Here is a 113475-nt window from a genome sequence, read left to right on the forward strand (position 1 = left end):
CCCGGCCAAGTTCGCCCAGTTGCAAGCTGCGCAAGAAATGAGCAAGCGCCATCTGGCCGAGCGTTCACGGCAGAAACCGGCGCTGGAAAACCCTCAGGTCGTCCGCGACTACCTCAAGGCCATGCTGCGCCATGAGCCGCACGAGGTGTTCGGCTGCCTGTTTCTTGATTCAAAACATCAGGTGCTGAATTTCGAGGCGCTGTTTCGCGGCTCGATCGACAACACCAGCGTGCATCCCCGGGAGGTGGTGAAACGCGCGCTGGCCAACAACGCGGCGGCGGTGATCCTGTGTCACAACCATCCGTCCGGCAACACCGACCCGAGCCAGGCGGATCGGCTGCTGACCAAGCGCTTGCAGAAGACCCTGGAGTTGATTGACGTGCGGGTGCTCGATCACTTCATCGTCGGTGACGGCGAGCCGTTGTCGATGGCGGAGTGTGGCTGGATGTAAAAGAGCAGCGGCAAGCCTCTAGCTGCAAGCGGCAAGCTGGAGCCGTGCGCGGAGTGCTCTAGCTTGCCGCTTGCCGCTTGCCGCTTAGGGCTTGAGGCTGATTTTTGAATAATCCTGCCGGCCGAACGGGCTGACGGAATAACCCTGAACGTCCTTGCGGGTCAGCGCGTAGGCGGTCGGGTGCGCCAGTGGCAGCCACAACGCCTGCTGCTGGATCTGCGCCTGTGCCTGTTCATACAGCTTGGTGCGTACGCCTTGTTCGCTGGTGGTCTTGCCGGCGCTGATCAGCTTGTCCAGATCGGCGTTGCAGTACCGCGCAAAGTTGGTGCCGGACTTCACTGCTGCGCAGGAAAACTGCGGGGTGAGGAAGTTGTCCGGGTCGCCGTTATCGCCAGCCCAGCCCATGAACAACAGGTCATGTTCGCCGGCCTTGGCGCGGCGAATCAGTTCGCCCCATTCGATCACCCGGATCTCCGCCTGAATGCCGATCTCGGCCAGGTCCGATTGCAGCATCTGCGCGCCGAGGCTCGGGTTGGGGTTGAGCAGGCTGCCCGATGGGCGCGTCCAGATCGTGGTCTGGAAGCCATCCTTCAATCCGGCCTTGGCCAGCAGCGCCTTGGCTTTGGCCACGTCGTGCGGATAGCCCGGCAGGTTCTTCGCATAGCTCCAGGTGTTCGGCGGGTAGGGGCCGTTGGCCGCCTCGGCGGTGTCTTCGAACACGGCTTTGATGTAGCTCGCCTTGTCGAAAGCGAGGTTGATCGCCTGGCGCACTTCCGGCTTGTCCAGTGGCGGATGCTGGCTGTTGATGCCCACGAAGGCGGTCATGAATGCGTCAGTCTTTTCGACTTTCAGTGTTGGTTCTTTCAGCGCGGCCTGTACGTCCAATGGTTTCGGTGACAGGGCGATCTGGCATTCATTGCGCCGCAGCTTTTGCAGACGCACGTTGGCATCCGGCGTGATGGCGAAGATCAGCGGGTCGACGGCAGGCTTGCCACGGAAGTAATCCGGGTTGGCCTTGTAGCGGATCGCCGCGTCTTTCTGGAAGCGATTGAACACAAACGGGCCAGTGCCGATCGGTTGGCTGTTGAGTTTCTCGGTCGCGCCAGCCTTCATCAGCTTGTCGGCATATTCGGCGGAATAGATCGAGGCGAAACCCATGCTCAGGGTGGCGAGGAAGGTCGAATCCGGATGATCAAGAGTGAATCGCACGGTGAGCGGGTCGAGGGCATCGATCTTCTTGATCAGAGTCGGCAGTTGCATCGACTGCGCATGGGGGAAGCCGCTTTGGGCGACTTTGTGCCACGGGTTGGCCGGGTCGAGCATGCGGTCGAAGCTGAACTTGACGTCTTCGGCACTCATCTCGCGGCTGGGCTTGAAGTAATCGGTTGTATGAAATTTCACCTGCGGGTGCAGCTTGAATACATACGTCAGGCCATCAGTGCTGACTTCCCAGCTGTCGGCCAGGCTCGGGATGACCTTGCCACTGGCGGTGTCGAAATCCACCAGACGGTTCATCAGTACGTCAGCCGAAGCGTTGGTGGTAGTCAGCGAGTTGTACTGCACCACGTCGAACCCTTCAGGGCTGGCCTCGGTACAGACGCTCAAAGCGGCGGCCTGGGCGAGGGGGCTCAGCAGGAGCGGGGCGAGCAACAGGGGTAGGGCAGCGAGGCGCATGGTCGGTTTCCTTTACAGATCGAAGGCCCATCTGCAAGTGCAGTCTGGAAAAGTCCTACCCTAGAGCTCTGAATTGCAAATGACTATCCCCTTTTTGCATTTTCAGCCGCAGTCTTGTGCGGTTTCGGGCACCGCCAGGGAGATGAAAAGTCTGAATCGCCTGTAGGGCCGGAATTCTGCGACGAGTGGTCAAAACTCGTCGCGGCCTTTATTCAAGGCACCTGAGGCGGAAAAAATCGCCCCTTTTCCGATTGATTGCACACCGATTGTTGTTGCACCCCGGTCTTTCTGGTATAAAGCAGCGCTCTTTTCTAGGGGCCCGGTTCCTTCACTGTAGGTGTAGCCGGTAAGACCTCTAAAGAAACGCGGCGCCTGGCGCCAAATGACTGAGAGATTAAGCGGCCAACCCATGCCGGGTTGGGCATGTGGTTTTAGAGGGCTGAGGCATGTCGAGAGTATGTCAAGTTACCGGTAAGGGTCCGGTGACTGGGAATAACATTTCCCACGCAAACAACAAAACCCGTCGTCGTTTCCTGCCGAACCTGCAGCATCACCGCTTCTGGGTTGAAGAAGAGAAACGTTTTGTGCGTCTGCGCGTATCTGCCAAAGGCATGCGTATCATCGACAAGCGTGGCATCACTGTCGTGCTCGCCGAACTTCGCCGCGATGGCAAGATTTAAGGGAGCTAATCATGCGTGAATTGATTCGTTTGATCTCGAGCGCCGGTACTGGTCACTTCTACACTACCGACAAGAACAAGCGTACTACCCCGGACAAAATCGAGATCAAGAAATATGATCCGGTTGTTCGCAAGCACGTGATGTACAAGGAAGGCAAAATCAAGTAATTGATTTTTCCTGACTGCGAAAAAGGCCCGTATCTCACGATACGGGCCTTTTTTGTTGCCTCGGATTTGGCGGTGTCTGGTGGGGCCTCATCGCGAGCAGGCTCACTCCTACACGTGGAATGCGGTCCTGTAGGAGTGAGCCTGCTCGCGATAGGGCCAGATCAGGCAGCGAACATCTCAAGCCTTCTGTTCAAAGATCACATAAACCTTGCGGCACGCCTCCAGCACTTCCCAGGTGCCACGAAACCCCGCCGGAATTACAAACCGGTCGCCAACCCGCAAGGTCTTGGCATTGCCATCGCTGTCACGCAATACCGATACGCCCTGAAGGATTTCGCAGTATTCATGCTCGGTGTAATTCACCGTCCACTGACCCACCGCGCCTTCCCACACTCCCACGCCCATTTGCCCACAAGGGCTGTCGTATTGATGGAACACCGCTTGCTCAGGGTCGCCCTTGAGCACTTTCGTCGGATCCGGGCGATAGCGCTCGGCTTCGCTGCTGGCGAGGCTGATGTCGACGACGTTGTGGATGTTCATTGTTGTTTTCTCCGCTGATGACGACGCGTGGGCTGGAATGAGCCGAAGTCTATGTTTATTAAAATGAACACCGCAAGGCTGTATGGCCAGCTTATGTCAAATATATTGAAACAAACCCGGCCGCTGGTTTAGGGTGGCGGGTGCCTTGGGCCGAAAGTGCAGGCTGGCCGGGCAGGATTCTTGAACAGCGCCGCAGCGCTTGCGGTGCTTGTATTCAATAAGAGGAGGACACCCGAATGACCACCCTGACTCGTGCCGACTGGGAACAACGCGCCCGCGATCTGCAAATCGAAGGCCGCGCCTTCCTGAATGGCGAATACACCGACGCCGTCTCCGGCGAAACCTTCGAATGCATCAGCCCGGTCGATGGCCGTCTGCTTGGCAAGATCGCCAGCTGTGACGCTGCCGACGCCGACCGTGCCGTAGAAAACGCCCGCGCTACTTTCAATTCCGGTGTCTGGTCGCGCCTGGCGCCGACCAAACGCAAAGCCACCATGATCCGCTTCGCCAGTCTGCTGAAACAGCACGCCGAAGAACTGGCGCTGCTGGAAACCCTCGACATGGGCAAGCCGATCAGTGATTCGCTGTATATCGACGTGCCAGGCGCGGCGCAGGCGCTGAGCTGGAGCGGCGAAGCGATCGACAAGATCTACGACGAAGTCGCCGCTACCCCGCATGATCAACTCGGTCTGGTGACTCGCGAGCCGGTAGGCGTGGTCGGCGCTATCGTACCGTGGAATTTCCCGTTGATGATGGCCTGCTGGAAGCTCGGCCCGGCGTTGTCGACCGGTAACTCGGTAATCCTCAAGCCGTCGGAAAAATCGCCGCTGACCGCCATCCGTATCGCTGCACTGGCCATTGAAGCCGGTATTCCGAAAGGCGTGCTCAACGTGCTGCCGGGCTATGGTCATACCGTCGGCAAGGCGCTGGGCCTGCACAATGACGTCGACACGCTGGTGTTCACCGGTTCGACGAAGATCGCCAAGCAACTGATGGTCTACGCCGGCGAATCGAACATGAAACGCGTCTGGCTGGAAGCGGGCGGCAAGAGCCCGAACATCGTCTTCGCCGATGCGCCGGATCTGCAGGCCGCCGCCGAATCTGCCGCCAGCGCCATCGCTTTCAACCAGGGCGAAGTGTGCACCGCCGGTTCGCGTCTGCTGGTCGAGCGTTCGATCAAGGACAAATTCCTGCCGATGGTCATCGAAGCGCTGAAAACCTGGAAACCCGGCAATCCGCTGGACCCGGCGACCAACGTCGGTGCGCTGGTCGATACCCAGCAGATGAACACCGTGTTGTCGTACATCGAATCCGGCCACAGCGATGGCGCCAGACTGGTCGCCGGCGGCAAGCGCATCCTCCAGGAAACTGGTGGCACTTACGTTGAGCCGACCATTTTCGACGGCGTGAGCAATGCGATGAAGATTGCCCAGGAAGAGATCTTCGGCCCAGTGTTGTCGGTGATCGCTTTCGATACCGCCGAAGAAGCCATCCAGATCGCCAACGACACGCCATACGGCCTGGCCGCAGCGGTGTGGACCCAGGACATCTCCAAGGCACACTTGACCGCCAAGGCCTTGCGCGCCGGTAGTGTGTGGGTCAACCAGTACGACGGCGGCGACATGACTGCGCCGTTCGGTGGCTTCAAACAGTCGGGCAACGGTCGCGACAAATCGCTGCACGCCTTCGACAAGTACACCGAGCTGAAGGCGACGTGGATCAAGCTGTGATGCATTAAGGGGCCTGAGTAGATCAGGCTTCCGACCATACAGAGATCCCCTGTGGGAGCGAGCCTGCTCGCGAAAGCGGTGTATCAGTCAGCAGACCTGCTGAATGTGAAACCGTATTCGCGAGCAGGCTCGCTCCCACAGTGGTTTTGTGGTGCACATAAAAATATCCACAGGAGCGTGGAACATGCGGTGGGCGACCTATTTCGCCGTGTTGGCGTCTGTCTTGAGTGTCGGCCTGGCCCTGGGGGTCAGCATGCCATTGGTATCGTTGCGTCTGGAGGGCTGGGGTTACGGCTCATTCGCCATCGGTGTGATGGCGGCGATGCCGGCGATCGGTGTGCTGCTGGGTGCGAAGATTTCCAGCCATCTCGCTGCGTATTTCGGCACCGCTAACCTGATGCGTCTGTGCCTGTGGGCCGGGGCATTGTCGATCGGTTTACTGGCGTTGCTGCCGAGTTATCCGATCTGGTTGCTGCTGCGGCTGCTGATCGGCGTGATCCTGACCATCGTGTTCATCCTTGGTGAGAGCTGGATCAATCAGCTGGTTGTCGAAAAGTGGCGCGGGCGTCTGGTAGCGCTGTATGGCAGCAGCTATGCGCTGAGCCAGCTGTCCGGTCCATTGCTGCTGGGCGCGCTGGGCACCGAGCATGATTACGGTTTTTGGGTCGGGGTGGGTCTGCTGACGGTCTCGCCCTTCCTGCTCTTGGGTCGCAGCGGCGCGCCGAGCAGTGAGGCCAACAGCGTGACATTTGGCGATCTGTGGGGCTTTGCCCGGGAGTTGCCGGCGATTGCCTGGGCAGTGTCGTTGTTCGCCGCGTTCGAGGCGATGATCCTGACGTTGCTGCCGGTGTACTGCCTGCAACAGGGGTTCACCGCCGAAATCGCCTTGGCCATGGTCAGCACCGTGGTGGTCGGCGATGCGCTGTTGCAACTGCCGATCGGCGCATTGGCTGATTACCTGTCGCGGCGCACGCTGTTTGCCGGGTGCGCGGTGGTGTTGATGCTGTCGAGTCTGGCCATTCCAGTGTTGCTCGACACGCTGCTGATCTGGCCGCTGTGGGTGCTGTTCGGTGCCAGTGCCGGCGGCCTGTTTACCCTGTCGCTGATCCTGATTGGCGAGCGTTACCGTGACGATGCGCTGGTGCGCGCCAATGCGCATATCGCGCAGTTGTGGGGTGTCGGTTGTCTGGTCGGGCCGTTGGCGGCGGGGGCAGGCAGTCAGTGGATCAATGGGCATGCATTGCCGCTGTTGATGGCGGCGGGTGCGTTTGGATTGGTGCTTTTGTTGTTGCGCCAGGGGGCTTTTGGCACAACGGCAGAAGCTGCCTGAGCGCACTCCTGTGGGAGCGAGCCTGCTCGCGAAAGCGGTGCACCAGTCAGCTCATTTCTGGATGTGGAACCTTTTTTCGCGAGCAGGCTCGCTCCCACAAGGGATCACCAACAGACGGACTTACAGCATCCGTTCCAGGCCGACGCTGGTGCTGAACCACGAGTTGAAACGCCGCCACCAGCTCCCCGGTTCCTTGGTCAGGGTATGCATCTGTCCGTTGTCCTCCGTGACCCAGACGACCTTGCCGTCCTCAAGCTTCGCCTGATAACTCAGGGTTGGCGCCATGCCTTGCAACGCTAGTGTGCGGACGTGCTCGGCCAGTTCCGGGCTGTCGACCAGAATGCCGACTTCGGTGTTCCACAGCACCGAGCGCGGGTCGAAATTGAACGAGCCGATAAACGATTTGCGCCGATCGAAAATCATCGCCTTGCTGTGCAGGCTGGAATCCGAGCCGCGATACGAGCGGCTGTAGAACACTCGCGGACCGCTGCCATAGTTATCCCCAGGCTGGCGCCGCAGTTCATAGAGTTTCACCCCGTGTTCCAGCAACGCCTTGCGATAGGGCGCGTAGCCGCCATGCACCGCCGGCACGTCGGTGGCCTCCAGCGAATTGGTCAACAGGCTCACGGAGACCCCGGCATCGGCGCGCCCGGTCAGGTAGACCAGCCCCGGCTGACCCGGCACGAAATACGCGGAAATCATGATCAGCTCTTTGCTGACACCGGTGAGTTCCGGCGCCAGTTGTGTGGTCAGCAGCAGGTGCGGATCAGGTTCGCCCTTGGACAGAACCTTGCTCGGCGCATCCCACAACGCCTGGTTCCAGGCCCAGATCAGCTCTTTGCGCCAGATGTCCATGCGCGGGTCGGTGGTGAACTTCATCAACTGCTGATACAGCGCGTGGTTCTGCCTGCGGGTTTCCTCCAGCGACTCTTCCAGGCGCGTGCGCGTGTTTTCCAGGTCGGCGGCGGTCGGCTGGCTGGAGAGGAATTCGTCGATCGGCTTGCTCAGCGCACTGTTCCAGTACTGATCGAAACTGTGCCCGAGCTGCTCGGCCACCGGGCCGATGCTGAGCATGTCGATGTCGGTGAAATTCAGGTTGGGTTCGGCGTCGAAATACTCGTCGCCCAGATTGCGCCCGCCGACGATGGCCGCGCTGTTGTCCGCCAGCCACAACTTGTTGTGCATACGCCTATGCTGCACAGACAGATTGAACAGTCGCCCGGCCGCACGCGTGACGCCGGTGCTGCGTCCCAGGTGCAACGGATTGAACAAGCGAATCTGAATCTGCGGATGCGCCGCCAGGGTGGCGATGATCTGGTCGAGGCCGTCGCTGGTGGTGTCATCGAGCAGGATGCGCACACGCACGCCACGGTCGGCAGCCTTGAGCACTTCCTCCACCAGCATCCGCGTGCTGATGCCGTCGTGGACGATGTAGTACTGCAAATCGAGGCTGACCTGGGCGTGACGAATCAGCTCGGCCCTGGCAGTAAACGCCTCACCGCTGTCGGAGAGCAGGCGAAACCCGGACTGCCCCTTGTAGGGCGCGGCCTGCGCCTGGATCGAGCGGCCGAAACTCGATTCCGACGCCGGCAGGGCCTGGCTCGGTTCGCGCGGTACATCAAGGCTGGCGCAGCCGCTGAGGAACGAGGCGAGTATCAGTAAAGCGAGTAGGGGCTGTCTGAAGCTCACGTAGGATCGTTCCGGTTGGCGGTTGAGGTCGGCATTTTGGACGCCGGGCTGACAAAAAAGGTCAGTCGGTCTCAGCGAGTAATTTGATTGCCGCGGCACCGACCTTGCGCACCGCCTCTTCGATCTGCGCTGTTGGTTTGGCAGCGTAGTTCATCCGCAGACAATTGCGGTATTTGCCCGAGGCGGAAAAGATGCTGCCGACGGCAATCTGTACGCCCTGATCGTGCAGCGCGCGATTCAGTTTCAGCGTGTCGAAACCGTCCGGCAGCTCCACCCAGAGCATGAAGCTGCCCTGCGGGCGACTGGCGCGAGTGCCGGCGGGGAAGTAGCGGGTCACCCAGTCGATCATCGCATCACGATTGCGCTGGTACTGCATGCGCATGCGCCGCAGGTGCGGCTCGAAATGGCCGGCCTTGATGAATTCGGCAATGGCGATCTGCGGTTGTGGCGCGGTGGATCCGGTGCTTATGTATTTCATGTGCAGCACCCGCTCCAGATACCGGCCCGGCGCCACCCAGCCGATGCGCAGCCCCGGCGCCAGGGTCTTGGAGAACGAGCTGCAGAGCAACACGCGGCCGTCTTCATCGAAGGATTTGATCGTACGTGGGCGCGGGTAGGTGTAGGCCAGTTCGCCATACACATCGTCTTCGATGATCGCCACGTCGAAACGCTGGGCCAGCGTCAACAGGGCGCGCTTGCGCGACTCGGGCATGACGTAGCCGAGGGGGTTGTTGCAGTTGGGCGTGAGCTGAATGGCCTTGATCGGCCACTGTTCCAAGGCCAGTTCAAGCGCGTCGAGGCTGATACCGGTGAGCGGGTCGGTGGGGATTTCCAGGGCTTTCATGCCCAGGCCTTTGAGGGTCTGCATGGCGCCGTGGAAGCTCGGTGAGTCCACCGCGACGATGTCGCCCGGCTCGCAGATCGCGTGGATGCTGGTGGACAGCGCTTCGTGGCAGCCAGTGGTGATCACCAGATCGCTGGCGCTCAACTGACAGCCGGAATCAAGCATCAGGCGTGCGATCTGTTCGCGCAGTTCGAGGTTGCCGTGGATGTTGTCGTAATACAGACCGGGCATATCCTGCCGCCGACTGATCCGTGCGAGTCCACGCAGCAATGGTTTCATGGTCGGCGAGCCGACATCGGGCATGCCGCGGCCCAACTGCACAACGTCTTTGCGCGGTACGGCGCGAATCAATTCCAGCACCTGATCCCACTGCGAAATCTCCACCGGCCGTTGCGCCGGGCGGCCGATCGCCGGCAATTCCGGCAGTTCGCGGCCAACGGGCACGAAATAGCCGGACTTGGGTTTTGGCGTGGCCAGACCGCTGTCTTCGAGCACGCGATAGGCCTGCTGCACCGTGCTCAGACTGACTCCGTGTTCAACGCTCAGTGCACGCACTGACGGCAAGCGATCGCCGGGGCGATAGAAGCCCTGTTCGATGCGGGTGCCGAGCAATTCGGCGAGGTTTACATACAGAGTCATGGTGGTCTCGGTGTGCAGTGATGAAAACCAGTACAGATGCGGCAAAAAACGATCATTCAGTCAGCGAATCGGCAAATCTGTATGGAGTTAATACAGGTTCGTTGAGTCTGTAATGGTTTTGCCGGCCCGCGCATCATGGAATCTCTGGCTACCCAAGTAAACAGGAGCAACGAAAATGAACGGCTTGAGCGATGTGCGGCTGACGTTACACAGTCAGGAACTGGCGGCAGGGCAGAAGGACAACGCGCGCAATCAGCTGCGTAACGCGCCGTCCGGCCTGAGTCGCTGGGGTCTGTTCTGGCAGCGTCTGCACACGCGCAAGGCGTTGCTGGCGCTGACGGCGGATCAGCTCAAGGATATCGGGCTGACCCGTGAGCAGGCGCGGGAGGAGGGGTTGAAGCCGTTCTGGCGGATCTGAGATCTGTATCGTTCTTGCGGGCCTCATCGCGAGCAGGCTCACTCCTACAGGGCAAACTCATTTCAACTGTAGCAGTGAGCCTGCTCGCGATAGGGCCCTTAAAGCCACCGCAACTCTGTCAGACCAACTCTTTAAGCCGATGCCACAACATTCCCAGCGCCAACAGCGGCGAGCGCAAATGCTTGCCACCGGGGAAGGTGATGTGCGGCACCTTGGCGAACAGATCAAAGCCACCGCCATGCTGCCCGCTGATCGCCTCGGCCAGCAGCTTGCCGGCCAGGTGTGTGGCATTCACCCCATGACCGGAATAGGCCTGGGCGTAATACACGTTCGGCTGGTCGGCGAGCCGGCCGATCTGCGGCAAGCGGTTGGCGCCGATGCCGATCATCCCGCCCCATTGATAGTCAATTTTCACCCCGGCCAGTTGCGGGAACACTTCAAGCATCTTCGGCTGCATATAAGCGCCGATGTCTTTCGGATCACGCCCTGAATAATGGCAGGCACCACCGAACAGCAAGCGTCGATCCGCCGAGAGCCGATAGTAATCCAGCGCTACTCGTTGATCGCAGACCGCCATGTTCTGCGGCAGCAGGTCATGCGCCTGCTCTTCGCTCAGCGGCTCTGTGGCGATGATGTAGCTGCCGGCGGGCAGAACCTTTCCGCTCAGTTGCGGATTCAAGTCGTTGAGATAAGCATTGCAGCCCAGCACCAGAGTCTTCGCCCGCACCGAGCCCTGCGCCGTGTGCACTTTCACTTCGGGGCCGTAATCGATGCGCGTCACCGCCGAACGCTCGAACAGCTGAACGCCCAGTTGCTGCGCCGCAGCCGCTTCGCCCAGCGCCAGATTCAGCGGGTGCAGATGCCCGGAACCCATGTCGATCAAGCCGCCCACGTAGCGCTTGGAGCCGACCACTGTGTGCATTTCACCGGCTTTTAACAGGCGGGTTTCGTAGCGATAACCGAGGCTGCGCAGTTCTTCGGCGTCTTCGGCAAAACCGTCGAGATCGGAAGGCTTGTTGGCAAGGTCGCAGTAGCCCCAGGTCAGGTCGCAGGCAATGCCGAAACGCTCCACGCGCTGGCGGACGATTTCCACTGCTTCCAGGCCCATGAGCTTCATCTCGCGCACGCCGTCGGCCCCGATGACATTGGCGAACTGATCGAGGCCGTGACCGACGCCGCGAATCAACTGCCCGCCGTTGCGACCGCTGGCGCCCCAGCCGATCCTGTGCGCTTCCAGCAACACTACGCTGAGGCCGCGCTCGGCCAGTTCCAGTGCCGTGTTCAACCCGGAAAAGCCGCCGCCGACCACGCAGACGTCAGCCGCCACCTCGCCTTGCAGCACAGGATGGTCGGGCTGCGGCAAGCTGCTGGCGGCGTAATAAGAGGCAACGTGGGGCTGGCTCGCGGTGGTCTGGGCGCGGGCGGTCATGGGCATCATCCAACGGCTGAGTGTCGAGAAAATTTGACGGAGCATAAGCTGCGCGGCTGAAGGCGGGCAACATCGGTCGGTCTGCGGTGTCTGGATCCGGGCTTTTGCGGCACAATCGTTGTCCCGCCACTTTGGTCACTGTTTCGATGAGCTGCAACAGCCAGAAAATCCGCGCCCTGCGTCAGCAGATCCCGACGTTCGAATGCGTGCCGGGCTGCCACGACTGCTGCGGGCCAGTGACCACTTCGCCCGAAGAGATGGCACGACTGCCGCGCAAGACCCGCGCCGAGCAGGATGCGGCGCTGGAAGAACTCAACTGTGTACACCTGGGGCCGAATGGCTGCACGGTGTATGAAGAGCGACCGCTGATCTGCCGATTGTTCGGCACCACCAAGACCTTGCCGTGCCCCAACGAGCGGCGACCGGTGGAGTTGATTCATCCGCGGGTGGAGAAGCAGATATTCGAATACATGGCGGCGAATCGGCAGGTGCTGGTTTAACACGTTCACTCGGAACCGAGTTGACGCTATCGCGAGCAGGCTCACTCCTACAAGGGTACGCATTGCAAGTGTAGGAGTGAGCCTGCTCGCGATAGGGCCGGGTCGGGCACCGAAAATGTCAGTCCGGAATCGGCAGGCACAGGCTCTCTTTCACCTCTTCCATGACGATGTAACTCTTCGATTCGCGCACATGCGGCAGCTTCAACAGAATGTCGCCCAGCAGCTTGCGGTACGAGGCCATCTCGGAAATCCGCGCCTTCACCAGATAATCGAAATCCCCTGAGACCAAATGACACTCCAACACATGGGGCAGCTTCAGCACCGCGCGGCGAAACTCCTCGAAAGTGTCGCCGGATTTGTAATCGAGGCTGATCTCGACAAACACCAGCAGGCTCCCCTTCAAATGCTGCGGATTGAGCCGGGCGTTGTAGCCCATGATGATTCCTTCGCGCTCCAGGCGCCGCACGCGCTCGGTGCATGGCGTGGTCGAGAGGCCGACCTTTTCCCCTAGTTCGGTAAAGGAAATCCGCCCGTCCGCCTGCAGGATTCGCAGGATATTGCGGTCGATCTTGTCCAGCTCACGTTTGGTCTGAGTGTTGGTACGCATAGGGGATGCGCCTCCGTGAAAAGGGTTTTTGCCGAGAATTGTCGCCAAATATAGGCGCTTATATAGTGAAAAGCACTGGCATTTCTTTTTTACACTGCGCTCATCATTGCTCTAACAAACAGTTCGGCGAAAAGCCGCGATGAGGGATTGAAAATGCGCGTCATGGTCTTGGGTAGCGGCGTTATCGGTACCGCCAGTGCTTACTATCTGGCCCGCGCCGGGTTCGAAGTGGTGGTGGTGGACCGGCAGCCTGCTGCGGCCATGGAAACCAGTTTCGCCAACGCCGGCCAGGTCTCTCCGGGTTACGCCTCGCCGTGGGCTGCGCCGGGCGTGCCGCTCAAGGCGATCAAGTGGCTGCTTCAGCGCCACGCGCCATTGGCGATCAAGGCCACCGCCGACATCGATCAGTACCTGTGGATGGCGCAAATGCTGCGCAACTGCACCGCCAGCCGTTACGCGGTGAACAAGGAGCGCATGGTGCGTCTGTCCGAGTACAGCCGTGACTGCCTCGATGAGTTGCGCGCCGAAACCGGCATTGCATACGAAGGTCGCAGCCTCGGCACTACCCAGTTGTTCCGGACTCAGGCGCAGCTGGATAACGCCGCCAAGGACATCGCCGTGCTGAAAGAATCCGGCGTGCCGTTTGAGGTCCTCGATCGCGCCGGCATTGCCCGCGTCGAGCCGGCTCTGGCAGGCGTGACCGACATTCTCGCCGGCGCGCTGCGTTTGCCCAACGACCAGACCGGCGACTGCCAGATCTTCACCACCCGTCTCGCCGAAATGGCGCGCAAGCTCGGCGTGGAATTCCGTTTCGGCCAGGACATCCAGAAGCTCGACTACGCCGGTGATCGCATCAACGGCGTGTGGATCGACGGCAAGCTGGAAACCGCCGACCGCTACGTGCTGGCACTCGGCAGCTACTCGCCGCAACTGCTCAAGCCGCTGGGCATCAAGGCTCCGGTGTATCCGCTCAAGGGCTACTCGCTGACCGTGCCGATCACCGATCCGGCGATGGCGCCGACTTCAACCATTCTCGACGAGACCTACAAGGTCGCGATCACCCGTTTCGACAACCGCATCCGCGTCGGTGGCATGGCCGAGATCGCCGGTTTCGACCTGTCGCTCAACCCGCGTCGACGCGAAACCCTGGAGATGATCGTCAACGACCTTTATCCTCAGGGCGGCAATCTGGCCGAGGCGAGTTTCTGGACCGGCCTGCGCCCGACCACGCCGGACGGCACGCCGATCGTTGGTGCTACGCCATTCAAGAATCTGTTCCTCAACACCGGTCACGGTACGCTCGGCTGGACCATGGCTTGCGGTTCCGGCCGTTTGCTCGCCGACCTGATGGCGAAGAAAAAGCCCCAGATCAGCGCCGAAGGCCTCGATATTTCCCGTTACGGCAACCAGACCCAGGAGTCCGCAAAACATGTCAATCCAGCGCCAGCTCACCAATGAGCGCATGAGTCAGATCGTCAGCCACAACGGCATCGTGTATCTGGCCGGGCAGGTCGGCGACGACTTCGACGCCGGAATTGAACAGCAGACCCGCGACGTGCTCGCCAACATCGAGCGCCTGCTCGATCTGGCCGGGACGGACAAGCAGCATCTGTTGTCGGCGACGATCTACCTGAACGACATCGACGCCCACTTTGCCGGCATGAACGCAGTGTGGGACCAGTGGCTGCCGAAAGGCGCAGCGCCCGCCCGCGCCACCGTCGAAGCGAAGATGGCCAAGCCGAGCATTCTGGTGGAGATCTCCATCGTCGCCGCGCTGCCATAACGTTTCCGAGATCCCTCTCCCGGCGCTGTTGGCGGTTTACGCCGTCAGTCAGCGCCGGTTTTTCTTTCCATGACCGCCCAGAAGTCTGCCGCCATGCGTCCTGCCCGTGCCCTGATCGATCTTCAAGCCCTGCGTCACAACTACCGAATTGCCCGGGAAGTCACTGGCGCCAAAGCGCTTGCGGTGATCAAGGCGGACGCCTACGGCCATGGCGCGGTGCGTTGCGCCCAGGCACTGGCAGCCGAGGCGGACGGTTTTGCCGTGGCCTGCATCGAAGAGGCACTGGAGTTGCGCGCTGCCGGGATTCGCGCGCCGGTACTGCTGCTGGAAGGCTTCTTCGAAGCAGACGAGCTGGCGTTGATCGTCGAGCATGATTTCTGGTGCGTGGTGCATTCGCTGTGGCAGCTCGAAGCGATCGAGCAGGCGGCGCTGAGCAAACCCATCACGGTGTGGCTCAAGCTCGACTCCGGCATGCACCGGGTCGGCCTGCATCCGAAAGATTACCCAGCGGCGTACCAGCGTCTGCTGGCCAGCGGCAAAGTGGCGAAAATCGTGCTGATGAGCCACTTCGCCCGCGCCGATGAATTGCACGCGCAGAGCAGTGCCGAGCAGGTGGCAGTGTTCGAAGCGGCGCGTCAGGGTTTGGCGGCGGAAGTCAGCCTGCGCAACTCGCCAGCCGTGCTCGGCTGGCCAGAAATCAAAAGCGATTGGGTACGCCCGGGCATCATGCTCTACGGCGCGACCCCGTTCGAAGAAGCCAACGCAGTGGCCGAGCGCCTGCAACCGGTGATGACCCTCGCATCGAAAGTCATCAGCGTGCGTGAACTGCCGGCCGGCGAACCGATTGGCTATGGCGCCAGGTTCATCACCGACAAACCCATGCGCATCGGCGTGGTCGCCATGGGTTACGCTGACGGCTACCCGCGTCAGGCGCCGACCGGCACGCCGGTGCTGGTGGCCGGCAAACGCAGCCGCCTGCTGGGGCGCGTGTCGATGGACATGCTCTGCATCGACCTGACCGATGTGCCGGAAGCGGGCCTCGGTTCCGACGTCGAGTTGTGGGGCAAGAACATCCTTGCCAGCGAGGTGGCGAAGTGGGCCGACACCATCCCTTACCAGATATTCTGCAACCTGCGTCGGGTGCCGAGGCTCTATTCCGAGGGTTGACGCCGCTACGGGGGCCAAGTGTTGTAAATACTGAACGCTGTCGCCATGATAACGCTCAATATTCTTACAACATCAGGAGGCTCCCGCCTTGGACGTCGGTGAACGACTGCAATCGATCCGCAAGCTCAAAGGGCTTTCCCAGCGTGAACTCGCCAAACGCGCGGGCGTCACCAACAGCACCATTTCGATGATCGAAAAGAACAGTGTCAGTCCTTCGATCAGTTCGCTGAGAAAGGTGCTCGGCGGCATTCCCATGTCCATGGTCGAGTTCTTTTCCGAAGAGATCCTGCAGGACCAACCGACCCAGATCGTCTACAAGGCCAACGAGCTGATCGACATCTCCGACGGCGCCGTGACCATGAAACTGGTCGGCCGCGCCCACCCCAGCCGCGCCATCGCCTTCCTCAACGAAATCTACCCGCCGGGCGCCGACACTGGCGAAGAAATGCTCACCCATGAAGGTGAGGAAACCGGGATTCTGGTGGAAGGTCGCCTGGAGCTGGTGGTGGGTCTGGAAACTTTTATCCTCGAAGCTGGCGACAGCTACTATTTTGAAAGTACCAAGCCGCATCGTTTCCGTAATCCGTTCGACGTACCGGCGCGACTAATCAGCGCAGCGACGCCGGCGAATTTCTAAGCAAGAGGCGCCAGACCATTACGGCGAAGGCACCCGGACCGTTCTACCGATGCGCAACAAGACCCCTCTAACCATGGGGTTGTTTCAGTACAGCGGCCTAGCCGCTATACTTGCGCCGCCTGCGAACCGTGGCCGCAGGCGTGAATAGCCACCATTGAGGGTGAACGCGTGAACCTAATTATGAAAATGCTGGCTGCACCAGCAACCGTACTGGCCCTCTGGGCTGTCAGCGCTCAAGCTGCGACGAATGACGACATCGCCAAACGCATCGAGCCCGTCGGCCAGGTGTGTGTTCAAGGGCAGGAATGCAAGGGTATGGAAGTGGCTGCGACCGCAGGCGGCGGAAGCGGGGCGAAGGCACCTAAAGACGTGATCGCCAAGCATTGCAACGCTTGCCACGGCACGGGCCTGCTCGGCGCGCCGAAGATCGGCGACAAGGCAGCCTGGAAGGAGCGGGCCGATCATCAGGGTGGTTTGGACGGCATCCTTGCCAAAGCCATCACCGGCATCAACGCCATGCCGCCAAAAGGCACCTGCGCCGATTGCTCCGATGAAGAGCTCAAAGGTGCGATCAAAGAGATGTCCGGTCTGTAAGCGACGCTCTCAACGAAAAACCGTCTTCGGACGGTTTTTTTGTGCCTGCAATGTCACTGCATGTTTTTCGTGATGTAGGCGCCGGCAGAATTGAGCACGGCTTTGTAGACGGCATAAGCATCAGTATCTTCGACAGCTATTTGCTCGCAACGCCCTGCGGATATCTGCCTCAGATCACAGCCCGGGATCGACATGATGAGGGGAGAGTGAGTCGCGATGATGAATTGCGCGCCGCCGCGCGACAGCTCCATTATCCGGTCGATAAACACCAATTGCCTCAACGGGGATAACGATGCTTCCGGCTCGTCGAGCACATACAGTCCCTGGGCTTTGAATCGGTGGTGGAAGAGCGCCTCCATTGCTTCACCGTGCGACATGCAATGCAAATCCACGCCACCGTAATAGGTCTTGATTTCAGGATCAAAGCTCGGCTCTGCATCGAGCTTGCGAATCGTAGTGCTCAAGTTGTAGAAGGTTTCTGCTCTGTAGAAAAAAACGTCCTTCTCCCTTCGGTAGCCTTTTGAGAGCGTCAGGGTTTCATGCAGTTTCGAATGGGTGTTCTCGGTCGAGAAATTGAAATTTCTGCCACCGCCTTCTGGATTGCAACCCAACTTGATGGCAATAGCTTCAAGTAAAGTGGATTTTCCAGAGCCATTTTCTCCGATAAACACAGTTATTGAGCTGCTGAATTCAAGCGGAAAGAGGTCATGCAGGAGGTCAGCCGCCGTAAGGTCTGGCTTCAGGCGTATTTGTTGGATAAACAGATCATTCATATTGATGCCCTCTGAAGATTCTGTCGATTGAAACCTTCACGCCGATCATCGCTATCCCGAGTCTTATCGAGCTCGTGCTGGCCATGGTAAAGATTCCGATATAACCGAGACAGGCAATAAGACGCTCGCCAAATAATTCCGGGGTGGCAGCGGCGCTGAAAAAAATGACCGAGACCGTCCCGGTCGAGATGGCCATTTCCGGCCAGAAGGATTGGATCGCGCTTGCTTTCTGATATTTGTAGCGTGCTCGTACTGTGCCCTTTAAATATCCAAAGCTTCTGATGAGTTGCATTTTACTTTGCTCGCCGTCGCTGGAAATTTTAAACGCGTTAATAAGCGATTCCTTGTACAAATCTTCCTTCGACATTTCTGCTGCATATAGCCGCTGGATTACAGGTTTGGCAAATCTCAATTGCACACAAGTCAATACAATAGTTGAAGCGATGGGCAGGAAGAAGTAGATGTTTTCCCTAAGCAGAATAAAGGCAGCGGACAATGTCAAAATGCAAGAGCCGATGAGATGAATTGCGTCATGAATGACCGAAGCAATTTTCTCAGCATCTTCTTTAATCATTGTCACCCGAGAACATAATGGAGAGGGCCGCTCATCATGCACAATGAAACTGATAAGCACAAAACGAGATCTCGCTTCCATGAGCGTCGCGAAGGAGTTGCCCAGAGTCTGCGTTGAAAGCTTGGTTAAAAAAATAGCGATAAGGACGAAATAAGCCTCAGTGCTAATCGCACCGGTGGTGAGAGCCGTCAGGCTTTTGGCGACGACTGATGGTATCAACAATTGACATGCGGCTGCTAACGTGAGGCAAATCACCGAAAGAACAAAAACCGTCAGATTTTTTTGCAGGCATATAAGCATGGATCAATGCCTCTCGTGCTGTAGTCCATAGCCGCGAATCCGACTACGTCTGTAAGATGCCTCTCTGCTTGAGTAGTAGATGGATATCAGCGACGTCGCAGGACTCAGCACACGCTCAAGATAGATGGCTGAGGCAAAAATGGCACCTATATTGAAATTTCCGGCGCTTAGCAGATTGGCCGAAACTAATAATAGAACCACTATCGCCACCGGATAACATGAGCATGAAATTGATTCGAAAGTCGATGCTTTGAGGCTTGAGCGAAAAGCGAGGCGTTCGATGTTTTTTATATCTAGCTTGGCCCTGCTTGTATAAGGTTTTGCATTATATAAATGCTCACAGATAGCACCGATTGTTACGGTGTTATGCTGTACGTACTCATTATATAAGGACCTACTGGCTCTTCGAGTAGCAAGATATACAACTAAAGCATAGAGGAGACCGCTAAGTGGCGCGAGCGCCAAAAGCGGGTGGTAGAAGGCGGTTATGAAAAGCGCAACGGAAATGATGCTGCAGTTCAACGAAATATCAAAATATAGCGAGTGATACAGATACATCGAACCATCGACGTCGCCATCAACCAGTTCGATCCACTGGCCTGGTTTTTGCGTATGCCCGAAGCTTCCGCCAAGTAGGTGATTCAGAATTGCCTTCTTCAGAATAAATCTTGTTTTGGACGCGGTTTTTTGTAGATAAATGTTGGCTGCCAGCTTGAATGGGGGAGTGGCGATAAGAAAGAACGCAGCGCCGGCGAGGGTGTATAAGTACAAGCTGTCGCCTCCCAAAAACAGATTGATTGAGTTGCCAATCAAATAGGGTGATGCGCTTGTTAGAGTCGCAATGCCTACACCAAAGCAGCATAGTATTAGATTATTTTTCATGAATTTAAGAATTCCATCTGGTGGGGAAGGAATGGAAATTCATAATCATGTTCGATTAGCCCTATTGCTCCGATTAACGATCCCACTCGTCCGATCCACAAACCTAAAGGATCAGCAGTCTTTGTTCTAAGTTCACGACTGCTCTGTTCGCTGAGATTGATGACGTTGGACCATAGAAACATTTTTGGGTCATTGAGCGATTCTGGTGAAAGCTTTTTAATGATATTTAGAATTCCATAAGCGCCATGACATAAAGAATCGTTAATAGGGCGCTTTCTTTTTTCTAAATCACAGTAAGAAAATACAGTTTTGGGTGGGCGCTTCTCCAAGAACTCAATTGCCAGTGGTACCCCGTTTTGGGCGAAATAATCTATTGCCAAGTAGTTTCCTGGTAAGCCATGACTCCATGAAAACTCGCCTGCACTTGATGCTGAACGTTTTCTGTAGTCATGCCAATTTTCGATGGTTTCATCATATTGGTCGAGCTCCCAAGATAGAAATCCTAAGAATAAATTATTGACTGAATCGTCTTGTGCAATCAGATCGTTAAAATAGAATAACGAATATGCACACCCCATAATGCCATGGGACAATCCACTCAATAAAGCATCGCTTCTCGTGGTGACTGCATTATCAAATGTCGCTAGTTTGCGGCCGGCTATAGGCGTGAGTTCTGTTTCTAATTTGTCGTATAAGGATTTCGCTAAATCAGAGAAGTGTTTGTCTTTCGTGAGGCTGAAGAGATGAGTTAGTACGTTTAAAGTTCCGAACATACCTGATAGAAAGTCCGAGCCCCAAAAGTATTTTTGCCACCAAGGCTCAATGAGTACCTCTTCAACATATCTCTTGTAGAGTTGTAGTAGTTCGTTTTCTCTTTCGTCATCAAAATAGTCTAGGCTTATCAATAGCGGTATAATTGCAGAAGATAAACCGAAGTGAAATCCACCTAAATGCGTACCTTTGTTCGAAAGTTTTTGGATTACTCTGCTGTAACAAGCATTTAGCAGTTCGCTTACCAAGTTTTTATCTATTGCGCTGCTGCGGCTTGTAGCGACCACGCAGCCGTAGAGAATGCCGGACAGTCCATAGTAGAAATCGTCCCCCAACTCTGAGAACTCCATATAGCCGCCAGGTGATGAATGAAATCCTAGCCAAAGTCCATTGGTAGAAATTTCACTGCCTAACATTTCGTTGATCAACTTCGCATTGATCTCTGATGATGACCTGAGTTTGTTAAGGATCTCATCTACATTTGAATAACGAGGGTCGTTCAGGTCGTCGTGTTGTCTGAATGTGTGGTCCGTCAGTTTATCTCCATGCTCATACATATTTTTCATTGCTAATAAAGTATTCGCAATCAATTTTTCTTCAAATGCAACTCTATTTTTGCTCATGGTTTGGACGTATTGTAGGCTGTTATCTATTCCATTTATATAATCATTGCTATCTAGGTACCCAGAGCCGTCGTATCTTGGTTCAAAGAATTCAAGGGCCCCAGTCAGTCCTTGAGCAAAAGGTACGTCTAAATCCAGGCAAGCGGCGATCTCGGCGTTGAGAAAACCTATGGCAGGGGCGGTGTCATTATTAAGAATGTTCTCCAAAAAGGCCGTACGTTTTTTAGTGCACCGCATCAAGGTCGCATGCAAGGAGCATTGGATAGCGTAATGATATGTGGCAGTCGGCCTCGGGATATACCTATTTCTTCTTCCTCGGAGTGATTCAATAATTTTGAGGATTGAAGCCTGACTACTATTCACAAGGGAAAATAATTTGTTCAAACCTTCAATGATTTCTTTTTCGTAGTCCCACGGCTTTGCCGCTTTTCCATTGATATGCAAAACGTTTTGGTTCGGAAATATTTTCACTCCGTCCATGCCAAACTGGCTCTGTCCACACTCGTCTTCCAAATGTTGATACAGATTTAAGCTGACATATTGCTCCGATAGTCCACCTAATGCGCTCAGGTCTACACCTATACCGTCTGTGCCTTTCCAAGTCCAATTTGGAAGTATGCTTGTTTGGGTGACATTCCAGCGTACTTCTTTTGGAATGGTTTCAATATTAAGAGTGCTGTAGAAAATAGTTTCGAGATCGATTGGAATAGGGCTTGGGCCATGTGCAATCAAATTGTCAGAGGTAATATCGGCGGCCATAAAGGTGGTACAGTACCCCAAAAGAAATCCAGCTCTTTTAAAATAAGATGAAACTTCGGCTTCGCTTTCTGCCTGTGTTTGAGGTGTATGCTCTGACCAACCGTGTTCTTTTTTTACAAGATACCTTGGCAATTTCCAGTTTTCGTAATCATCTCCAGCAGCATTGCTCAAATGCAGCAGTAAATCAGATGCTTCGGCCTCAAGTTCCAAATTTCTCGGTTTATAAACTATCTTGATAGAATCAAAAGAAAGTATGCAAACGGTTCTAGATCCATTGTGAGTTTCGCTGGATGAAACCTCAACGGAGGAAAGTTTGGAATCGGTCGATATATTAAATTTTTTGTTGATATCTTGTCTGTCTTCGATAAGTGCGAGGATTAACTGTGCCGTGAATTCAATAAAATTTTTTGACAGTTTGGTCAGAACTCGATCCAGTTCGGGGTAGGCGCTAATGATGTCGAGGAGGTAGTTTTTGTTTTCACTAATCAATTTGAAATATGCGGAAGTCTCCATTTTGCTGCAGGTGGTCTTTTCAAATATTATTTTTTCCGTTACTAAGACATTGTTGGCGGCGTTAGTAAGTCTGGCTGCAAGGTTGGTTACAAAGCCATTGATAACAGTTGATTTAAATGTTTCGTCGTTTTCACACGATTTTGGAAATTGTTCTTCGATATGGAAGATGTAATAAGACAGGTAGGGCCAGACCGGGCAGTCAGTAGTGTAGCCGCGTTTAAATGGCATTGTTCCACTTAAAAAATCTTTAGGATTTTTCAATGTTTTATCCTTAACAAGTCAGGGCGGCCACTCGGTTCGAGTGCCGCCCAAATTTTATTTACATGTAGGTCGCGTAGCAGCATCCTTGCCAACACTGTGAACAGCAGCTGGTACACGGTCGCGAACCGCTGCTTGCAGCGCTCAAGTTACTGAACGCTTGAATTGCCAAAGTTGAGATGGGTGCCGTTGAGTTTAAAACGTGTGCTCGGGCACGACGGAGTGCTAAGAAGTCGATTTCCATAGTTGAGCCTTGACGTAAATTAGTGTTTGCCTTGATGGCATAAGTTTTTGACGTGTTACGTTATGAATCCTAACGAGGACGGAAATAACTTCAATTCAGACGCGTCCTGTAGTAGTGCGTGATTAAATTCGGGTCGATGTAGGAAAAATACTGATAAGTTTGTGAGGCGATTCATTGAGCGCGGACAATTCATTGTTATTGCTATATATTTTTTGTAGGTATTCGCAACCTGGCCTGAGCTTCGGCCTATCGAGAAATTTGCGGTTTTTTCTTTTTAATCGCCTTCCCTCGGAAGTAATTCCCCGTCAATCTCGGTCTACCCCTATCAACGGAACGGGCGGGAGGCTTCAGATGGTGCAGTTGTGTTCGATCGAACAGGCGGTGGAGGACGTGCTGGGGCGCTTGCCGGCGCACATCCACATGGGCCTGCCGCTGGGGCTGGGCAAGCCGAATCACTTCGTCAACGCGCTGTACCGGCGCATCAAGGAGCTGCCCGAGCGGCAGCTGACGATCTACACCGCGCTGTGCCTCGGTCGGCCGAATCTTGGCGACGGGTTGCAGAAGCGCTTTATCGAGCCCTTCGTCGAGCGGGTGTTCGGTGATTATCCGGAGTTCGATTTCCTCGCCGATCTGCAGCGCGACAGCCTGCCCGCCAACATCCGTATCCAGCAGTTCTTCATGCAGCCCGGCAGCCTGCTCAACAGCGCGCCGGCGCAGCAGGATTACGTCAGCAGTAATTACAGCCATGCCGCCCGCGACATCAACGCAGCAGGCCTGAACCTGGTGGCGCAGTTGCTCGCCAGCAACAGCGAACATCCCGATCGGCTGAGCCTGAGTTGCAACCCGGACATCACCCTTGACCTGTTGCCGATGATCGCCAAGCGCCGCGAGGCGGGGGAGACCATTGTGCTGGTCGGCCAGGTGCATACGGATCTGCCGTACATGCCCGGCGATGCTGAAGTCGACATCGACACCTTCGATCTGCTGATCGACGAGAAGGACAGCAGCACGCTGTTTTCCACGCCGAATATGCCGGTGGGCTTCCAGGATCATTTCATTGGCTTGCACGCCAGTACGTTGGTGCGCGACGGCGGAACGCTGCAGATTGGTATCGGTTCGATGGGTGACGCGTTGACCGCAGCGCTGCTTGCCCGTCAGGCCGATAACGCCGGCTATCAGGCGTTACTCGATGACATCAACCTCAGCCAATGGGCGCAATTGATCCAGCGCGAGGGCGGCACCGCGCCCTTTGCCAAAGGCCTTTATGGTTGCAGCGAGATGTTCGTCAACGGTCTGCTGGTGCTGGCAGATGCCGGGATCGTTCGGCGCAAGGTCTATCCCGATGTGCCGACGCAGGAACAGGCCAACGCCGGCACCCTCGACGAAGCGGCACAACCTGACGGCGTCTGCGTGCACGGCGGTTTCTTCCTCGGCCCGCGCAGCTTCTATGAACGGCTGCGCGAGTTGCCGCAAAGCAGGTTGCTTGAATTCAACATGACCCGCATCAGCTACATTAACGAGCTGTATGGGCAGGAAGAACTCAAACGTCTGCAGCGCCTTGATGCGCGCTTCATCAACACCGTGTTCAACATGACGTTGCTGGGTGCGGGTGTCGCGGATCAATTGGAAGACGGGCGGGTGCTCAGTGGGGTCGGCGGGCAGTACAACTTCGTGGCGCAGGGACACGCGTTGCACGATGCGCGGTCGATTCTGATTCTGCGCAGCTGGCGCGAGTCCGCCGGCGAGGTCAGTTCCAACATCGTCTGGGAATACGGCCACTGCACGATTCCGCGGCATCTGCGCGACATCGTCGTCACCGAGTACGGCATCGCCGACCTGCGCGGCAAATCCGACGCGGCAGTGATCGAAGCGCTGCTCAACATCAGCGACTCACGTTTTCAGCCAGGGCTCATCGAACAGGCGCAGAACGTCGGCAAGCTGCCGAAGGATTTCCGCATCGATCCACGGTTTGCCGACAACACACCGCAACGCTTGCAGGCGATTGCCGCGCGGCACCCGAACCTGTTTCCGGAGTACCCGCTAGGTTGTGATTTCACCGCGATCGAACGGGATCTGTTGCGCGCGCTGAACTGGCTGAAGAGCAAGTTCAAGCTGAGCGAGATTCTGGAATTGGGCAAGGCAGCGCTGGATGCGCCGGAGGCCTCAACGTTCCCGGAACATCTTGAGCGGATGCAACTGACGAATCCGGAGGGGTTGAAGGAAGACCTTTTCCAGCGCCTGCTCCTCACTGGTCTGAAAGCCACCACGCAATAACTGCCCACCCCAGAAGCCACTGTGGGAGCGAGCCTGCTCGCGAAAGCGATGTGTCATTCCCTCAACAGGGTGACTGACACAATGCATTCGCGAGCAGGCTCGCTCCCACAGGGGTAACTCGGTGCTGCTGGTTACTCGATGAAGGTAACGACGCCATCCTTCAGCGATTTCACCCGGGCCAGCGACTCGACGCGGTAGCCCTGCGAGTCCAGTTCGGCGCGGCCGCCCTGGAACGACTTCTCGATGACGATGCCCAGACCGGCAACGGTGGCGCCGGCCTGTTTGATGATCGAGATCAGCGCTTGCGAGGCCTTACCGTTGGCGAGGAAGTCGTCGATGATCAGCACGCGGTCGCTGCTGGTCAGGTGGCGCGGGGAGATGGCCACGGTGCTTTCGGTCTTTTTGGTGAACGAGTACACGGTCGCCGAGAGCAGGTTTTCAGTCAGGGTCAGCGACTGTTGCTTGCGGGCGAAGATCACCGGCACGCCGAGGTTCAGACCGGTCATGATCGCTGGGGCGATGCCCGAAGCTTCGATGGTGACGATCTTGGTGATCCCCGAGTCCTTGAACAGCGAGGCGAATTCGTCACCGATCAGCTTCATCAGGGCCGGGTCGATCTGGTGGTTCAGAAAGGCGTCGACTTTCAGGACCTGATCGGAAAGCACGATGCCTTCTTCGCGGATTTTTTTGTGCAGTGCTTCCACAACAGCTTCCTCTGTTGGCGCGATGGGCGCCGAAGGTAGATTAAAAAGTAGTCGATTCTAGCGCTTTAACATCGCGCGTATATCGGCCAATGCGCTATTTCCGCGCACGGCTTTGACTTCAGTCGGGGTGTCGTCGTTGCCTTCCCAGGCCAGATCGTCCGGCGGCAGTTCATCGAGGAAGCGGCTCGGCGCGCAGTCGATGATTTCGCCGTACTGCTTGCGCTTGGCGGCAAAGGTGAACGCCAGGGTCTGGCGGGCACGGGTGATGCCTACATAGGCCAGGCGACGTTCTTCTTCGATGGTGTCGGCTTCGATACTGGAGCGGTGCGGGAGGATTTCCTCTTCCATGCCCATGATGAACACGTAGGGAAATTCCAGCCCTTTGGATGCGTGCAGCGTCATCATCTGCACACCTTCGGCACCGTCCTCTTCTTCCTGCTGGCGCTCGAGCATGTCGCGCAGCACCAGTTTGCCGATGGCGTCCTCGACGGTCATTTCGCCGTCTTCGTCCTTCTCCAGAGTGTTTTTCAACGCCTCGATCAGGAACCAGACGTTGCCCATGCGGTAGTCCGCAGCCTTGTCGCTGGAGCTGTTGGTGCGCAGCCAGTTCTCGTAGTCGATGTCCATGACCATGCTGCGCAGCGCCGAAATCGGATCCTCGCCGGCACACTGCTCGCGGACCTTGTCCATGAAGCGCTTGAAGCGCGCCAGGCGGTCGGTGAAGCGGCTGTCGAGATGTTCGCCGAGACCGATTTCGTCGGTGGCAGCGTACATCGAGATCTTACGTTCGGTGGCGTAGTTGCCGAGTTTTTCCAGAGTGGTCGAACCGATCTCGCGGCGCGGCACGTTGATCACGCGCAGGAAGGCGTTGTCGTCATCCGGATTTACGATCAGGCGGAAGTAGGCCATCAGGTCCTTCACTTCCTGACGGCCGAAGAAGCTGTTACCGCCGCTCAGGCGATACGGCACCTGGTGGTGTTGCAGCTTCAACTCGATCAGCTTGGCCTGATAGTTACCGCGATACAGAATCGCGAAATCGCTGTACGGGCGGTCCGTGCGCAGATGCAGGCTGAGGATTTCCATGGCCACGCGCTCGGCTTCGGCGTCCTCGTTGCGGCAGCGGATCACGCGGATTTCGTCGCCGTGGCCCATCTCGCTCCACAGCTGTTTTTCGAATTCGTGCGGGTTGTTCGAGATCAGCACGTTGGCGCAGCGCAGGATGCGGCTGGTTGAACGGTAGTTCTGTTCGAGCATGACCACTTTCAAGGACGGATAGTCGTCCTTGAGCAGCATCAGGTTTTCCGGGCGCGCGCCACGCCAGGCATAGATCGACTGGTCATCGTCGCCCACCACGGTGAACTGGTTGCGCTTGCCGATGAGCATCTTCACCAACAGATACTGACTGGCGTTGGTGTCCTGGTATTCGTCGACGAGCAGGTAACGCACCTTGTTCTGCCACTTTTCGAGAATGTCGGCGTGTTCTTCGAAAAGCTTTACCGGCAGCAGGATCAGGTCGTCGAAGTCCACCGCGTTGAACGCCTTGAGCGTGCGCTGATAGTGGGTGTAGACGATGGCGGCGGTCTGCTCTTTGGGATTGCGCGCGTTTTCCAGGGCCTGGGCAGGCAGGATCAGGTCGTTTTTCCAGGCGCCGATCATGTTTTTGATCTCGTCGACGCCGTCGTCGCCTGCGTATTCCTTCTGCATGATGTCGGTCATCAGGGCTTTGACGTCGGTCTCGTCGAAGATCGAGAAACCGGGTTTGTAGCCCAGCCGCGCATGCTCCTTGCGGATGATGTTCAGGCCCAGGTTGTGGAAGGTGCAGACGGTCAGGCCGCGACCTTCGCCGGCACGCAACAGGGTGCCGACCCGCTCTTTCATTTCGCGCGCGGCCTTGTTGGTAAAGGTCATGGCGACGATGTACTGGGCGCGGATGCCACAGTTCTGGATCAGGTGCGCGATCTTGCGCGTGATCACGCTGGTCTTGCCGGAGCCAGCACCGGCGAGCACCAATAGAGGGCCGCCGACGTAGTTCACGGCTTCTTGCTGCCGGGGATTGAGTCGGGACATACGAAAATTCGGGAGTCGTTGACGAAATGGGCCGGCATTTTAACAGGCTCAGCGATTTGTGCTGCTCTGTCCGACTTGTGACGCAACACGCGATTCAGATTTGCCGGTTTTGTTACTTTCACGCAGGATACGCGGGGATTTTGCGGCTAATGTTCTCATTCGTGACACAAAATAACCTTTCACTGCCGTTGTCATCGGACAACGCATTGGTCATTGTTCAGCACACCGGCATAATGCCCCGCCTACATCATTGCAGAGTCTAGGGAGTCAGCTTGTCTACGCCTGTCGAACCCTTGCGTTTGCTGCTACTGGCCGAAGAGCCAGCGTGGACAGCGTTGTTGCGTGAGTGTCTGGCTCCGATGGGGAGCGCGGCGGTGCTGATCAGCGCGCCGAACTGGGATTCGGTCAGCCGCCTGTTCGAGGACAACCGCCACGCGGTGCTGCTGACCCTGCCGGCATTGCAGCCGGCGCCCGGGCGCTGCAGCCTGCCGACCGTTCTGCTGCTGGAGCATGAACCGGCCACCGCGCCGGTCGGGGTCAGCGACTGGCTGGTCTTCGACGCCCTCGACGCCGGCATGCTCCAGCGTTGTCTGCGCCATGTTCGCGAGCGCGGCGTGCTGGAAAACACCCTGCAGCGCCTCGCCGAACAGGATCCGCTGACCGGCATCGCCAATCGCCAGGGTTTCCAGACCCTGCTCACCGCACGTCTTGCCGAAGGCGACGGTCGCGGCCTCGCCCTTGGCCATCTCGATCTCGATAACTTCCGCCATGCCAATGATGCTCTTGGTCATCAGGCTGGCGATCGTCTGATCCTGCAAGTCGTCGCGCGCCTGAAAAGTCAGTTGGAGGCCGGTGATCAACTGGCGCGGCTGGGCAGTGATGAATTTGCTTTGCTGATCGACACCCGCCGCGCGCCGCAACGCGCCGAGTGGATGGCCGAGCGCATTACCGAGGCGTTGGCCGAACCTTATTGGGTCGACGGTGAGAGCCTGCTGATCGGCTCCAGCCTCGGCATCGCCCACGCCCGCGCCAACGGCGGTGCCGATCCATTGATGTGGCACGCACACATCGCCATGCAGCAGGCCAAGAGCACGCAGGGCTGCACCTTTCATATCTTCAACGAGCGCATCAACCGCAATGCGCGGAGCATGGCTGACCTCGAAAGCGAACTGCGCCGAGCCCTGCGCCGCGACGAGCTGGAGCTGCATTACCAGCCACGCCTGAATCTTGAGGATGGCCAGATCGTCGGCCTCGAAGCGCTGGTGCGCTGGCGCCATGGGGAGCGCGGTCTGCTGCCGCCGAGCGAATTCGTGCCACTGGCCGAGCAAAGCGGATTGATCGTGCCGCTGGGTTACTGGGTGATTGCCCGGGCACTGCGGGATATGCAGGCTCTGCGCGAGCAGGGACTGCCGCCGCTGCACATGGCGATCAACCTGTCGTTCCGGCAGTTTCAGGACAGCCAGTTGCTGCCGACGCTCAGTCGTCTGATTGCCGAGCGTGGCGTGGAAGCACAGTGGCTGGAGTTCGAATTGACCGAAACCGCGGTGATGCGGCGCAGCGATCTGGTCAAGCAGACCATGGACGCGCTCGGCCGCCTCGGCGTGCGCTTCTCGCTGGACGATTTCGGCACCGGTTTTTCTTCGTTCGTACACCTCAACAGCCTGCCGATCACTTTGCTGAAGATCGACAAGAGTTTTGTCGGCGGTATGGAGCAGCGCGAAGAGAACCGCAAACTGGTGCACGCGATGATCAACCTCGCGCACAACCTGCACCTGGAAGTGGTTGCCGAAGGGGTCGAGACGCCGGAGCAGCTGGATTTGTTGCGCGGGTTCGGTTGCGATCAGGTGCAGGGTTATCTGATCAGCCGGCCGTTGCCGCTGGAGGAGCTGGTGGAATACCTGACGTCGGGATCGAGCCAGCAGCCGGCTCTGGAAATCGTCGGCTGATCACCACCCCCTGTAGGAGTGAGCCTGCTCGCGATAGCTTTTCAACAGTCAACATTTGCATTGACTGATATACCGCAATCGCGAGCAGGCTCACTCCTACAGAGGACCTCATTCGGCCTGGGGGATGTTAAAACCTTGAGCTTGCGGCTCGCGCCGAATCATCCGCTGCATCTTCCATTCAAACCCCAGCGTCAGGCTCACTGCCGCGCACGCCAACCCCAGCGCCAGTCCCCACCAGACACCGGTCGGCCCCCAATTGAGGTGGAAAGCCATCCACCACGCCGCCGGCGCGCCGATCAGCCAATAGCAAGCCAGGCCGACCAGGAAGGTGGTCTTGGCATCCTTGAGCCCGCGGATACAGCCCATGGCAATCGTCTGCGTGCCGTCGAACAACTCGAACCACGCCGCTACTGCCAGCAGGCTCACCGCCAGACGGATCACCTCGGCAAACGCCGGGTCGTTATGGTCGAGGAACAGGCCGACCAACTGGTTCGGCCACAGCCAGAACACCAGGGCAAAGCCGAGCATCACTACCGCGCCGAAGGCAATGCCGACACGGCCGGACATCCGCGCATCAACCAGTTGCCCGGCGCCATAGTGCTGACCGACGCGCATGGTGATGGCATAGGACATTCCGGCCGGGACCATGAACGCCACCGAAACGATCTGCAGAGCGATCTGGTGCGCGCCCATTTGCGTGCTGCCCATGGTGCCCATGCACAGCGCAGCGAAAGCGAACAACCCGACCTCTACCGCATAGGTGCCGCCAATCGGCAGGCCCAGGCGCCAGAGTTCTTTCAGGTATTGCCGGTTCGGCCGCGACAGACCGACGCGCAACGGATAAGCGTCATAGGCCGGATGCCGGCGAATGTGCCAGGCCAGCGCCAATGCCATGCAGTTGGCGACAATCGCCGTGACCAGACCGATGCCGGTCAGACCCAGGTGCGGCAGGCCGAACATGCCGGTGATCAGCGCGTAGTTGAGCAGGAAGTTGGCCACCGTGCCGGCGAGGCTGATCACCATCACTGGTGTCGCCCGACCAATTGCACTGGTAAAGCCGCGCAGGGCCATGAAGCTCAGATAACCGGGTAGGGCGAAGGGCAGGGCGATGAGGAATTGCCCGGCGGCGTTGACGTTGGTTTCGGTCTGGCCAAACAGCAGCAACACGGGTTTGAGGTTCCACAACAGCAGCCCGGCGCCGAGCGCCATCAGCCAGGCCAGCCACAGTCCGGCCTGTGTCAGGCGCGCGGCACCGATGATGTCGCCGGCGCCCTGACGGATCGCCACCAGTGTGCCGACCGCTGCAATCACGCCGATGCAGAAAATCGACACGAACGAATAGCTGGCCGCACCGAGGCCGCCACCGGCCAGCGCTTCTGGACTCAAGCGCGCCATCATCAGGGTGTCGGTCAGCACCATCAGCATGTGCGCCAACTGCGAAGCAATCAGCGGCCCCGCCAGCCGCAGAATGGCCCAGAGTTCGGTACGCACAGGATGCCGCATGGTCATCACCACCCAAATATCAAAGGGAACAGAAGAGCGTCGATTCTCGGCGCTTGGCAGGCGTTGCACAAAGGGATAAAAAGGATGGGTGGCATGATTAATACTCATCCTGAACCGTCTCGGCCGAACCGGCTGCATCCCGCTACTGGAGCTTTGTGTATGTCCCGACGCCTTCCGCCCCTGTATGCCCTGCGTGCATTCGAAGCGGCAGCGCGACACAGCTCGTTCACCCGCGCGGCGGAAGAGTTGTCGATTACCCAAAGCGCGGTCAGTCGGCACATGCGTACCCTCGAAGAACATTTCGCCTGCCGGCTGTTTCATCGCAGCGGCCGCAACTTGCAGCTGACCGAATCGGCCCGGCTGCTGTTGCCCGGTATCCGCGAAGGCTTTGCCGCCCTCGAGCGCGCCTGCAACACCTTGCGCGCCGAGGACGACATCCTGCGCATGAAGGCACCCTCAACCCTGACCATGCGTTGGTTGCTGGCGCGGCTGAGCCGCTTCCGCCACTTGCAGCCGGGCAATGAGGTGCAACTGACGAGCGCGTGGATGGACATCGATTCGGTGGATTTCAACAATGAGCCGTTCGATTGCGCCGTGTTGCTCAGCGACGGGCATTTCCCGCCGGACTGGGAAGCGAGCCTGCTGTTTCCCGAGGAATTGATCCCGGTTGGCGCGCCGAACCTTCTCAATGACCAGCCCTGGGACGTGGCGCGCCTGGGCAGCGCCGAACTGTTGCATCCGACTCCGGATCGCCGAGACTGGCGCAGTTGGCTGGAGCGCATGGGGTTATCCGATCAGGTCTCGCTCAAGGGCGGTCAGGTGTTCGACACCCTCGAACTGGGCATGATCGCGGCGGCGCGCGGCTACGGTGTGTCCATGGGTGATTTGCTGATGGTTGCCGAAGACGTCGCGCAAGGGCGCTTGAGTCTGCCGTGGCCGACAGCGGTCGCCAGTGGTCTTGATTATTACCTGGTGTGGCCAAGAACCCGTCCGGGAGGTGAACGTTTGCGCCGCCTCAGTGACTTTCTTCAGAGCGAAGTCCGCGCCATGCAGCTCCCGGCAGTGACACGCTTGAGCTGAAACGTTCGAGCCGGCACAATGCCACCACTGCGCCATACCCACGCAATGCGCTCAAGTATTCGGTTTTACCGCCGACTACGAGCATGTGGAACCGTCGTGCCGGTTTCGCGCTACCCCCATTATTAGAATATTTTCCGGGCAATTACCGCGATCAAGGAGGATTCGGTGGCTCGGCCAGGAGCTGTTCATGTCTCAACCTCGTGCTCGGATCGCCTCGCAGTTGGGCCTTGCCCTCGCTGTAATACTGGCGATAGTCATCAGCGGCAGTACGGTGTTCGCCTTGCGTTCGCTGGATTCCGCCAACCTCGCCACCCGTGAAGAGCATCTGGCCAGTGAGGCCCGGCTGCTGGCCGATCAACTGAGTACCTTCCACGGTACGCTGCGCGAAAGCACCCTGCGCTTGAGCGGTCTGTTCGAAAAACGCTTCGGCAGTGGCCTGAGTGTGCACCCCGATCAGCCAGTGACCGTGGCCGGCGTGCAGACCCCGGGCCTACACCTGGGCAACGAGGTGCTGAACAACAACTTCAAGGAAGTTGACGAGTTCAAGCAGATGACCGCCGGCGTGGCCACGGTATTCGTGCGCAGCGGCGAAGACTTCATTCGCGTCAGCACCAACGTCAGCAAGCAGGACGGCACCCGTGCCATCGGCACCGTGCTCGATCATGCCAACCCGGCCTACGCAAAGTTGATGGCGGGGCAGAGTTATGTCGGCCGCTCGCTGTTGTTCGAGCGCTACTACATGTCGCAGTACACCCCGGTGCGCGACGCGGGCGGCAAGATCATCGCCGTGCTGTACGTCGGCTTCGACTACACCGACGCGCAGAACGCGCAGTTCGCCAATCTCAAGCGCTTCCGCATCGGCCAGACCGGCTCGCTGGCCCTGCTCGACGAGCAGAACAAATGGCTGGTGCCGATTGCCGGCGTAGAAGCGCTGGATCAAGCCGTGCCGACCATCAATAACCTGGTGAAAACCCCGGGCAAGGGCGAGTTCTGGAGCGACAAGGGAGAAGACTTCTACAGCATCGCCGTGCCGTTTGAAGGTGGCCCGTGGTCGGTGGTCGCGAGCATGCCGAAAGCCGAGATCCGCGCGGTGACCTGGAGCGTCGGTACGCAACTGGCGATCGGCAGCCTGCTGGCGATGTTGCTCGCGGTCGGTTCCGTGGTCTGGCTGTTGCGCAGCAAGCTTGCGCCACTGGGCGATCTGGTGCGTCAGGCCGAGGCCTTGGGTGCCGGTGATCTGAGCGTGCGTCTGAACGTATCGAGCCACGACGAAATCGGTCAGCTGTCCCGCGCGTTCAACCAGATGAGCCAGGCGCTGTCGACCATGGTCGAGCACATCCGCCGCGCCTCGGAAGAGGTCAACAGTCGCGCGCAGGCATTGTCCGGTTTGTCCGGTGGTGCTTATGAAGGCATGGAGCAGCAGTCGGGCGAAATCACCAGCATGGCCGGCGCGGTGGAAGAGTTCAGCGCGACCTCGCTGAACATCGCTGACAACATGGGCGCGACTCAGCGCCTGGCACAGGAAAACGCCCAGCAAACACAGATTGGTCGCAGCTCGATGGAAGAAGCGTCGTCGTCGCTGGAGCAGATTGCCGGTGCGCTGAACAGCACCGCCACGGTGATCAACACCCTCGGCCAGCGCTCCCAGGAAATCGGCGGCATTGTTGGCGTGATCACTTCGATCGCCGAGCAGACCAACCTGTTGGCGCTCAACGCTGCGATCGAAGCCGCCCGTGCCGGTGAACAGGGCCGCGGTTTTGCCGTGGTGGCGGACGAAGTGCGCAGCCTCGCCTCGCGTACCCGTCAGGCCACCGACGAAATCTCCAGCATGATTCACAGCATCCAGCAGGAGACCGGCAACGCGATCAGCACTATGGAGCAGGGCAATGTGCTGATGCAGGAAGGCCTGTCGCGTAACGCCAATGTCGCCTCGGCACTGGCACGGATCGACGAGCAGAGCCGTTCGGCAGGCCAGCAGTTTGCAGCGATCACCACCGCCACTCAGGAGCAAAGCAGCACCGCGACGTTGCTGAGCAGCAATCTGCAGAGCATTGCCATGGCCAACAGTGAGCAGCGTGAGGTGGTTTCCAACCTGGCCATCACCGCTAAAGAGCTGGAGAAACTGGCGGCGGATCTGCGATCCGAGGTTGATCGCTTCCGTTGATGTGTCTTTGAAATTGCCATCGCGAGCAGGCTCGCTCCCACAGTTTTCGGTGTGACTCACAAATGTTGTGAAAGCCCGATGTCCCTGTGGGAGCGAGCCTGCTCGCGAATGCTTTTCTCCAACAGCTTCTTTGCACTTGCTGAAACGTTTCCGCAGCGCTATAAAAATGGCACAACTCCAATAAAGGCTGCTGCCATGACTCCGCTCAAACTCCTCGTCGCTCTCGGCGCGTTCTCTGCCGCTTCCCACGCCATGGCCTGGGACTATGTCCTGCTCGACGCCAACACCCCGGCAAAAAACTGGACGATCACCAGTGAACAGCTCGGTGTAAAAACCACCAAGCCGTTTTCCGTGACCCTGCGCATCCTGCACGGCGGTCGTCAGGAAGGCGTCAGCATCGTCGATATCGATAACGGCACGATGAAGCTTTCGGTGGTGCCGACCCGTGGCATGAACGTGTTGCAAGCTTCGGTGGGCGACGTGCGCATGGGCTGGGATTCGCCGGTCAAGGACGTGGTCAACCCGGCGTTCATCGAGCTCAACGGCCGCGGTGGCCTGGGCTGGCTGGAAGGCTTCAATGAACTGGTCACCCGTTGCGGTTACGAGTGGGTAGGCCATCCCGGTATGGACAACGGCGAACTGCTGACCCTGCATGGTCGCGCCGCCAATATCCCGGCCAGCACCGTCACTCTGCACATCGATGAAAAACCGCCGTATGCCATCACGCTGCGTGGCGAGCTGAAAGAGCAGGCATTCAAGAAAGTCGATTTCTCGGTAGCGACCGAACTGGTCACTGAACCTGGCAGCGCAAGCTTCGTCCTCAACGATACCCTGACCAATAACGGCGACTATGCGAAGGAATATCAGGCGCTGTATCACAGCAATTTCAGTACGCCGTTTCTTGAGCAGGGCGCGAAGTTTGCTGCGCCGGTGAAGCAGGTATCGCCGTTCAACGACAAGGCCAAGGGTGATCTGCCCGACTGGCAGACGTACCGCGCACCGACCAGGGACTACGACGAAACGGTCTACAACGTTGTGCCATATGCGGACGCGAAGGGCGATACCCTGACCGTGCTGCACAACAAGGCCGGTAGCCTCGGCGTTGCGGTTGGCTTCAATACACAGCAGTTGCCAGTGTTTTCGCTGTGGAAAAACACCGACACCCAAGGGCAGGGCTACGTCACCGGGCTGGAGCCTGGGACGAGTTTTTCCTATAACCGTCGCTATCAGCGGCCGTTGAATCTGGTGCCGACCATTGCGCCGAAAGAACACAAACAGTTCCAGATCAGCTACAGCCTGCTGGCCGATAAAGCTGCAGTGGATAACGCCCTGAAGCGTGTGACCGATATTCAGGCCGGGCGCGACACCGAAGTGCGCCAGACACCGCTGGTTGATCTGACTGAGCATTAAGGTGTCGCCGGCCGGTATTGCAGTGCCTCCGCCAGATGCTCGCGGGTAATCGCATCGGCCTGCTCAAGATCCGCCAGTGTGCGCGCGACCTTGAGCAGGCGATGCGCCGAGCGCAGCGACAGGATCAGTCGCTCGCAGGCCCCTTCCAGCCATCTCTCATCGGCTGTGGATAACTTGCAGTGACGCTTCAACCCCGGCAGATCGAGAAACGCATTGGCGCAGCCTTGGCGTTTTTGCTGGCGCTCCCGCGCTTCGGCCACCAACGCCGCAGCGCTGGCGCTGTCCTCCCCGGGCTTGGCTGCCGGATTCAATGCTGTTGCTTCACGCGCCACGGTCAGGTGCAGATCGATACGATCCAGCAGCGGCCCCGACAATTTGTTGCGATAGCGCTGCACCATGTCCGGTGTGCACGAGCATTTGCCGCTCGGTTCGCCAAGATATCCACAGGGACACGGATTCATCGCTGCCACCAGCTGAAAGCGCGCCGGGAAACGCACGCGATCCTTGGCCCGAGCGATGACGATATGCCCGGACTCCAAGGGCTCGCGGAGCACCTCGAGAACCTTGCGATCAAACTCCGGCAATTCATCGAGAAACAGCACGCCGTGATGGGCCAGGGTGATTTCACCGGGTTGCGGTTTTGAACTGCCACCGACCAGTGCCGGCCCGGAAGCGGAGTGGTGCGGTTGGCGAAAGGGGCGCTGCGGCCAGTGAGTCAGAGGCACACCGCTGGCGACCGATTGAATCGCTGCCACTTCCAGCGCTTCGCACTCGGAAAGCGGCGGCAGCAACCCCGGCAGACGACTGGCCAGCAGCGTCTTGCCGGTTCCTGGAGGCCCGCTGAACAACAAATTGTGCGCCCCCGCGGCGGCAATAAGCAGTGCGCGTTTGGCGGCTGTCTGCCCCTGCACCTCATTGAGATCGGGATAGGGTTTGGCGGCATGCATTAAGCCGTCGGAAACGTAAGGCTCCACCGGCGTGTGCCCGTTGAAATGGGCCACCGCTTCCAGCAAATGATCCACCGCAAACACCTTCAGCCCCGACGCCAGACACGCCTCCTCGGCATTCGCTCGAGGCACCACCAGCGCCCGCCCGGCCTTGCGCGCCGCCAATGCCGCTGGCAGCACGCCACGCACCGGCCGCACCGCACCGGACAATGCCAACTCACCCAGACATTCGACATCGTCCAGCGTCAGACACGGCACTTGCACACTGGCCGACAGGATCCCCAAGGCAATCGCCAGATCGAAGCGCCCGCCATCCTTGGGCAGATCCGCCGGCGCCAGATTCAAAGTGATCCGCCGCGCCGGAAACTGCAGCCCGGAGTTGATGATCGCGCTGCGTACCCGATCCTTGCTCTCCTTCACCGCCGCCTCGGGCAGTCCGACCATGGTCAGGGAGGGCAGACCGTTTGCCAGATGAACTTCGACGGTGACGGCGGGAGCATCCACGCCAATCTGGGCGCGACTGTGGACGATGGAGAGGGACATGGTCGTTCCTTGAGCTGAATCGGGGTCCGCTTCCTGCGGGTTTTTTAAGGGTAGTTGGGAGAACGAATGCAGGTGGCACGGACGCGGGGATAAACCTTCACTGGATGTTGCCAAGGTGCCCTGCCGAGTTCAGTGGAGGCGCCACATTAGTTTTTTTCTTTGGGGTTTTTTACCTGGCTTCCTCCCCCGGCCAGCCAACCATCCGGTTCAAGTTCTTTACCGTACTTGACCGCTACCTCAATAAAACGACGCTGATTGGCTGAAATACCTCCGGCTAACCGAAGTGCTTCAGCGTGATATCCAACAATCTGTTCTAGCTTTGCCCTTCTCTTTTTGTCTTTCATTGAGACCTCGATTTTTGGGGTGACAGATGCTTCGCTGGTCACCGTAGTACAAGGAGGAACGGTCGCGTAATCAGGCGCAGACGCTGATTTTTGTAGGGCCGTGCCCTTTTAGTTGTAGGACGCCGGCGAAGGGGGTGTGAAGGTCTTGTATCCGGGGGTCGGATGCTCCAGTTTGGCCACTCAACGCAGCCTCTGGAGGCGAACAATGGACCGCAGTGGTATGCGCCCGACTCATCGGGCGAGGTTCTGAATAAGGAATTCATGGACCCGTTGGGCATGACCGTCATGGAGCTGGCCATGCCCACGAAATGGCCCGAAAGTGAGATCGAAAAGCTTGTGAAATGCCAACTCAGGATCTGCGCCGATCTGGCAATCAGCCTTGCCATTCATCTCAACACTACGCCTGAGTTCTGGATGAATCTTCAGTCGACTTACGATTTGCGCAGGGCCCAGCTCAGGCATGCGGGCTTATAGCGATTGCAGCATCCGCGAAGCCCTTTTCCACCAAGGCCCCGTCATTGGGCGCTTGGTCTGTTCCCCGTTCCACCATCATCTGCGGCGCATCGTGTGACCGTATCCACGGCTGGGCGTTTTCGATCTAGTTGAAACTTGGGCTTTTCGACGCAATCGGACGGCGGTCATTCAGGTTGTAGGACGTTGCCGGGATGGTTGAAGGGCTGGAGATCAAAAGATCGCAGCCTTCGGCAGCTCCTACAGGGGGCGCGGATTATTCAGCGGGCGGTGTCAGCTTGGCTTCCATCTCGGCAACCTTGGCTTCGAGGCTTTCGAGGCGGGCACGGGTACGCGCCAACACAACCATCTGGCTATCAAACTCTTCACGGCTGACCAGGTCGAGTTTGCTGAAGGCACTTTGCAGCAGCATTTTGAACTGGCTTTCGATTTCGGCTTTCGGCAGTGGCGTGTCGCCGCTGAACAGGCGGGAGGCGGTGCCGCTCAGGGCGTCGAGGAAGTCTTTGGGCGCGAGCATGGGGAATGTCCTGGAAACAATGGCCGGCAGTGTATCACGCAGTGTCTATAGTCAATCCCGTTGCTCGGATGCACGCTTTTCGCGCAGGGGGATGGACGGTGGCGCACCGTTGTTGTGCGTATCGGTAAACGCTTTTCTGCGCGAGTGCGCGCAGCCGAGGCCAAACGGTTGAAATGTTGGGCTTTTGCCGAGCTGGCAAGGTTTCTGCTTAGTCACCCTCGACCCATGCACTGATGCAGTCGCTGTGACGAATGCAGTGCGGCAGACGAAGCGGGGAGTTTCGTCTGATGCGGTTAGCTGGCGTCAACGATGCGTTACAAAGCCAGGCACTGCGCTTAGACTTGAGACGGGTTTGTTTTCCTGGGGCAAGTCCACCAATTCGGGAGAGAGTTTCATGAAGCTAGTCACTGCCATCATCAAGCCGTTCAAGTTGGACGACGTGCGCGAGTCGCTGTCCGAAATCGGCGTGCAGGGCATTACCGTCACTGAAGTCAAAGGCTTCGGCCGGCAGAAGGGTCACACCGAGCTGTATCGCGGCGCGGAATATGTGGTCGATTTTCTGCCCAAGGTGAAAATCGACGTGGCCATCGACGACAAGGATCTGGATCGGGTTATCGAGGCGATAACCAAGGCGGCCAACACCGGCAAGATCGGTGACGGCAAGATCTTCGTGGTCAATCTGGAACAGGCGATCCGCATCCGTACCGGCGAAACCGATACCGACGCGATCTAAGCGCCGCCACAAACCCAACGCCCCAGGAGAAAACAATATGACTCTGCGTAAATTCGCAGGGCTAGGCGCCCTGTTGTCCATCGTAATGCCCGGCATCGCCATGGCGGCAGACGAAGTGGCAGCGCCAGTCCTCAATTCCGGCGACACCGCCTGGATGCTCACCTCCACAGCCCTCGTGCTGTTCATGACCATTCCCGGCCTGGCGCTGTTCTACGGCGGCATGGTTCGCTCGAAAAACATTCTTTCCGTGCTGATGCAGTGCTTCGCCATTACCGGTCTGATCAGCATCCTGTGGGTCATTTATGGCTACAGCATTGCCTTCGACACCACCGGCATGGAGCAGGGCGTCGTCAACTTCAATTCGTTCTTCGGCGGCATGGGCAAGGCGTTCCTCGCCGGTGTCACGCCTTCGAGCATCACCGGCCCGGCGGCGCTGTTCCCTGAGGCGGTGTTCATCACCTTCCAGATGACCTTCGCGATCATCACCCCGGCGCTGATCGTCGGTGCGTTCGCCGAGCGCATGAAGTTCTCCGCGATGCTGATCTTCATGGGCATCTGGTTCACTCTGGTTTATGCACCGATCGCGCACATGGTCTGGTCCGGTAACGGCGGCCTGATGTGGGACTGGGGCGTACTCGACTTCGCTGGCGGCACCGTGGTGCACATCAACGCCGGTATCGCCGGTCTGGTAGCGTGCCTGGTACTGGGCAAGCGCAAAGGTTTCCCGACCACACCGATGGCCCCGCACAATCTCGGTTACACGCTGATGGGCGCGGCGATGCTGTGGGTCGGCTGGTTCGGCTTCAACGCCGGTTCCGCTGCAGCTGCCAACGGCACCGCCGGCATGGCGATGCTGGTTACCCAGATTGCCACCGCTGCTGCGGCACTGGGCTGGATGTTTGCCGAGTGGGTCACCCACGGCAAGCCAAGCGCACTGGGCATCGCCTCGGGTGTGGTCGCCGGTCTGGTTGCGATTACACCGGCGGCTGGCACCGTGGGCCCGATGGGGGCACTGGTGATCGGTCTGGCCGCAGGCGTGGTGTGCTTCTTCTGTGCTACCACCCTGAAGCGCAAACTCGGCTATGACGATTCCCTGGATGCCTTCGGCGTGCATGGTATCGGCGGTATCCTCGGCGCGATCCTCACCGGCGTTTTCGCAGCACCGGCACTGGGCGGCTTCGGCACCGTGACTGACATTGGCGCGCAGGTCTGGATTCAGATCAAGGGCGTCGGCTTCACCGTGATCTACACCGCGATCGTCACCTTCATCATCCTCAAGGTGCTGGATGCCGTCATGGGTCTGCGTGTCACCGAGGAAGAAGAGTCGGTCGGCCTCGATCTGGCACAACACAACGAACGCGGCTACAACCTGTAAGTACGCGCACTGAAAAAATTGCCCGGTTCGCCGGGCATTTTTTTGTCCGGGATTTGTCATTCAAGGAGCGGCTGAAAGGATTTTTCTTACGGCTTTGGTCGTCTTTACGACGAGGCTTTTTCTGCGGGCAATCGCTTACATCGCTGCAGGAATATTAGGGCCTTTGTTTTTTTTCAGAGCACGCTAGAATGCGCCCCGAACGAGCGGAGAACTGTATGTGGCAACAGACTCTGATAACCCTGCGGGCAAGGCCCCGGGGCTTTCATCTGGTAACCGACGAGTTGCTCGCAGGCTTGCCTGAACTCAAGACCTGTCGGGTCGGTCTGTTGCATTTGTGGCTGCAGCACACGTCGGCGTCGTTGACCATCAACGAGAACGCCGATCCGGCAGTCCGCCGCGACTTCGAACGATTTTTCAATCGCCTGATCCCACAAGGAACAGACGGCTTCGAGCACAACGACGAAGGCCCGGATGATCTCCCGGCGCACTTCAAGGCCAGCGTGCTGGGTTGCCAGGTCAGTCTGCCGGTTGCGGCAGGGCGGCTTGCACTGGGTACCTGGCAGGGCATTTATCTGGGCGAGCACCGTGATCATGGCGGTGCCCGTAAAGTACTCGCCACCTTGCACGGTGAGCAGGCATGAGCCGCTGCACGGCAGCGGTGGAAGATTTTTCAACGGCGGCTTCGACAGTCGCCAAAGCTGGTCTATAACTAATCTGCTTTTGGCAAGTCATGAGGTAGAACATGAGCGACGATGATCTGGAAAACGACGACCTCGAAGTAGGCGACGAAGACGAGGCCGAGGAAGGCCTGGAAGCGGCAGCGGAAGACGTTGCCGAGGACGATGGCGGTGACGACACGCCGGCCCCGGCTGCCAAAGGCAAAGCCAAGGCTGCGGTATCGGTCGACGAGTTGCCGAGCATCGAAGCCAAGAACAAGGAGCGTGACGCCCTGGCCAAGGCCATGGAAGAATTCCTTGCACGCGGCGGCAAGGTTCAGGAAGTGGAGGCCAACGTGGTCGCCGATCCGCCCAAGAAGCCGGACAACAAGTACGGCAGCCGCCCTATCTGAGGCGCGTCGCTCGCTTGCTGAAAAAGCCCGCCGTCGCTGCGGGCTTTTTCATGCCTGACATGAATGGAGCAGCCACCAGAATCCCCTGTAGGAGTGAGCCTGCTCGCGATAGCGGTGTATCAGATACATCTAATTGAATGACACTCCGCTATCGCGAGCAGGCTCACTCCTACAGGGGATCTGTGTCATTTCGAGGGAGCATTCCAGCGGGCGATTACCGCTGGCAATTCCGTGAGGCTGCGGATCTCTGCATCCGGCAAGCGCTCCGCTTCCCAGACCTTGCCCGTCGGGTTGAACCACACCGCGCGCAAGCCCGCCTGCTGCGCCCCGGCAATGTCATCGCCGGGATGATCGCCGACATGCACCGCTGCTTCGGCACTCACGCCCCCGCGTTGCAGGGCTTCATGAAACAGCCGTGCATCCGGTTTGGCGATGCCGATGTCTTCGGCGCACAAGGCGAACTTGAAGTAGTCCGCCAGCCCCAACCGGCGTACATCGGCGTTGCCATTGGTGACGACGCCGAGGGCATATTGATTGGCGAGCAGCTCCAGCAGCGGCTCGACTTCCGGGAACACTTCGATCTGATGCCGCGCATGCAAAAACACTTCGAAAGCCTTGTCGGCCAGATCCGATGCTTCGCCGTGGCCATACCCGGCTTCTTCCAGAGCATGAAACAACACGCGCCTGCGCAACGCACTGATGCGGTGCTTGAGCCCCGGCTCGCCCGCCAGTACTCGCTCGCGAATCGACCACAAATGCTCCACCGGTACCGCGCCCAGATTCGACGCATGTTCGCTCAGCCATTCGCGCAACACGGTTTCGGCGCTGGCAATCACCGGAGCGGTGTCCCACAGGGTGTCGTCGAGGTCGAAGGTGATCAACTGAATGCTCATGAATCATCGCCTTTCATGCGTTTGGCCCGGGGATGGGCGCTGTCGTAGACCGCCGCCAGGTGCTGGAAGTCCAAATGGGTGTAGATCTGCGTGGTCTTGATATCGGAGTGACCGAGCAATTCCTGCACCGCCCGCAGGTCCTGGGAAGACTCCAGCAAATGGCTGGCGAACGAGTGCCTGAGCATGTGCGGATGCAGGTTCTGCCCCAGTTCGCGCTCGCCAGCGAGTTTGACCCGCACCTGAATTGCACGCGGGCCAAGGCGTCGCCCTTGCTGGCTGACAAAAACCGCATCGTCGGCAGGATTGGTCATGGCGCGTAGCGGCAGCCATTGTTCGAGGGCTTCACGGGCCTTCTTACCTACAGGCAGCAGACGGGTCTTGCTGCCCTTGCCCAGCACCTGAACCATGCCGTCGGCGAGGTCGAGCTGATCGAGATTGAGTCCGGTCAGCTCGGACAGGCGCAGGCCCGATGAATAGAACAGCTCCAGAATCGCCTGATCGCGCCGGGCAAGAAAATCGTCCTCGACCGCACCTTCCAGCAGTTGCAGGGCGCGATCGGTGTCGAGGGTTTTCGGCAGGCGCCGTTCGCCTTTCGGCGGGGCCAGGCCGGTGGCCGGGTCGTGGTCGCACAAGCCTTCGCGATTCAGATAGTGATAGAGCCCACGCACTGCCGAGAGCAGGCGGGCGAGGCTGCGCGAGGACTGGCCTTGCGCATGCAAGCGGGCGATCAGGCTGCGCAGGCGCTGGATGTCCAGCGCAGCCCAGCTGCCGATGTTCTGCTTGATGCACCAGCCGAGGACTTTATCGAGGTCGCGGCGATAAGCCGACAGGGTGTGCGGCGACACCTGTCGCTCACTGCGCAGATGTTCGCAGTAAGCGTCCAGTTGTCGTTCCATGGTCAGCGTACCGAGCGCAGCGAGCTGTTGACCCGTGGCAGCACGCGGCCCATGACCTCGGCGATGTAGCTGAGGAACAGGGTGCCGACCGAACTCTTGTAGTGCTGCGGATCACGGCTGGCGATGGCCAGGATGCCGTGGATGCCCTGATGGCTGACGGCAACCACGGCGGTCGAGCCGATCTGCTGGCGCTGTTCTTCGCCGAAGAGGAAATCCAGCTCATGTTCACGCAGGCTGCCGCTGACGCTTTTGCCTTCGGTGAGCAGGCCGCCGATCGCGGTTTGCGCATCGGCGTGGGTTACCCAGCGGCCGACCGGGGCCGGGTTGTCGCCGAGCAGGATCAGGCTGACAAAAGGTACCTGGAAGTCCTGACGCAGGCTGTCTTCTACACTGATCACTACGTCTTCCAGAGTCGACGCATCCATCAGCGCGAGGATCAGGCGCCGGGTCTTTTCGAACAGGCGATCGTTGTCACGAGCCACGTCCATCAGATGTGAAAGGCGATGGCGCATTTCGATGTTGCGGTCGCGCAGGATTGTCATCTGCCGCTCGACCAGCGACACGGTGTCGCCACGTCGGTGCGGAATGCGCAGTGACGGCAGCAGCTCTTCGTGCTCGACGAAGAAGTCCGGGTGAGCCTCAAGGTAGGCGGCAACCGCGGCTGCCTCAAGGCTCTCGGACGCTGATTCGTCGGCTGGTCGGGCGGGTACCTGGGGCTTGTCGGTCATGATTTCTGCTCGCTTAAAGACGCACTTGTCCTTCGTAGACACGCACTGCCGGACCGGTCATCAATACCGGTTCGCCCGGGCCGGCCCACTCGATGGACAGACGCCCGCCGGGCAGGTCGATCAACAGCGGCGAATCCATCCACCCCTGACTGATAGCCGCCACCGCCGCCGCACAGGCGCCGGTACCACAGGCCTGGGTTTCCCCGGCGCCGCGCTCCCACACGCGCAGTTGCGCGCGGTGGCGGTCGATGACCTGAAGGAAACCGACATTGACCCGCGCCGGGAAGCGCGGATGGTGTTCGACCTTCGGCCCCAGTTCATGCACCGGTGCGCTGTTGATGTCATCCACGCGAATGACCGCATGGGGATTGCCCATCGACACAGCGGCCAATTCGACCGTGGTGCCATCGACGTCCAGCTGATAGCTGCTGGCCTGGGCTGGCGCCTGGAACGGAATGTCCGCCGGCACCAGGCGCGGCGCGCCCATGTTCACGCCGATCTGGCCGTCGTTACGTACGTCCAGTTCGATGATCCCGCCCTTGGTTTCGACGCGGATCTGCCGCTTGGCGGTCAGACGCTTGTCGAGCACGAAGCGGGCGAAGCAGCGCGCACCGTTGCCGCATTGCTCCACTTCCGAACCGTCGGAGTTGAAGATCCGGTAGCGAAAGTCCACGTCCGGGTTGCTCGGCGCTTCGACGATCAGCAACTGGTCGAAACCGATACCGGTGTGGCGGTCGCCCCATTGCTTGGCGTGTTTGGGCTGAATGTGCGCGTGCTGGCTGACCAGGTCGAGGACCATGAAGTCGTTGCCCAGGCCGTGCATTTTGGTAAAACGCAGCAGCATGGGTTACTCCGGCAGCAGGCTTTCGCCGGCAAACAGCTCGGCCACGGTTTCGCGGCGACGCACTTCAAAAACCTGATCACCATCCACCAGCACTTCAGCGGCACGGCCGCGGGTGTTGTAGTTGGAGCTCATGACGAAACCGTAGGCACCGGCCGAATGCACCGCCAGCAAGTCGCCTTCTTCCAGCGCCAGTTCACGGTCCTTGGCGAGGAAGTCGCCGGTTTCGCAGATCGGGCCGACGATGTCGTACTTGCGTGTAGCGCTGTCGCGCGGTTTCACCGCCGTGACGTCCATCCACGCCTGATACAACGCCGGACGGATCAGGTCGTTCATCGCCGCGTCGACGATGGCGAAATCCTTGTGCTCGGTATGCTTGAGGTACTCGACCTGGGTCAGCAGCACGCCGCCATTGGCGACGATGAAGCGGCCCGGCTCGAACACCAGCGCCAGATCACGCCCGTTCAGACGCTCGCGCACGGCCTTGATGTAGTCGGCAGCCAGCGGCGGCTCTTCATCGCGATAACGCACACCCAGGCCGCCACCGAGATCGATGTGGCGCAGATGAATGCCGCAATCGCCCAAACGATCGACCAGATCCAGCAGGCGATCCAGGGCGTCGATGAACGGCGGCAGGGTGGTCAGTTGCGAACCGATGTGGCAGTCGACACCGACCACTTCCAGGTTCGGCAGATGCGCGGCGCGCACGTACACGTCTTCGGCGTCGGCAATGGCGATGCCGAACTTGTTCTCTTTGAGACCGGTGGAAATGTACGGGTGGGTGCCGGCATCGACGTCCGGGTTCACCCGCAACGAAACCGGGGCGCGAACACCCAGCTCGGCTGCGACCAGCTGAAGACGCTCGAGCTCGTCGGTGGATTCGACGTTGAAGCAGTGCACCCCGACTTCGAGGGCACGACGCATGTCGTCACGGGTCTTGCCGACGCCGGAGAAGACGATCTTGTCGGCGCTGCCGCCAGCGGCGAGTACGCGTTCCAGCTCGCCGCGGGAAACGATGTCGAAACCGGCGCCGAGACGGGCCAGGACATTCAGGACACCGAGATTGGAGTTGGCTTTGACCGCGAAGCAGACCAGATGCGGCATGCCGGCCAGCGCATCGGCGTAGGCCAGATATTGCGCTTGGATGTGTGCGCGCGAGTAAACGTAAGTGGGCGTGCCGAAGCGGTCGGCGATGGCGGACAGCGCCACACCTTCCGCGAACAGCTCCCCGCCACGGTAGTTAAAAGCGTCCATGGCGATCCCTTATTGGTATACGTCGTGCTTGTGAGCCTTGGATGGCTGCTTTTGCGAAGACTGGGCTTGTTCGGCCGGGTCCTGATCGTCGTCGGGCAGGTACAGCGGGCCTTTCTGACCACAGGCCGATACCAGGCAGGCAACCGCGACGAGCGCAGCAAGGGAAGAGATCAGGCGCTTCATGGCGAAATCCTTGAAAATGCGTTAATTGCGCCGGAGTATACCGGCCACCCGGCAGCTTGCCTATGCGAGGGGGTTCCCGTCCGGCGGGGCTCCTGAGAAGCGCATCATCCCTGTGGGCGCGAGCCTGCTCGCGAAGAGGTTGTAACATTCGATACGTTCGTTGCCTGACACACCGCTTTCGCGAGCAGGCTCGCTCCCACTGGGGCGGTGTTGAATGGGCGACAGGTGCTTGGTCGTTAAACTTTGCAATCGGCCGGCAGCGTCCGTATCTTTCGGCGCTTGAGCCTGATCAGACATTTTTGAGGTTGCCGCAATGAGTTTGTCCGAAGCCCGTTTCCACGATCTGGTCGATGAAACCCAGGAAAAACTGGAAGACATATTTGACGAAAGCGATCTGGACATCGATCTGGAAAGCTCGGCCGGCGTGCTGACGGTCAAATTCGAAAACGGCAGCCAGCTGATTTTCAGCCGCCAGGAACCCTTGCGACAGCTGTGGGTGGCGGCGGTGTCCGGGGGCTTCCACTTCGACTACGACGAAGAAAGCGAGCGCTGGATGTGTGACAAGAGCGAAGAGCAGCTCGGCGAAATGCTTCAGCGCCTCGTCAAGCAGCAGGCTGGCGCTGAATTCGATTTCGAAGGTCTGTGATTCGTGACTGATGCAGCGCCTGTCCGCCCACCGAAACCGCTTTACAGCAACGTCAGTCCGGCGGTGCCTTCGCCGTGCACAGGCGTCTGTCGACTGGACGAACAGAAAGTCTGTCTCGGCTGCGCGCGCCACGTCGAAGACATTCGCGAATGGCGCTCGGCGGATGATCAGCGGCGGCGCGTGATATGCGCGCAAGCCGCAGAGCGCCGCACTCGAGCCTGATACGAACTTGTGGCGCGGGAGCTTGCTCCCGCTGGTCCCGAAGCGGCCCCAAACTCTTGCGACAGCTGTGCAGCCGAGCGGGAGCAAGCTCCCTCGCCACAGGTTTTCACCCAGGCAAAAAGGGCGTGACTTGTATATTTTTTGAGCTGTGATAGTGTCCGCGGACGCCTCAAACCACCGAGGCACGGTGAAAACCCCGTCTTTTTTGGCGGGGTTTTGCTTTTTTTGTGCAGAAGAAAGGAGTCTGCCTGGATCATGACCGCACCTTCCATCACCCTTACCCGTCTGGACGTGCAACGTCTGGAACGCCTCATCGACAGCCTGAGCGACAAAGACCAGGCTGCGCCGGGCGTGATTGCGCTGCAAACCGAGCTGGACCGCGCCGATACCGTGGTCGGCCACGATGAAGTGCCCGCCGATGTCGTGACCATGAATTCCCGTGTGCATTGCCGCGAAGAAGGCAGTGGCAAGGATTACCACCTGACCCTGGTCTACCCCAGGGACGCCAACGCCGACGAGGGCAAGATTTCCATTCTGGCCCCGGTCGGCAGTGCACTGCTGGGTCTGAAGGTCGGCCAGCACATCGATTGGCCGGCTCCGGGTGGCAAGTCGCTGAAGCTGACCTTGCTGGAAGTGGAATCGCAACCGGTCAACGGCGGCGCTTTTCCCGAATAAATCCCTGCCTCAAACCTGTTCGAGCGCATCGTTCAAAGAGCGCTCCAGGTCCGCCTTGTAGCGCAGATACAGATTGCTTGAACTGTGCCCGTCACCGAGCAGACCCGACAGGTCGAGGTCGGTGATGTAGCAGCGATAGCGCTCGGTCTCGCGGCGCTGCTCGACGATCTCCCGGGCGACCACGCTGAACAGCTGGTCGCCATGCTCCAGCTCGCTGAATTCCCGCTGATTGCAATACAGGGTGACCTGCACTTCGCCGTGCGCGGCTTTGCCAATGATCGCCTGCACGTCGTAGAACGGTTTGTTGGCTGGCGTCTGCGGCGCCGGCCGGGTTTCGACTCTGCGCGATCGCCCCGGGCCTGACAGCTGGTAATACAAGGTTTCGGGACTGCCCGCAGGGCCACCTTCCATCGGCAGCCGTGCTTCACGGCGATACTGGATCGATTGCACAAAGCGCTGCAACGGCACCAGCAGACTCTGCTCGTCGTGGTACGGCAACTGCTGTTGCCACAAGGCATTGAATTCATCCAGCACGTACAGCTCGGCCTGCTGTTCGCTGATGCGGTAGAACACCTGAATGCACTCCGGCTGACCCATCGGCAGAATCAGCGCGAGATCGTGATCCTCGAGTGCCATCGGGTCCAGGTGCAGCGGGCTGTAGCGCGGTTGTTCCTCGCCCAGATAATCGAGCAGCGCCGGTAGAGTGGCGAGGGCAACATGGTTGACCTGACCTGGCACCAGCTCCAGCACGTGATAGTGCTGCTGCACCTGGATCAGGTAGCGGTGATTCAAGTCGCTGAGCAACAGGGTCTGGGCGGTGTCGACGATTTCCTCGACGCGGCGCGCAATGAATTGCGCACGGTTGTGGCAGAAGCAGCGCACCTTCAGCGACGGCTGCACGAGGCCGCGCGGCAGGTTGTTGAGGTAATCGCGCAGGCAATCGAGCAGCGCGTGCGGGCCGTCGAAACGATTGACCAGCACTTCGTTCCAGCTGTTGAGCGTGACCTGATCAAGGGTCAGCACGAGGTTCTCGCGCACGCCGGCATAGCTCAGCGAGTCGGTGCGCTCGGTGGTCATCAGGATGTTCAGATCGCGGTGGTGCTTGAGCGGGTCGACGCCGACGTTGATCAGCAGTAGCACTTCGCTGGGCACAGCGGCGCGCAGCAAGGGCTCTTCGGCCACGGTGGGCAAGGGCAGGGCGATGCACTGCTGCAGGCTGCCAAGCAGGTTGAACAGCTCGAACTCGCTCAAGTCGCTGCTGCCCGGATGCAGGGCCAGACGCGTGCTGCTGTCGATCACGCCGTTGCGGTGGCACCAGGTCAGCAGTTCAAGCAGTTCGCGACTGCGCTTGATCGGTGCGAAGTGCTCCCACTCCAGCGCCGTGAGGCTACCGTTGTACAGGCCCCACTGGGTCTGCCCCGGTTCCTTTTTGTTCGGTGACTGCACCAGGGTCAGGGTGTCTTCGGCCAGGTCCGGGGCGATGCCCGGATTGATGAACTCGACCTTGTCGGCCTTGCGCTCGAACGCCGCATACAAGCGCCGGCCGAGGATATTGAGGTCGCGCTTGTTGATCAGGCTGACGGTCTGTTCGCTGCGGGCGAACTGGGTCAGGAAGCGATAGCTGTAATTGAGTTCGTTGACCAACGCGCGACGCTCGGCGCTGACCTGCCGCACTTTCCACTGACTGCGACTGTCGAGCAGCGCCAGTTGTCGCTGATCCCAATGCCATTCGCCGGCCAGGCGTTCGAGCAGTGCGCGTTGCCAGCCCTGGCTGCGGCTGTTGCCGGTGAGCTTGCGGTTGACCTTCAGGTACAGCGCACGGCGCACCAGCTCAAGCCGTTCCGGCTCGTTGCGGGCAATCAGGTATTCCTCGATACGCCGGTACACGACCATGTACGGGTCCAGCTCATCGAGATCGAGCTGATTGGCGAACACGGCCTTCTTGAAGCGCAGGCTCAGGCACTGCACCTGCGGATGTTCGCTGGCGTAAACCTCGGTCAGTAGCAGTTTGAGCACCGACTTGTAGGGCGACTCGATGCCTTTGAACAACTGCCACAACCCGGCGCCGATGAATTCCCCCGGCGGAATCGTCGCCATCGGCCCCAGATCAAGCGTCTCGTCGGCGCGAATAAAGCGTTTGGACAGCAGGGTATGGGTGTAGGCATCGTAGGCCGTTTCTTCATAGACCGGCACCAGCCACCAGATTGGCGTGCGCCCGGCCAGCCAGATCGCGGTGCGGTAAAACTCGTCGAGCAGCAGATAGTGCTGGGTGCTGCCGCAGTTTTCCGAACTCAGCTGCGAGTCTCGTTCGCCTTTCACGAACCGCGCCGGGTCGATCAGGAAGAAATGTGCCTCGGCGCCCTGACTCGCGGCCCAGGTTTCGAGCAACTGGCATTTCTTGCTCAGTTCACTGAGTTCGCTGTCGGTAAGATCGGGCGCGTGGCAGACCCATACGTCCATATCGCTCTGATCGGCCTGGGCCAGTGTGCCGAGGCTGCCCATCAGGAACAGACCGTGAATCGGTCGCGGCGGATTGCTGCCGTGACGCGGTTTGTAGGAGAACGAGCGGGTCAGCCGTTGCGCCTCAGCGAGCGCGTTGGCGTCTGGCTCATAATTCGACAATCCGGCCGGGGTACTGCCCGAGACATAGCCGGGCAGCAGAGGATGATTGACGTGGAAGAACAGCGGCAACAGCGTCAATACGCTTTGCTGGCGCGTCGACAAGCCTTCAAGCGCACGGCCGAGGCGCCCTTCATTGAGCTTGAGAAAACGTGCGCGCAGTTGGCTGAGTACCTTGCGGTCGATGCCTTCGTCCAGGTCGGGGCGGATTTCGTGGGTGCGCGTCATGTCAGCTCAAACCGGCTTGCAGGCTCGGACGTGGAGGTCTCGGAATGGCCGCAGTTTAGCCTCTGCGCAGCAGGACGTTTAAGCTGAATTTGTTTTTTGACGGCAGATTTTTATCGACAGCGATCAGGCGGGCCCGCGGAAATCCCGTGGCAGGAGTTCCCGTGGGCAAAGTCAGGGAAAATCAGGCGGTTTCCTGCTCTCTCAGAATCGTCAGTACGGTCTGCACGTTTTGCGCGGCATCGCGACCGAGGCTGGTCAGATACCCGCCATCGGGCTGGTCGGTAAGTTCTTTTTCGAAGAGGCGTTTGGCAGCAGCGATGTGTTTCGGGGCAGCGGTCTGATGAATTTTCAGACCTTCCTGGGAACTGTCCAGGTTGAAGAGTGCAAGGACTTCCAGTTCGGCAACCAACTCAGGGGTAAGCGACATAAGGACTCCAGACTTTCTAGGAATTGGACGACAGCGCCTCTAAGGTGAACCCGCTGGTGCGGCATGTCCAGTGCGCAGATCAGGGGATTTTGTCTTGAGGCGAATTCCAGTGTAGCCCGCATAAAAAAGATCGCAGCCTTCGCCAGCTCCTACATGGGATCCGTGTTGGAGCTGCCGAAGGCTGCGATCTTTTGATTTTATTATTTTTCCGGTGGCAGCTCTGGCAGCTTGCGCAATGCCGTTTCGTACCATTCGGTGTCGAACGGGCGGTCTTCATCGAGCATCGCGTCAATCTCGAAAGCCAGCACGTGAGCCATCAGATTGAGGATATCCTCACGGTCCATGCCGACCAAAGTCAGCTTGTTCAACGTCGCCCTGGCCGCCGGCGGGTTATCGCTTTCGATCTGGTTCTCGATGGCTTCGAGCAGCGTTGCTTCGGTGAATGCTTCTTCGTCGTCATCGTTGACGATATCTGTCGGCTCGCTCATGGCAGGCTCCTCAGGGAAAGGCGCCAGTTTACCCGCATTCAGCGGCGTGATGCTGCTGGCGGGAAACGCCGCCGCGATCTATAAACAGGCACTGCCCACCCCGCACGGCCTGGAGGCTCTGTGATGTTCAAGCTCTACGGATTCGCTGTCAGCAACTACTTCAACATGGTCAAACTGGCGCTGCTGGAAAAAGGTCTGCCCTTCGAAGAGGTGACTTTTTACCCGACACAAACCCCGCAATCACTGGCCATCAGCCCGCGCGGCAAGGTCCCGGTGCTGGGTGTCGACGCCGGTTACATCAACGAAACCGCGATCATCCTCGAATATCTCGAACAATCACAGAAGGGCACGCCGCTGCTGCCCAGCGATCCATTCGAACGCGCGCAGGTATTGGCGATTGCCAAGGAGATCGAGTTGTACATCGAGTTGCCGGGGCGTGCCTGTTACGGCGAGGCGTTTTTCGGCATGACGTTGCCTGAGGCGATCAAGGAAAAGACCCGCTCCGAATTGCTGCTGGGCTTCGCAGCGCTGGGGCGTCACGGCAAGTTCGCCCCTTATGTGGCGGGTGACAGCCTGAGCATTGCCGATTTGTATTTCCTCTACAGCGTGCCGCTGGCCTGTGCAGTTGGGCAGAAACTGTTCGGAATCGATTTGCTGGCCGAGATGCCACAGGCGAAAGCGTTGCTGGAGCGGCTTGAGCAGAATCCGCATGTGCAGAGGATTGCGGCGGACAAGGATGCAGCGATGCCGGCGTTCCTAGCGATGATTGCTGCCAAGAAGTGAGGTTTGTAGCGCTCTGAAGAAAGCCTTCGCGAGCAGGCTCGCTCCCACATTGAATCGGTGGTGAACACAAATTTTGTGAACATCCCGAATCCCTGTGGGAGGGAGCCTGCTCGCGAAGCTTTTTTGGCTTTTAGCGGCTGGCGATCAACGCCTGACCGCGAGCCACTGCAGCTTTCACCTGCGCTGGCGCCGTCCCGCCGATATGGTCGCGAGCATTCACCGAGCCTTCCAGGGTCAGCACGGCAAACACATCCTGCTCGATCTGGTCGCTGAACTGACGCAGTTCTTCCAGGCTCATCTCGGCCAGATCCTTGCCAGTGTCGACGCCGTATTTCACCGCGTGGCCAACGATTTCGTGGCAATCGCGGAACGGCAGGCCACGGCGCACCAGGTAGTCCGCCAGATCGGTCGCGGTAGAGAAACCGCGCAGCGCCGCTTCCCGCATGATCGCGTGTTTCGGCTTGATCGCCGGGATCATGTCGGCAAACGCGCGCAGCGAATCGCGCAGAGTGTCGGCGGCGTCGAACAGCGGTTCCTTGTCTTCCTGATTGTCCTTGTTGTACGCCAGCGGCTGGCCTTTCATCAGGGTCAGCAGGCCCATCAGCGCGCCGAACACACGGCCGGTCTTGCCGCGCACCAGCTCTGGCACGTCGGGATTTTTCTTTTGCGGCATGATCGAGCTGCCGGTGCAGAAGCGGTCCGGCAGATCGATGAACTGGAACTGCGCGCTGGTCCACAGCACCAGCTCTTCGGAGAAGCGCGACAGGTGCATCATCGCGATGCTCGCGGCCGAGCAGAATTCGATGGCGAAGTCGCGATCGGAAACGTTATCCAGCGAGTTGCCACCGACGGCGTCGAAGCCGAGCAGTTGCGCGGTGTATTCGCGATCGATCGGGTAGGTGGTGCCGGCCAGCGCGGCGCTGCCCAGTGGCATGCGGTTGGTGCGCTTGCGGCAGTCGACCAGGCGCTCGTAGTCGCGGCTGAGCATTTCGAACCAGGCCAGCATGTGGTGCCCGAAGGTCACTGGCTGCGCAGTTTGCAGGTGGGTGAAGCCGGGCATGATGCTCGCCGCTTCACGTCCGGCTTGCTCCAGCAGGCCTTTTTGCAGGCGGGTGATCTCGGCGAGGATCAGGTCGATTTCATCACGCAGCCACAGGCGGATATCGGTGGCCACCTGGTCGTTGCGGCTGCGCCCGGTGTGCAGTTTTTTACCGGTGACGCCGATGCGGTCGGTCAGGCGTGCTTCGATGTTCATGTGCACGTCTTCGAGGTCGACACGCCAGTCGAACTGGCCGGCTTCGATTTCGCCCTGGATGGTGTTCAAGCCATCGATGATGCTGTCGCGCTCGGCATCGCTCAGCACGCCGACCTTGGCCAGCATGGTGGCGTGGGCGATCGAGCCCATGATGTCGTGGCGATACAGGCGCTGGTCGAAAGTGACGGAGGCGGTGAAGCGGGCGACGAAGGCGTCGACGGGTTCACTGAAGCGTCCGCCCCAGGACTGATTGGTCTTGTCAGTGCTCATGAATTCGCTCGTATCGGCTTGAAGAAATGGCGTGAAACGCTGGCGCGGATGATAACAGGGTTGCCAATCCTGTCGCTGGCACCGGTCGACAGGTTTTTTTCCTCAGGTGTCAGGCGTGGCAGGCGCTGTCTGTAAGGGATTTACAAAAGGATATTTTTTGATTGAGCAATATCGTTCCGACGAACGTCTACAGTGGACATAAGGGTCGGTACACATGCGGATCATGCAAAGGTCTGGCCACCGACTATAAGAAGAGGGGGCGGGTGAGTTGTCCATCAGTCAACCACCGTGAGAAACGCAGGAAACAGTGGGCTCTGAGCGGTACGACCCGAACGCTGGCAAATATTGCTGGCCGACGTACGGCACTTTTTGGCGCTCGGGCTAGTCTTAGCGTGGATCGCGGTGACGCAGGTCACTACACCTGTCTACGCTATCCTTGTGCGAGACTCACGCAGGAATCCAGCGCAATATGAATGTCCTGATCGTTGATGACGAACCCCTGGCTCGCGAGCGCCTAAGCCGTATGGTGAGCGAACTCGAGGGTTACACAGTCCTGGAGCCCAGTGCCACGAATGGCGAGGAGGCGTTAGCGCTGATCGACAGCCACAAGCCGGATATCGTGCTGCTCGATATCCGCATGCCGGGCCTCGACGGCCTGCAGGTTGCTGCCCGACTGTGCGAACGAGAGACGCCGCCGGCCGTGGTGTTTTGCACCAGTCCCGATGAATTTGCCGTGGAAGCCCTGCAGGCCAGCGCCGTGGGCTATGTGGTGAAACCTGTGCGAACCGAACACTTGAATGAAGCCCTGAAGCGGGCTGAACGTCCCAACCGGGCGCAACTCTCGGCCCTGACCCGTCCCGCTGCCGAAAGTGGCAGCGGCCCACGCAGCCACATCAGCGCGCGCACCCGCAAAGGCATCGAGCTGATTCCGCTGGATCAGGTGGTCTACTTCATCGCCGACCACAAATACGTGACCCTGCGTCACGAAGCCGGCGAGGTGCTGCTCGACGAACCCCTCAAAGCCCTCGAAGACGAATTCGGCGAACGCTTCGTGCGTATCCACCGCAATGCGCTGGTCGCCCGCGACCGCATCGAGCGATTGCAGCGCACACCACTGGGACATTTCCAGTTGTTCCTCAAAGGCCTCAATGGCGATGCGCTGATTGTCAGCCGTCGGCATGTCGCTGGCGTGCGCAAGATGATGCAGGGGCTTTGACCCGGTCGTCACCGGGCCTTTCGACTTCTTCTACCCGGCATGGCAGGCCAGGGAGGCCACGCCGTTTTCTGATTCAGGTCAAAGTGGAATTGACTGAGCTGTTATTATCCGCCGTATCTATTCAGTACGGATTGCTCCATGTCCCCTCGCGAAATCCGCATCGCCACCCGTAAAAGTGCGCTGGCCCTCTGGCAGGCCGAATACGTCAAAGCCCGTCTTGAAGCGGCCCACCCGGGCTTGCTGGTGACGCTGGTGCCCATGGTCAGTCGCGGCGACAAGCTGCTCGACTCGCCACTGTCGAAGATCGGCGGCAAGGGTCTGTTCGTCAAGGAACTGGAAACCGCGCTGCTGGAAAACCACGCCGACATCGCCGTGCATTCGATGAAAGACGTGCCGATGGACTTCCCGCAAGGCCTGGGCCTGTTCTGCATCTGCGAACGTGAAGACCCGCGCGATGCATTCGTCTCCAACACCTACGCAAGTCTTGAAGCGCTGCCGACCGGTGCCGTTGTCGGCACATCGAGCCTGCGCCGGCAGACGCAATTGCTGGCGCGTCGCCCGGATCTGCAGATCCGTTTTCTGCGCGGCAACGTCAACACCCGTCTGGCCAAGCTGGACGCCGGCGAGTACGACGCCATCATCCTCGCAGCGGCCGGTCTGATCCGCCTCGGTTTCGAGGATCGCATCACCTCGGCGATCAGTGTCGATGACAGTCTCCCGGCCGGTGGCCAGGGCGCGGTCGGCATCGAATGCCGCAGCGCCGATAACGAAATCCACGCCTTGCTCGCGCCTTTGCATCACGCCGATACCGCTGCGCGGGTGAACGCCGAACGTGCCCTGAACAAACATCTCAACGGTGGCTGCCAGGTGCCGATCGCCTGCTACGCCGTGCTCGAAGGCGAGCAGTTGTGGCTGCGCGGTCTGGTTGGTGAGCCAGGCGGCGGCAAGTTGCTCAGTGCCCAGGCGCGTGCACCGCGTGCCGACGCCGAAACCCTGGGCGTGCAGGTCGCCGAAGACCTGCTCAAGCAGGGCGCTGACGACATTCTCAAAGCGGTATACGGCGAGGCGGGTCACGAGTGACGGCCTGGCGCCTGCTGCTGACGCGCCCTGCGGACGACTGCGCGGCGCTCGCCGAACAGTTGGCCGGGCACGGGATTTTCAGCAGTTGCCTGCCGCTTTTGGACATTGTCCCGCTGCCGGTCTCTGACAATATTCGTCAGGCGATCAGGCGATTGTCGGCCTGCAGCGCAGTGATCGTGGTCAGCAAGCCGGCGGCGCGGATCGCGGTAGATCTGCTCAAGTGCGAAGGCTCGGTACCATTGAGCATGCCGTGGTTCAGCGTCGGCGCGGCGACCGCCGAGATTCTTCGCGAGCACGGCCTTGATGTGAGCTTCCCGGCGGATGGCGATGACAGTGAAGCTTTGCTGCAATTGCCGCGTCTGCGCGAGGCGGTCGGCCAGCCCGGTGCGCAGGTCCTGATCCTGCGCGGCGAGGGTGGTCGTGAACTGCTCGCCGAGCGCCTGCGTGCGCTTGGTGCTAGTGTCGAGTATCTGGAGTTGTATCGCCGCGACCTGCCAGCCTACCCGCCAGACGAGCTGCCACGGCGGATCGAAGCGGAACGCTTGAACGGGCTGGTGGTCAGCAGTGGACAGGGTTTCGAGCACCTGCGGCAGATGGCCGGCGATGCCTGGCCGAAGATCGCGCAGTTGCCGTTGTTTGTTCCAAGCCCGAGGGTCGCCGAGCTGGCACGTGCCGCCGGGGCTCAAACAGTTGTGGATTGCCGCGGCGCGAGTGCCGCGGCTTTGCTGACGGCATTACGGGAATTTCCGCTGCCGTTTTCTAATGCAAAGGATGGATACGTGAGCGAAACAGCCTTGCCAAAAGATGACGTCCAGCCTGCGCTCGATGCCCAGGTTGAAACTCCACCACCGGCCAAAGAGCCGCGCCGAGGCAATGGACTGGCGATTGTTGCCCTGCTCCTCGGCGCCGCCGGTGTCGCCATCGGTGGCTGGGGTGTCTGGCAGGTGCGCCACCTGCAGAACGACACGCAGCAGCAGTCGAGTCAGGTGCAGGCGTTGAATGATCAGGCGCAGAGTCTGAAGCTCAACGAACAACGCCTGACCGAGCGCCTGGCGCAGTTGCCCGGTGCCGACGAGCTCGCCGAGCGTCAGCGTCTGGTCACGCAATTGCAGGGCGATCAGCAGCGCCTCAATCAACGTCTGGAAACCGTCCTCGGCGCCAGCCGCAAGGACTGGCGTCTGGCCGAGGCCGAGCACTTGCTGCGTCTGGCCAGCCTGCGCCTGTCGGCATTACAGGACATCAGCAGCGCGCAGGCACTGGTGCAGGGCGCCGACGAAATCCTCCGTGAACAGAACGACCCGGGCTCCTTCGCCGCGCGCGAGCAAGTGGCGAAAACCCTGGTCGCCCTGCGCAGCACCGAACAGCCGGATCGTACCGGACTGTTCCTGCGCCTGGGCGCGTTGCGCGATCAGGTCATCGAGCTGACCGAGCTGGCGCCTGAATACAAGGATCGCGGCGAGTCGCTGCTGGGCCTGACCGCCGACGGCGATGGCGCCAGTCGCTGGGCGCAGTGGTGGGACAAGGTGTCGCGCTATATCCGCATCGATTTCAACGCTGACAAGAACGTCAAACCGCTGCTCGCCGGGCAAAGCCTGAGCCAGGTGCGCCTGGCCCTGAGCCTGGCGCTGGAGCAGGCGCAGTGGGCGGCGCTCAACGGTCAGGCGGCGGTTTATACCCAGGCGCTGGCCGAGGCGCGCGATGTGCTCAAGGGCAATTTCAACCCGGACAACCCGCAAAGCAAAACCATGCTGGAACAGGTCGGCGAGCTGAGCAAGGAACCGGTCACGGTCAAAACCCCGGATCTGACCGGTACCTTGAGTGCGGTGCAGGGGTATCTCGAGCGGCGTAACGTCAATGCCGAAGAATCTGTGAAACCGTTCGCCAAACCTGCCGCCAACCCGGCGCAGGAGGCGACCCCATGAAGCGCCTCTATGTAATCGTGTTTCTGGTCATCGCTGCGACGGCAGCGCTGGGCCTGGCGATCGCCGAGCATTCCGGTTACGTGCTGGTGGCGTACAAGAGCTTCCGCTATGAATCGAGCCTGTGGGCAACACTGGCAGTCATCGCGGTGCTGTGGCTGCTGTTCTGGGGCATCAAGGTGTTGGTCGAACTGGTGATGACCTCCACCGGCGTGGTCAATCCGTGGTCGCGGCGCAATCGCAGCCGTCGCGTGCAAGTGGCGATCGAACACGGGCAACTGGATCTGGCTGAAGGTCGCTGGGCCAGTGCGCAAAGGCATTTGACCCGAGCTGCGGAAGCCGAGCGCCAGCCACTGCTTTACTACCTCGGCGCCGCACGTGCGGCGAATGAACAGGGTCAGTACGAAGAAAGCGACCGTTTGCTCGAGCGTGCGCTGGAACGTCAGCCGCAAGCCGAGTTGGCGATAGCCTTGAGTCATGCCCAACTGCAGACCGATCGCGGCGACACCGACGGTGCGCTGGTGACCTTGCAGGCGATGCACGAACGGCATCCGCGCAGCGCGCAAACGTTGCGTCAATTGCAGCGTCTGCATCAGCAGCGTGGCGAATGGTCGGCGGTGATTCGTCTGCTGCCAGAGTTGCGCAAAGATAAAGTGCTGCCGCCAGCAGAACTGGCTGAACTCGAGCGCCGCGCCTGGGGTGAAAACCTGTCCTTGGCCGCGCATCGCGAAGAAGACGGCACGGTCGGTCTGCAATCGCTCAAGCGTGCGTGGGAGCAGCTGACTTCGGCGCAGCGTCAGGAAGCGCCGCTGGTGCTCGCCTATGCTGAGCAACTGCGCCAGCTTGGCGCTCAGGTCAAGGCCGAAGAAGTGCTGCGCACCGCGCTCAAGCGCAAATACGACAGCCATCTGGCGCGTCTGTATGGCCTGGTTCGTGGCAGTGATCCTGCGCGTCAGTTGCAGACTGCCGAAGGCTGGCTCAAGGAGCATCCGGCCGACGCAAGCCTGCTGTTGACCCTCGGGCGTCTGTGTCTGCAAACCAGTCTGTGGGGCAAGGCCCGTGATTATCTGGAAAGCAGTCTGCGTGTGCAGCGCAATCCGGAAACCTGTGCGGAGTTGGCGCGTCTGCTTGCACAGCTCGGCGATACCGAACGCAGCAATCTGTTGTTCCAGGAAGGTCTGGGGCTGCTCGATGAGCGGCTGCTGGCGGCGCCTTTGCCGGTTGCAGCGAAGGTCTGAAAGGCGGGGGAGCTGGCTCCCTCGCGAACTTTCAATGAGTGAAAATTCCACTTCTTCAGGTGCCTGAGGCAAAGTCCTACAGAGTGGTTCACCGTTTCCCTCCGGCCCTGTCGGGTTTTCCCTACACCTCTGGTGAACTGTCGGCAGGCCCTCGCCTTGAAAGGCTGACACGCTTTCCTCTACCGTAACCGTCTGTCTCTACTGTTACGGAAAAGCCATGTCGTTGGCCTGCTCACGCTCCTTGTTCTTCATGGCTTTCATTGCGGGGGCCTTTGCTCTGGGAGCTTCCTATTATCTCGAATACGTGGTCGGCCTGACGCCTTGCACCTTGTGCCTGGTGCAGCGGCTGTTCCTCACTCTGCTGTGCATTGTCAGCGGCGTGGCGGCGGTGCACGGTCCGCGGCGTGTGGGCATGTGGTGGTACTGGCTGTTTGCGCTGGGCGCGAGTCTGGGCGGAACCACCGCTGCCTGGCGGCAGGTGTTGATCCAGAGTGACTCCATGCTGCAACTGGTCAAATGCTCGCCCACCGTGGAATCGCTTTTCAGCGGCTTGCCGTGGATATGTGCTTTGCAACGGATGTTCAACGGTGGCGCCGATTGCGCGGAAATCTCATGGACGCTGTTCGATCTGAGCATCCCGGAATGGAGTCTGCTGTTTTTTGTCGGTGTCTCGATTCTTGCGGTTTATCAGTTGCTGCGTCTGATCTGGAGCGCTCTGCAGCGACCGGTCAGCGACGAAGCGTCGCATCACTCGCTGGTCAGGGATTAAACACTTGTATGAACTTTATCTCCTGCGTACCTTGAAGCCATAGGCGTGCGGGCATAATCTGGCCGGCACGTGTCATTGGATTTATGTTGCTCGATGACGCTCTGCCCGATCGTCCACCCAGTCAAATCAGAACAGGGGCGCGGGTGTAGAGCAGCATGACCCACAAGGGAAGAGAGATCGCCATGCTCGAAAGTTGTCAGAATGCTCAGGAACGTTGGGGTGGGGTTCATCTGCTGATCGACCGCTGGTTGCAGGAGCGTGAAGAGCTGATCGGCGCCTACGACAAACTCGGTGCGCAGCCTGATTCGCTGTCCGAAAGCCGCAAGCCTTTGCTGGAATTTTGCGGTGTGCTGGTCGATTACGTATCGGCGGGGCACTTCGAAATCTATGAACAGCTGACTGGCGAAGCCAAGGCGTTCAACGACAAGCGCGGTCTGGAACTCGCCGAAACGATCTACCCGCGCATCGACGTCATTACCGAGAAGCTGCTCGCGTTCAACGACCTGTGCGATGAAGGCAAATGCGTTGCAGAGAAATTCAAGGAGCTCGGGGGGTTGCTGCACGAACGCTTCGAACTTGAAGACTGCCTGATCGAAGTGCTGCACACGGCACACAAGGCAGAAGATCCGGTTCAGGCCTGATCCGCGACCTTCATGAAAAACGGTGCGCCCGAAAGCGCACCGTTTTTTTATGCCCGATCAGCTCGTTGCGCCACGCAGTTCCACTTCAAATACCAGCGGCGTGAAGGGCGCGATCAGGTCGCCGGCACCGTCGGCGCCATAGGCCTGATCCGATGGAATCACCAGCCGCCACTTCGCACCCACCGGCATGTTCTGCAAGGCGGTGCGCCAACCGGCGATCACGCTGTCGAGGTTGAACCACTGCGGCTGGGTGTTCTGATCGAACACGGTGCCATCCGGCAGCTTGCCGACATACAGCACCTGCACTTTTCCGTCGGGGCCGGCCTTGGCGCCACTGCCCGCAACGAGCTCGGTCAGGAGGATGCCATCGGCCAGTTCCTTCACCCCCGGCTTGGCTTTTTCTGCGCTGAGAAAGCGTTGCTCGTTTTCCATCGCGGCGTCGCTCGATTGGCGTGAGGCCTGCTCGGCATTGCGCGATTCGTGATCGGCCAGAATCTGTTCGATGCGCGCTTCACTCAATGCCAATGGCTTGCCCTGATACGCCTGTTGCAGACCTTCAATCAGCGCCTGGATCTGCAACTGCGGCACCTCCTGGCGCAGCCGTTCTCCGAGGCTGGCACCGAGGCTGTAAGCCAGGTCATGAGCATCGTTCGCGGTAGTTTTTTCATCGGCATACGCCGCCGAAAAAAACACGCAGAGGGACAAAATAATGTAGCGCGACATGGGCACTCTCCGACCTGAGATGCGGGGGATTATGCCAGTGCGAACGCCTGCATCGGTGAACTGCTTTTTCATCGGTGCAGAACATTTCGGCGTCGGTGCAACGCAACGGCAGAGATACTGTCAACATGCCCTAGCGGCGGTATCAGCAGAGGTCTAGTATGAGCCGCACTCACGTCAGCCAGGAGGTAAACCATGTCGGCCACCAAGAAGCCTGTAAATACTCCGTTGCACCTACTCCAACAGTTGTCGGGCAGCCTGCTCGAGCATTTGGAAAACGCTTGCTCGCAAGCCTTGGCTGATGCTGAAAAATTGCTCGCCAAGCTGGAAAAACAGCGTGGCAAGGCGCAGGAAAAACTGCACAAGTCGCGCACCAAATTGCAGGACGCCGCCACTGCCGGCAAAGCCAAGGCTCAGAACAAAGCCAAGTCTTCCGTGAAAGAACTCGAAGAGCTGCTCGACGCACTGAAAGATCGTCAGTCCGAGACCCGCAGCTACATTCTGCAACTCAAGCGTGATGCTCAGGAAAGCCTGAAACTGGCCCAGGGTGTTGGCCGTGTTCAAGAAGCAGTGGGCAAAGTATTGTCGTCGCGCTCGGCCAAACCGGCAGCAGTGCCGGCGAAGAAAGTCACTGCCAAACCTGCTGCAAACAAAGCTTCGGCGAAGACCGCTGCGGCCAAGCCTGTTGCTGCCAGAGCCGCTGCCAAACCAGCGGCCAAGGCGCCGTTGAAAGCGGCTGCCAAACCTGTAGCGAAAACCGCCGCCAAGAAACCCGCTGCGGCGAGCGCGGCAAAACCGGTGGCGAAAACTGCTGCAGCCAAACCCGCTGCAACCAAGCCAGCAGCGAAGACTACCGCTGCCAGATCGACTGCAAAACCGGCCGCAACCAAAGCCGCGCCAGCTAAAACCGCAGCCGCCAAACCTGCGGCCAAAGCCGCGGTAAAACCCGCTGCCAGAACTTCCGCTGCGAAGCCAGCTGCCAAGACTGCGGCTAAACCCGCCGCCGCCAAACCTGCTGCGAAAATAGCGGTAAAACCGGCTGCCAAACCAGCCGCAACATCCGCGGCAAAACCTGCGGCAAAAACCGCCGCGAAACCGGCCACCAAGCCTGCTGCGAAACCGGCTGCTGCCAAGCCTGCGACCGCTGCTGCGAAACCTGCTGCAACCAAACCAGCGTCCAGGCCAGCCGCTAAACCAGCGGTGAAAAAGCCAGCCGCTGCCAAGCCAGCTGCCAGCAAACCGGCTACTACTCCAGCGGCCAAGCCAGCCACCCCGGCAACCCCGGCTGCTCCTGCCGCGTCGGCACCGTCGTCCGCTGCTCACTCGACCCCTTCGACTGCGCCAGCGCCAGCCGCTTCGTCGAACGCCAGCAGCACGCCAACCAGCGCTTCCTAAGTGCCGGTTGCCGCGACGCGCAGCACTTGCAGCGCGTCGCGGTCCAGGCTGGCGGCAGTGCCGGCCAAACCTTCAAGCCAGGTCACCGAACCTCCCTCGTTGCGCGCCCATTCCTGCGCCACACCTTCAAGCCGCGACAGCAAGGTTCGTTCAGCTTCCAGCTCGAGTGATTTGATTTGCTCGCGCATGCCTTTTACCACCGCATCATCGACGGCCCGCGCTTTCCATTGCATGCGCAGGGTTCGCAGCGGCTGCACCACCTCGATATCCCAAGGCGCAGTCAGGGCCTTGAGCAAATCCACGCGCGGTTCATCGCAGGCCACTGCACGCTGCTCCAGCCACAAACCGCACAGCAACAGGCAAACATTGGCGCCCGCCGTTTGCAGTCGCAGGCAGGCATCTTCCACGCCGGGTCGGGCGTAGACATCAATGGCAAAGCTCCACAGGTCAGAGGACATCGTGCTACTCGCGCCAGTTGTGAGCGAAGCTGGTAGACTCCGCCGCCATTATGATCCGACTTCAGAACCTGACTTTACAGCGTGGCCCGCAACGTCTGCTAGAAGACGCCGAGCTGACCCTGCACGCCGGCCACAAAGCCGGCCTCATCGGCGCCAACGGTGCCGGCAAATCCAGCCTGTTCGCCTTGCTGCGCGGCGAGTTGCACCCGGATTCGGGCGACTGCCTGCTGCCGGCCGACTGGCGCATCGCGCACATGCGTCAGGAGGTCGACACCCTCGAGCGCCTTGCGGTCGATTATGTGCTCGATGGCGACCTGCGTCTGCGCGAGGTGCAGCGCGAGCTTGCCGCCGCCGAGGAGGCGCACGACGGCACCGCGCTGGCGCGCCTGCATGCCGAACTCGACAGTGCCGACGGTTACACCGCCGATGCGCGGGCGCGCAAGCTGCTCGCTGGTCTTGGCTTCACCAACGAGCAGATGGACCGCCAGGTAGGCGATTTCTCCGGTGGCTGGCGGATGCGTCTGAATCTGGCGCAGGCGCTGATGTGCCCGTCGGATCTGCTGCTGCTCGACGAACCGACCAACCACTTGGACCTCGATGCGATCATCTGGCTGGAAGAGTGGCTGAAGAGTTATCCGGGCACCTTGCTGCTGATTTCCCACGACCGCGATTTCCTCGATGAGGTGGTCGATCACGTTGCGCATGTCGATCAGCGCAAACTGACCCTCTATCGTGGCGGCTACACCGCGTTCGAACGCGCCCGTGCCGAGCGTCTGGCCCAGCAGCAACAGGCCTACGAGAAGCAGCAGGCGCAGCGTGCGCACATGGAAAGCTACATCGCTCGCTTCAAGGCGCAAGCGACCAAGGCCCGTCAGGCGCAGAGCCGGATCAAGGCGCTGGAGCGCATGGAAGAATTGTCGGCGGCCCACGTCGATTCGCCGTTCGACTTCGTCTTCCGCGAGTCGACGAAGATCTCCAGCCCGCTCATCGATCTGTCCGATGCACGCCTGGGTTATGGCGACAAGACCATCCTCGAGAAGGTCAAGCTGCAACTCACCCCAGGTGCGCGGATCGGTCTGCTCGGGCCGAACGGCGCGGGTAAATCGACGCTGATCAAGAACCTCGCCGGCGAGCTCGAACCGCTGGCCGGACGCCTGACCCGTGGCGAGAACACCGTGGTCGGCTACTTCGCTCAGCATCAGCTCGACTCGCTGGATTCCAAGTCCAGCCCGTTGCTGCACTTGCAGCGTTTGGCGCCGGGTGAGCGCGAGCAGACCTTGCGCGACTTTCTCGGCGGCTTCGACTTCCGTGGCGCGCGCATCGATGAGCCGGTGCTGAATTTCTCCGGTGGCGAGAAGGCGCGTCTGGCCCTCGCGTTGATCGCCTGGGAACGGCCGAACCTGCTGCTGCTCGACGAACCGACCAACCACCTCGACCTGGAAATGCGCCTGGCGCTGACCATGGCTCTGCAGGAATTCAGCGGTGCGGTGCTGGTGGTGTCTCACGATCGGCACTTGCTCAAGAGCACCACCGATAACTTCTATCTGGTCGCCGACGGCAAGGTCGAAGAGTTCGATGGCGACCTCGAAGACTACGCGCGCTGGCTGGTGGAATACCGCCAGCGCAATGCGCCGGTCAGCAACACGCCGGTCAATCCGGACAAGACTGACAAGAAAGCTCAGCGTCAGGCAGCGGCAGCGTTGCGTCAGCAACTGGCGCCGCACAAGCGCGAGGCCGACAAGCTTGAAGCTGAACTGGGCAAGCTTCACGAGAAACTCGCCAAGGTCGATGCCAGCCTCGGTGACAGCGATATCTACGAGCCGGCGCGCAAGAACGAATTGCGCGATCTGCTGGCCGAGCAGGCGAAACTGAAGGTGCGTGAAGCCGAGCTGGAAGAGGCCTGGATGGAAGCGCTGGAAACCCTGGAAAGCATGCATGCGGAGCTGGAGGCGTTGTCCTGATGGAAGCCTTCAAGCTGCCGTTCTCGGCGGTATGGGTCGAGCCGATCTGGTTCACCGCGCAGATTCTGCTGATTCTGCTGGCCGGTTACCTGACCCAGCGTTTCGTTGCCAAAGGCCTGACTCGCCTGGGTGAGCGCTATCCGTTCCCGCCGCAATTGCTGATGCCACTGCGCGGCGTGTTGCGCTGGCTGATCATGGGCAGCGCGCTGCTCTTCGTGCTCGAGCGCCTTGGCGTCTCCGCCACGGTGTTGTGGACGGCGCTATCGGGTTTTGTCGCGGTGGCGGCGGTGGCGTTCTTCGCCATGTGGAGCGTGCTGTCGAACCTGCTGTGCGCGATTCTCATCTTCACCGTCGGGCCGTTCCGCCTCGGCGACGTAGTCGAGCTGGTGGATACCACCGACAAGCCTGGCGTCAAAGGTCGGGTGATCGCGATCAATCTGCTCTACACCACGCTGGTCGAAGCCGAAGAGTTGGGCACCGGCAGCGCCATGGTGCAGGTGCCCAACAGCCTGTTCTTCCAGCGTTCGGTGCGGCGTTGGCGCGGGACCGATGTGTTTCCGTCGAGCGGGTTCGAGAAGTAGCTTTCGCGTCGTCGGTTCGGACGCCTTCGCGAGCAGGCTCGCTCCCACATTTGAATGCGTTCTCCTGTGGGAGCGAGCCTGCTCGCGAAGGGGCCATCAGCAACACCTGCAACATTCAGCAAGAAATCGGTAGTCATCCCCACGAAGCCGCATTAGCTTAGGCATTTGTCACAAGCATCAGGCGAGGTATGCGATGGAGCTTCAAACATGGCTGGCATTCTTTGCCGCCTGCTGGGTGATCAGTCTGTCCCCGGGCGCGGGCGCCATTGCGTCGATGTCCAGCGGTCTGCAATACGGGTTCTGGCGCGGCTACTGGAACGCACTGGGCCTGCAGATCGGTCTGGCGGTGCAGATCGCGATTGTCGGCGCGGGTGTTGGCGCTGTGCTCACCGCTTCGGCCACGGCGTTCCATGCGATCAAATGGTTCGGTGTCGCCTATCTGGTTTACCTGGCGATCAAGCAATGGCGGGCGCTGCCCATGGACATGAGTGATGACGCCGCGGTGCGACCGATCGGCAAGCCGCTGGCCTTGGTATTCCGTGGCTTTCTGGTGAACATCAGCAACCCCAAGGCGTTGGTGTTCATGCTCGCGGTGTTGCCTCAGTTCATCAATCCCCATGCACCGCTGCTGATACAGTATGTGGTGATCGGCGTGACCATGGTTTTCGTCGATCTGATTGTCATGGCCGGCTACACCGGGCTGGCGTCGAAGGTGCTGCGCCTGCTGCGCACGCCCAAGCAACAGAAGCGCATGAACCGCACCTTTGCCGGATTGTTCATTGGCGCGGCGGCGTTCATGGCGACGTTGCGCAAAGCGGCGGCCTGAAGCGCGCAGGCAGAAAAAAGGCGACCTCAACAGGTCGCCTTTTTTGCTGTCGCTGAGACATCGGATTGACACTCGACTGTGGCGAGGGAGCAAGCTCCCTCGCCACAAAAGCCCTCAGTTTCAATTCAACGCAGGATCACCGGTGCGGTATCGCGCGGCAAGTTGTTGCGTTGCGGTGCCTCTCGTGGCTGCTCGTAACCGCCACCACCGAGTTGCATGCTCAATTGCCCGGCCACGTCCTCGCCCAAAGCTTTGGACACCTCACGCACCACTCGAGGGCGGTTCAGCGAGATCTTGATGTCGCGATGGTTCACCAGTTTGGTGTCCTGCGCTTCACCCATCGCCGTGAAGGCCGAGGTGATCTCGTAGGTCTTGGTGTTGATCAGGCTGAAATCCGCCACCAGCGTCAGGCCCAGCACCGCCGAATAGCTGTCGGTGTGCGCCAGCTCGTTGATGTCCTGGGTGAAATCGATGTCGGACACGGTGCCGAACAGCACGTAGTCGGCGCCTTTGAAGTTGCCGGCCTTGATGCGCTTGATCACGTCATACACATCGCCTTTGGAGGACGCGGTGTACGGCGTGCCCTGCACCAGTTGGAACATGCCGGTACGGAGGATTTCACCCTTGATGTCGCCGGTGAATTTGCGTAACTCGCCCTGTTCGATGTAGCTGGTGGTCGCTTCGATCTCGTTGTAGCTCGAAGATCCGCTGGCGCTGTAGTAACTCTCGCGGTGATTGCTCTGCGCCGAAACGATGTGGATGTATTGCTCCACGCGCTCCTGATACGCCAGATCCGTCACCGCCACTTTCGGGGCCGCCTGCACGCTGAACGCGCAAGCCAGGGCCATCATGCCAATCCATGTGCGCATCGATTAACGCTCCGTGGTTTTGCGGATCTCTTTTTCGTCCATCCACTCGGCCAGACCGCTTTCAACGTCGATCAACTGCAGGCTGAATTTGTAGAAGACGTCCTTGTAATCGCTGCTGCGCTTGACGATCGAGCTGATCGAACCTTCGATGCGGTACTTGGCAGCGATCATGTTGCCGGTCTTGGCCACGGTGCTTTTCTTGTACAGACCGCTCTGGTTCTGCAGCTTGAGCTGATCAACCTGGCTCTGCATCGCATTGTTGTCGCTGGCGAAGCGCGCGACACCGGTCTTCATCAACTGCGTTTTGATGCTGGTGGTGATTTCGCGAGTGTCGATGTACTCGCTGGTCTTGTTCTTCACGTCGTAGACCTGAACCACCGGACGGCCCTGCAGGATGCCGGACTGGGCCAGCGAGCGGGTCATCGACTCGGCGATCATTTGCAGGTCGGTCGAACCGAATTCGTTGGTCACGGTTTCAACCGCTTTGGTGTCGCCGTAGCTGATGTTCTTGCTGCCCAGAGTCGGCGAGGTGTTGGCGCAACCGGAGGCGAGCAGGGCGATGACGGCGATGCAGGAAAAGCGTGCAAACATGAGAAAGCTCTCTCAATCAGAAATAGGGTGGCGGGCTTAAGGCGTCTTGATTTCCAAACGGAAATCCACGGCTTTCGGGGTCGGGGCGATGGCCTGAATGAAGCTGGTCTGGGCGCCGTACATCATCTGGCTTTTCCAGACTTCTTCTTCGGCAACCGGAAAACCTTCGGCGCCAAGCCAGGCGAAGCGGTAGTAGAAGATCTTGTTGCTGTTGAGGGTGTTGCTCAGCTGCACGTTGACGGTCATGAAGCCGTTTTCGCGGGCGACGCGCATGGCGCCGACGACGATGTGTTTCTGCGGGCCCATGGCCACGACTTTGCTCGCGGCGCTGCCCGGCTCTGGCGGTGGCGGGGTGGCGCAGCCTGCCAGCAAGGCGAGGGCGGCGACGGCGATGATCTTCAAGCGCATTGCAAAGACTCCGTTCTTAAGGTTGTTTGAGGCTGGCGACGTTGGTCGCGCCAGCGCTCGGCAAAACGTGTGCGGCGATGCCGCCAGCGAATACCTGGTTGCCCACGGCACGCAGGCTGACCACTTGATAGCGCTGATCGACGGTGACCCTGACCACCGAGCCGCCGACGGCGCTCGGCAGGGTAACCTGATGCTCCCCCTTTTTCAGGCGCAGACGCACCACTTGGGTGTTGTCCGGCAGGGTGCGCCATGTACGGGTATCGGCACCTTCGAGCACTGCTGAAGAAATGCCTACGGCAAGGCCGGCCAGCGGGTTGGTTTCGTTGATCTGCTTCTGCGCCACGCCTTTGGTGATCGCGCGGACGGTGGTGCGGACGATGATCCCCGGCATGTCATCGCGCAGGGCGCGGCGGGACATGGCGGTGGTGCTGTTCAGCGCGGTCAGGTCGACCTGCTTGCCGTCGACGCCGATCTGCGCAAACGGCGCGGTGGAGGTGTCCGGTTTGATGATCGGGAACGACAACGGGGTGATTACCACGTTGTTGGAAATCGGCAGCGGCAGCGGTACGCGAATCGAGTCGCGCGCCGGGGCAAGACCGCTCTGGACCACGATCAGAATGTCGCTGTCGTCAGACTTCGAAGGCTTGTCGAGATTGACCAGCGCCTGCTCGAGCAGCGGTGTGTTCGGGCGCAGTTCGGCGGCTTTGCGATAACCCGGCGCAGCCAGATCCTTCTCGCCCAGGGCTTCGTAGACGAAACCGGCGAGGTAATGGCTGAACGCACTCTGGTAGCTGTTTTTCAGGCCGACCACTTCCGGTGCGTCGAGGCTGGCAACCGGATAACCCTGCAGATCCTTGTACTGGGTCTTGATGCCTTCCTTCTCGGCCTGTTCTTCGCTCTTGAGGTATTCCTTGTCGCGCAGGTCGGCGATCACCGCTTCGCGTTCGTGGGTCTTTTTGATCGCAGTGCGGGCGCCATCGAAATCGTTGACCGCCAACAGGTTCAGGGCCATCTGCGTGGTCAGCATGACTTTTTCATAGTCATAGCCTTCGTAGCGGCGCACCTTGTCGTTGACGATGAAGCTGCCGAACTGTGCCAGGTACTTGGCCGAGTCGAGCTTGACCGCGTCTTCCCATTGACCGACCACCTGATCGGCGCTGCCCCAGGCGTTCTGGCTGCCCGACAGGTCGCCCTTGGCGCGCAGCAGTTCGCCTTTCTCGAAGTAATAGAGCAGGTCTTTATCGGTGCCGGTGTTGTTTTTTTCCAGCAGGGTCAGAGCAGCGTCGACGTTGCCGGAAGCCAGTTGCTGGTTGGTCTGGGCCAGTTCGGAATCGTAGTTGCGAAACGCTGCACAGCCGGACAACAGCGTGACGGCGCTGAGCGCGAGCAGCATGGGAGCGCGGAATGCCATGGGTACTTCTTCCCTGAGTGACGAAAACTTGCAGCCGCGGGTGCTGGTCGGGCTGGTGTGACCTATCGACGGCGGCGCTGGCCTCCTGCCAATTCCTCACGGGAGAGGAGCTTTGGTGCCGGCTCGCTGGGCGAGGGCGCGGCATTATAATCGCCGAGTGATGGCTATGTAATAGCTTTTTGAGTCCATTTTCTGAAGCTGTGCCATCACCTATCCGCAGACGCGGGTTTCTCCGGTGCAGGTCTTTGATTCGGCACGAAGGCTGATCCGACGGTAAAAACCTGATCCCGGAATACCCGCAGGTGCAGAATCTGGCGATCCTGGTCGACGCGCAATTCAAAAGGGTGATCGATGGGTGCAGTCGCGAAGCGGAAGCTGTGCAGGCCTTTCTTCAGGCGCAGGCGGGCCACCAGTGTCTTGTCCGGCAATGCTCGCCAAGTGCGGGTGTCGGCTTCTTCGAAAGGATCATGCTGGGTGACGGTCAACGATGCTTTCGCCGGGTTGCGCTCGTTTTCCTGCGCCTGACCGATGGCTGCCATGTTGGCGCGGAACATCGCCCGCGAGATGATTTCCGGCATGTCGTCGCGCAGTGTGCGCATGGACATGTCGGTCACGCTGTTGATCACCACCAACGGCTGTTTGCGACCGTCCACGGTAATGTGGTTGAAGTGGGGCGTGACTGCGTCCGGCACCATCACCGGGAATGAAATCGGCGCAATGATGACCAGCGTTTCGTTCAGACGAACCGGGATCGGCACCTGCACGGAGCTGCGAGCAGGAGCCAGGCCGCTCTGGATAATCAGCAGCACGTCGCTTTCATCGGCTTTCGCGGGCGGTTTGTCGAGATTACGCAGGGCTTTTTGCAGCAAGGGCATGTCCGGCCGCAGTTCAATCGCCTGGCGATAACCGGCCGCTGCGAGGGCGCGCTCGCCGAGGGCTTCATAGGTGAAGCCGGCCAGATAGTGGCTGAAGGCACTCTGGTAGCCGTTTTTCAGCTCCACGACCTGCGGAGCCTCGAGCAGGGCGACCGGGTAGCCCTCCAGGTCCTTGTAATGCGGGGTCTTGCCTTGGACCTTGGCCTGCTCTTCGGCCGCTTCGTATTGCTGTTCACGCTGGCGGGCGATCAATGCTTCGCGTTCGTGGGTTTTCTTGATGTCTGCGCGGGCGCCGGCGAAGTCATTGACGGACAGCTGGTTCAAAGCCATCTGTGTGGTCAGCATGACCTTTTCGTAATCGTAGCCTTCATAGCGGCGCAACTTGTCGTTGACCAGCATGGTGCCCATTTCATCACCGAAGCGCGCCAGTAATTTCATCGCGCCGGACGGGTTGGCCTCTTCGCGCTGGAAGATCATCCGGTCGGCACTGCGCAAGGCGTCCTGACTGTCGGGCAGGGCACTGCCAGCACTGAGGATCGCGCCTTTTTCGAGGTAATACAGCAGATCCTTGTCTTCCCACGGGTTGTGCATTTCCACCAGTGCCAGAGCGCCCGTGAGATTGCCCCGGGTCATTTCCTCGGTGGTCTGCTGCATTTCAAGATCGTAGTTGCGATAGGCGGCACAACCGCTCAACTGACCAGCCACGCAGAGCAGCAAAACGAACGGGATACTCCGCATTGACCTTGTTTCCTTGCGCGCGAATGCTCTGGGGCGGGCAGTATAAAGTGGATGATGGCAAATGGCTGCGATCTTCCTCGAGCGGGTCGAGGACAATTGGCAGCGGGCAGTGCGGCCATACTCGGCGACAAACGCTGCCACCGTCTGCCGGGTATTTCCTGCCAATCAGAGCGAAACGCCGACAAAGCTTGAGGGAAACGTCTGCGAAGTGAACAATATGTAACTTCGCATTTCCATTTGAGATTCGTTCATGACTGCCTCGTCCCGATTGCTGGCCTGGCTGCTGTTCCCGTTATTGTCCCTGAGCAGCCTGCCGCTGCTGGCCGATACCGTGGAAGGCGCGCCGCAAGCGCTGCACCTGCTCGATTACATCAGTGCCGACTACCCGCCGACGGTCGCGGCAGGCAAGGTCATCGACGATGGCGAATACCGTGAACAGCTGGAGTTCACCCAGGTTCTGCAAGGCTTGATTACCGCATTGCCAGCCAAACCCGAAAAAGTCGCGCTGGAGCAGGGCGTGAAGTCTTTGCACGCCGCGATCAGTGCGAAGCAGGATGGCGCCGAAGTTGCGCGTCAGGCCCGACAGTTGGGGGCGAAACTGGCCGTGGCGTATGAAGTCAGCCAAGCGCCGATCATTACCCCGGACCCGACGCGCGGTGCGCCGCTGTACGCGCAGAACTGCTCGGTATGCCACGGCGATACAGGCGCTGGCGACGGCCCGGCCGGCGTCGGCCTGACCCCTGCGCCAGCCAACCTGCGCGACGCCGCGCGCATGGATCACCTGAGCCTGTACGCGATCTACAGCACCCTTGGCCAAGGCGTCGAAGGCACCGACATGCCGGCGTTCGCCGATCAGCTCGATGATCGCCAGCGTTGGGATCTGGCTACTTATATCGCCGGCTTCAGTGCCGATGCGGCAGCGGCCAAGTCCGCCAAGGTCTACAACATCGCCGATCTGGCCCGCCAGACCCCGGCCGAAGTGCAGGCAGCCGAGGGCGCAGAGATCGCGGCGACATTCCGTGCCCAGCGCGCACAACCACCGCAGGTCAAACGCGGCCCGGCGCAGTTGCTCGATTACACCGCCGCCACGCTGGACAAGAGCCTCGCGGCCTATCGCGCGGGTGAGCACGATCAGGCCTATGACCTGTCGGTAGCGGCGTATCTGGAAGGCTTCGAACTGGTGGAAAGCTCGCTGGATAACGTCGATGCCAACGTGCGCAAGGACACCGAAAAATCCTTGATGGCGTACCGGCAGTCGCTGCAGGACGGCCTGCCCGTCGAGCAGGCCGAGCAGCGTCTGGACGCGGCCAAGGCCAAGCTCAAGGAATCCGCCGGCCTGTTGGGCAGCGATGGCTTGAGCTGGTCGCTGAGCTACATCTCCGGCCTGCTGATCCTGCTGCGTGAAGGCCTGGAAGCGATTCTGGTGCTGGCGGCGATCCTCGCTTTCCTGCGCAATACCGGCCAGCAGTCAGCGGTGCGCAGCGTCAACGTGGGTTGGGGGCTGGCATTGCTGGCGGGCCTGGGCACCTGGGCACTGGCCGCTTATGTGATCGATGTCAGCGGTTCGCAGCGTGAACTGCTGGAAGGCGCCACTGCGCTGTTTGCCAGCGTCATGGTGCTGTGGCTCGGCGTGTGGATGCATGACCGGCGTCACGCCGCGGCCTGGCAGGATTACATCAAGAGCAGCCTGGTCGGCGGCGGGGGACGTTTCGGCTTCGCGATCCTCGCGTTTTTCTCGGTGTACCGCGAGCTGTTCGAGGTGATCCTGTTCTACGAAACCCTGTGGTTGCAGGCCGGGCCTGCCGGGCACAACGCCGTGCTGGCCGGCGGCGCGACCGCTCTGGTTTTGTTGGTCGGTCTGGCCTGGGTGATTCTGCGTGGCTCGGCGAAACTGCCGCTGACCTTATTCTTCAGCATCAACGCCGCGCTGCTGTGCGCGTTGTCGGTGGTCTTCGCCGGGCACGGCGTGAAGGCCTTGCAGGAAGCCGGGATCTTCGGCACGCGGCCGGTGGCGTTCTTTGAATTCGACTGGCTGGGGATCCACGCCGATGCCTATTCGCTGATTGCGCAGGCGGTAGCGATCGTGGCGATTGTGCTGTTGTATGGGCGTAGCTGGGTGGCTGAGAAGCGCCGGGTTTCGGCTGCCTGAAAGCATTCGCTGCGCTCATATTCGCGAGCAGGCTCGCTCCCACAGGTTCGGTCTGTATCCTGTGGGAGCGAGCCTGCTCGCGAATTTTTTGGAGGCAAGAACATGCGTGTATGGATCGATGCCGACGCCTGTCCACGGGCGGCGAAGGATCTGGTGGTGAAGTTCGCCCTCAAGCGCCAGTTCGAAGTGGTCCTGGTGGCCGGGCAGCCGCAGATCAAACCGGGTTTGGCCATCGTCAAACTGATCGTAGTGCCGAGCGGGCCGGACGCGGCGGATGATTATCTGGTCGAGCACGCGGTGCCGGGTGAGCTGGTGATCTGCAGCGATATTCCATTGGCCGATCGGCTGGTGAAGAAGGGCGTGGCGGCGCTGGATCCGCGCGGCAAGGAGTTCGATGCGCAGAACATGGGCGAGCGTCTGGCGGTGCGGAATCTGTTTACCGATTTGCGCGAACAGGGTCAGATGAGCGGCGGCCCGGCACCATTTGGCGAGCGCGAGAAGCAGGCGTTTGCCAATGCTTTGGACCGGATTCTGACCCGGCTCATCCGCGAGCGCTGAAAAGATCGCAGCCTGCGGCAGCTCCTACAGGGGCGGTGTATGCCGCAATATCACGGCGCGACACGAAACCTGTAGGAGCTGCCGAAGGCTGCGATCTTTTGATTTCAAGCGTCGTTTTCGTGGGTCAGTTCGAGCACACGGTCGACCAGTTTGTTGATGCCCGAAGCCGCTTCGCTGATGGTCTGCGCCAGCATGTACGCCGGGGTGGTCACCAGTTTGCGCGCCTTGTCTTCGACGATGTCGGTGACGGCGCACTCTTCGTGGGTGGCGCCCATTTTGTTCATTGCCGCAGCGGTGTCGGCGTCGTTGCCGATGGTGCAGGTCACCCCGGGGCCGTAGATTTTTGCTGCCAGCGCCGGGGAGATGCAGATCAGCCCGACCGGTTTGCCCGCTTCGGCAAACGCCTCGGCCAGGGCGAGCACTTCAGGTTGCACGGTGCATCCGGCGCCTTCGATGGCGAAGTTCGACAGGTTTTTCGCCGCACCGAAACCGCCGGGCACGAGCAGCGCATCGAAGTCCTCGACATCGGCGTCGCGGATATCCTTGACGTTGCCGCGGGCAATCCGCGCCGACTCCACCAGCACGTTGCGCGATTCCGGCATTTCTTCGCCGGTCAGGTGATTGATTACATGCAGTTGCGCAATGTTCGGCGCGAAGCACTGTACCTGCGCGCCGCGCTGGTCGAGGCGCAACAGGGTGATGACACTTTCCTGGATTTCGGCGCCGTCGTACACGCCACTGCCGGACAGGATCACTGCAACTTTTTTGCTCATGGGCTTCTCTCCAGATTCATGGCGCTCAATGTCCCTTAAATCGTCACGCGTTGCCATAGGGGCATGGGCGACGCACGCGGGGGCAGAGCGCTCTCTCAATGGATCGCAACGGCGGCGGGGTGTTCATTATTTGCCTTGGCTGCGCGCGTCAGCCGCCAGCGCGAGGCTTATTCGGCTGGCGTTTTAGGCTCGGCGGGATGGGTCGCTTCGGCCTGACGCAACTGCTCGGCCGCGGCGGCTTTGGCGATCTGCTCATCCTCATAGATCTTCTTCGCCAACTGCGCATTCTTGAAGCGGCGCCGCAGCCACAGACCCAGGCCGAGGATCAGCAACGCACCGAGCACCCACAGCTCATACTTCTTGATGCTGCCGAGCATGCCTTCCAGTACTGCGCCGAAGTGGTAAGCCGCAGCAGCCAGTGCACTGGCCCAGATCGCCGCGCCGATACCATTGAGCAGCAAGTAGCGTCCCGGCGGATAGCCGGACAGACCGATCGCCACCGGCATCACCGTGCGCAGGCCGTAGACGAAACGGAAGCTCAGGACCCAGATGTCCGGATGCCTGCGGATGTGCTCCAGCGCGCGGTCGCCCATCATCTGCCAGCGCGGTTTGCGCGCGAGCAACTTGCGCCCGTGCTTGCGCCCCAGGAAGTACCACAGCTGATCGCCGGCGTAACTGCCAAAGAACGCCACGACCACCACCAGGTTGATGTCCATGTATCCACGGAACGCGAGGAAGCCTGCGAGCACCAGGATGGTTTCGCCTTCGAAGAACGTGCCGAGAAACAAGGCAAAGTAGCCAAAGTCGTGCAGAAATTGTTGGAGCATTGTCTGGGTGCTGGCGAAATGAACGCGCAGCCTAACCCTTCGGGCACATTCATGAAAGTGTCCAAATGTGTCTCGACGTGAACAATTCCTACACCGAGAATGGAAAGCGGCTACCCGTCACAGGTCTCACACAACTGTCATCTGTTGGTCATAATGGCCGTCTATAACTGTCACGCTCGCCCGTTTGCCCGGGCTCAGGAGTCTGCCGTGAGCTTTACCCCCGCCAATCGTCTGTTTCCCGCCACCCGCCTGCGTCGCAATCGTCGTGATGATTTTTCCCGGCGGCTGGTGCGTGAAAACGTGCTGACGGTCGATGACCTGATCCTGCCGGTATTTGTGCTCGACGGTGAGAATCGCCGCGAAGCCGTAGCCTCGATGCCGGGCGTCGAGCGGCTGACGATTGATCTGCTGCTGGAAGAAGCGGCGAAGTGGGTCGAGCTGGGGATTCCAGCGCTGGCGCTGTTCCCGGTCACTCCGCCCGAACTGAAATCCCTGGATGCCGCCGAAGCGTGGAATCGCGAAGGTATCGCCCAGCGTGCCACTCGCGCTCTGCGCGAGCGCTTCCCTGAACTGGGGGTGATCACCGACGTGGCGCTGGACCCGTTCACCACCCATGGTCAGGATGGCATTCTCGACGAAGACGGCTACGTGCAGAACGACATCACCGTCGATGCGCTGGTACGTCAGGCCCTGTCCCACGCTGAGGCCGGCGCTCAGGTCGTCGCGCCATCGGACATGATGGACGGCCGCGTCCAGGCCATTCGTGAAGCGCTGGAAATAGCCGGTCACGTCAACGTGCGCATCATGGCCTACTCGGCCAAATACGCCAGCGCCTACTACGGCCCGTTCCGCGATGCGGTGGGGTCGGCGTCGAATCTCGGCAAGGCCAACAAGGCCTCTTACCAGATGGATCCGGCCAACAGCGACGAAGCGCTGCACGAAGTCGGTGCGGACTTGTCCGAAGGCGCGGATATGGTCATGGTCAAACCGGGCATGCCCTACCTGGACATTCTTTTTCGGGTCAAAGATGCCTTCAAGGTGCCGACCTTCGTCTATCAGGTCAGTGGCGAATACGCCATGCACATGGCCGCTATCCAGAATGGCTGGTTGAGCGAAGCGGTGATCCTCGAGTCACTGACCGCCTTTAAACGTGCCGGTGCAGATGGCATCCTGACTTACTTTGCCGTTCGTGCCGCTCAATTGTTACGAGAGCAGAAATAGCCCTCCCAGGAACATTCCATGAATACCGAAGGACTCACTGAAGTTGCCGTAAAAGAAGCTCAGCCGGTGGTCGAGCAGATCACCGAAACCCCGCCGGAAATGGAACCTGCGCCACCCGCGCCGGTTGCCGAAACTGCCGCGGCGGTGCCGGCGATCGCCATTCCCGGCCTGGATGACAGCAGCCTGTACATCCACCGCGAGCTTTCGCAATTGCAGTTCAATATCCGCGTGCTCGAACAGGCGCTGGACGAGTCCTACCCTTTGCTGGAGCGGCTGAAGTTCCTGCTGATCTTCTCCAGCAACCTCGACGAATTCTTTGAAATCCGCGTTGCCGGGCTGAAAAAGCAGATCACCTTCGCCCGTGAACAGGCCGGCGCTGACGGCTTGCAGCCGCATCAGGCGCTGGCGCGGATCAGCGAGCTGGTCCACGGTCACGTCGATCGCCAGTACGCTATCCTCAACGACATCCTCCTGCCCGAGCTGGAAAAGCATCAGGTGCGCTTCATCCGTCGGCGCAACTGGACCACCAAGCTCAAGACCTGGGTACGTCGTTATTTCCGCGACGAAATCGCCCCGATCATCACCCCGATCGGCCTCGACCCGACGCACCCGTTCCCGCTGCTGGTGAACAAGAGCCTGAACTTCATCGTCGAGCTCGAAGGCATCGACGCCTTCGGGCGCGACTCCGGTCTGGCGATCATTCCGGCGCCGCGTCTGCTGCCACGGATCATCAAGGTGCCGGAAGAAGTCGGTGGCGCTGGCGACAACTATGTGTTCCTGTCGTCGATGATCCACGCTCACGCCGATGACCTGTTCCAGGGCATGAAGGTCAAGGGCTGCTACCAGTTCCGCCTGACCCGAAACGCCGACCTGGCCCTCGACTCCGAAGATGTCGAAGACCTGGCCCGCGCCCTGCGTGGCGAGCTGTTCTCGCGGCGCTACGGTGACGCGGTGCGTCTGGAAGTCGCCGACACTTGCCCGAAACACCTCTCGGACTACCTGCTCAAGCAGTTCAACCTGAGCGAGACCGAGCTGTATCAGGTCAACGGCCCGGTCAACCTGACGCGGCTGTTCAGCATCACCGGTCTGGACAGCCATCCGGAGCTGCAATACACGCCGTTCACCCCGCAGATCCCGAAACTGCTGCAGAACAGCGAAAACATTTTCAGCGTGGTCAGCAAGCAGGACATCCTCCTGCTGCACCCGTTCGAGTCGTTCACCCCGGTGGTCGACCTGCTGCGCCAGGCGGCGAAAGACCCGCACGTGCTCGCCGTACGGCAAACGCTGTACCGCTCCGGGGCCAACTCCGAGATCGTCGATGCGCTGGTGGACGCCGCGCGTAACGGCAAGGAAGTCACTGCGGTGATCGAGCTGCGCGCGCGCTTCGACGAAGAATCCAACCTGCAACTGGCCAGCCGTCTGCAAGCGGCCGGTGCAGTGGTGATCTACGGTGTGGTCGGCTTCAAGACCCACGCCAAGATGATGCTGATCCTGCGCCGCGAGGCTGGCGAGATCGTCCGCTACGCACACCTCGGCACCGGGAACTATCACGCCGGTAATGCCAAGCTCTATACCGACTACAGCCTGCTGACCTCTGACGACGCTTTATGCGAAGACGTCGGCAAGCTGTTCAGCCAGTTGATCGGCATGGGCAAGACCCTGCGCATGAAAAAGCTGCTGCACGCGCCGTTTACCCTGAAGAAGGGCATGCTCGACATGATTGCCCGCGAAACCCAGTTCGCCCTCGAAGGCAAACCGGCGCACATCATCGCCAAGTTCAACTCGCTGACCGATCCGAAGATCATCCGTGCGCTGTACAAGGCCAGCCAGTCCGGCGTGCGCATCGATCTGGTGGTGCGCGGCATGTGCTGCCTGCGTCCGGGCATTGCCGGGGTCTCGCACAATATTCATGTGCGCTCGATCATTGGCCGCTTCCTCGAGCACACGCGGGTGTTCTACTTCCTCAACGGCGGCGACGAGCAGATGTTCCTCTCCAGCGCCGACTGGATGGAGCGCAACCTCGACAAGCGTGTCGAGACCTGCTTCCCGGTGGAAGGCAAGAAGCTGCTGACCCGGGTCAAGAAAGAGCTGGAGCTGTACCTGACCGACAACACCCACAGCTGGAGCCTGCAGTCGGACGGCCGCTACATTCGCAACACGCCCACCGGCAACCAGAACCCGCGCAGTGCGCAGGCCACGTTGCTGGAGCGGTTGGGCAGCCCGATATTGCCCGTTAGCAGTTAAGTGCTGGAAGTCAAAAGCCCCTCACCCTAACCCTCTCCCGGAGGGAGAGGGGACTGACCGAGGTGGATGTCAGGGTTACGCCGACTCGCAATACCGAGTCGAACTCAGGATTTAAAAAGCCCACAAATCGGCTTCCTCTCCCTCGGGAGAGGGCTGGGGTGAGGGGCAAGGCTCACGCAGTTCCTCAAACCGGACCCAATAAAAAAGGCGACCCCGACGGATCGCCTTTTTTGTGCCTGGAATGGCCTGTAGGAGCTGTCGAGTGCAACGAGGCTGCGATCTTTTGATCTTGATCTTTAACGACAAGATCAAAAGACCGCAGCCTGCGGCAGTTCCTGCAACGCAGATCAGTGCACCGTGAGAACGATGCCCACCCGCGTCAACCAGTCCGCCTCCAGCGCGAAATCCGCCTGGGTCAGCTGGTTCTCCTCCAGCCAGTTCTCGGGAAACTCCACATCCAGGCTGTCACCCTCGGCATGCAGGACCACCTGCGGCATCGCCTGGGTTCCGCGAATGTGATGGAACAGAATCGCAAAACGCAGCAGCACGCACAGGCGAATCAGCTTGATGCCGTCATCGCCGAACTCGGCGAATTTGTCCTTGGGAATGTTGCGGCGGTGGCCGCGTACCAACAGTGCGAGCATCTGCTGATCCTCGCGGGAGAAGCCGGCCAGGTCCGAGTGCTCGATCAGGTAGGCACCGTGCTTGTGGTAGTGATAGTGAGCGATGTCGAGCCCGACTTCGTGCACTTTCGCCGCCCAGCCGAGCAGCTCGCGCCAGATGCCGTCGTCCAGCTCCCAGTCCACGGCGACCTGATCGAATGCATGCAGGGCTTTGCGCTCGACCCGCGCCGCCTGTTCAAGATCGACGTGATAGCGCTCCATGAGCGAGGTCAGGGTGCGTTCGCGCACATCTTCGTGATGGTGGCGACCGAGCAGGTCGTAGAGCACGCCTTCGCGCAGCGCGCCGTCGCAGTGATCCATGCGTTGCAGTTCGAGGGCATCGAAAATCGCTTCGAGAATCGCCAGACCGGCCGGGAAGATCGCCCGGCGATCAGGCTTGATGCCTTCGAAATCGATCTTGTCGGCGTCGCCCAGTTTGAACAGCTTGCGCTTGAGCCACGCCAGGCCTTCTGCGTTGACCTCGCCGCTGCCATGGCCGCCGGCCTTCAGTGCCAGACCGATGGCGCGAATCGTACCGGAGGAGCCGATGGCCTCATCCCAGGTCAGGCGATGCAGGGCGTGTTCGATGCTCATGATTTCCAGCCGCGCCGCCGTATACGCCTGGGCGTAGCGCGCCGGGGTAATTTTGCCGTCCTTGAAGTAGCGCTGGGTGAAACTCACGCAGCCCATCTGCAGGCTTTCGCGCAGCAATGGCTCGAAGCGCTGGCCGATGATGAATTCGGTACTGCCGCCGCCAATGTCGGCGACCAAACGTTTGCCCGGCGTATCGGCGAGCGTGTGCGAGACGCCCAGATAGATCAGGCGCGCTTCTTCACGGCCGGAGATGACTTCGACGGTATGGCCGAGGATTTCCTCGGCGCGGCGGATGAACTCGCCACGGTTGCGCGCTTCGCGCAGGGCGTTGGTGCCGACGATGCGCACGGCGCCCAGGGGCATACCGTTGATCAGCTGAGCAAAGCGCTTGAGGCAATCGAGGCCGCGCTGCATCGATTCTTCATTGAGCTGGCGCGCATCGTCGATGCCGGCGGCCAGTTGGACCTTCTCGCCAAGGCGTTCGAGGATGCGGATTTCGCCGTTCCGGGCCTTGGCCACGACCATGTGAAAGCTGTTGGAGCCCAGGTCGATTGCGGCGATCAGGGACAGATTCTTGGCTTGGGATTGCGGCATGGTCAGGGGGTCTCGGTCGATAACCCCGACATCGTGCCACGATCAAACGCTGACGCCAACGCGCATGGCGCAAAGCCTTGATTCAGCATAGAAAGTCTGGAGATCGCGGCGCGGCCATTCGCGAGCAGGCTCGCTCCCACAGGTGAGCGCATTCCCATGTGGGAGCGAGCCTGCTCGCGAAGAGGGCATCACTGCCTCAGAAAATCTTCAGGCTGTCGCTTCCACGGTGCCAATAAAGTTCGCCAGCTCCGCCGTCTGCGGATTGGCAAACAGCACCTTTGGATCGCCCACCTCATGCACCTTGCCATGGTGCATGAACACCAGTTTGTCGCCGACTTCCCGGGCGAAGCGCATCTCGTGGGTGACCATGATCAGCGTCATGCCTTCCTTGGCCAGTTGCCGCACCACGCTGAGCACTTCATTGACCAGTTCCGGGTCGAGTGCCGAGGTGATCTCGTCGCACAGCAACACCTTCGGCGACATCGCCAGGGCCCGGGCAATCGCCACCCGCTGCTGCTGGCCGCCGGACAGGCGGTCCGGGAAGGCATCGAATTTCTCCCCGAGCCCGACTCGCTCGAGCATTTCCCGCGCCAGTTCGGCTGCCCTGGCCTTGGGCACTTTCTGCACCACTTGCGGCGCGAGCATGACGTTTTCGCCGACGGTCAGGTGCGGGAACAGGTTGAACTGTTGAAAGACCATGCCGACCTTTTGCCGCAGGCTGCGCAGATCGGCGCGGGCGGCATCGAGGTACTCGCCGTCGACTTCGATCACGCCATCGTTGATCGACTCCAGGCCATTGAGGGTGCGCAACAGGGTCGACTTGCCCGAGCCGCTGCGGCCGATGATCGCCACCACCTGGCCTTCTTCGACACTGAGGTCGATGCCTTTGAGCACGTGATGATCGCCATAGTATTTATGCAGGGCGGAAATTCTAAGCAGAGGCATGCAGTCTCCTTTCCAGGTAGCGCGCGCTGAGGGACAAGGGGTAGCAGAGCAGGAAATAGCCGAGGGCGACGAGGCCGTAGACCATGAACGGTTCGAATGTGGCGTTGGCGAGCATGCCGCCGGTCTTGGTCAGTTCGGTGAAACCGATGATCGATGTCACCGCTGTGCCTTTGACCACTTGCACCGAGAACCCCACGGTCGGCGCCACGGCGATGCGTAGCGCTTGCGGCAGAATCACGTAGCGCAGTTGCTCCAGCGGATTGAGCGCCAGGCTCGATGAGGCTTCCCACTGGCCGTGGGGAATCGCCTCGACGCAACCGCGCCAGATCTCCGCCAGATAGGCGCTGGTGAACAAGGTCAAAGCGATCGCCGCGGCCATCCACGGCGAAATTTCGATCCCGGCCAACGCCACGCCGAAGAACACCAGAAACAATTGCATCAACAGCGGCGTGCCCTGGAACAGCTCGATCCAGGTGCGGGCGATGCTGCTTGGCAGGGTGTTTTTCGAGATGCGCATGACCAGAATCAGCAGGCCGACCAGACCGCCGCCAATGAACGCCACCAGCGACAGCGCCAGCGTCCATTGCAGGCCGGTGAGCAGATTGCGCAGGATGTCCCAGAAAGTGAAATCGCTCATTGGCTGCTCCTGGCAATGAAGCGGCGGCCGAACCAGTTGAGCAACTGGCGGATCAGCAGCGCCATGCACAGGTAGATCAACGTGGTCAGCGCGTAGGTTTCAAAGGCGCGGAAGTTGCGCGACTGAATGAAGTTGGCAGCGAAGCTCAATTCTTCCGTGGCGATCTGCGAACACACCGCCGAACCGAGCATGACGATGATGATCTGGCTGCTCAGCGCCGGCCAGACCTTGCCCAGCGCTGGCAGCAACACGACATGGCGGAACGCTTCGAAACGGGTCATCGCCAGTGCCGCAGCCGCTTCCAGTTGCCCGCGCGGAATCGCCTGGATGCCGGCGCGAATGATCTCGGTCGAATAGGCGCCAAGGTTGATCACCATCGCCAGCACCGCCGCCTGCCACTCGGAAATCTGCACGCCGAGCGACGGCAGGCCGAAGAAGATGAAGAACAGTTGCACCAGAAACGGCGTGTTGCGGATCAATTCGACGTAGACGCCGAAGATCGCTGAGAACGGGCGGATCTGCCACGCTCGCACCAGCGCGCCGACAATGCCGACGCCAACCCCGAGCAGTGCGCCGATGGCGGTCAGCTCAAGGGTGAACAGCGCGCCGCGCAGCAGCAGGTCGGTGTTTTCCACCACCGGCAGGAAATCGAATTGATAAGCCATGAAGGTCTCCCGCGCAGTCGATCAGAGATCGGCCGGCAGCGGCTCTTTCAGCCAGGTCTGCGAGTTCTTTTCCAGCGCGCCGTCAGCCTTGGCGCTGTTGAGGATGTCGTTGACCCGGGCCAGCAGCGCCGCTTCGTTCTTGTTCACGCCGACATAGACCGGCGAATCCTTGAGCTTCACTTTCAGCGCCGGCACGCGCTTGGGGTTCTTCTCGCTGATGGCAACCATCACCACGTTGCCGCTGGCGATCAGATCGACCTGGCCGGCCAGGTAAGCGGCGATGGTCGAGTTGTTGTCTTCGAAGCGCTTGATGGTCACGCCTTCGGGGGCGACTTTGCTCAACTCGATGTCTTCGATGGCGCCCCGGGTGACGCTGATGGTCTTGCCCTTGAGGTCGTCGAGACTGGTGATCGCAGCGTCTGGCGGGCCGAACACAGCGAGGTAGAACGGCGCGTAGGCGCGGGAGAAGTCGATGACCTTCTCGCGCTCGGGGTTTTTGCCGAGGCTGGAAATCACCAGATCGACCTTGCCGGTGGTCAGGAACGGGATGCGGTTGGTGCTGTTGACCGGGGTCAGTTCGAGTTTGACCTTGAGTTGGTCAGCGAGCAGTTTCGCCGTGTCGATATCCAGCCCGCGCGGCTTCATGTCCGGACCGACCGAGCCAAATGGCGGAAAGTCCTGGGGCACGGCGACTTTCAGCGTGCCGCGTTTGACCACGTCGTCCAGACCGTCGGCGTGAGCGGGGGCCTGGCACAGCAGCAGGCCGGCAAACAGGGAAGCGAGGAGGGCGCTGTAACGCTGGGTCATGGACTATCTCCGGATCGGCGGGAAGTGATTTCTGCGATCGGACAGAGCATGGGCCGTGCCAAGAGGCAGATTTCGCCCCGGCAGGCCGCGGCATCAGCGGCTTGGTTCGGTCTTACTGGTCTGAACAGTCAACTCGGTTTTCGCACTGCGATGGCGCATCGGCAGTGCGCGCCGAACCCCGCTGGGGCACGACTTGCCGGAGTCGGCGAATAGCTTTACAACTAGCCGCACCTTGGCCCTGACGCGTCCGCTCATCATGAATTCGATCTCCCGCGCCGTACCCGAAGTGGCGCTGCAAGCGATCCGCAAACTGATCACCGAACAGGGCTTCGGCGCCGGCGACGCGTTGCCTTCGCAACGGGATCTGGCGCTGCAACTGGGCGTCAGTCGGGCGTCGTTGCGTGAAGCGCTGTCGTCGCTCAGTGCACTGGGCGTGGTCAGCATTCAGCCGGGCAAGGGCGTGTTCGTGCAATCGCCGGTCGAGTTGTCGCGTGGCGAAGCGCCGGGCTGGCCATTCGCGGCGCGAGCCTCGCCGCTGGACATCTTTCAGTTGCGCTACGCGCTGGAGGGCTTTGCCGCCGGGCTCGCCGCGACAACCTTGAGCACGTTTGATCTGGATGCGCTGGAAGACAATGTCGCGGCGATGCGCGAGCAATTGCGCGGCGGCGACTTCGAAGCGGCGGCGAAACTCGACTTCGATTTTCACCGGCGCATCCTCCTGGCCAGCGGCAATCAGGCGATGCTGAGCATCCTCACCGCCAGCGCCGAGATCTTCCTCGAGAGCCAGAAACTGCCGTTCATCCGCGCCGAGCGCGCCATGGAAACCTGGCAGGAACATCGCAAGATCCTCCGTGCCCTGGCGCGCCGCGCGTCGGGGGCGGCGCAGAAAGCCATGCAGGAACACGTGCGCAACGCCGCCCTGCGCACCGGAATCGCCTTCATCGCTCCCGCCACGGCGTGACTTGAGCTATACCCAAACTCATCAGGGGCCATAGCAACACTCAATCATCTGCGGCTTCCGGAACAAGGGAAGGGCGGCTATGATGGGCCACGTTTTTTTGCTTACAACCTGGAGAACTCCATGAGCAGCGATCTGATCAAACACGTTAGCGACGCTAGCTTCGATGCTGACGTAATCGAGGCCGAAGGCGCTGTCCTGGTCGACTACTGGGCTGAATGGTGCGGCCCTTGCAAAATGATCGCACCGGTTCTGGACGAGATTGCCGAGACCTACAAAGGCAAGCTGACCGTCGCCAAACTGAACATCGACGAAAACCAGGAAACCCCGGCCAAGTATGGCGTGCGTGGTATCCCGACGCTGATGCTGTTCAAGAACGGCAACGTTGAAGCGACCAAGGTCGGCGCACTGTCGAAGTCGCAACTGGCGGCTTTCCTCGACGCCAACATCTGAGCGTCGCAGTAAAACGCTGAAAAAAAGCCCCGCACTTCGCGGGGCTTTTTGCGTATTCAGGGCTGGACGCTCCGAAACTCAGGTGGTACATTCGGCCCCGCACTGGTTTCTCCAATGCCCCCTGCTAGCCGTCGCCGACGCACTCCTTTTCGAATTAGTTCGCGATCCTGTCGCCTTCTCCGCGGCGCGGCCTCATTAAGCCAAAAGCTTAATTTCCCCCCTCCATAAATGATTACGTCATTCCTATATGAATCTGACTGAACTCAAGCAAAAGCCGATTACCGAACTGCTCGAATTGGCCGAACAGATGGGCATAGAAAATATGGCCCGTTCGCGCAAGCAGGACGTGATTTTCTCCCTGCTGAAAAAGCACGCGAAAAGCGGCGAGGAAATCTCCGGTGATGGCGTGCTGGAGATTCTCCAGGACGGCTTCGGCTTCCTGCGCTCCGCAGACGCTTCCTACCTCGCCGGCCCTGACGACATCTACGTCTCGCCGAGCCAGATCCGCCGCTTCAACTTGCGCACCGGTGACACCATCGTTGGCAAGATCCGCCCTCCGAAGGAAGGCGAGCGGTATTTCGCCCTGCTCAAGGTCGACACGATCAACTTCGATCGTCCGGAGAACGCGAAAAACAAGATTCTCTTCGAGAACCTGACCCCGCTGTTCCCGACCGTGCGCATGAAGATGGAAGCCGGCAACGGTTCCACCGAAGACCTGACCGGCCGCGTGATCGACCTGTGTGCGCCGATCGGCAAAGGCCAGCGTGGTCTGATCGTTGCGCCGCCGAAGGCCGGTAAAACGATCATGCTGCAGAACATCGCAGCGAACATCGCCCGCAACAACCCTGAAGTTCACCTGATCGTGCTGTTGATCGACGAGCGTCCGGAAGAAGTGACCGAAATGCAGCGCACCGTGCGCGGCGAAGTGGTTGCCTCGACTTTCGACGAGCCGCCGACCCGTCACGTCCAGGTAGCTGAAATGGTGATCGAGAAGGCCAAGCGCCTGGTCGAACACAAGAAAGACGTGGTGATCCTGCTCGACTCCATCACCCGTCTGGCCCGTGCCTACAACACCGTGATCCCGAGCTCCGGCAAGGTCCTGACCGGTGGTGTCGATGCCCACGCCCTGGAGAAGCCGAAACGTTTCTTCGGTGCCGCGCGCAACATCGAAGAAGGCGGCTCGCTGACCATTATCGCCACCGCGCTGGTTGAAACCGGCTCGAAGATGGACGAAGTGATCTACGAAGAGTTCAAGGGTACCGGCAACATGGAACTGCCTCTGGATCGCAAGATTGCCGAGAAGCGTGTCTTCCCGGCCATCAACATCAACCGTTCCGGCACCCGCCGCGAAGAGTTGCTGACTGCCGACGACGAACTGCAGCGCATGTGGATTCTGCGCAAGCTGCTGCACCCGATGGACGAAGTTGCCGCCATCGAGTTCCTGGTCGACAAGCTGAAGACGACCAAGACCAACGACGAGTTCTTCTTGTCGATGAAGCGCAAGTAATATTCTGCGCTGTTAAAAAAGGCGTCCCGCGAGGGGCGCTTTTTTTTGCCCGCGATTATTTGTATCTGGATTGAAGTTTGCGCGGCTGCTAACGTCGCGCCTTCAAGGGATTCTGTATCCAGAACAGGTAAGGTTTTTCATGCACACGTTTGGCAATCGCCGTGATATCGACGGTTTACGCGCGCTCGCGGTTCTTCCCGTCGTGCTGTTTCATTTCGGATTCAATACGTTCAGCGGCGGCTTTGTCGGCGTGGATGTTTTCTTCGTCATCTCCGGGTTTCTGATCACCTCGATCCTGTTTCGCGAAATCAGCGCCCAGCGCTTCAGCTTTCTCGACTTCTGGGGCCGTCGCGCTCGACGCATTCTGCCGGCGCTGACGCTGGTCGTAGTGGTGACTCTGGCGCTGGGCTGGTTGCTGCTGACCGCCAAGGATCTGTCCGATCTGGGACGAACGATTCGCTATCAGTCGCTGTTCATTTCCAACATCCTGTTTATGCGCGAGGACGGCTACTTCGCCCCGGCCTCCGATCTCAAACCCTTGCTGCATACCTGGTCGCTGGCCGTGGAGGAGCAGTACTACATCTTCTTCCCGCTGATGATGGTGCTGCTGATGCGCTATGTCCGGCATTGGCGCTGGGTGCTGTTCGCCGTGCTGCTGGTGTCGTTCGGGCTGAACATCGTCTACATCGAGCGTCGCCCGGAATTCGCCTTCTTCTCCCTGCCGACCCGCGCCTGGGAATTGCTCTGCGGCGCCATGCTCGCAGTGTTGCCGGCAGCAAAACACGCGCCGCGGCTTTGGTTTCGGCAGATCGTCGGCCTGGCCGGACTGGCGGCGGTGCTATTGGCAATCTTCACATTCGACAAAACTACCGTGTTCCCGGGCTGGGCAGCGCTGCTGCCGGTGCTCGGTACCAGCGCATTGATCTGGTCGGGCGCTCGCGGCCCGACCCTGGCTGGCCAGGTGTTGAGCCTGCGGCCAATGGTGTGGATCGGTCTGTTGTCCTACTCGCTATACCTGTGGCACTGGCCGATCTACGTGTATGCCAATGCCATCTCGATCGACGGCATCCAGCCGCTTGAAGCGCTTGGCTGGATCGCGCTGGCGGTCGCACTGGCCTGGCTGAGTCTGCGCTTTGTCGAGCTGCCGTTTCGCGAAAAACGCGTGTTCGTCAGCCGAAACTCGGTGTTGGTCGGTGGCCTGGTGTCGATTGCCGTCCTGGCGGTGGTCGGTTCGGCCATCCGTTCGGCGGACGGCGTGCCCGAGCGCCTGAGCGGCAAAGCGCTGGAATATGCCCAGTCCCAGGAGTGGAACGCCGGGCAGATGCAATGCATGCACATGAGCAAGGACAAAACCCTGGACAAGGCGTGTCGCGTGGGCGGCGATCAGAAAATTGCGCCGACGAAAATGTTCTGGGGTGACAGCCACACCGCCGCGCTGCTGCCCGCCATCGAAGGCAATAGCCAGCGTGACGGTCAGTCGGTCTGGCTGTACAGCCTCACGGGATGCCCACCGATCATCGACGACGCCCTGCGCGCGCAATGCAAGCAGTTCAACCAGCGCAACATGCAGCTGGTCCGCGAGCTGGGTATCAAGGACGTGGTGCTGGCGGCGAACTGGAGTCTGTATGTCTACGGCCGTGAGGACGGTGACGGCGACAAGCAGTTCCTCCTCGACCCTTCGCGCAATGTCGCGCAATCGGAAAAGCGCATGGCAGCGGCAATCAAGGCTCAGGTCAGCGAATTGCGTGAGGCGGGCGTGCAGGTCTGGTTGTTCAAGGAGGTGCCACTGCAGCACAAGAGTTACATCAGCCGCTTGACCAGTCTGGCGCGTATTGGCCGCTCGGCCGAAGGATTGGGCCGCCCGCTCGCCGAGCATCTGGCTCGCCAGCAGTTTTTCACCGAGCTGTTCGGCTCGATGAATGCCGCGGATGCCGGGGTGCACGTCATCGATCCGACGCCGTTGATGTGCAAGGACGGCTTGTGCATGATCGATGTCGACGGCCATTCGCAGTACAAGGATGCCGACCATCTTTCCGACGCCGGCAGCGCCAGACTCAGCCCGTTGTTTGCGCCGATGCTGCTGGGTGCTAGCCACAATTGAGCGATGCCGGGCACTGACGGGCTGCTGTTTGCCCGTCAGAGCAGGTAGGATGTACGCCTATTTTGAGGGTGCCATCGTCAATGAAATTCAAGGATCTTCGGGATTTCGTGCAGCAGCTTGAGCAGCGCGGAGAGTTGAAACGCATCCGGATTCCCGTCTCGCCGGTGCTGGAGATGACTGAGGTGTGCGACCGCACGTTGCGGGCCAAAGGCCCGGCGCTGCTGTTCGAAAAACCCACCGGTTACGATATCCCGGTGCTCGGCAACCTGTTCGGCACCCCCGAGCGCGTGGCCATGGGCATGGGCGCCGAGTCGGTCAGCGAACTGCGCGAAATCGGCAAGCTGCTGGCCTTCCTCAAGGAACCGGAGCCGCCGAAGGGCTTGAAGGACGCATGGTCGAAACTGCCGATCTTCCGCAAGATCATTTCCATGGCGCCGAAAGTCGTCAAAGACGCGGTGTGTCAGGAAGTGGTCATCGAAGGCGACGACGTCGATCTGGCAATGCTGCCGGTGCAGACCTGCTGGCCCGGCGACGTTGGCCCGCTGATCACCTGGGGCCTGACGGTCACCAAAGGCCCGAACAAGGAACGTCAGAACCTCGGCATCTACCGTCAGCAAGTGATCGCTCGCAACAAGGTGATCATGCGCTGGCTCAGCCATCGTGGCGGTGCTCTCGACTTCCGCGAGTGGTGCGAGAAGCATCCGGGGCAGCCGTTCCCGGTGTCGGTGGCCCTTGGCGCTGATCCGGCGACTATCCTTGGCGCTGTAACCCCGGTGCCGGACAGCCTTTCCGAATACGCTTTCGCCGGTCTCTTGCGCGGTAACCGCACCGAGCTGGTCAAGTGCCGTGGCAACGACCTGCAAGTGCCGGCCACCGCCGAAATCATCCTTGAAGGCGTGATTCATCCGGGCGAAATGGCCGACGAAGGCCCGTATGGCGACCACACCGGTTACTACAACGAAGTCGACAGCTTCCCGGTGTTCACCGTCGAGCGCATCACCCACCGGATCAAACCGATCTATCACAGCACTTACACCGGCCGTCCGCCGGATGAGCCGGCGATTCTCGGCGTGGCGCTGAATGAAGTGTTCGTGCCGATCCTGCAGAAGCAATTCCCGGAGATCACCGACTTCTACCTGCCGCCGGAAGGCTGCTCGTACCGCATGGCCGTGGTGACGATGAAGAAGTCGTATCCGGGGCATGCCAAGCGCGTGATGCTCGGCGTCTGGTCGTTTTTGCGACAGTTCATGTACACCAAGTTCGTTATCGTCACTGACGACGATATCAACGCCCGCGACTGGAACGACGTGATCTGGGCCATCACCACGCGCATGGACCCCAAGCGCGATACGGTGATGATCGATAACACGCCGATCGACTACCTCGACTTCGCCTCGCCGATTTCCGGCCTGGGCTCGAAAATGGGCCTGGATGCCACCCACAAGTGGCCGGGCGAAACCACCCGCGAGTGGGGCCGCGTGATCGTCAAGGACGACGCCGTCACCCAACGGATCGATGCCATCTGGAATCAGTTAGGAATAGATTGATGCGTGTAACCCTGCAGCCTTCCGGAGCGGTCCTCGAGATACAACCCGGTGAGCGGATTCTCGACGGCGCGCGGCGCCTGGGCTATGACTGCCCGCAAAGCTGCCGCAACGGCAATTGCCACGTGTGCGCAGCGCTGCTGGTCGAAGGCCGCGTCGAGCAGGCCGGCAAAGTCCACGACCACGGCGAGTTCTACACCTGCATTGCCGAACCGCTGGAAGACTGCGTGCTGTTGTGGGATGGCGTGCTCGCATTGGGTGAGCTGCCGGTGCGCAGCCTGTCATGTCAGGTCATCGAGTGCCGCGAGGTGGGCGGCGATACCTGGCGCGTGCGTCTGCGTGCACCGGCGGGCAAGCCACCGCGTTATCACGCCGGGCAGTATTTGATGATCGAGCGTGAGAGCGGCGAGAAATCGGCGTTCTCCATGGCTTCGGCACCCCACGGCGGGCGTGATCTGGAAATCCACGTGCTGGCGCGCGAAGCCAGTGCGCTGAGCCTGATCGAACAGCTGCAACGCAACCCGATGGTGCGTGTCGAGCTGCCGTTTGGCGACACACATCTTGCGGAGCTGCCCGAAGGCCCGTTGGTGCTGATCGCCGCTGGTACCGGCATGGGCCAGATTCACAGCCTGATCGAGCATTGCCGCGCCGAAGGTTTCAAGCATCCGGTGCATCTGTACTGGGGCGTGCGCCGCCCGGAAGATTTCTATCAGATCGAGCACTGGGACGAATGGCTGAAGCTGCCCAACCTGTTTCTGCACAAGGTCGTCAGCGACCAGTGCGGCTGGGAAGGGCGCTGCGGCATGTTGCACGAGGCGGTTTGCGAGGATTTCCCTGACCTGAAGCCGCTGCACGTCTATGCCAGCGGTTCGCCGGCAATGGTCTACGGCACGCTGGATGCGCTGGTCGAGGCGGGAATGGATGCGCATCAGATGCGCGCCGACGTGTTCGCCTATGCCCCGCGCGGCTGATACTTATAACTGGGTATATAGCCGATCGGTATTTATGTAATTGCACAAATACCGCTAGGTTATATATCAATCAGGTAATTAATCACCGCCAGTGTCATGGCACTTAATTTGCCTCGAAACATATGTGCCTTATTGTTACAGCGGTGCGTTCTATTAAGTAATTCTTCACCCGCGGGGAGCTGAACGCTATTCGCCATGAGCGCCATTGAAAACGCAATTCTGAATCTGGCTTACCCTCCGCGGCTCGATCTTGGGCCGCAGCTGACGCACGAACAACTTCTCGCTTCCATGCAATCGACCATGGCGCGCCACAAGGGCGGGCCGGTGTGGCTGTTCGCCTATGGCTCGCTGATCTGGCGTCCGGAATGCACGGCCGTTGAGCGTATGCGCGGTCGCGTGCATGGTTACCATCGCGGCTTGTACCTGTGGTCGCATGAGCACCGTGGTACGCCGGAGATGCCCGGTCTGGTGTTCGGTCTGGATCGTGGCGGTTCCTGCAGCGGTTTTGCCTACCGCTTACCGGAAGACAATCTCGATACCGCGCTGTACGCGCTGTGGAAACGCGAGATGCCGTTTCCCTCGTATCGTCCGCACTGGCTCAATTGCCGGCTCGAAGATGGCACTCAGGTGCAGGCCTTGGGATTCGTGCTGGAGCGTCACCTGCCGAGCTATGCCGGCAACTTGCCGGATCATGTGCTCAGCCAGGTGTTCGCCAGCGCCAGCGGACGTTACGGCACCACTCGCGATTATGTCGAGCAGACCGTGCACGCCCTGCGCAGCCACGCCATGCCAGACCGCAATCTGGAAGCGCGGCTCAAGCGCTGTAAATCACACAGCGATCAGGCGACCGCTTCGCGGCTCTGACTGGCGACCTGCTTGTGCCATAGCGTTGGCGCGAGGAAGGCCATCGCCAGCAGGCAAGCGCCGACCAGCAGGACGAAACCGCCGTCCCAGCCGAAATGGTCAACGGTATAGCCCATCGCCGCACTGGCCGCGACCGAACCACCCAGATAACCGAACAGACCGGTGAATCCCGCTGCGGTGCCGGCGGCCTTCTTCGGCGCCAGTTCCAGTGCCTGCAGGCCGATCAGCATGACCGGGCCGTAGATCAGGAAGCCGATCGACAACAGGGCGATCATGTCGACCATCGGGTTGCCGGCCGGATTCAGCCAGTACACCAGCGTCGCCACGGTCACCAGCGCCATGAACACCATGCCGGTCAGGCCACGGTTGCCACGGAAGATCTTGTCCGACATCCAGCCGCACAGTAGCGTCCCCGGAATGCCCGCCCACTCGTAGAAGAAGTAGGCCCACGAGGTTTTATCCACGGTGAAACCCTTGGCTTCCTTGAGGTAGGTCGGCGCCCAGTCCAGCACGCCGTAGCGAAGCAGGTAGACGAAAACGTTGGCCATGGCGATGTACCAGAGCATTTTGTTGCGCAGCACGTATTTGACGAAGATTTCCTTGGCGCTGAATTCGTCTTCGTGGCTGGCGTCGTAGCCTTCCGGATAATCGTTCTTGTACTGCTCGATCGGCGGCAGGCCGACCGATTGCGGGGTGTCGCGCATGGTGATGAACGCAAACACCGCAACGCCCAGCGCGACCGCTGCCGGGACGTAGAACGCCGCGTGCCAGTCGTTGAACAGGCCCATGCCGATCAGGAACAGCGGGCCGATCAGACCGCCGCCGACGTTATGCGCCACGTTCCACACCGACACCACGCCGCCGCGTTCCTTCTGCGACCACCAGTGCACCATGGTCCGTCCGCTCGGCGGCCAGCCCATGCCCTGCGCCCAGCCGTTGATGAACAGGAGGATGAACATCATCGTCACGCTGGATGTTGCCCACGGCGCGAAACCGAAAATGAACATCACCCCGGCCGAGACCAGCAGACCGAACGGCAGGAAGAAACGCGGGTTGGAACGGTCGGACACCAGGCCCATGAGGAACTTCGACAGACCGTAGGCAATGGCGATCGCCGACATCGCCAGGCCGAGGTCGCCACGGCTGTAGCCTTCGTCGATCAGGTACGGCATGGCCAGGGAGAAGTTCTTGCGCAGCAGGTAGTAACCGGCGTAGCCGATAAAGATACCGGCGAAAATCTGCCAGCGCAGGCGTCGGTAGGTGCTGTCTATTTTTTCTTCAGGCAAAGGAGCCTGATGTGCGGCAGGACGAAAGAAAGCAAACATTCAAGAGCTCCAGTTTTCTTGTTTTGACTGCGGATGCGAATGTTACAGTTTCGTTACCGAAAATAGCATTGCTTCACGTCGGCAAAACAGCGGAAATTTGCGCAGTTGAGCGTTCCTTTATGAACATGTCGCTCTGAGATAACTATGCGGCGCAGAGGGAATGGTGGCTCGGGTGGCTTTCTGCGGCTTAACGTATTGAAGAGGCGGATCTCAATATTGAAGCGATCCGGGTTGCGGGCCCGGATCGCGCCGCAGTCTTAACGAACCTGAACGACAACCTTGCCCACAGCCTTGCGCTGGCCAAGATCATCGATCGCTTGCGCCGCATTGCTCAGCGGATACACCTGCGACACCAGCGGTTTGAGTTTGCCCTCGGCAAACCAGCCGAACAGTTGCGCAAAGTTCGCTGCATTGTCCTGGGGCTGGCGTTGGGCGAAGGAACCCCAGAACACGCCGAGCACCGCCGCGCCTTTGAGCAGGGCGAGGTTCACCGGCAGTTCCGGGATGCGTCCGCTGGCGAAGCCGACGACCAGCAGGCGGCCGTTCCAGGCGATGGCGCGGATGGCCTGGTCGAACAGGTCGCCGCCGACCGGGTCGTAAATCACGTCGGCGCCCTGGCCGTCGGTGAGGCGTTTGATTTCGTCCTTCAGATTGCTTTCGCTGTAGTTGATCAACTCGTCAGCCCCGGCAGCCTTGGCCACCGCGAGTTTCTCGGCGCTGCTGGCGGCGGCGATCACCCGGGCGCCCATGGCTTTGCCGATCTCCACCGCGGCGAGGCCCACACCACCGGATGCCCCGAGAACCAGCAGGGTTTCGCCCGCTTGCAGGTTGGCGCGCTGCTTGAGCGCGTGCATGGAGGTGCCGTAGGTCATGCTGAACGCAGCGGCAATGTTGAAGTCCATCGACGGCGGAATCGGCAGGACGTTGTAGCCCGGCACCGCAACCTGCTCGGCAAAACTGCCCCAGCCGGTCAGCGCCATGACCCGGTCGCCGACTTTCAGGTGACTGACCTTTTCCCCGACTTCGCGCACCACCCCGGCCGCTTCACCGCCCGGCGAGAACGGGAAGGGCGGTTTGAACTGGTATTTGCCCTCGATGATCAGCGTGTCCGGGAAATTGACCCCGGCGGCGTGCACGTCCAGCAGGATTTCGTTCTTCTTGGCGACAGGACTGGCGACGTCTTCCAGCACCAGCGATTCGGCAGGGCCGAAGGCTTTGCACAGCACGGCTTTCATCAGGGCTATTCCTTTGGGAGTGATGGCCGATAAGTGTAGGTGTGTGAATCAACGGGTCAACGAGCATGCCCGACCCTGATAGTCAGCCATAAGCTTGTGCTTGCGCGGCGGGTCGCTATGCTAGGCCGCAAACCGGATAAGGAGCGAATTGTGAAAGCGTGGATCATGTTGTTGCTGGCCCTGTCTCTGCCTGTGGCAGCACTGGCCGAAGAAGCCAAAGAAGGCGAGGCGCCGAAGGTCAATTACATCACCCTGAGCCCGCCGTTCGTCGGCAATTACGGCCTCGATGGCACCGCCAAGCTCAAGGTCTACAAGGCCGACGTGGCCCTGCGCGTCACTGGCGAAGAGGCGACCAAACTGGTCAAGGCCAACGAGCCGCTGATCCGCAATCAACTGGTGGCGCTGTTCACTCAGCAGACCACCGAGGCGATGGGCAGCATCGAGGGCAAGGAAAAGCTGCGTCAGGAAGCGTTGAAGCAGACCCAGCAGGTCATGAATGACGAGACCGGCAAGCCAGTGGTTGAGGATCTGTTGTTCAACAACCTGATCATCCAGTAAGACATAAAATCAAAAGATCGCAGCCTTCGGCAGCTCCTACCCTGGAATACGTTTCCCTGTAGGAGCTGCCGAAGGCTGCGATCTTTTTGCGCGTTAACGCAACGCAATCACCGCGGCCCACTGCTCCGCCGTCACCGGCATCACCGACAACCGCGAGCCCTTCTGCACCAACGGCATCTCGGCCAGCGCCGTCTGCTGCTTCAGATAATCCAGCTTCAACACCCGCGCAAACGTCTCGACATGCTCGACATCGATCGCGCTCCAGGCATTTTTCTCCGGCGTAGCTTTCGGATCGAAGTAGTGACTGTCGGGCTCAAGTGCCGTCGGATCGGGGTACGCCGCTTCGATTATCTTGCCGATTCCGGCAATCCCCGGCTCCGGACAGCTGGAATGATAGAAAAAGAACTCGTCACCCACCGCCATCGCCCGCAGGAAATTGCGCGCCTGATAATTGCGAACGCCGTCCCAGCGCGCCTTGCCGAGCTTTTCCAGACCCTTGATCGAGAGTTCGTCGGGCTCCGATTTCATCAGCCAGTAGGCCATGTCATTTGCTCCTGAAGCGGTCATTGGGCAGGTTGTCGGGCAATTTTATGACAAACCGACAGTCGGTTGACGTCAGCGTTTGCGCACAGGTTCACGTTGCCGCAAAATGCCGGCCTTTAAAGCTTGACGCTGCTGCACGGCCTACGAACGGAAACCGCTGCTGTCATCGTGATGATGTGCCTTGAGGGGGGCAATCGATGAAACGCAAACCGGATTTGCTATGGACTTTGGTAATTTTGTTTGGCCTGGGCGTGGTAACCACCGGTTACGCGCAGAGCCTGTGGGCCAACAAGGCCGACGCGCCGATTGAAGTGGCGCAACAGGTGCAACAGTCGACCGCTTTCAAACGCTGAACCTGTCTCTTCGACGCCGCTGTTCTGTGCGGCGTCTACTCTGCGAAATACCATGCCTTGTCGGTGACCGTGCCTTGTAACGGGACATCCCAGCTCGCCTGCGCCAAACGCTCGACCTTCTGACATTCATGGGCCAGGCCCAGCAGCGTCGGCTTGCGCCAGTTCTTGCGCCGGGCCAGATAGGCGAGGCTGCGATCATAAAATCCGCCGCCCATGCCCAGGCGCCCGCCGACATCGTCAAACCCGACCAACGGCAACAGCACCAGATCCAGCGCCCAGACCTTGCGTTGTCGAGCCAGATTGGCCCGGGGCTCAAGGATGCGGAAACGATTGGGAGTGAGCTTTTCGCCGGGACGAATACGCTGGAAAACCATCTTCGTTCGTGGCCAGGCGCTGAGTACCGGCAGATAAGTTGCCTTGCCGCGACGCTGGGCTTCACGCAGCAACAGGCGCGGATCGATCTCACCGTCGGTGGGCAAATACAGAGAGATATGTTTCGCCCGGCGAAAATGCGGGTCTTGGGCCAATTGCCGGAACAGACCCTTGGCAGCCTGACGTTGTTCGCCCGACGTCAGTGCGCGGCGCGCCTTGCGCAGCAGGCGGCGGAGTTGCGGGCGGGGCAGCAGGGCGGGTTCGGTCATGGTTCGGCTTCGGCAGGTGGATGCAAAAACGTACGCATAAAAAATCCGATGTCGGCATGTACCGACATCGGATTCGAATCAGGCTCCCCGGATGAACCGCTGTCAACTCAGCCCTTGAACCCGAAAGTTCAAGGTGGAAGAAGCAGTAGACTTTAAGGCTTTCCGTCTAGCGGACATGCACACCAGCCCAACGTGCAACTTCCAGGGTAGTGCGAATCGGCTCCGGGACATCGTCAACTGGCAAGCACCCCAGGGAGTGGGGCGAGTATACCTCAAGCTGCCAGTCGAATCAGCCCTTGGCGGTACTCTGATCGTCGGCGAGGACCAGATCGACACGATCGAGCAAGTCGCGCACCTGTTCGCGGGTCGAACCGCTGGCCTGGATATCCGGGCGCTCTTCTTTGTGCAACAGGTCGTGGGTGATGTTCAGCGCGGCCATCACGGCAATGCGATCGGCACCGATGACTTTGCCGCTGCTGCGGATCTCGCGCATCTTGCCGTCCAGGTAGCGGGCGGCACTGACCAGATTGCTGCGTTCTTCCGGCGGGCAGATGATCGAATACTCTTTGTCGAGGATCTGCACGGTAACGCTATTGCTTGAACTCATGAGTCTTGCTCCAGGGCCTTGAGGCGCGAAATCATCGATTCGACCTTACGCCGGGCGATTTCGTTTTTTTCAATGAGGTGAGCGCGTTCCTCGCGCCAGGTTTTTTCCTGAGCTAGTAAGAGTGCGTTTTGACTCTTAAGTTGCTCGACTCGGCCAATCAGCAGTTCGAGTCTGGCCATCAGCGCTTGCAGGTCGGTGTCTTCCATTGGGTCCACGTGTTCGTCTGATGGGGGTGACTGGCGGACAGCCTTTAATGGTCTTGGCGGGGCTGTCGATGTAGGATACAAGGCCTTCATTCTAGACATAGCGCCGTCTGGCGCCTAGCTGCCCATGACCATTGCGAATTCCCCGTACCAAGCCTTTGCCACCCTGCTGACTGCCAGCGGCCACAACGTCTCGCCTGCCGAACTGCACGGCGTGCTGCTCGGGCGCAGTTGCGCCGGGGCCGGCTTCGATCATGAAGGCTGGCTGATCGACGCCGCCGAACTGCTCGAAGGCGATATCCAGGACAACGTCCGCAACGCCCTGATCGGCCTGCAGGAGATGGTCAGGGGCGAGCTGACCGGCGACGATGTCACCGTCGTTCTGCTGCTGCCGACCGACGATGCACCGCTGGCCGACCGCGCCGCTGCTCTGGGCGAATGGTGCCAGGGCTTCCTCAGCGGTTTCGGCCTGAACTGCCGCGACAGCAGCATGCTCAGCACGGAAGCCAACGAAGTGCTGCAGGATCTGGCGGCGATTTCCCAGGTCCAGGATGCGCTGGAAGAATCCGAAGACGGCGAAACCGACTACATGGAAGTCATGGAGTACCTGCGCGTCGCGCCGCTGCTGCTGTTCTCGGAAACCAGGAAAGCCGACGTGCCGCCAGCCGCCAAGCCGTCGCTGCATTAATCGCGTGCCAGGGAAAGCCATCTGCCCATGACCCATATCCCCAAAGCGGAATACAGCCGTCGCCGCAAGGCCCTGATGGCGCAGATGGAACCCAACAGCATCGCGATCCTGCCCGCCGCCGCGGTCGCTATTCGCAACCGGGACGTCGAGCACGTCTACCGTCAGGACAGCGACTTCCAGTACCTCAGCGGTTTTCCCGAGCCGCAAGCCGTCATCGTGCTGATGCCCGGGCGCGAGCATGGCGAGTACATCCTGTTCTGCCGTGAACGCAACGCCGAGCGCGAATTGTGGGATGGCTTGCGCGCCGGGCAAGAAGGCGCGATCAGCGAATACGGCGCCGATGATGCGTTTCCGATTACCGACATCGACGACATCCTCCCGGGCCTGATCGAAGGCCGCGACCGGGTCTATTCGGCGATGGGCAGCAACCCGGAATTCGATCGGCACCTGATGGAGTGGATCAACGTGATCCGCTCCAAGGCGCACCTTGGTGCGCAGCCGCCGAATGAATTCGTTGCCCTGGATCATCTGCTGCACGACATGCGCCTGTATAAATCGGCGGCAGAAGTGAAGGTGATGCGCGAGGCTGCGCGGATCTCGGCGCAGGCGCATATCCGCGCGATGCAGGCCAGCCGTCCAGGACTGTATGAATACAGCCTCGAAGCCGAACTGGATTACGAATTCCGCAAGGGCGGAGCGAAGATGCCGGCCTACGGCTCGATCGTCGCCGCCGGACGCAACAGCTGCATCCTGCATTACCAGCAGAATGACGCGCTGCTCAAGGACGGTGATCTGGTGTTGATCGACGCCGGTTGCGAGATCGACTGCTACGCCAGCGACATCACCCGCACCTGGCCGGTCAACGGCAAGTTTTCGCCCGAGCAGAAAGCGATCTACGAATTGGTGCTGGCTTCCCAGGAAGCAGCATTCGCTGAAATCGCCCCGAACAAGCACTGGAACCAGGCGCACGAAGCCACGGTGCGGGTGATCACCACAGGTCTGGTCAAGCTGGGTTTGTTGCAGGGCGAAGTTGACGAGTTGATCGCCAGCGAAGCCTACAAGGCTTTTTATATGCACCGCGCCGGCCACTGGCTGGGCATGGATGTGCATGATGTTGGCGAATACAAGGTCGGCGGCGAATGGCGCGTGCTGGAAGTCGGCATGGCGCTGACCGTGGAACCGGGCATCTACATCGCCCCGGACAATCAGAGCGTGCCGAAGAAATGGCGCGGCATTGGCGTGCGCATCGAGGACGACGTGGTCGTAACGCGATCCGGTTGTGAAATTCTCACCAGCGGTGTGCCAAAAACCGTCGCCGAGATCGAAGCGCTGATGGCACAGGCAAGGACACACGCAGCATGAGTCGAGTCAATCTGGCAATTATCGGTGGCGGTCTGGTCGGCGCCAGTCTGGCGTTGGCCTTGCAGGCCGGAGCCAAGGCGCAAGGCTGGAAAATCGTCCTGATCGAACCGTTCGCTCCCGGCGACAGCTGGCAGCCGAGCTACGACGCACGCTCTTCGGCGCTGTCCTTCGGCTCGCGGCAGATTTACCAGCGCCTCGGCGTCTGGCAGGAAATCTCCCGCCGCGCCGAGCCGATCAAACAGATTCACGTCTCCGACCGGGGCCGTTTCTCCACCGCGCGTTTGTCGGCGATGGAAGAGGGCGTACCCGCGCTCGGTTACGTGGTGGAAAACGCCTGGCTCGGCCAGTGCCTGTGGCAGCACCTCGACAAAGACGTGATCACTTGGCGCTGCCCGGCGGAAGTCACGCGCATGGAGCCGTTGGCCGATGGCTATCGCCTGACCCTGAACGATGAAACCACCCTGGAATGCGACCTCGCGGTGCTCGCCGATGGCGGCCGCTCCGGGTTGCGCGAACAGCTGGGCATCAACGTGCGTAAGCGCCCGTACAACCAGAGCGCGCTGATCGCCAACATCACCCCGAGTGAAGCGCACAACGGCATGGCCTTCGAGCGCTTTACCGACGAAGGGCCGATGGCGCTGCTGCCGCTGCCGGACAACCGCTGCGCGCTGGTCTGGACCCGACTGGGCATGGATGCGCAGCGCCTGACCGAGTTGAGCGAGCGCGAATTTCTCAGCGAGCTGCAAGGCGTGTTCGGTTACCGCCTCGGCACCTTGAAACAGGTCGGCGCGCGGCATCTGTATCCGCTGTCACTGATCGAGGCTGAAGAACAGGTGCGTTCGCACCTGGCTGTGCTCGGTAACGCCGCGCACAGCCTGCATCCGATCGCCGGCCAGGGCTTCAACCTGTCGCTGCGTGACGCCGACGCCCTGGCGACTGCGCTGCTGGCCAGTGACAAGCCGCTGGGCGACTTCGCCACGTTGCAGGCCTACCGCGAGCGGCAGCGCCTCGATCAGGACCTGACCGTGGGCTTCTCCGATCAGGTCACGCGGTTGTTCGGCAGCACCCAGCCGCTGGTGTCGCTGGGGCGCAACCTCGGCCTGCTCGGGCTCGATCTGCTGCCGCCGGCGAAACGCTGGTTCGCCCGTCAGGCGATGGGCTTGGGAACCCGTCCGGATGCTTGAGTGGCTGCCCGGCACTTTCATTTTCAGGATCGCGCCGCCCACTGGCGCGCTCGGTAAAACCCATTACGTGCGGCGCAAGCCGCAAGCGAGACAGGCCTAAAGCATGGAAATGCGCGCAGATCTGCTGATTGTCGGAGCCGGAATGGTCGGCAGCGCCTTGGCGCTGGCGCTACAGGACAGCGGCCTGGAAGTGCTGCTGCTCGATGGCAGCCCGTTGAGCGTAAAGCCGTTCGATGCCGAAGCGGCGTTTGAACCGCGGGTCAGTGCGTTGTCGGCGGCGAGCCAGCGCATCCTCGAACGCCTCGGCGTGTGGGATGGCATCGCCCAACGGCGCAGCAGTCCGTACACCGACATGCACGTCTGGGACGGCAGCGGCACCGGGCAGATTCATTTCTCGGCGAGCAGCGTGCATGCCGATGTGCTCGGCCACATCGTTGAAAACCGCGTGGTCCAGGACGCCCTGCTCGAACGTTTGCACAGCTGCGATCTGGGCCTGCTCGCCAACGCGCGGCTGGAGCAGATGCGTCGCTCCGGCGATGACTGGCTGCTGACCCTGGCTGACGGCCGCACCCTGCGCGCGCCGCTGGTGATCGCGGCGGATGGCGCCAATTCTGCAGTGCGCCGTCTCACCGGCGTGGCCACTCGCGAGTGGGATTACCTGCATCACGCCATCGTCACCAGCGTGCGCTGCAGCCAGCCGCACCGCAAAACCGCGTGGCAGCGCTTTACCGATCACGGGCCGTTGGCGTTTCTGCCGCTGGAGCGCGATGGCCAGCAGGACTGGTGCTCGATCGTCTGGTCGACCACGCCAAGTGAAGCCGAGCGCTTGATGGCTCTGGACGACGCTGGGTTTTGCGCCGAACTGGAGCGAGCCTTTGAGGGACGCCTCGGTGAAGTGATCAGCGCCGATCCGCGTCTGTGCGTGCCGCTGCGTCAGCGCCATGCCAAGCGCTACGTCGCGGAAGGCCTGGCCTTGATCGGTGACGCGGCACATACCATTCACCCATTGGCGGGGCAGGGCGTGAATCTCGGTTTCCTCGATGCAGCGGTACTGGCGCAAGTGTTGCTGCAAGCGCATGAGCGCGGCGAGCGATTGGCGGACGTGAAAGTGCTGAGCCGCTACGAGCGTCGGCGCATGCCGCATAACCTGGCGCTGATGGCGGCGATGGAAGGCTTTGAGCGCTTGTTCCAGGCCGATCCGCTGCCGCTGCGCTGGCTGCGCAATACCGGGTTGAAACTGGTCGAGCAGATGCCCGAGGCCAAGGCGTTGTTTGTGCGCGAGGCGCTGGGGTTGACGGGTGATCTCCCCACCCTGGCAAAGCCCTGAAATCTGTTCAAGGCTGATGGCCTCATCGCGAGCAGGCTCGCTCCCACAGTTGAAATGCATTCCAATTGTAGGAGTGAGCCTGCTCGCGATGGCGCCAGGCGATTCAACCACAGCATTCCGACTGTGCAACATCTGGTAACGCCTTCCCCCAGTGTTCGATTGTGGTGGTAAATGTGAGTCCTTATCATTTGGCCCACATTTTCCGACCGAGAGACCACTCCCATGTTGGCACCCAAGCGTCTTCTGACCGCACTGGCCCTGACCCTGATCGGCAGCACCACTGCCCAGGCTGCCGATGAGGTGGTGGTCTACTCGTCGCGTATCGATGAGCTGATCAAACCGGTATTCGATGCCTACACCGCCAAGACCGGGGTGAAGATCAAGTTCATCACCGACAAGGAAGCGCCGCTGATGCAGCGCATCAAGGCCGAAGGTGAAAACGCCACCGCCGACCTGCTGCTCACTGTCGATGCCGGCAACCTCTGGCAGGCCGAGCAGATGGGCATTCTGCAGCCGTTCACCTCGAAAACCATCGACACCAATATTCCGCCGCAATATCGCTCCTCCACTCACGCCTGGACCGGCCTGAGCCTGCGCGCGCGGACCATCGCCTATTCCACCGAGCGGGTGAAACCGGGCGAACTGACCACCTACGAAGCGCTGGCCGACAAGAACTGGGAAGGTCGCCTGTGCCTGCGCACGGCGAAGAAGGTCTACAACCAGTCGCTGACCGCGACCATGATCGAAGTCCACGGCGCCGAGAAGACCGAGAAAATCCTCAAGGGCTGGGTCAACAACCTGTCCACCGACGTGTTCTCCGATGACGTTGCAGTGCTGGAGGCGATCAACGCCGGGCAGTGCGACGTCGGCATCGTCAACACTTATTACTACGGTCGCCTGCACAAGCAGAAGCCGGAATTGCCGGTGAAGCTGTTCTGGCCGAATCAGGCTGATCGCGGTGTGCATGTGAATCTTTCGGGCATCGGCCTGACCAAACACGCGCCGCACCCGGAAGCGGCCAAGGCTTTGGTTGAATGGATGACCACGCCTGAGGCGCAGAAGATTTTCGCTGACGTGAACCAGGAGTTCCCGGCCAACCCGGCGGTGGCGCCCTCGGAAGAAGTCGCGGCGTGGGGCAAGTTCGTGGCCGATACCTTGCCGGTCGAGGTCGCGGGCAAACGCCAGGCCGAAGCGATCCGGATGATGGATCGGGCGGGGTGGAATTGAGTCTGTTCCGATAACACCGTTTACTTTAGATCGCTGCCCTCACCCCAGCCCTCTCCCGGAGGGAGAGGGAGCCGATTTGTGTTGGATTCGAACCTGAGTTCGGCTTGCTACCTCAGATCGGCATAATACGTACAAGCGACGCGGTCAGTCCCCTCTCCCTCCGGGAGAGGGCCAGGGTGAGGGCAGCACTCTCAACCTGGAATACGCAATCCAAGACCACGCCAATACCTCCAGAGACCCAAAAGTGGCCCACCCCGCCCAACGCCGCTGGTACCCCATCGTCTTCGCCATCGCTGCGCTGGTGCTGTTGCCGCTGAGCGTGTTGCTGCTGTCGTGGCAGACCATCGATCAGCAGATCTGGTCGCACCTGTGGCAAACCCAGATGCCGCGTCTGCTCGGCAATACCGTGACGCTGATCCTCGGCGTCGGTGTCGGCGTGACGCTGCTCGGCGTCAGCCTGGCCTGGCTGACCAGTCTTTGCGAATTTCCCGGTCGGCGCTGGCTCGACTGGGCGCTGATGCTGCCCTTTGCCATTCCGGCGTATGTGCTGGCGTTCGTTTTCGTCGGCCTGCTGGATTTCGCCGGCCCCGTGCAGTCCCTGTTGCGCGAATGGTTCGGCACGGGCCTGCGCCTGCCCCGGGTGCGATCCACCGGCGGGGTGATTGTGGTGCTGGTGCTGGTGTTTTATCCCTACGTTTACCTGCTGGCGCGCACCGCGTTTCTGGCCCAGGGCAAAGGCCTGATGGAGGCGGCGCGGGTGCTCGGGCAATCGCCGTGGCAGGCGTTCTGGCGGGTCGCGTTGCCGATGGCGCGTCCGGCGATCGGCGCGGGCGTGGCGCTGGCGCTGATGGAAACCCTGGCCGATTTCGGCGCGGTATCGGTGTTCAATTTCGACACCTTCACCACCGCCATCTACAAAACCTGGTACGGCTTCTTCAGCCTGCCCAGCGCCGCGCAACTGGCCAGTCTGTTGCTGCTGGTGGTGATGCTGGTGCTGTACGGCGAACGCCGGGCACGCGGGGCGAACCGGGCCAGCAATGAACGGCCACGGGTCAAAGCCCTGTACCACCTACACGGGCTCAAAGCGTTCGCGGCGACGGGCTGGTGTGCATTGGTGTTCGCCTGCGCCTTCGTCATTCCGGTGCTGCAACTGATCGTGTGGTTCTGGCAGCGCGGGCGCTTCGATCTGGACGAGCGCTACGCCGGGCTGATCCTGCACACGCTGTATCTGGGCGCGATGGCGGCGCTGATTACCGTCAGCGTTGCGTTGTTGCTGGCGTTCGCCCTGCGTCTGGCGCCGACCCCAACGATAAACTCCGGCGTCGGCCTGGCCAATCTCGGCTACGCGTTGCCCGGTTCGGTGCTGGCGGTGTCGATCATGCTCGCTTTCAGTTATCTGGATCGTGAACTGGTGATTCCGCTCTCCGCGTGGCTCGGCGGTGCCGGCAAACCACTGTTGCTCGGCAGCCTCGCCGCTTTGCTCATGGCTTATCTGGTGCGTTTTATCGCCGTCGCTTACGGGCCGCTGGAAAGCAGTCTGGCGCGTATACGGCCATCTTTGCCCGAAGCAGCACGTAGCCTGGGTGTCAGTGGGCCGCGACTGTTTTTCAAAGTGTATCTGCCGCTGTTGCTGCCCGGCACGCTAAGCGCCGCGTTGCTGGTGTTCGTCGATGTGCTCAAGGAAATGCCCGCGACCCTGCTTATGCGCCCGTTTGGCTGGGACACGCTGGCGGTGCGCATCTTTGAAATGACCAGCGAAGGCGAATGGGCGCGCGCCTCATTGCCGGCATTGACCCTGGTGCTGGTCGGGCTATTGCCAGTGATCGGATTGATTCGACGCTCAGCGCACCGAAACACTTGGTAGTGAGTCCTACATCATGCGGCTACAATGCGCGGCATTCGGTGCGGTTCGTCTGACAGACCCGTGCGCTGGAATCGGCTGCAAGCCTTATTTATCAAGGCTTTCAGCCGTATAGCGGCGGTCCGCACCCTCGCCACGCCCGGAAGGAGAAACCCATGGGACAGCGTACGCCTCTGTATGACCTGCACCTCGCGCTCGGCGCGAAGATGGTCGATTTTGGCGGTTGGGACATGCCACTGCATTACGGCTCGCAGGTCGAGGAGCACCACGAAGTGCGCCGCGATTGCGGGGTGTTCGATGTTTCCCACATGACCGTGATCGATGTCACCGGTGCCCAGGCCAAGGCCTGGCTCCAGCATCTGCTGGCCAATGATGTCGAGCGCCTGCAGCACCCCGGCCGGGCGTTGTACAGCACCATGCTCAACGAGCGTGGCGGCATCGTCGACGACATGATCGTCTACCGCCTCGACGACGCTTACCGGCTGGTGTTCAACGCCTCTACCCGCGATCAGGATCTGGCCTGGATGAACGCCCAGCTCGGTGCTTACGACGTGCAACTGCACGAGCGCTCCGAGCTGGCGATGCTTGCCATCCAGGGCCCGCAGGCCCGGCACAAGATCGCCGAACTGGTGACTCAGTCCCGCGCCACGCTGATCCAGCAACTCAAACCTTTCGAAGGCGCCATCGACGGCGACTGGTTCATCGCGCGCACCGGTTACACCGGCGAGGATGGTCTGGAGATCTGCCTGCCGGCGAATCAGGCGCCGGGTTTTTTCAACGACCTGGTCGGCGCCGGCATTTCGCCGATCGGCCTCGGCGCCCGCGACACCTTGCGCGTCGAGGCCGGGATGAACCTCTACGGTCAGGACATCCACCTGGACGTTTCGCCGCTGGCCTCGAACATGGCCTGGAGCATCGCCTGGGAACCGGCCTCGCGTCAGTTCATCGGCCGCGCGGCGCTGGAGGCGGAAAAAGCCGCCGGCGTGGCCCACAAACTGGTCGGTCTGGTGCTCGAAGAACGCGGGGTTCTGCGCGCTCACCAAGTGGTCCGCATCGCCGATGTTGGCGAAGGGGAGATCACCAGTGGTAGTTTCTCTCCTACGCTGAGCAAATCGATTGCCCTGGCGCGTGTGCCGATGGCAACTGCCGACCGCGCCGAAGTGGAAATCCGTGGCAAGTGGTACCCGGTACGAGTGGTCAAACCGACCTTCGTACGCCATGGCAAAACCTTGATCTAACCTTTTCTGGCGGGCATGACCGCTGACCAATTTCCGAGGAACCGAAGATGAGCGATATCCCTGCCGAACTGCGTTTTGCCGAAAGTCATGAATGGGCGCGTCTGGAAGCTGACGGCACCGTCACCGTGGGCATCAGCGATCACGCGCAGGAAGCGCTGGGCGACGTAGTGTTCGTCGAGCTGACCGAAGTCGGCAAGGTGTTCGCCGCCGGTGACCAGTCCGGCGTGGTCGAGTCGGTAAAAGCCGCCTCCGACATCTACGCCCCGGTCAGCGGCGAAGTCATCGCGATCAACGAAGAGCTGGGTGGCTCGCCCGAGCTGCTGAACTCCGACCCGTACGGCGCGTGGATCTTCAAGCTCAAGCCAAGCGACAAGGCCGAGCTGGACAAGCTGCTGGATGCGGCGGCTTACAAGGCTGCCATCGGCGAGTAACCTGCCGGCATGACCCAAAGCCCCGATTCGTCGGGGCTTTTTTATGGGCGATGCAAATCCACTGTAGGAGTGAGCCTGCTCGCGATAGCGGTCTGTCAGTTCATTTTCGGTGGCTGACCCACCGCTATCGCGAGCAGGCTCACTCCTACAAGGGGATGCGGTGTCCAGAAAAATGGGTTGTCACGCAGGCTGCTATGCTGGTTTGACCGTGTCGATTGACGCCAAGCCCCAGCCAGGAGAGCCCGTCATGCCCCAGTCGCCGTCCCTGAGCCAGTTACGCGATCCCGAAGCCTTTCTGCGCCGTCACCTCGGCCCGGATGCTGCCGAGCAGCAGGCGATGCTCGACAGCCTGGGCCTGGGCAGTCGCGCCGAGCTGATCGAGCAGACCGTGCCCCCGGGCATTCGCTTCAATCGCGCACTGGATCTGCCGCCGGCCCTCGACGAGCAAGCTGCGCTGGAGAAACTGCGCGGTTACGCCGAGCAGAATCTGCTGTTCACCAGCCTGATCGGCATGGGCTACCACGGCACCGTCACGCCAACCGTGATCTTGCGCAACGTGCTGGAAAATCCCGGCTGGTACACCGCGTATACCCCATACCAACCCGAGATCGCCCAAGGCCGGCTCGAGGCGCTGCTGAATTTTCAGCAACTGACCATCGACCTCACCGGCCTGGAGCTGGCCAATGCCTCGCTGCTCGATGAGGCCACCGCTGCCGCCGAAGCCATGGCCCTGGCCAAGCGCGTGGCGAAGTCGAAGAGCAATGCGTTTTTCGTCGATGAAAACTGTCATCCGCAAACCCTCTCCGTGGTGCACACCCGCGCCGAAGGTTTCGGTTTCGAGCTGATCGTCGACGCGGTGGATAACCTGGCGCAGCACGAGGTATTCGGCGCGTTGCTGCAATACCCCGACACCCACGGCGAAATCCGCGATCTGAAACCGCTGATCGATCACCTGCACGCGCAGCAGGCCCTGGCCTGCGTTGCCACTGACCTGCTCAGCCTGCTGGTGCTGACGCCGCCGGGTGAGTTGGGTGCCGATGTGGTGTTTGGTTCGTCCCAGCGTTTTGGCGTGCCAATGGGTTATGGCGGCCCCCACGCGGCGTTCTTCGCCAGCCGCGAAGAGTACAAGAGGGCGATTCCGGGAAGGATCATCGGCGTGTCGAAGGATGCTCGCGGCAACGTCGCGCTGCGCATGGCCCTGCAGACTCGCGAGCAACATATCCGCCGCGAGAAGGCTAACTCGAACATCTGCACGGCACAGGTGCTGCTGGCGAATATCGCCAGTTGCTATGCGGTGTATCACGGCCCCGAGGGCTTGAAGCGTATCGCCCAGCGCGTGCATCGTCTGACCTGCATCCTCGCGGCTGGACTTGAGCGCAACGGCATCAAACGGCTCAACGCCCAGTTCTTCGACACGCTGACCCTGGAAGTCGGCGGCGCACAAACGGCGATCATCGAAAGCGCTCAGGCAGCGCAGATCAACCTGCGCATTCTCGGTCGCGGCCGCGTCGGTCTGAGTCTGGACGAGACCTGTGATGAACACACCGTGGCGAAACTGTTCGATGTGCTGCTCGGTGCCGATCATGGCTTGAGCGTCGACGCGCTGGATGCCGAAGACATCGCCTCGGGAATTCCAAGTGAGCTCCAGCGCAGCACGCCGTACCTGCGCCATCCAGTATTCAATGCGCACCACAGCGAAACCGAGATGCTGCGTTACCTCAAACAACTGGAAAACAAGGATCTGGCGCTCAACCAGTCGATGATTCCCCTCGGCTCCTGCACGATGAAACTCAACGCCACCAGCGAGATGATCCCGATCACCTGGCCGCAGTTCGCCAATCTGCATCCCTTCGTGCCGAGAGAGCAGGCCGCCGGTTACACGCTGATGATCGAAGAGCTTGAGCGTTGGCTGTGTGCAATTACCGGTTTCGATGCGATCTGCATGCAGCCCAACTCCGGCGCCCAAGGCGAGTACGCAGGCTTGCTGGCAATTCGCAAATATCACGAGAGCCGGCGCGAGGGCATGCGGGAGATCTGCCTGATTCCGTCGTCGGCCCACGGCACCAATCCGGCTTCGGCGCAGATGGCCGGGATGCGCGTGGTCATTGTCGAGTGCGATGAGGCGGGCAACGTTGATCTGGACGACTTGAAGCTGAAAGCCGCCGAGGCCGGGAATAAGTTGTCGTGTCTGATGGCGACCTATCCATCGACCCATGGCGTGTACGAGGAAGGCATCAGCGAAATCTGCGCAGTGATTCACCAGCACGGCGGCCAGGTGTACATGGATGGCGCCAATCTCAATGCCCAGGTTGGTCTCGCCCGTCCAGCGGACATCGGCGCCGACGTGTCACACATGAACCTGCACAAGACCTTCTGCATTCCCCATGGCGGCGGCGGGCCGGGCATGGGCCCGATCGGCGTTCGCGTGCATCTGGCGCCCTTCGTCGCTAACCACCCGGTGGTGCCGATTGACGGGCCACTGGCGCAGAACGGCGCAGTCAGCGCAGCACCGTGGGGCAGTGCGAGCATTTTGCCGATCAGTTGGATGTACATCGCCATGATGGGTCCGCAACTGGCGGATGCCAGCGAGGTGGCGATTCTGGCGGCGAACTATCTGGCGCAGCATTTATCCGGCGCGTTCCCGGTGCTGTATACCGGGCGCAATGGCCGCGTGGCGCATGAATGCATTCTTGATCTGCGACCACTGAAGGCGCAGACCGGCATCAGTGAGGAAGACGTGGCCAAGCGTCTGATGGATTACGGTTTCCACGCGCCGACCATGTCTTTTCCGGTGCCCGGGACGTTAATGGTCGAGCCGACCGAGAGCGAATCCAAGGCGGAACTCGACCGGTTCATCGCGGCGATGCTGAGCATTCGCGCCGAGATCAACGAGGTGCAGAAGGGCAACTGGTCGGCCGAAGACAACCCGCTCAAACGCGCCCCGCATACGCTGGCCGATGTCACTGGGATCTGGGAGCGGCCCTACAGCCTCGAACAGGCCATCACCCCGGATGCGCACACCCGAGCCCACAAGTACTGGCCGGCAGTGAATCGGGTGGATAACGTTTACGGCGATCGCAATCTGTATTGCGCCTGTGTGCCGGTGGATGATTATCGCTGATACATAGGTGAACACAGTTCCCCTGTAGGAGTGAGCCTGCTCGCGATAGCGGTGAATCAGTCACCGGAGAATTTGCCTGATACACCGCTATCGCGAGCAGGCTCACTCCTACAAGGGATTGTGGTGGAGCTGAAATTTGGGCAAAAAAATGCCGCTCGATCGAGCGGCATTTTTTGTTACTCGGAAGCCACGGCGTTCTTCGCCAGGATCGCGTTCGCCAGTTCCATGTCCGAGGCTTGCAGGCCCGGGTTGTCGGCGCGGACTTTCTGCATCGCTGCTTCCAGGTACGGGCCACGGATGCCGCCGTCGCTGGCGACGAAGCTGCCGGCGTCGTCCTGGGCGGCGACGATCAGCTTGTGATCCTTGAAGGTCAGGTAGGTCGAACCGGTGGTGGCGCCGGAGGAGATGACGTTACGCCAAAAGCTGTCCGCCATGGCCGAACCAACGGGAAGCGACAGCAGGGCCAAGGTGGCGACAGCAAGTTTGAGACGCATGATGGGGTGACTCCTGGGGATTGACTACGGCGTTGGATCGGCGATCCATCGATCCAGTTCCGTGGCGACTTATTTCAACTCACTTTGTGGCGTCACCCGCAGCACTTCCTCCACCGTGGTCAGGCCCGCGGCGACCTTCTGCGCGCCGGACAGGCGCAGGCTGCGCATGCCTTCCTTGAAGGCCTGACGCCGAATCGCGGTGAGGTCGGTGTCCGGGGTGATCAGCGCTTTCAGGCTGTCGCTCAGTTGCATGATTTCGTAGACCCCGGCGCGGCCGCGATAGCCGGTGTCGCGGCATTCCAGGCAACCGATCGCCCGTTGCGCATGGCTCGGCAGCGGCGCCTGCCATGGCCGGGTGAGGGTTTGCCAATCTTCCTCTTCGAGCGTCAGCGGCGCCTTGCAGTGCGGGCACAACGTGCGCACCAGCCGCTGGGCCATGACCCCCAGCACGGTCGCCTTGATCAGGTAATGCGGCACGCCGAGTTCGAGCAAACGGCTGATGGCGCTTGGCGCATCGTTGGTGTGCAGGGTGGACAAGACCAGGTGCCCGGTGAGCGCGGCCTGAATCGCCATTTCCGCGGTTTCCAGATCGCGGATCTCGCCGATCATGATGATGTCCGGGTCCTGTCGCATCAGCGCGCGCACCCCGGAGGCGAAGCTCAGCTCGATGTTGTGCTGCACCTGCATCTGATTGAAGGCCGGCTCGACCATTTCGATCGGGTCTTCGATGGTGCAGAGGTTGACCTCCGGCGTCGCCAGTTTTTTCAGCGTGGTGTAGAGGGTGGTGGTCTTGCCCGAACCGGTCGGCCCGGTGACCAGAATGATGCCGTTGGGCTGGCGGGTCATGTCCTGCCAGCGCCGCAGGTCTTCGGCGCTGAAACCCAACTGGTCGAAATTCTTCAGCAGCACTTCCGGGTCGAAAATCCGCATGACCATTTTTTCGCCGAACGCCGTCGGCAGGGTCGACAGACGCAATTCCACTTCGCCGCCATCCGGGGTCTTGGTCTTGACCCGGCCATCCTGGGGTTTGCGCTTTTCCGCGACGTTCATGCGACCGAGGCTTTTCAGGCGACTGACAATTGCCATGGTCACCTGCGGCGGGAATTGATAGACGTTGTGCAACACGCCGTCGATGCGAAAGCGCACGGTGCCATGCTCGCGGCGCGGTTCGATGTGGATGTCACTGGCGCGCTGCTGGAAGGCGTACTGGAACAGCCAGTCGACGATGTTGACGATGTGTGCGTCGTTGGCGTCCGGCTCCTGGTCGCTGGCGCCGAGATTGAGCAGTTGTTCGAAGTTGCCGAGATTGCCGCCCTGCGCGTCGGCATTGCTGGCGCCGCTGACCGATTTGGCCAGACGAAAGAACTCGACGCTGAAGCGCTGGATATCCACCGGATTGGCCACGACCCGTTTGATCGGCAACTTCAATACGTGGGTCAGATCGGCTTCCCATCCGTTGACGTAAGGCTGGGCGCTGGCCACGGTCACCGCATCACGGTCCACGGCGACGGCGAGAATCCTGTGCCGTTGCGCGAAGGCATAGGACATCAGCGGTGTGATCGCTGCGACGTTGATTTTCAACGGATCGATGCGCAAGTACGGCTGGCCGGCCTGTTGTGCCAGCCACAGGGTCAGGCTTTCCAGATCCAGATATTTGCCTGGCCGGCTGAGGTCGTCGAGTTGTTGGCTGGCGATGAACTCCAGCGGATGCATCTGCCCGTGAGCAGCATGGCGACGGCGGGCATTGAGCGCCTGTTCCGCCGCGTCCTGGCAGATGAAGCCTTGGGCGACCAGTTCACGCAGTACATCGTTGAGGTCCAGCCAGCGGTCCTGAGTGACAAATTGAACGGACATGTGGCTTTCCTTTTTAAGCGTCATGCCCAAAAGGATAGTCGTGGCGCTGCTGACCGTTGGGCCACTACCCGACGAAGCCGTTGCCGGATCTGTCAGCTGGCGGCTTGCACGGGCGCCTGCCATGCCGCGTCGACGTTGTGCAGATCCACCGAGCAGACGCTGATCAGGTTGCGCAGTTTTTCCGCGATCACCTGCGCGCGATGCCAGCTCAGGCCGCTCATCAGCAGATCGATCGACAGCAGGTCGTCCAGCCGCTGCACGTTGACCTGCTCCGGGGTCAGGAACTGCAAGGCGAACAGATTCAATACCCGCACCAACAGAT

108 protein-coding genes, 1 other RNA gene and 1 pseudogene (2 of these 110 cut by a window edge) are annotated in these 113475 nt (G+C 60.3%); 60 read left to right on the top strand and 50 right to left on the bottom strand.

Going from position 1 to position 113475, the window contains the following annotated elements; all coding sequences use genetic code 11:
- A protein-coding gene (gene radC / locus QRN33_RS07915) for a RadC family protein (RefSeq protein WP_042608121.1) crosses the window boundary here: on the top strand, positions 1-451 show its 3' portion. Its footprint begins 224 nt before the window's first position; the window shows 451 of its 675 coding nt (coding positions 225-675); the start codon falls outside the window, past its left edge; the stop codon is at positions 449-451.
- Between the two features lie 84 nt (positions 452-535).
- Here radC and QRN33_RS07920 read toward each other — a convergent pair whose 3' ends face one another.
- Positions 536-2125, bottom strand: coding sequence for an ABC transporter substrate-binding protein (locus QRN33_RS07920; RefSeq protein ID WP_258639710.1), 1590 nt, complete (start codon positions 2123-2125; stop codon positions 536-538).
- A 446-nt stretch (positions 2126-2571) separates the two neighbouring features.
- Here QRN33_RS07920 and rpmB point away from each other — a divergent pair, with 446 nt between their 5' ends.
- Together rpmB and rpmG are read left to right on the top strand one after the other, a co-directional pair.
- On the top strand, positions 2572-2805 hold the full coding sequence (gene rpmB / locus QRN33_RS07925) for a 50S ribosomal protein L28 (RefSeq protein WP_007920377.1): 234 nt from the start codon (positions 2572-2574) through the stop codon (positions 2803-2805).
- Positions 2806-2816: 11 nt separating this feature from the next.
- Positions 2817-2972: a 50S ribosomal protein L33 gene (gene rpmG, locus QRN33_RS07930; RefSeq protein WP_016772554.1), complete on the top strand. Its 156-nt coding sequence runs from the start codon at positions 2817-2819 to the stop codon at positions 2970-2972.
- 177 nt (positions 2973-3149) lie between these two features.
- Here rpmG and QRN33_RS07935 read toward each other — a convergent pair whose 3' ends face one another.
- Positions 3150-3512: a cupin domain-containing protein gene (locus QRN33_RS07935; protein WP_042608123.1), complete on the bottom strand. Its 363-nt coding sequence runs from the start codon at positions 3510-3512 to the stop codon at positions 3150-3152.
- A 236-nt stretch (positions 3513-3748) separates the two neighbouring features.
- On the opposite strand from QRN33_RS07935, the gene QRN33_RS07940 reads away from it, so the two are divergent.
- Together QRN33_RS07940 and QRN33_RS07945 are read left to right on the top strand one after the other, a co-directional pair.
- Positions 3749-5242: an aldehyde dehydrogenase gene (locus tag QRN33_RS07940; RefSeq protein WP_065616363.1), complete on the top strand. Its 1494-nt coding sequence runs from the start codon at positions 3749-3751 to the stop codon at positions 5240-5242.
- A gap of 184 nt (positions 5243-5426) precedes the next feature.
- Entirely contained in the window at positions 5427-6572 is a 1146-nt protein-coding gene (locus tag QRN33_RS07945; protein WP_042607138.1) for an MFS transporter, read from the top strand.
- Between the two features lie 120 nt (positions 6573-6692).
- Here the strand turns inward: QRN33_RS07945 and QRN33_RS07950 are convergent, their stop codons facing one another.
- Together QRN33_RS07950 and QRN33_RS07955 are read right to left on the bottom strand one after the other, a co-directional pair.
- Positions 6693-8261, bottom strand: a complete 1569-nt coding sequence (locus QRN33_RS07950; RefSeq protein WP_285407911.1) for a phospholipase D family protein — start codon at positions 8259-8261, stop codon at positions 6693-6695.
- A 61-nt stretch (positions 8262-8322) separates the two neighbouring features.
- A complete protein-coding gene (locus QRN33_RS07955; protein ID WP_064364648.1) occupies positions 8323-9744 on the bottom strand; it encodes an aminotransferase-like domain-containing protein in 1422 nt (473 codons plus the stop codon).
- A 175-nt stretch (positions 9745-9919) separates the two neighbouring features.
- Here QRN33_RS07955 and QRN33_RS07960 point away from each other — a divergent pair, with 175 nt between their 5' ends.
- A complete protein-coding gene (locus QRN33_RS07960; RefSeq protein ID WP_064364649.1) occupies positions 9920-10162 on the top strand; it encodes a DUF1127 domain-containing protein in 243 nt (80 codons plus the stop codon).
- A gap of 118 nt (positions 10163-10280) precedes the next feature.
- Here the strand turns inward: QRN33_RS07960 and QRN33_RS07965 are convergent, their stop codons facing one another.
- Positions 10281-11591 carry an NAD(P)/FAD-dependent oxidoreductase gene (locus QRN33_RS07965; protein ID WP_285407914.1) on the bottom strand — a complete coding sequence of 437 codons (1311 nt, stop codon included), beginning with the start codon at positions 11589-11591 and terminating at the stop codon, positions 10281-10283.
- A gap of 146 nt (positions 11592-11737) precedes the next feature.
- Between QRN33_RS07965 and QRN33_RS07970 the strand changes: the two genes are divergently transcribed.
- A complete protein-coding gene (locus tag QRN33_RS07970; protein WP_042607134.1) occupies positions 11738-12091 on the top strand; it encodes a YkgJ family cysteine cluster protein in 354 nt (117 codons plus the stop codon).
- Positions 12092-12209: 118 nt separating this feature from the next.
- Here the strand turns inward: QRN33_RS07970 and QRN33_RS07975 are convergent, their stop codons facing one another.
- Positions 12210-12698: an Lrp/AsnC ligand binding domain-containing protein gene (locus QRN33_RS07975; RefSeq protein WP_010465173.1), complete on the bottom strand. Its 489-nt coding sequence runs from the start codon at positions 12696-12698 to the stop codon at positions 12210-12212.
- Between the two features lie 153 nt (positions 12699-12851).
- On the opposite strand from QRN33_RS07975, the gene dadA reads away from it, so the two are divergent.
- The 5 genes from dadA to QRN33_RS08000 all read left to right on the top strand — a co-directional run bounded on the left by dadA (position 12852) and on the right by QRN33_RS08000 (position 16879).
- Positions 12852-14156 carry a D-amino acid dehydrogenase gene (gene dadA, locus QRN33_RS07980; protein ID WP_039757381.1) on the top strand — a complete coding sequence of 435 codons (1305 nt, stop codon included), beginning with the start codon at positions 12852-12854 and terminating at the stop codon, positions 14154-14156.
- Positions 14128-14481 carry a RidA family protein gene (locus tag QRN33_RS07985; protein ID WP_042607132.1) on the top strand — a complete coding sequence of 118 codons (354 nt, stop codon included), beginning with the start codon at positions 14128-14130 and terminating at the stop codon, positions 14479-14481. The genes dadA and QRN33_RS07985 overlap by 29 nt, the downstream gene beginning before the upstream one ends.
- A 93-nt stretch (positions 14482-14574) precedes the next feature.
- A complete protein-coding gene (gene alr / locus QRN33_RS07990) occupies positions 14575-15648 on the top strand; it encodes an alanine racemase (protein WP_042607131.1) in 1074 nt (357 codons plus the stop codon).
- Between the two features lie 88 nt (positions 15649-15736).
- Positions 15737-16285, top strand: coding sequence for a cupin domain-containing protein (locus QRN33_RS07995; protein WP_016772566.1), 549 nt, complete (start codon positions 15737-15739; stop codon positions 16283-16285).
- 180 nt (positions 16286-16465) lie between these two features.
- Positions 16466-16879, top strand: a complete 414-nt coding sequence (locus QRN33_RS08000) for a c-type cytochrome (protein ID WP_285407917.1) — start codon at positions 16466-16468, stop codon at positions 16877-16879.
- A 53-nt stretch (positions 16880-16932) separates the two neighbouring features.
- On the opposite strand, the gene QRN33_RS08005 is transcribed toward QRN33_RS08000, so the two are convergent.
- From QRN33_RS08005 to lanM, 4 genes are read right to left on the bottom strand one after another with little or no spacing between them, the layout of a single operon-like run.
- On the bottom strand, positions 16933-17652 hold the full coding sequence (locus QRN33_RS08005; RefSeq protein ID WP_082367948.1) for an AAA family ATPase: 720 nt from the start codon (positions 17650-17652) through the stop codon (positions 16933-16935).
- Entirely contained in the window at positions 17645-18526 is an 882-nt protein-coding gene (locus QRN33_RS08010; protein WP_285407920.1) for an ABC transporter ATP-binding protein, read from the bottom strand. Before QRN33_RS08010 ends, QRN33_RS08005 begins: the two co-directional genes overlap by 8 nt.
- 3 nt (positions 18527-18529) lie before the next feature.
- Positions 18530-19408 carry a 6TM ABC transporter family protein gene (locus tag QRN33_RS08015; protein ID WP_285407922.1) on the bottom strand — a complete coding sequence of 293 codons (879 nt, stop codon included), beginning with the start codon at positions 19406-19408 and terminating at the stop codon, positions 18530-18532.
- Entirely contained in the window at positions 19405-22335 is a 2931-nt protein-coding gene (lanM, locus tag QRN33_RS08020; protein WP_285407923.1) for a type 2 lanthipeptide synthetase LanM, read from the bottom strand. Before lanM ends, QRN33_RS08015 begins: the two co-directional genes overlap by 4 nt.
- Before the next feature lie 592 nt (positions 22336-22927).
- On the opposite strand from lanM, the gene QRN33_RS08025 reads away from it, so the two are divergent.
- Positions 22928-24850 (top strand): acetyl-CoA hydrolase/transferase C-terminal domain-containing protein, encoded by a 1923-nt coding sequence (locus tag QRN33_RS08025; protein WP_285407925.1) that lies wholly within the window; start codon positions 22928-22930, stop codon positions 24848-24850.
- 131 nt (positions 24851-24981) lie between these two features.
- Here QRN33_RS08025 and QRN33_RS08030 read toward each other — a convergent pair whose 3' ends face one another.
- Together QRN33_RS08030 and rep are read right to left on the bottom strand one after the other, a co-directional pair.
- Positions 24982-25554, bottom strand: a complete 573-nt coding sequence (locus tag QRN33_RS08030; RefSeq protein WP_281925804.1) for a xanthine phosphoribosyltransferase — start codon at positions 25552-25554, stop codon at positions 24982-24984.
- A 57-nt stretch (positions 25555-25611) separates the two neighbouring features.
- Positions 25612-27621: a DNA helicase Rep gene (gene rep, locus QRN33_RS08035; RefSeq protein ID WP_016772574.1), complete on the bottom strand. Its 2010-nt coding sequence runs from the start codon at positions 27619-27621 to the stop codon at positions 25612-25614.
- 272 nt (positions 27622-27893) lie between these two features.
- Between rep and QRN33_RS08040 the strand changes: the two genes are divergently transcribed.
- On the top strand, positions 27894-29567 hold the full coding sequence (locus QRN33_RS08040) for a putative bifunctional diguanylate cyclase/phosphodiesterase (RefSeq protein WP_042607124.1): 1674 nt from the start codon (positions 27894-27896) through the stop codon (positions 29565-29567).
- A gap of 108 nt (positions 29568-29675) precedes the next feature.
- Here the strand turns inward: QRN33_RS08040 and QRN33_RS08045 are convergent, their stop codons facing one another.
- A complete protein-coding gene (locus QRN33_RS08045; RefSeq protein WP_064364760.1) occupies positions 29676-31070 on the bottom strand; it encodes a NorM family multidrug efflux MATE transporter in 1395 nt (464 codons plus the stop codon).
- Positions 31071-31229: 159 nt separating this feature from the next.
- Here QRN33_RS08045 and QRN33_RS08050 point away from each other — a divergent pair, with 159 nt between their 5' ends.
- From QRN33_RS08050 to QRN33_RS08060, 3 genes are all read left to right on the top strand, one after another.
- Positions 31230-32150 (top strand): LysR substrate-binding domain-containing protein, encoded by a 921-nt coding sequence (locus QRN33_RS08050; protein ID WP_042607123.1) that lies wholly within the window; start codon positions 31230-31232, stop codon positions 32148-32150.
- Between the two features lie 187 nt (positions 32151-32337).
- Positions 32338-34314 (top strand): methyl-accepting chemotaxis protein, encoded by a 1977-nt coding sequence (locus QRN33_RS08055; RefSeq protein WP_042607122.1) that lies wholly within the window; start codon positions 32338-32340, stop codon positions 34312-34314.
- A gap of 195 nt (positions 34315-34509) precedes the next feature.
- Positions 34510-35724, top strand: coding sequence for an aldose 1-epimerase family protein (locus QRN33_RS08060; protein ID WP_285407931.1), 1215 nt, complete (start codon positions 34510-34512; stop codon positions 35722-35724).
- Here QRN33_RS08060 and QRN33_RS08065 read toward each other — a convergent pair.
- Both QRN33_RS08065 and QRN33_RS08070 read right to left on the bottom strand, forming a co-directional pair.
- On the bottom strand, positions 35721-37214 hold the full coding sequence (locus QRN33_RS08065) for a YifB family Mg chelatase-like AAA ATPase (protein ID WP_042607120.1): 1494 nt from the start codon (positions 37212-37214) through the stop codon (positions 35721-35723). The genes QRN33_RS08060 and QRN33_RS08065 overlap by 4 nt on opposite strands.
- Positions 37215-37360: 146 nt before the next feature.
- A complete protein-coding gene (locus tag QRN33_RS08070) occupies positions 37361-37558 on the bottom strand; it encodes a hypothetical protein (protein ID WP_285407933.1) in 198 nt (65 codons plus the stop codon).
- Between the two features lie 162 nt (positions 37559-37720).
- On the opposite strand from QRN33_RS08070, the gene QRN33_RS08075 reads away from it, so the two are divergent.
- A complete protein-coding gene (locus tag QRN33_RS08075) occupies positions 37721-38032 on the top strand; it encodes a HigA family addiction module antitoxin (RefSeq protein ID WP_285407935.1) in 312 nt (103 codons plus the stop codon).
- 253 nt (positions 38033-38285) lie between these two features.
- Here QRN33_RS08075 and QRN33_RS08080 read toward each other — a convergent pair whose 3' ends face one another.
- Positions 38286-38546 (bottom strand): accessory factor UbiK family protein, encoded by a 261-nt coding sequence (locus tag QRN33_RS08080; RefSeq protein ID WP_007920416.1) that lies wholly within the window; start codon positions 38544-38546, stop codon positions 38286-38288.
- Positions 38547-38940: 394 nt separating this feature from the next.
- Between QRN33_RS08080 and glnK the strand changes: the two genes are divergently transcribed.
- The 4 genes from glnK to sutA all read left to right on the top strand — a co-directional run bounded on the left by glnK (position 38941) and on the right by sutA (position 41723).
- The gene (glnK, locus tag QRN33_RS08085; protein ID WP_002555808.1) at positions 38941-39279 is read left to right on the top strand and encodes a P-II family nitrogen regulator; all 339 of its coding nucleotides are present in this window, start codon (positions 38941-38943) and stop codon (positions 39277-39279) included.
- Between the two features lie 37 nt (positions 39280-39316).
- A complete protein-coding gene (locus QRN33_RS08090) occupies positions 39317-40654 on the top strand; it encodes an ammonium transporter (protein ID WP_041476939.1) in 1338 nt (445 codons plus the stop codon).
- A 215-nt stretch (positions 40655-40869) separates the two neighbouring features.
- Positions 40870-41295, top strand: a complete 426-nt coding sequence (locus QRN33_RS08095) for a secondary thiamine-phosphate synthase enzyme YjbQ (RefSeq protein WP_042607117.1) — start codon at positions 40870-40872, stop codon at positions 41293-41295.
- A 101-nt stretch (positions 41296-41396) separates the two neighbouring features.
- On the top strand, positions 41397-41723 hold the full coding sequence (gene sutA / locus QRN33_RS08100) for a dormancy-specific transcriptional regulator SutA (protein ID WP_016772583.1): 327 nt from the start codon (positions 41397-41399) through the stop codon (positions 41721-41723).
- 185 nt (positions 41724-41908) lie between these two features.
- Here the strand turns inward: sutA and QRN33_RS08105 are convergent, their stop codons facing one another.
- From QRN33_RS08105 to lptM, 6 genes are read right to left on the bottom strand one after another with little or no spacing between them, the layout of a single operon-like run.
- Positions 41909-42616 carry an HAD family hydrolase gene (locus QRN33_RS08105; RefSeq protein WP_116658953.1) on the bottom strand — a complete coding sequence of 236 codons (708 nt, stop codon included), beginning with the start codon at positions 42614-42616 and terminating at the stop codon, positions 41909-41911.
- On the bottom strand, positions 42613-43512 hold the full coding sequence (gene xerC / locus QRN33_RS08110; RefSeq protein WP_039757393.1) for a tyrosine recombinase XerC: 900 nt from the start codon (positions 43510-43512) through the stop codon (positions 42613-42615). Before xerC ends, QRN33_RS08105 begins: the two co-directional genes overlap by 4 nt.
- Before the next feature lie 2 nt (positions 43513-43514).
- On the bottom strand, positions 43515-44240 hold the full coding sequence (locus QRN33_RS08115; protein ID WP_042607115.1) for a DUF484 family protein: 726 nt from the start codon (positions 44238-44240) through the stop codon (positions 43515-43517).
- Between the two features lie 13 nt (positions 44241-44253).
- Positions 44254-45084: a diaminopimelate epimerase gene (dapF, locus tag QRN33_RS08120; RefSeq protein WP_042607114.1), complete on the bottom strand. Its 831-nt coding sequence runs from the start codon at positions 45082-45084 to the stop codon at positions 44254-44256.
- A gap of 3 nt (positions 45085-45087) precedes the next feature.
- The gene (gene lysA / locus QRN33_RS08125) at positions 45088-46335 is read right to left on the bottom strand and encodes a diaminopimelate decarboxylase (protein WP_285407941.1); all 1248 of its coding nucleotides are present in this window, start codon (positions 46333-46335) and stop codon (positions 45088-45090) included.
- 9 nt (positions 46336-46344) lie between these two features.
- Positions 46345-46518, bottom strand: coding sequence for an LPS translocon maturation chaperone LptM (gene lptM / locus QRN33_RS08130; RefSeq protein ID WP_007911098.1), 174 nt, complete (start codon positions 46516-46518; stop codon positions 46345-46347).
- Positions 46519-46831: 313 nt separating this feature from the next.
- Between lptM and cyaY the strand changes: the two genes are divergently transcribed.
- The 3 genes from cyaY to rnk all read left to right on the top strand — a co-directional run bounded on the left by cyaY (position 46832) and on the right by rnk (position 48061).
- Positions 46832-47164: an iron donor protein CyaY gene (cyaY, locus tag QRN33_RS08135; RefSeq protein WP_285407943.1), complete on the top strand. Its 333-nt coding sequence runs from the start codon at positions 46832-46834 to the stop codon at positions 47162-47164.
- A 3-nt stretch (positions 47165-47167) separates the two neighbouring features.
- Positions 47168-47386: a DUF1289 domain-containing protein gene (locus QRN33_RS08140; RefSeq protein WP_080902459.1), complete on the top strand. Its 219-nt coding sequence runs from the start codon at positions 47168-47170 to the stop codon at positions 47384-47386.
- Between the two features lie 255 nt (positions 47387-47641).
- On the top strand, positions 47642-48061 hold the full coding sequence (rnk, locus tag QRN33_RS08145; RefSeq protein ID WP_042607112.1) for a nucleoside diphosphate kinase regulator: 420 nt from the start codon (positions 47642-47644) through the stop codon (positions 48059-48061).
- A gap of 9 nt (positions 48062-48070) precedes the next feature.
- Here the strand turns inward: rnk and QRN33_RS08150 are convergent, their stop codons facing one another.
- The 3 genes from QRN33_RS08150 to QRN33_RS08160 all read right to left on the bottom strand — a co-directional run bounded on the left by QRN33_RS08150 (position 48071) and on the right by QRN33_RS08160 (position 51823).
- Complete coding sequence (locus tag QRN33_RS08150; protein WP_285407946.1) at positions 48071-50908, bottom strand: class I adenylate cyclase; 2838 nt, start codon at positions 50906-50908, stop codon at positions 48071-48073.
- Between the two features lie 181 nt (positions 50909-51089).
- Complete coding sequence (locus tag QRN33_RS08155; protein WP_003229392.1) at positions 51090-51335, bottom strand: TIGR02647 family protein; 246 nt, start codon at positions 51333-51335, stop codon at positions 51090-51092.
- A gap of 200 nt (positions 51336-51535) precedes the next feature.
- Positions 51536-51823 carry a hypothetical protein gene (locus QRN33_RS08160; protein WP_123417747.1) on the bottom strand — a complete coding sequence of 96 codons (288 nt, stop codon included), beginning with the start codon at positions 51821-51823 and terminating at the stop codon, positions 51536-51538.
- On the opposite strand from QRN33_RS08160, the gene QRN33_RS08165 reads away from it, so the two are divergent.
- Entirely contained in the window at positions 51822-51947 is a 126-nt protein-coding gene (locus QRN33_RS08165; RefSeq protein WP_259740480.1) for a hypothetical protein, read from the top strand. The genes QRN33_RS08160 and QRN33_RS08165 overlap by 2 nt on opposite strands.
- Positions 51947-52606, top strand: a complete 660-nt coding sequence (locus QRN33_RS08170) for a glutathione S-transferase family protein (protein WP_285407950.1) — start codon at positions 51947-51949, stop codon at positions 52604-52606. Before QRN33_RS08165 ends, QRN33_RS08170 begins: the two co-directional genes overlap by 1 nt.
- A 130-nt stretch (positions 52607-52736) precedes the next feature.
- Here QRN33_RS08170 and argH read toward each other — a convergent pair whose 3' ends face one another.
- Positions 52737-54131, bottom strand: a complete 1395-nt coding sequence (gene argH, locus QRN33_RS08175; protein WP_285407952.1) for an argininosuccinate lyase — start codon at positions 54129-54131, stop codon at positions 52737-52739.
- Between the two features lie 469 nt (positions 54132-54600).
- Between argH and QRN33_RS08185 the strand changes: the two genes are divergently transcribed.
- From QRN33_RS08185 to QRN33_RS08215, 7 genes and pseudogenes are all read left to right on the top strand, one after another.
- Positions 54601-55347: a LytR/AlgR family response regulator transcription factor gene (locus QRN33_RS08185; protein ID WP_042607107.1), complete on the top strand. Its 747-nt coding sequence runs from the start codon at positions 54601-54603 to the stop codon at positions 55345-55347.
- Between the two features lie 138 nt (positions 55348-55485).
- Positions 55486-56427, top strand: a complete 942-nt coding sequence (gene hemC / locus QRN33_RS08190; RefSeq protein ID WP_285407955.1) for a hydroxymethylbilane synthase — start codon at positions 55486-55488, stop codon at positions 56425-56427.
- Positions 56424-57170 (top strand): annotated as a pseudogene (locus tag QRN33_RS08195) (uroporphyrinogen-III synthase); the annotation flags it as partial. The gene hemC and the pseudogene QRN33_RS08195, both read left to right, overlap by 4 nt.
- Before the next feature lie 36 nt (positions 57171-57206).
- Positions 57207-58349: a uroporphyrinogen-III C-methyltransferase gene (locus QRN33_RS08200; protein ID WP_285408139.1), complete on the top strand. Its 1143-nt coding sequence runs from the start codon at positions 57207-57209 to the stop codon at positions 58347-58349.
- Positions 58346-59584, top strand: a complete 1239-nt coding sequence (locus QRN33_RS08205; RefSeq protein WP_285407956.1) for a heme biosynthesis protein HemY — start codon at positions 58346-58348, stop codon at positions 59582-59584. Before QRN33_RS08200 ends, QRN33_RS08205 begins: the two co-directional genes overlap by 4 nt.
- 217 nt (positions 59585-59801) lie before the next feature.
- Positions 59802-60353 carry a disulfide bond formation protein B gene (locus QRN33_RS08210; RefSeq protein ID WP_064364664.1) on the top strand — a complete coding sequence of 184 codons (552 nt, stop codon included), beginning with the start codon at positions 59802-59804 and terminating at the stop codon, positions 60351-60353.
- Between the two features lie 182 nt (positions 60354-60535).
- Positions 60536-60994, top strand: a complete 459-nt coding sequence (locus QRN33_RS08215; RefSeq protein ID WP_039757408.1) for an Rsd/AlgQ family anti-sigma factor — start codon at positions 60536-60538, stop codon at positions 60992-60994.
- Between the two features lie 57 nt (positions 60995-61051).
- On the opposite strand, the gene QRN33_RS08220 is transcribed toward QRN33_RS08215, so the two are convergent.
- Entirely contained in the window at positions 61052-61717 is a 666-nt protein-coding gene (locus QRN33_RS08220) for an FKBP-type peptidyl-prolyl cis-trans isomerase (RefSeq protein ID WP_042607103.1), read from the bottom strand.
- Between the two features lie 192 nt (positions 61718-61909).
- Between QRN33_RS08220 and QRN33_RS08225 the strand changes: the two genes are divergently transcribed.
- Positions 61910-63109: an AlgP family protein gene (locus QRN33_RS08225; protein ID WP_285407960.1), complete on the top strand. Its 1200-nt coding sequence runs from the start codon at positions 61910-61912 to the stop codon at positions 63107-63109.
- Here the strand turns inward: QRN33_RS08225 and QRN33_RS08230 are convergent.
- Positions 63106-63567, bottom strand: a complete 462-nt coding sequence (locus QRN33_RS08230; protein ID WP_285407962.1) for a TIGR02444 family protein — start codon at positions 63565-63567, stop codon at positions 63106-63108. The two genes, QRN33_RS08225 and QRN33_RS08230, sit on opposite strands and share 4 nt — an antisense overlap.
- Positions 63568-63617: 50 nt before the next feature.
- Here QRN33_RS08230 and QRN33_RS08235 point away from each other — a divergent pair, with 50 nt between their 5' ends.
- The 3 genes from QRN33_RS08235 to rhtB all read left to right on the top strand — a co-directional run bounded on the left by QRN33_RS08235 (position 63618) and on the right by rhtB (position 66935).
- The gene (locus tag QRN33_RS08235; RefSeq protein ID WP_285407964.1) at positions 63618-65528 is read left to right on the top strand and encodes an ATP-binding cassette domain-containing protein; all 1911 of its coding nucleotides are present in this window, start codon (positions 63618-63620) and stop codon (positions 65526-65528) included.
- On the top strand, positions 65528-66109 hold the full coding sequence (locus QRN33_RS08240; protein ID WP_083353803.1) for a mechanosensitive ion channel family protein: 582 nt from the start codon (positions 65528-65530) through the stop codon (positions 66107-66109). Before QRN33_RS08235 ends, QRN33_RS08240 begins: the two co-directional genes overlap by 1 nt.
- Positions 66110-66302: 193 nt before the next feature.
- Positions 66303-66935 carry a homoserine/homoserine lactone efflux protein gene (gene rhtB / locus QRN33_RS08245; RefSeq protein WP_024014759.1) on the top strand — a complete coding sequence of 211 codons (633 nt, stop codon included), beginning with the start codon at positions 66303-66305 and terminating at the stop codon, positions 66933-66935.
- 125 nt (positions 66936-67060) lie between these two features.
- On the opposite strand, the gene QRN33_RS08250 is transcribed toward rhtB, so the two are convergent.
- The 5 genes from QRN33_RS08250 to QRN33_RS08270 all read right to left on the bottom strand — a co-directional run bounded on the left by QRN33_RS08250 (position 67061) and on the right by QRN33_RS08270 (position 71827).
- On the bottom strand, positions 67061-67804 hold the full coding sequence (locus tag QRN33_RS08250; RefSeq protein WP_042607099.1) for a hypothetical protein: 744 nt from the start codon (positions 67802-67804) through the stop codon (positions 67061-67063).
- Between the two features lie 3 nt (positions 67805-67807).
- Complete coding sequence (gene lpoB / locus QRN33_RS08255; RefSeq protein WP_039757415.1) at positions 67808-68395, bottom strand: penicillin-binding protein activator LpoB; 588 nt, start codon at positions 68393-68395, stop codon at positions 67808-67810.
- A gap of 36 nt (positions 68396-68431) precedes the next feature.
- Positions 68432-68803, bottom strand: a complete 372-nt coding sequence (locus QRN33_RS08260; RefSeq protein WP_016772611.1) for a YcfL family putative periplasmic lipoprotein — start codon at positions 68801-68803, stop codon at positions 68432-68434.
- Between the two features lie 16 nt (positions 68804-68819).
- Complete coding sequence (locus QRN33_RS08265) at positions 68820-70214, bottom strand: COG3014 family protein (RefSeq protein ID WP_281925760.1); 1395 nt, start codon at positions 70212-70214, stop codon at positions 68820-68822.
- 206 nt (positions 70215-70420) lie between these two features.
- Positions 70421-71827 (bottom strand): COG3014 family protein, encoded by a 1407-nt coding sequence (locus tag QRN33_RS08270; protein WP_285407970.1) that lies wholly within the window; start codon positions 71825-71827, stop codon positions 70421-70423.
- A 250-nt stretch (positions 71828-72077) separates the two neighbouring features.
- Here QRN33_RS08270 and QRN33_RS08275 point away from each other — a divergent pair, with 250 nt between their 5' ends.
- Positions 72078-73976 carry an FTR1 family protein gene (locus QRN33_RS08275; RefSeq protein WP_285407971.1) on the top strand — a complete coding sequence of 633 codons (1899 nt, stop codon included), beginning with the start codon at positions 72078-72080 and terminating at the stop codon, positions 73974-73976.
- A gap of 102 nt (positions 73977-74078) precedes the next feature.
- Positions 74079-74534, top strand: a complete 456-nt coding sequence (locus QRN33_RS08280; protein ID WP_285407973.1) for a YaiI/YqxD family protein — start codon at positions 74079-74081, stop codon at positions 74532-74534.
- Between the two features lie 104 nt (positions 74535-74638).
- Here the strand turns inward: QRN33_RS08280 and elbB are convergent, their stop codons facing one another.
- Together elbB and QRN33_RS08290 are read right to left on the bottom strand one after the other, a co-directional pair.
- Positions 74639-75307, bottom strand: a complete 669-nt coding sequence (elbB, locus tag QRN33_RS08285; RefSeq protein ID WP_064364674.1) for an isoprenoid biosynthesis glyoxalase ElbB — start codon at positions 75305-75307, stop codon at positions 74639-74641.
- Between the two features lie 167 nt (positions 75308-75474).
- Positions 75475-76134: a DedA family protein gene (locus QRN33_RS08290; RefSeq protein WP_042607093.1), complete on the bottom strand. Its 660-nt coding sequence runs from the start codon at positions 76132-76134 to the stop codon at positions 75475-75477.
- A 207-nt stretch (positions 76135-76341) separates the two neighbouring features.
- Here QRN33_RS08290 and hemB point away from each other — a divergent pair, with 207 nt between their 5' ends.
- A complete protein-coding gene (hemB, locus tag QRN33_RS08295; protein WP_123417755.1) occupies positions 76342-77355 on the top strand; it encodes a porphobilinogen synthase in 1014 nt (337 codons plus the stop codon).
- 18 nt (positions 77356-77373) lie between these two features.
- On the top strand, positions 77374-79599 hold the full coding sequence (gene ppk1, locus QRN33_RS08300) for a polyphosphate kinase 1 (RefSeq protein ID WP_042607091.1): 2226 nt from the start codon (positions 77374-77376) through the stop codon (positions 79597-79599).
- Between the two features lie 347 nt (positions 79600-79946).
- On the opposite strand, the gene ppx is transcribed toward ppk1, so the two are convergent.
- From ppx to QRN33_RS08325, 5 genes are all read right to left on the bottom strand, one after another.
- The gene (gene ppx, locus QRN33_RS08305; protein ID WP_042607090.1) at positions 79947-81449 is read right to left on the bottom strand and encodes an exopolyphosphatase; all 1503 of its coding nucleotides are present in this window, start codon (positions 81447-81449) and stop codon (positions 79947-79949) included.
- 207 nt (positions 81450-81656) lie between these two features.
- Positions 81657-82394 carry an amino acid ABC transporter ATP-binding protein gene (locus tag QRN33_RS08310; RefSeq protein WP_042607089.1) on the bottom strand — a complete coding sequence of 246 codons (738 nt, stop codon included), beginning with the start codon at positions 82392-82394 and terminating at the stop codon, positions 81657-81659.
- Positions 82381-83031, bottom strand: coding sequence for an amino acid ABC transporter permease (locus QRN33_RS08315; RefSeq protein ID WP_016772621.1), 651 nt, complete (start codon positions 83029-83031; stop codon positions 82381-82383). The genes QRN33_RS08310 and QRN33_RS08315 overlap by 14 nt, the downstream gene beginning before the upstream one ends.
- The gene (locus QRN33_RS08320; protein ID WP_122612308.1) at positions 83028-83696 is read right to left on the bottom strand and encodes an amino acid ABC transporter permease; all 669 of its coding nucleotides are present in this window, start codon (positions 83694-83696) and stop codon (positions 83028-83030) included. Before QRN33_RS08320 ends, QRN33_RS08315 begins: the two co-directional genes overlap by 4 nt.
- A gap of 21 nt (positions 83697-83717) precedes the next feature.
- Entirely contained in the window at positions 83718-84503 is a 786-nt protein-coding gene (locus QRN33_RS08325; RefSeq protein WP_042607087.1) for a transporter substrate-binding domain-containing protein, read from the bottom strand.
- 256 nt (positions 84504-84759) lie between these two features.
- Between QRN33_RS08325 and QRN33_RS08330 the strand changes: the two genes are divergently transcribed.
- The 7 genes from QRN33_RS08330 (at position 84760) to QRN33_RS08360 (ending at position 92901) form a co-directional block, all read left to right on the top strand.
- Positions 84760-85464: a FadR/GntR family transcriptional regulator gene (locus QRN33_RS08330; protein WP_285407980.1), complete on the top strand. Its 705-nt coding sequence runs from the start codon at positions 84760-84762 to the stop codon at positions 85462-85464.
- A 120-nt stretch (positions 85465-85584) separates the two neighbouring features.
- Entirely contained in the window at positions 85585-85914 is a 330-nt protein-coding gene (gene trxA, locus QRN33_RS08335) for a thioredoxin TrxA (protein WP_065616337.1), read from the top strand.
- Between the two features lie 247 nt (positions 85915-86161).
- Positions 86162-87421, top strand: a complete 1260-nt coding sequence (rho, locus tag QRN33_RS08340; RefSeq protein ID WP_003229334.1) for a transcription termination factor Rho — start codon at positions 86162-86164, stop codon at positions 87419-87421.
- A gap of 139 nt (positions 87422-87560) precedes the next feature.
- Positions 87561-89522 (top strand): acyltransferase family protein, encoded by a 1962-nt coding sequence (locus tag QRN33_RS08345; protein WP_285407983.1) that lies wholly within the window; start codon positions 87561-87563, stop codon positions 89520-89522.
- Between the two features lie 80 nt (positions 89523-89602).
- The gene (gene ubiD, locus QRN33_RS08350; protein ID WP_285407985.1) at positions 89603-91069 is read left to right on the top strand and encodes a 4-hydroxy-3-polyprenylbenzoate decarboxylase; all 1467 of its coding nucleotides are present in this window, start codon (positions 89603-89605) and stop codon (positions 91067-91069) included.
- A complete protein-coding gene (locus QRN33_RS08355; protein ID WP_064364680.1) occupies positions 91069-92037 on the top strand; it encodes a CDP-6-deoxy-delta-3,4-glucoseen reductase in 969 nt (322 codons plus the stop codon). Before ubiD ends, QRN33_RS08355 begins: the two co-directional genes overlap by 1 nt.
- Before the next feature lie 195 nt (positions 92038-92232).
- Positions 92233-92901, top strand: a complete 669-nt coding sequence (locus QRN33_RS08360) for a gamma-glutamylcyclotransferase (RefSeq protein WP_042607082.1) — start codon at positions 92233-92235, stop codon at positions 92899-92901.
- Here QRN33_RS08360 and glpT read toward each other — a convergent pair.
- Positions 92877-94226, bottom strand: a complete 1350-nt coding sequence (gene glpT / locus QRN33_RS08365) for a glycerol-3-phosphate transporter (protein ID WP_039757430.1) — start codon at positions 94224-94226, stop codon at positions 92877-92879. The two genes, QRN33_RS08360 and glpT, sit on opposite strands and share 25 nt — an antisense overlap.
- A gap of 257 nt (positions 94227-94483) precedes the next feature.
- Complete coding sequence (locus QRN33_RS08370) at positions 94484-95461, bottom strand: NADPH:quinone oxidoreductase family protein (RefSeq protein ID WP_064364681.1); 978 nt, start codon at positions 95459-95461, stop codon at positions 94484-94486.
- Between the two features lie 150 nt (positions 95462-95611).
- On the opposite strand from QRN33_RS08370, the gene QRN33_RS08375 reads away from it, so the two are divergent.
- Positions 95612-96019, top strand: coding sequence for a flagellar basal body-associated protein FliL (locus QRN33_RS08375; RefSeq protein ID WP_039757432.1), 408 nt, complete (start codon positions 95612-95614; stop codon positions 96017-96019).
- Between the two features lie 93 nt (positions 96020-96112).
- Here the strand turns inward: QRN33_RS08375 and QRN33_RS08380 are convergent, their stop codons facing one another.
- Complete coding sequence (locus QRN33_RS08380) at positions 96113-96562, bottom strand: EVE domain-containing protein (protein WP_042607080.1); 450 nt, start codon at positions 96560-96562, stop codon at positions 96113-96115.
- Between the two features lie 197 nt (positions 96563-96759).
- Here QRN33_RS08380 and QRN33_RS08385 point away from each other — a divergent pair, with 197 nt between their 5' ends.
- Positions 96760-96915, top strand: coding sequence for a hypothetical protein (locus QRN33_RS08385; RefSeq protein ID WP_007911192.1), 156 nt, complete (start codon positions 96760-96762; stop codon positions 96913-96915).
- 35 nt (positions 96916-96950) lie between these two features.
- Here QRN33_RS08385 and QRN33_RS08390 read toward each other — a convergent pair whose 3' ends face one another.
- The 4 genes from QRN33_RS08390 to QRN33_RS08405 all read right to left on the bottom strand — a co-directional run bounded on the left by QRN33_RS08390 (position 96951) and on the right by QRN33_RS08405 (position 98369).
- Positions 96951-97556 carry a 5-formyltetrahydrofolate cyclo-ligase gene (locus QRN33_RS08390; RefSeq protein ID WP_065616334.1) on the bottom strand — a complete coding sequence of 202 codons (606 nt, stop codon included), beginning with the start codon at positions 97554-97556 and terminating at the stop codon, positions 96951-96953.
- A gap of 80 nt (positions 97557-97636) precedes the next feature.
- Positions 97637-97815, bottom strand: a non-coding RNA gene (ssrS, locus tag QRN33_RS08395) — 6S RNA.
- 30 nt (positions 97816-97845) lie between these two features.
- Positions 97846-98163 carry a cell division protein ZapA gene (locus QRN33_RS08400; RefSeq protein ID WP_042607079.1) on the bottom strand — a complete coding sequence of 106 codons (318 nt, stop codon included), beginning with the start codon at positions 98161-98163 and terminating at the stop codon, positions 97846-97848.
- A complete protein-coding gene (locus QRN33_RS08405) occupies positions 98160-98369 on the bottom strand; it encodes a TIGR02449 family protein (RefSeq protein ID WP_007911197.1) in 210 nt (69 codons plus the stop codon). The genes QRN33_RS08400 and QRN33_RS08405 overlap by 4 nt, the downstream gene beginning before the upstream one ends.
- 124 nt (positions 98370-98493) lie before the next feature.
- Here QRN33_RS08405 and QRN33_RS08410 point away from each other — a divergent pair, with 124 nt between their 5' ends.
- The 9 genes from QRN33_RS08410 (at position 98494) to gcvP (ending at position 110805) form a co-directional block, all read left to right on the top strand.
- Positions 98494-99054, top strand: coding sequence for a YecA/YgfB family protein (locus QRN33_RS08410; RefSeq protein WP_285407992.1), 561 nt, complete (start codon positions 98494-98496; stop codon positions 99052-99054).
- Positions 99055-99081: 27 nt separating this feature from the next.
- Positions 99082-100416 carry a Xaa-Pro aminopeptidase gene (gene pepP / locus QRN33_RS08415; protein ID WP_065616332.1) on the top strand — a complete coding sequence of 445 codons (1335 nt, stop codon included), beginning with the start codon at positions 99082-99084 and terminating at the stop codon, positions 100414-100416.
- Complete coding sequence (gene ubiH / locus QRN33_RS08420) at positions 100413-101600, top strand: 2-octaprenyl-6-methoxyphenyl hydroxylase (protein WP_065616331.1); 1188 nt, start codon at positions 100413-100415, stop codon at positions 101598-101600. The genes pepP and ubiH overlap by 4 nt, the downstream gene beginning before the upstream one ends.
- Positions 101601-101709: 109 nt before the next feature.
- The gene (locus tag QRN33_RS08425; protein ID WP_201297839.1) at positions 101710-102927 is read left to right on the top strand and encodes a 2-octaprenyl-3-methyl-6-methoxy-1,4-benzoquinol hydroxylase; all 1218 of its coding nucleotides are present in this window, start codon (positions 101710-101712) and stop codon (positions 102925-102927) included.
- Positions 102928-103149: 222 nt separating this feature from the next.
- The gene (locus QRN33_RS08430; RefSeq protein WP_123417764.1) at positions 103150-104154 is read left to right on the top strand and encodes an extracellular solute-binding protein; all 1005 of its coding nucleotides are present in this window, start codon (positions 103150-103152) and stop codon (positions 104152-104154) included.
- A 244-nt stretch (positions 104155-104398) separates the two neighbouring features.
- Positions 104399-106018 carry an ABC transporter permease gene (locus tag QRN33_RS08435; RefSeq protein WP_285407997.1) on the top strand — a complete coding sequence of 540 codons (1620 nt, stop codon included), beginning with the start codon at positions 104399-104401 and terminating at the stop codon, positions 106016-106018.
- A gap of 152 nt (positions 106019-106170) precedes the next feature.
- Positions 106171-107253 carry a glycine cleavage system aminomethyltransferase GcvT gene (gene gcvT, locus QRN33_RS08440; protein WP_285407999.1) on the top strand — a complete coding sequence of 361 codons (1083 nt, stop codon included), beginning with the start codon at positions 106171-106173 and terminating at the stop codon, positions 107251-107253.
- A 47-nt stretch (positions 107254-107300) separates the two neighbouring features.
- Entirely contained in the window at positions 107301-107684 is a 384-nt protein-coding gene (gene gcvH / locus QRN33_RS08445; protein ID WP_024014734.1) for a glycine cleavage system protein GcvH, read from the top strand.
- Positions 107685-107931: 247 nt separating this feature from the next.
- Positions 107932-110805, top strand: a complete 2874-nt coding sequence (gene gcvP / locus QRN33_RS08450; protein WP_285408002.1) for an aminomethyl-transferring glycine dehydrogenase — start codon at positions 107932-107934, stop codon at positions 110803-110805.
- Between the two features lie 176 nt (positions 110806-110981).
- Here the strand turns inward: gcvP and QRN33_RS08455 are convergent, their stop codons facing one another.
- The 3 genes from QRN33_RS08455 to QRN33_RS08465 all read right to left on the bottom strand — a co-directional run.
- The gene (locus QRN33_RS08455; protein WP_172667868.1) at positions 110982-111302 is read right to left on the bottom strand and encodes a DUF2388 domain-containing protein; all 321 of its coding nucleotides are present in this window, start codon (positions 111300-111302) and stop codon (positions 110982-110984) included.
- A 66-nt stretch (positions 111303-111368) separates the two neighbouring features.
- Positions 111369-113153 (bottom strand): type IV pilus assembly ATPase TfpB, encoded by a 1785-nt coding sequence (tfpB, locus tag QRN33_RS08460; RefSeq protein ID WP_285408004.1) that lies wholly within the window; start codon positions 113151-113153, stop codon positions 111369-111371.
- Positions 113154-113245: 92 nt separating this feature from the next.
- Positions 113246-113475, bottom strand: partial view of an ACT-like domain-containing protein gene (locus QRN33_RS08465; protein WP_285408006.1) — the 3' portion only. The gene runs 109 nt beyond the window's last position; 230 of the gene's 339 nt are visible here — the last part of the coding sequence; its start codon lies off the right edge, out of view; its stop codon occupies positions 113246-113248.

This window comes from Pseudomonas sp. FR229a (assembly GCF_030209115.1).
GTDB classification, from domain to species: domain Bacteria; phylum Pseudomonadota; class Gammaproteobacteria; order Pseudomonadales; family Pseudomonadaceae; genus Aquipseudomonas; species Aquipseudomonas moraviensis_A.

Bases quoted from the DNA above. Each gene is read 5' to 3' on its own strand.
- QRN33_RS07920 (WP_258639710.1), bottom strand. From the start codon at position 2,125: ATGCGCCTCGCTGCCCTACCCCTGTTGCTCGCCCCGCTCCTGCTGAGC.
- QRN33_RS07960 (WP_064364649.1), top strand. From the start codon at position 9,920: ATGAACGGCTTGAGCGATGTGCGGCTGACGTTACACAGTCAGGAACTG.
- gcvP (WP_285408002.1), top strand. From the start codon at position 107,932: ATGCCCCAGTCGCCGTCCCTGAGCCAGTTACGCGATCCCGAAGCCTTT.
- QRN33_RS08000 (WP_285407917.1), top strand. From the start codon at position 16,466: ATGAAAATGCTGGCTGCACCAGCAACCGTACTGGCCCTCTGGGCTGTC.
- QRN33_RS08095 (WP_042607117.1), top strand. From the start codon at position 40,870: ATGTGGCAACAGACTCTGATAACCCTGCGGGCAAGGCCCCGGGGCTTT.
- QRN33_RS08405 (WP_007911197.1), bottom strand. From the start codon at position 98,369: ATGGAAGACACCGACCTGCAAGCGCTGATGGCCAGACTCGAACTGCTG.
- QRN33_RS07955 (WP_064364648.1), bottom strand. From the start codon at position 9,744: ATGACTCTGTATGTAAACCTCGCCGAATTGCTCGGCACCCGCATCGAA.
- QRN33_RS08185 (WP_042607107.1), top strand. From the start codon at position 54,601: ATGAATGTCCTGATCGTTGATGACGAACCCCTGGCTCGCGAGCGCCTA.
- QRN33_RS08410 (WP_285407992.1), top strand. From the start codon at position 98,494: ATGACCATTGCGAATTCCCCGTACCAAGCCTTTGCCACCCTGCTGACT.
- QRN33_RS08315 (WP_016772621.1), bottom strand. From the start codon at position 83,031: ATGAGCGATTTCACTTTCTGGGACATCCTGCGCAATCTGCTCACCGGC.
- QRN33_RS08275 (WP_285407971.1), top strand. From the start codon at position 72,078: ATGACTGCCTCGTCCCGATTGCTGGCCTGGCTGCTGTTCCCGTTATTG.
- rho (WP_003229334.1), top strand. From the start codon at position 86,162: ATGAATCTGACTGAACTCAAGCAAAAGCCGATTACCGAACTGCTCGAA.
- QRN33_RS08330 (WP_285407980.1), top strand. From the start codon at position 84,760: ATGAATTCGATCTCCCGCGCCGTACCCGAAGTGGCGCTGCAAGCGATC.
- rpmB (WP_007920377.1), top strand. From the start codon at position 2,572: ATGTCGAGAGTATGTCAAGTTACCGGTAAGGGTCCGGTGACTGGGAAT.
- QRN33_RS08070 (WP_285407933.1), bottom strand. From the start codon at position 37,558: ATGAAAGACAAAAAGAGAAGGGCAAAGCTAGAACAGATTGTTGGATAT.
- QRN33_RS08280 (WP_285407973.1), top strand. From the start codon at position 74,079: ATGCGTGTATGGATCGATGCCGACGCCTGTCCACGGGCGGCGAAGGAT.
- QRN33_RS08345 (WP_285407983.1), top strand. From the start codon at position 87,561: ATGCACACGTTTGGCAATCGCCGTGATATCGACGGTTTACGCGCGCTC.
- QRN33_RS08235 (WP_285407964.1), top strand. From the start codon at position 63,618: ATGATCCGACTTCAGAACCTGACTTTACAGCGTGGCCCGCAACGTCTG.
- QRN33_RS08170 (WP_285407950.1), top strand. From the start codon at position 51,947: ATGTTCAAGCTCTACGGATTCGCTGTCAGCAACTACTTCAACATGGTC.
- sutA (WP_016772583.1), top strand. From the start codon at position 41,397: ATGAGCGACGATGATCTGGAAAACGACGACCTCGAAGTAGGCGACGAA.
- QRN33_RS08370 (WP_064364681.1), bottom strand. From the start codon at position 95,461: ATGAAAGCCGTGCTGTGCAAAGCCTTCGGCCCTGCCGAATCGCTGGTG.
- QRN33_RS08260 (WP_016772611.1), bottom strand. From the start codon at position 68,803: ATGCGCTTGAAGATCATCGCCGTCGCCGCCCTCGCCTTGCTGGCAGGC.
- QRN33_RS08115 (WP_042607115.1), bottom strand. From the start codon at position 44,240: ATGACCGACAAGCCCCAGGTACCCGCCCGACCAGCCGACGAATCAGCG.
- QRN33_RS08150 (WP_285407946.1), bottom strand. From the start codon at position 50,908: ATGACGCGCACCCACGAAATCCGCCCCGACCTGGACGAAGGCATCGAC.
- QRN33_RS08050 (WP_042607123.1), top strand. From the start codon at position 31,230: ATGTCCCGACGCCTTCCGCCCCTGTATGCCCTGCGTGCATTCGAAGCG.
- xerC (WP_039757393.1), bottom strand. From the start codon at position 43,512: ATGGAACGACAACTGGACGCTTACTGCGAACATCTGCGCAGTGAGCGA.
- QRN33_RS08025 (WP_285407925.1), top strand. From the start codon at position 22,928: ATGGTGCAGTTGTGTTCGATCGAACAGGCGGTGGAGGACGTGCTGGGG.
- rep (WP_016772574.1), bottom strand. From the start codon at position 27,621: ATGTCCCGACTCAATCCCCGGCAGCAAGAAGCCGTGAACTACGTCGGC.
- QRN33_RS08270 (WP_285407970.1), bottom strand. From the start codon at position 71,827: ATGCGGAGTATCCCGTTCGTTTTGCTGCTCTGCGTGGCTGGTCAGTTG.
- gcvH (WP_024014734.1), top strand. From the start codon at position 107,301: ATGAGCGATATCCCTGCCGAACTGCGTTTTGCCGAAAGTCATGAATGG.
- QRN33_RS08360 (WP_042607082.1), top strand. From the start codon at position 92,233: ATGAGCGCCATTGAAAACGCAATTCTGAATCTGGCTTACCCTCCGCGG.
- QRN33_RS08080 (WP_007920416.1), bottom strand. From the start codon at position 38,546: ATGCTCGCGCCCAAAGACTTCCTCGACGCCCTGAGCGGCACCGCCTCC.
- argH (WP_285407952.1), bottom strand. From the start codon at position 54,131: ATGAGCACTGACAAGACCAATCAGTCCTGGGGCGGACGCTTCAGTGAA.
- QRN33_RS08310 (WP_042607089.1), bottom strand. From the start codon at position 82,394: ATGCCTCTGCTTAGAATTTCCGCCCTGCATAAATACTATGGCGATCAT.
- alr (WP_042607131.1), top strand. From the start codon at position 14,575: ATGCGTCCTGCCCGTGCCCTGATCGATCTTCAAGCCCTGCGTCACAAC.
- trxA (WP_065616337.1), top strand. From the start codon at position 85,585: ATGAGCAGCGATCTGATCAAACACGTTAGCGACGCTAGCTTCGATGCT.
- QRN33_RS08325 (WP_042607087.1), bottom strand. From the start codon at position 84,503: ATGACCCAGCGTTACAGCGCCCTCCTCGCTTCCCTGTTTGCCGGCCTG.
- QRN33_RS08090 (WP_041476939.1), top strand. From the start codon at position 39,317: ATGACTCTGCGTAAATTCGCAGGGCTAGGCGCCCTGTTGTCCATCGTA.
- QRN33_RS08065 (WP_042607120.1), bottom strand. From the start codon at position 37,214: ATGTCCCTCTCCATCGTCCACAGTCGCGCCCAGATTGGCGTGGATGCT.
- tfpB (WP_285408004.1), bottom strand. From the start codon at position 113,153: ATGTCCGTTCAATTTGTCACTCAGGACCGCTGGCTGGACCTCAACGAT.
- QRN33_RS08355 (WP_064364680.1), top strand. From the start codon at position 91,069: ATGCGTGTAACCCTGCAGCCTTCCGGAGCGGTCCTCGAGATACAACCC.
- QRN33_RS08015 (WP_285407922.1), bottom strand. From the start codon at position 19,408: ATGAAAAATAATCTAATACTATGCTGCTTTGGTGTAGGCATTGCGACT.
- QRN33_RS08240 (WP_083353803.1), top strand. From the start codon at position 65,528: ATGGAAGCCTTCAAGCTGCCGTTCTCGGCGGTATGGGTCGAGCCGATC.
- QRN33_RS07945 (WP_042607138.1), top strand. From the start codon at position 5,427: ATGCGGTGGGCGACCTATTTCGCCGTGTTGGCGTCTGTCTTGAGTGTC.
- QRN33_RS07935 (WP_042608123.1), bottom strand. From the start codon at position 3,512: ATGAACATCCACAACGTCGTCGACATCAGCCTCGCCAGCAGCGAAGCC.
- ppk1 (WP_042607091.1), top strand. From the start codon at position 77,374: ATGAATACCGAAGGACTCACTGAAGTTGCCGTAAAAGAAGCTCAGCCG.
- QRN33_RS08045 (WP_064364760.1), bottom strand. From the start codon at position 31,070: ATGCGGCATCCTGTGCGTACCGAACTCTGGGCCATTCTGCGGCTGGCG.
- gcvT (WP_285407999.1), top strand. From the start codon at position 106,171: ATGGGACAGCGTACGCCTCTGTATGACCTGCACCTCGCGCTCGGCGCG.
- ubiH (WP_065616331.1), top strand. From the start codon at position 100,413: ATGAGTCGAGTCAATCTGGCAATTATCGGTGGCGGTCTGGTCGGCGCC.
- lptM (WP_007911098.1), bottom strand. From the start codon at position 46,518: ATGAAGCGCCTGATCTCTTCCCTTGCTGCGCTCGTCGCGGTTGCCTGC.
- QRN33_RS08320 (WP_122612308.1), bottom strand. From the start codon at position 83,696: ATGGCTTATCAATTCGATTTCCTGCCGGTGGTGGAAAACACCGACCTG.
- glpT (WP_039757430.1), bottom strand. From the start codon at position 94,226: ATGTTTGCTTTCTTTCGTCCTGCCGCACATCAGGCTCCTTTGCCTGAA.
- pepP (WP_065616332.1), top strand. From the start codon at position 99,082: ATGACCCATATCCCCAAAGCGGAATACAGCCGTCGCCGCAAGGCCCTG.
- QRN33_RS08430 (WP_123417764.1), top strand. From the start codon at position 103,150: ATGTTGGCACCCAAGCGTCTTCTGACCGCACTGGCCCTGACCCTGATC.
- QRN33_RS08250 (WP_042607099.1), bottom strand. From the start codon at position 67,804: ATGCGCACATGGATTGGCATGATGGCCCTGGCTTGCGCGTTCAGCGTG.
- QRN33_RS08390 (WP_065616334.1), bottom strand. From the start codon at position 97,556: ATGACCGAACCCGCCCTGCTGCCCCGCCCGCAACTCCGCCGCCTGCTG.
- QRN33_RS08105 (WP_116658953.1), bottom strand. From the start codon at position 42,616: ATGAGCATTCAGTTGATCACCTTCGACCTCGACGACACCCTGTGGGAC.
- rnk (WP_042607112.1), top strand. From the start codon at position 47,642: ATGACCGCACCTTCCATCACCCTTACCCGTCTGGACGTGCAACGTCTG.
- QRN33_RS08210 (WP_064364664.1), top strand. From the start codon at position 59,802: ATGTCGTTGGCCTGCTCACGCTCCTTGTTCTTCATGGCTTTCATTGCG.
- lysA (WP_285407941.1), bottom strand. From the start codon at position 46,335: ATGGACGCTTTTAACTACCGTGGCGGGGAGCTGTTCGCGGAAGGTGTG.
- QRN33_RS07970 (WP_042607134.1), top strand. From the start codon at position 11,738: ATGAGCTGCAACAGCCAGAAAATCCGCGCCCTGCGTCAGCAGATCCCG.
- QRN33_RS08290 (WP_042607093.1), bottom strand. From the start codon at position 76,134: ATGCTCCAACAATTTCTGCACGACTTTGGCTACTTTGCCTTGTTTCTC.
- QRN33_RS08005 (WP_082367948.1), bottom strand. From the start codon at position 17,652: ATGAATGATCTGTTTATCCAACAAATACGCCTGAAGCCAGACCTTACG.
- hemC (WP_285407955.1), top strand. From the start codon at position 55,486: ATGTCCCCTCGCGAAATCCGCATCGCCACCCGTAAAAGTGCGCTGGCC.
- ppx (WP_042607090.1), bottom strand. From the start codon at position 81,449: ATGCCGCAATCCCAAGCCAAGAATCTGTCCCTGATCGCCGCAATCGAC.
- rhtB (WP_024014759.1), top strand. From the start codon at position 66,303: ATGGAGCTTCAAACATGGCTGGCATTCTTTGCCGCCTGCTGGGTGATC.
- QRN33_RS08075 (WP_285407935.1), top strand. From the start codon at position 37,721: ATGCTCCAGTTTGGCCACTCAACGCAGCCTCTGGAGGCGAACAATGGA.
- dapF (WP_042607114.1), bottom strand. From the start codon at position 45,084: ATGCTGCTGCGTTTTACCAAAATGCACGGCCTGGGCAACGACTTCATG.
- QRN33_RS08220 (WP_042607103.1), bottom strand. From the start codon at position 61,717: ATGTCGCGCTACATTATTTTGTCCCTCTGCGTGTTTTTTTCGGCGGCG.
- cyaY (WP_285407943.1), top strand. From the start codon at position 46,832: ATGAGTTTGTCCGAAGCCCGTTTCCACGATCTGGTCGATGAAACCCAG.
- QRN33_RS08425 (WP_201297839.1), top strand. From the start codon at position 101,710: ATGCGCGCAGATCTGCTGATTGTCGGAGCCGGAATGGTCGGCAGCGCC.
- dadA (WP_039757381.1), top strand. From the start codon at position 12,852: ATGCGCGTCATGGTCTTGGGTAGCGGCGTTATCGGTACCGCCAGTGCT.
- glnK (WP_002555808.1), top strand. From the start codon at position 38,941: ATGAAGCTAGTCACTGCCATCATCAAGCCGTTCAAGTTGGACGACGTG.
- QRN33_RS08155 (WP_003229392.1), bottom strand. From the start codon at position 51,335: ATGTCGCTTACCCCTGAGTTGGTTGCCGAACTGGAAGTCCTTGCACTC.
- QRN33_RS08160 (WP_123417747.1), bottom strand. From the start codon at position 51,823: ATGAGCGAGCCGACAGATATCGTCAACGATGACGACGAAGAAGCATTC.
- QRN33_RS08010 (WP_285407920.1), bottom strand. From the start codon at position 18,526: ATGCTTATATGCCTGCAAAAAAATCTGACGGTTTTTGTTCTTTCGGTG.
- QRN33_RS08385 (WP_007911192.1), top strand. From the start codon at position 96,760: ATGAAACGCAAACCGGATTTGCTATGGACTTTGGTAATTTTGTTTGGC.
- QRN33_RS08380 (WP_042607080.1), bottom strand. From the start codon at position 96,562: ATGGCCTACTGGCTGATGAAATCGGAGCCCGACGAACTCTCGATCAAG.
- QRN33_RS08205 (WP_285407956.1), top strand. From the start codon at position 58,346: ATGAAGCGCCTCTATGTAATCGTGTTTCTGGTCATCGCTGCGACGGCA.
- lpoB (WP_039757415.1), bottom strand. From the start codon at position 68,395: ATGTTTGCACGCTTTTCCTGCATCGCCGTCATCGCCCTGCTCGCCTCC.
- QRN33_RS08225 (WP_285407960.1), top strand. From the start codon at position 61,910: ATGTCGGCCACCAAGAAGCCTGTAAATACTCCGTTGCACCTACTCCAA.
- QRN33_RS08215 (WP_039757408.1), top strand. From the start codon at position 60,536: ATGCTCGAAAGTTGTCAGAATGCTCAGGAACGTTGGGGTGGGGTTCAT.
- elbB (WP_064364674.1), bottom strand. From the start codon at position 75,307: ATGAGCAAAAAAGTTGCAGTGATCCTGTCCGGCAGTGGCGTGTACGAC.
- QRN33_RS07975 (WP_010465173.1), bottom strand. From the start codon at position 12,698: ATGCGTACCAACACTCAGACCAAACGTGAGCTGGACAAGATCGACCGC.
- ubiD (WP_285407985.1), top strand. From the start codon at position 89,603: ATGAAATTCAAGGATCTTCGGGATTTCGTGCAGCAGCTTGAGCAGCGC.
- QRN33_RS07985 (WP_042607132.1), top strand. From the start codon at position 14,128: ATGTCAATCCAGCGCCAGCTCACCAATGAGCGCATGAGTCAGATCGTC.
- QRN33_RS08400 (WP_042607079.1), bottom strand. From the start codon at position 98,163: ATGAGTTCAAGCAATAGCGTTACCGTGCAGATCCTCGACAAAGAGTAT.
- QRN33_RS08230 (WP_285407962.1), bottom strand. From the start codon at position 63,567: ATGTCCTCTGACCTGTGGAGCTTTGCCATTGATGTCTACGCCCGACCC.
- QRN33_RS07940 (WP_065616363.1), top strand. From the start codon at position 3,749: ATGACCACCCTGACTCGTGCCGACTGGGAACAACGCGCCCGCGATCTG.
- QRN33_RS08165 (WP_259740480.1), top strand. From the start codon at position 51,822: ATGGCAGGCTCCTCAGGGAAAGGCGCCAGTTTACCCGCATTCAGCGGC.
- QRN33_RS07965 (WP_285407914.1), bottom strand. From the start codon at position 11,591: ATGACCGCCCGCGCCCAGACCACCGCGAGCCAGCCCCACGTTGCCTCT.
- QRN33_RS08265 (WP_281925760.1), bottom strand. From the start codon at position 70,214: ATGGCATTCCGCGCTCCCATGCTGCTCGCGCTCAGCGCCGTCACGCTG.
- rpmG (WP_016772554.1), top strand. From the start codon at position 2,817: ATGCGTGAATTGATTCGTTTGATCTCGAGCGCCGGTACTGGTCACTTC.
- QRN33_RS08055 (WP_042607122.1), top strand. From the start codon at position 32,338: ATGTCTCAACCTCGTGCTCGGATCGCCTCGCAGTTGGGCCTTGCCCTC.
- QRN33_RS08060 (WP_285407931.1), top strand. From the start codon at position 34,510: ATGACTCCGCTCAAACTCCTCGTCGCTCTCGGCGCGTTCTCTGCCGCT.